This window comes from Brucella sp. H1_1004, assembly GCF_047308065.1.
Classification (GTDB): Bacteria; Pseudomonadota; Alphaproteobacteria; order Rhizobiales; family Rhizobiaceae; genus Brucella; species Brucella pseudogrignonensis_B.
Genome location: NZ_JAYKZA010000001.1, coordinates 865,898 through 981,240 on the forward strand (window position 1 = coordinate 865,898; position 115,343 = coordinate 981,240).

The window sequence follows — 115,343 nt, forward strand, 5'->3', positions numbered from 1 at the left end:
ACAGATTAGGGTTTCGCAACAATGGGCTGATTTCAGGATGCTCGACTTCCGACCAGATATTATTGCTATCCTCTACCACATACCGAATGCGCATTTTCGAGATGTCAGATGAAATCAACGACAGGCATCGAAACAGGGTCGGATTGGTAACAGCGGTATCCGTGCTAACCTCGATATTCTTCTGCCAGGCACCGGTAAATGATTCACGAATAATGCCCCACAAGCCGCCTCGGTTATCGACGGGCGCAAGGCTTGCTGTCTTTTGCCGCGTAATCGACAAACCGAAAACTTTCATACTATTCTCCAGCTTTGGTGCGGCGTGATCGTGGCTTAGGTTCGACAACATCGTCCATGCGATCCGCAGACGGTGTAGAAGCAATGCCTTCTATGAGACGTTCGTCTTCATTGACGGTCCTGATATTCAAAACCGAATAAGCTCTATTCATCGATTTTCCTTAGAAAAATCAGCCAAAAACCATGATTTGATATTGGCGCTTCGGCTTTTCGAGTGGTGTGTCAGCTGCAAATCCCGTCACCATCGCCAAAGCGACGGCAGCATCGATGCGAACCGAAGCTTTAGTTTTGACGAACCAGCGGTTGTCGAGTGGATCGCGATCAAACGTGGCACCCATCAAAGCCGTCATCAGTACCGGATTGCGCCGAAGCCGAACGCGGCCGTCGATAATGGCGTTTTCTAATTCGGTGACGGAACCAGGCATCCACAAACCTTGCGGCTCTGGAAGGCCCGCAGCTTTTGCAGCTTCGATTTTCTTTTCGCTGGCCTTTGATCGACGTTTTCCGCCCTGCGGATGCGGTATTTGCTCAACTTCGACGCCGATTGCATCAAGCTCCTCACGAAACTTGTCGTAGGCGTATGGATCATAAGCGATGCCTTGAACGTCGAAATCTTGCGTAAGCTGAGCAACACGCTGCGCAACGAAATCGAAGCGAATGCGGCTGCCCGGAGATGCGTTCAGCCACCCTTGATCAACCCAGACATCGTAAGGCGCTTTATCAGCAAGAGCTCGAGCTTTAAGAGTATCTGCAGGCGTCCAGGCTTCAATCCACATATCGAAGGTGGGGAGTTCAATCGTTGAACCATCCTCACGATCCATCGACTTTGTGCCGGTTTTGACTGCGCACGCCAATGCTGTCATGTCGCGAGCGGCTGAAAGATCAACAGAGAGAAACAGTTGCTTGCCGGCGTGTTCATCGATCGGCTCGAAATCGTCCATGACGGCTTCAACAGCATCGCGCGGCATCCAGGCCTTATCGGCTGATGTCCAAACGCAGAAATGCAAACGCAAAATCCCGTTCAGCTTGCCGGGGATCTGCTTCGCCTGCGCCACCACCTCGGCCAAATATTCCTCGGTTAGGATCGTTCCCAACAATGGGTTGGCTTTTTTCCAGCAAGTCGGATCTTCGAGCGGGTCATCGTCTTTATCGAGCGCACAAACGTACGCAAAAGTTGTGTCGTCGATGACTTCACCAACATACGTGAAATCATCATCTGGCGTTTTTGTGCCAGCAACCACGCGAACTGCGTGCTCATGCTCTTCCCAGCAAAAGGAATTGCGGTCACTACCAGAGTTTGTGATCATGAAAAGCAGTGGTTGCTGGCGAAACTTAAAACCACGCTCCAGCATCTCACCGACTGAACGATCAGGATGTTCATGCAGTTCGTCGAGCAGAGCGAAATGAGGTCGTGGACCTGACCCCGTTTTGCCTGCATCTTTCGAAATCGGCCGGAAGAACGATTGCTTTTCGTGGAAAGCGATATTGAACTCTTTCCCGATCCCGCCGCTGAACTTCAGACGTCCCGCAAGCTTAGGTGCCGCACGGGCCATTTTCACAGCGTCTTGGAATAGGATTTGTGCTTGCTCTTTCTTCGCACCCGCAGCGTAGACCTGAGAACCTGCCTCGCCATCGGCCATCAAGCCAAACAAACCAAGACCGCCAGCGAACGGTGACTTGCCGTTGCCCTTGCCTTCCTCAATGTAAGCACGACGAAATCGGCGTTTTCCATTCTCGCGCTCCCAGCCGAACAGCGAACCGAGTTTGAAAGCCTGCGATGGATGCAGCTTGAACGGCTTCCCATCAAACTGGCCATCGTTCAGTTTTAATCGCTCTTCGAAAAACCGCATAACTCGATGCGCTTTCGCATCGTTCCAATAGATCCCGCGTTCATGCGCTGTCGCCAGATCATCGAAATGTCGTTGGCAGGCGTTTCGGACATGCGGTCCGGCAATCTCAGTGCCGTCAAGGACAGCTTGCGCATAAGCGCTCACACGCTCAAGCGCAGGGTTGTCACTCATCTACTAGATCATCCTTTTCATCGCCGTCATCAGGTATGGCAACTTTCGATGCGTCCGCAGGCGTCGCGCCCATCTGGCCAAGCATCTGGCGCAAAAGGTTCATCGCCTGCACTCCAACCTCTTGGCCCGCCATCATTCGCCCCTGAATATTTGCGGCCATTCCGACCAACATGCGGTGCGACTGATTCAGCCACGGCAGTTCTTTCTCAAACAGCTTCCAGGCAGATTTGGCTTTAATCTCTGGCGTATCCTTCAACCATGCGGGAGGATTGCCGAGCGGGCCATCCGCCTTGGCGTCCTTGCGATCTTTGAAGCGGGTGGGATGTGTTTTATCTCTCCCCTCCGCCTTGGCTTTGGCGAGGGGATTCCGTGGTCGAGCCATTGAATCCTCACAGGTTTTGTGTAGAATGTTTCCAGCCGTCGAGCAGCGCTCCGGCGAAAATCAAGGTCATATTTTCATTTGGTTTTGCGTGCGCGTTTGCCCGACGCCGATACCCAGCGCTATCGCCCTTTTCGGTCGGCGACACCCCCCCGGGGGGGCTTGATCAGCCGATCGGCCACCCCGATGCGTCGAATCTGATGATGGTTTGGCCTAGATCTTCGCGTTGTCCATCGCGATCGTGACAGGCTTTGCAAAGTGAAGCGAACGGGCCATTCCAGAACTTTTGTTGATTGCCCTTGTGACCACCTTCAGAGTGGTGAACCACCGTCGCCGGTTCGATCACTTCAGACTGTAGGCAGTACTCACATAACGGCTGCACTCGCAGTTGAGCTTCTCGTATCCGCTTCCATCGCGCCGTCTTATACAGCCTGTGATAGGCGCGGGCCGCGTCAGTGCGTTGGTCAAGCATGTGATTTGGCCCTCTATGCCGGAGCAGTTAAAAACATCAGTGATAGTTTGTTGACCTGTGCGAGCAGACGAATAGTATTTGCGATAGATTCAATGTGTATAGGGGGCCTAAATGGTTGGGATCGATAGACACACAGGTAAAATGATTGCCGAGCCCGAGCACATTCGGCAAAGCATTGAAGTGATACTCACAACACCGGTTGGCACGCGAGTAATGCGAGGAGAGTTTGGCGTGGAGTACCTAGATAAGACAGGTAAGCCCAAAGTTGATTTTCCGCAGAAAGTCATAGAGCTTGAGGCTTTGAGGGCACTGACCGCTTATGAACCAAGGATAAAAAATGTGGCAATCGAAGTAACTGTCCTTGATCAGAGGCTTCAAGCTATCGTTGTTAACTACACCGAAGTCGCTTCTAATGAAGCTGCAAGCGTTGTTGTAGATTATCAAGAAAGTGTCGCGTGATCTTATATCGAATATGCGGTGTTGCTAATTTTTAGCGTTAAAGTCGCCGGGAGCGCGGACCATCGCGCTGCACCGGCTCTTTGCTGCCGGAAGAGGAGGAGGAGACAACTCCTAGCAGCATACCGGCGTGAGTAAGGAGCAACTCACACCGATCTCAGAAAAAAGCCCGGTGCTATGACCGGGCTTCGAATTACATTATCGTCTCCCTGTTACCCCTTGGGAACGGGTTTGACTTATACGTCACGCAGCGAGGCGCAGCTTCTGTCGTTCGAGACGAGCATGAGCACGATCAATGTTCGTGATGGCCTGGCGCGCTTCCCTCCGCTGTCGGCGCTTGATCTTATCCCATGTTTCGCGCAATCCATTGATGGCAGCGTTGATCAAAGCTTTCCCAGCAGCAGATGCCTGAACGCCTCTAAAGCCACGCGCTTCGCCAATCTCCGTCAATGTCTTCCCACCGAGAACCGCGTCTTCGAACGGGGCCAATCCCACGCCCAAGGCCGCACGCAACTCTTCCAGAACGGGGCGCATGTCGATTTTCGCGATCATGATGTTCTCATTGAACTTCACGGCAAATGGACGTGCTTTGACCTTCGTATCGTCGTCGGCTGCAACATACCGCTTTGGCTGATGCGTCCATCCAATATCTGATTTGCTTCGCTTCCTCACTTCCTTGTATTTAATCTCTCCGCCAGGCACCGTGTTATCTTGCCACTGTTCGGAAGCAGCCTCGTCAACTTCCTTCTCGCCTTCAAGCTTTAGAGAACGATATTCCTTCTCCGCACTCGCATCATATCCGTAATCAATGCCGCGCAATGGTTGACTTGCTATCAAGCTGCAAAGGCCGCGATAGAACTCGACAGCTTCAACGTCATCGTTGCGCTTCTCTCGGCGAAGTTGGCGCAGGAGCTCCCAGCCTTGAAGGTTATCATTCGCATCAGATTCCGCGAGATGTGCATGCCGTTTGTTGATGCGTTCGACAGCAGCAATAATCTGACCGTCGCGCAACACGCGGGCATGCTCGGCTTTGGCATGCATAAGTGCTCGCTCTGCAGGTGTGTGTTCTGGCATGATTTTTCCCTCCGCTAATGTCTTTGCAACCCTGTATTTGTTATCCGTTCCAGCAATCAAAGAAAGCCATGCTTCCTTGCGAGGATCGACGACCGTTACACGGCGAGTAACCTTCCGCGGTTCTCGCACTGGTAGGCCATCCTCATCACGGATTAGCTTGCCAGATTGATCTCTTAGCCATTTGGCGTTCGTGCGGTACGGATTACTTACAGGCGTTGCAGGCGCTGCAAAGATGTTCGTGGGTGCGCCTGTGTGTTCGAAAATAGGAGCGTTGTCGTTGTCGGCCTTCATACTGACACCTCCGATCCAGGACGCTTGCGACCTGTCAGCTTTTCGAACTGGTCCCAGCTCAAACGCCGACCCACTGTAGACGATTGCCGAACTTCACCCTCTGCCGGCTCCGGAGTGTAGGTACTCGTTTTAAAACGACGGGGCTCCCTGAATGGCACCTTCGCATCTGACGCACGCCAAGCTGCTCGAGCTGATACTGTCAGGCGCGCAATCTCGTCTCGCATCTGCCTCATACGATCAAGCGTTGCGGTATCGTTGTTCCGGCGATGATATGCAGCCCGGATCTGATACATGGCACCGAGCAACGCTGCTGATATCCAAGCTTTCGAGTTTGAGGCCGTACTGAAAGAAGGACCGCATGGAAGTTCATTCAACGGATTGCCCTTGATGAAGGCGAGCTCAGCAAGGTTCTGGAATTCGACCGTGGGACGATCTTTGTCTTTCGCCCATTTCTCGGTGGCGTTGCGCAGTTCGAGCTGCTCGAAGTCTGAAACGCCGATCAGACCAGCGGCGATGTTTTTCTCAATGTTAGTCATTTGTCATCCTCGTGTGTGGTTGGCTTGGTGAGCCGGTGTTTTTGTCGTCTTACTGGGGGATGGCGTTCCCATACGCCTTCCCCTACGTAGTAGGGGTAAATTCCGGGAACGTGGGAACGCCTTTAAAATCAATAACTTAACCGTTCCCGCTCAGTTCCGGGAACGCCGGGAACGGGAATGCTAAGTATCTGAAATCATTGATAAAGACGTTCCCATTCCCATGGGAACGATACGTTCCCGCGTCAATCGGGAACGGGTTTTCTTATTGCTCCGGCCCTGAATTCTCCTAAACCGATAGCAAATTGACCTCCTGGAACATCAAGCCATTTCGGCGTCTTATCGCCCCTTGCCATGGCTCTCACAATCTCACCTTTGTCCAGCGCAGCGTCTGTCAGATCCGCCATTTTATGTTTGGATAATCCGCGCAAATCCTCCGGCAATCGCTCGCGATTTTCGAACAGCCCACCCTGGCCCGTTTTTGTAAATGGCTGACCACTCGCCGCTGCCGCTTCAATAGCGATGACTAACGCGGTGCGTAGATCATCTTGGTCAACGAAATCCCCACCAAGTCGGGAGTTAGCATCGACCAGCAAACCTGAAGGATTTCGCGAATATGTGGTCAGGATACGCTTGGCGGCGCCGTTCGCCTTAAGCACGCCTCCGTAAGCAATACGGTTGAACGTGAATGGTATACCGATTTGCTTGCATATCTGCTTACTCTTCTGCTCGTCGCCATACCAAAGACCATATGCAACGCGCACACCGTCAACAATCGCTGTCGTCCCGCGTACCGCCTCGCGAGCATCTGCTAGGTTTGAGATTGATTTCGCGCCCTTGTTCATGTGGTGTGTGAAAAACACATTGGCGCCGCTCTCAGCAGCCAGTGAAGCAATAGACGCACAAACGAACTGTCCGGCAGCAGGATCTTCATTCAATGGCAGAAGTGCGAGCAGCTGCAATGGATCGAGAACGACCAGACGAAGATCAGAAAACGATAGCAGCTGCTCTTTCAGCCGAAACCAAGCGTCGGTTTCTATAAGCTCTCCCTTCTTCTCGGCCCAGAACGGCTGGATCGATGGTGCTGCCGATGGGAGCGGGACCGCGATCAAACGTTCATTACGATCAGTCAAGCGAGCCTGTTCCTGATCTATTGCATGCATGCGCCTGTGAAGTGCGTTACGGTCGTCTTCGCCAGTCAAAAAGACTGCAGTGCCCTCTTGGACAACTTGCCCACCGAATATGGGCGATGCGAAGCGGGATGAACCGAACGCTACTCGTCGAGCAAGCTCCAGCATGAGGTACGATTTTCCGACTTCACCCATCGCAGCAATTAGACCAGGAATGCCTTTTTCAATGACGCCATCTACCAAGTATTCCACCGGAGGCGGCTCACTGGCGTAAATTGATGAGGTCCAATCTCTCAGATTGAGCGTGGTCCTAACTTTCACTGCATCATCATTCGCGGCGGTAACAACCTTTGCTGCTTGCTCACCAAACTTTAAGGAAACCGGAGTTGTGGTTTCCCAGCCAAGATCTGAAGGATCGCGCCCCAACTGCTGACAGAGTGCAAAAGCAGCGTCTTTCGGAGTGTCGTGCACACTGTATTTTTGAACAAGATCAATAGCCGTTAACCCGCGCTCCTCGCCAAAGTCCTGTATGCCACTGGAATGGATAGAAATGTCTTCCTGCAGCCCCCTACCAAGAGAAGCAGACGACACCCGCCAAGCACCCGTGCCAGATTCCTTCTTTGCCGAGGAAAATAGCAGAGGAACCCATGCGTCGGTGTTATCCAGAGCAGCGGTATTGACCCGGTTCCAGAATGTGTCACCTGCAGTTGGGCGCGTTGTCGATGGCGCCGGCTTTCGCTCTGGTTCGCCAAGTTCAGCAAGGATGGCTTCGGCGGCCGCCAGATAGCCATCAATGCGATCTGGCGCTATCAATGGTAGGTCGTTAATCGAAACCGAGATAGGATCGCCGCTTGCCCATGTGTACGGCTTTTGAGTCTCCGGATGAATGCCATAAGCCACAAACTGCTGACCAGCGCCTAACACCTCGATTTGGCACTTTTTACCATTCACAAGATAAACCGGCGTCGCTACTTTTTTGCGAGGCTCGGTCGCTCGGAAGATAAAAAGACACTTTGGCGCGCGACCTGTGCGGCACGGAGCGTGCATTGCGCCAGGCAGCTTTAACAACTCTGCAATGAGCTTTTCCGCTACCGTTGGATCTGGAGCATCAACATCGATTGCGACTACTTCGCCGGTCAATATGCCGGTATTGGCGTGATCAGAGTGCTCGCGTTCCCATGCATCTATCGACGCACGAGTTGGTGAGAGCTGTTGCCACCCTTTGATCTGCGGTCGCTTGCCGTTGACCGGGATCGGCTTGTAGCCGTTGTCCAGTACAGCCAGCCTGACGTCGGTAAGCGACATCTCATGGCGTTGCTTAGGTGCGTGCATGTTGGACTACTGCCCCCAATGGCATAACAAGTTCTATGAGCTGATCAGCGACAGAGATCGGCAGTGAAACAATGTTTCCAAACCCATCCCGAGGTGTGTAGACGCGATAGCCGTTGCGAGTTTCAACGAGCTTCAGATTGAAAATTTTGATTCCGTTATCGAACTCAGCATCAAATCGCGCACGGGTATTCCCCGAACCGTATAGCTCGGGGCGATAGTTGAGGATTTTCATGCTCATTGATTTATACTGCTCCAGCTGCAAAAGCTGACCAGCGACGCTTGCCGCGTCGATAAATTGTATCGGCATCGCCGCCAGCAAAAGTTCGGATTAGTGAAACGTTTGGATCGATGCGCTCAAACAATGCGATGCATCCATGCATGTCCGTGCATGCGCCGCTTTCTATAAATAATGTACCTGACTTCAAGCTGAAATCATAATGGATGCGGTAAGCCTTACATTGAAGTTCGTTGTGATAAGGATATTTCTCGAAGCATTCAGATGTATCGGGTAATTTACGCTCTGCCTGTCCAGTGTAATCTGATGGTCCTGGATGCCATTTGCCGTCAACTGGGCGCAGGTGTTCTTTGTTCATGTTGTTCTCCTCGTATAGGCGCACAAATCCGTGGCGCGGACCGCGCATGGTGTTTTTGGTTGGTGGTAGTGGTAGTAGGCTGCCTACGCGGCAGCTTCTGACATTGCAGCCCGTCTTGCGATGTAATCCGCAATGTAGATCACGTTGTCGGGGTTCCCGTCTTCATCAACAAAGGAAACCGGGAAAACAGTTTTCCCCTCTCGACGACGGCGATCATTGATCATCTGCAAAGCTTTGCCGTAATCTAGGGCGAAATCGCTCCCCGCAAACTCCTCAACCAAACTGGATAGCGATATCAGGATTTGCGTTTTCTCAAATGCATCATCGACGTAGACCGCAAGCATCCTCGGCCCATCAACCAGCTTGGCGACCAGGCGAATGTCTTCGCGAAATTCCGTTCGCTCAGTCAGCACAATATCCATGATAATTGAGCGAGCGGCGCGCCATCCTTCAATCTTAGTGATACTCGGCATGGTTACGCCACCTGCGCTGTAGAGTTCTGGTTCGCCGCTTGCCAAGTGGATGTAGCGGCACGCTCGTTGCGCCACGCGTCGAGATCGGCAACATCGTAAATAATGGTGCGCCCGAGTTTGAAATAGCGCGGACCTCCGCCGAAATGGCGCAGTTTGTCCATGGTGGATTTGGAAAGACCGAGATAAGCGGCGGCCTGCTTGACGCGAATGTTCTTCGTCATAACTTCTCCTCGTGTTTTGGCTTCTTGGCTGGTGAGGCCGGTGGTAAAATTAACATACCGTTTGGCGACGATTGTTAATGAGATGCGATTTATTTCTGTTGGTATGAATGAATATGCGTTCTTTTCATTTGGAAGTCAGCCGCACAAACATACCAACATTGTGCGGTTGACTTAATCGGCGCGGTCATCGGTCTGGTTCCATAGGGCGTAGCACTTTTGAACGTGTCGCTCCGAATACCCGAAGCGGTTAGCAGTCTCAGCCACAGCATGTGCGTATGTGCCGCCATCGTCCCGAAGCTGGTTAACCATTTCAGCAATGTCATACCAATCGCTCGGTAGAGCCGCAGCACCGTTTCGCAACGCTTTTGCGTCTCCCGGTTTGATTCCGACTGTCAATATCCATTCCGCTGCTAGCATCTGGATCGCGGGATCAGCTTTTCCACTTTCTAATACTTGAGCAAGCTTTTGCATCGCTTCCTCGACCCGGCCTTCAGAAATTGCAGATCTTATCGGTATAGCTGGAATGCTAAAGCTCTTCGGTAACGGCGCCATCATACACCTCCCATTGCAATTGCGATTTCGTCCGCGATCAGATCCGCAGCTCTTCGTACCGGGTCAGCAGCGAGATGTGCGTATTTCTCAGTTGTTTTAACATCAGCATGGCCGAGAAGCTTACCAAGGATTGGAAGACCAAGCCCACCTGCAGCTCCAACCGAGGCAAAGGAGTGGCGTAGGTCATGCAATCGCACACCGTCCAGACCAGCGCGCTTTGATATTGCGCCCCAAGGCCTCTTAAGATCGGCGCGGGGTTTTTCCTGTTCGGTGCCGGCACTTTCCGACGCGATCACATATTTTCCAACACGCGTTATTGCTTTTAGAACATCGATTGCAGCGGTTGAAAGAACCACGGTCTTCTTCCCAGTCTTGCTGTCTCCGAGAAAAAGCATTCCTCGTTCGAAGTCCACATCGCGCCACTCAAGGTGAAGAATCTCGCGCAGCCGGCAGCCAGTGAGAAGCAACAGACGGATTGCAGCAGTGACATGAGGAGAGAATTTAACCCTGCGGTTCTCCTCCTTCGGCGCGTGCTTCGATTTTTCTTTCGTAAGATCGACAGAGTAGGGCACACCAATCGTCTCAGCCTCTATCAGCGCAGCGCCAAGCGCGGACATTTCTTCCTTGGTAAGAAATCTCTCCTTCGATTGCTCTCGGTAACGCTCCACTTTCATCACTGGGTTGTGACCCTCCGGAACCAAGCCTTCGCCGTCAGCCCAGCCGTACATTGCAGACAAGACAGCAAGCGCGCGATTAGAAATCATCTTACCGCCCTTGTTGTCTTTTCGCTTTGAAATAGATGACTGCATCCGAGCTACATCTGGCCGCGTTACCATTGAACCGCGCATTGATCCGATATTGGGAACAATGTGCGTATCTATCACATGCTTGTAAAAGCCGGCGGTACTGGCTTTCCGTTTCGCTTCAACATGCTTTTCCAAATACAGTTCGGAAATCTCTTTAACCGTAAGCGCTCCACGCTCTTCGGATCTCGCAGCAGCCGGGTCTCCGCCGAGCGTTACACGAGCTAAAGTTCGCGCTGCCTCATCCCGCGCCTCTTCCGGCGAGTGCGTAGCGGGCGTCCCAATCTTGATGCGCTTCTTAGCAACACCACGACCACCGACTCCTGGACGGTATTCCAATATCCAAGACTTTACACCCGAGGGCATTAGGCGGATGCCAAAACCTTTCAAATCGGTGTCGTAGAAAATGGTCGGCTTTTCCACGATTGGAAGATTTGAAATGGCCTTCCTTGTTATCTTAATTGTTGGCACCGGCGACCCCTTGTCTTAGACCTCGAACTGCTGCTGTGTAGCCACCGTGTCGCCACCGAAGCGATTAATGGAGCTAAACTCACGGAAACAACATGATGCTGAGAACGAAAATAATCAAGGGATAACAATGTATTATGAAACATTCGGAAATGTTCTGAAACACAAATATTAATTCTGGGGGTCAAGGGGTCGTAGGTTCGAATCCCGCCGCTCCGACCATTAAATCAATGACTTAGCCCTCATAAGTCACTTATCTGGTTTACAGATTTTAGATTGGTTTACAGCAGTCGTTCTGCTTTCGATCTTTTCCACAGCCGCACTTGATACCAAATAGTGCTTCCTGATGATCGTTTCAGCATCCTTTTCCGAATGCCCTGACACTTCCGCGATGTGTTTAATCGACGCCCCATTCCGATAAGCAAGCGTGATAAATGTTCCTCTCAAGTCGTGGAATGTTTCCCCTTTTATCCCTGCTGCTGCGACAGCTTTTGCCATGATGACTTAAAGCCTGTGCCCACGGCTTGCCCTGCGCTGTTGTTAGAATAGGTAATCCCCCCGTTTTTAACGGGGCTCTGCAGTAGAATTTACGCAGCCATTTTTAGTTTCTGTGCGGGCGTTATGCCGCCGATACCCATATTAAGTCGTTCATTATTATACGTCCAGAACCATTGTGTAGCGGATTCCTGAGCCTCTTCAATGCTTTCAATGATGTGTTGGTCTAGCCATTCGTGCCGAACAGTTCGATTATAGCGTTCGACATAAGCGTTTTGTTGCGGCTTTCCTGGTTGGATGTGACTGATGGTAACGCCTTGTTTTTCAGCCCATTCCATCAGCTTGCCACTGACATACCCAGGTCCATTATCCACACGAATTGTGTGGGGTTTGCCGCGCCATTCGATGATCTGGTTGAGGCAACGAATAACACGCTCAGCTGGTAGCGAGAAGTCGACTTCAATGCCGAGCCCCTCGCGATTAAAGTCGTCCAGGACATTCAACAGCCGGAATTGCCTGCCGTCTTCCAACCGATCCGCCATGAAATCCATGGACCAAATCAAATTTGGCGCTTCGGGCACGGCCAGCGCATCAGGTTTGTCGCGCTTCAACCGCTTGCGTGGCTTGATCCTGAGGTTCAGTTCCAGCTCACGGTAGATGCGGTATATGCGCTTGTGGTTCCAACGACGCCCCCGGACATTGCGCAGGTAAAGAAAACAAAGACCAAAGCCCCAGTTCTTCTTCGCCCTCGTTAGCCCTATCAGCAGATCGGCGATCTGCTCGTTCTCTTCGTTCAGCTTGGCGCTGTAACGATAGCAAGTCTCGCTGACACCAAAGGTACGGCAGGCCAGTGCGATGTTGACCCCGCGTAGCGCCACGGCTTTCCTGGCCATCTCCCGGCGTTGAAATGACCGCGTAATTTTTTCCAAGAGCCTCTTTTAAAAGCTCTATCTGCATGCTCATCTCGGCATACATCTTCTTGAGCCGACGATTGCTGCGCCGGGCAATTGATTCACTGGATCAATTGCTTTCCCTGCTCCGATCCTCAAGAGCCTTCATCTGGCTGATCATCGACGCATCCATGCCGCCATACTTGGCGCGCCACTTGTAGAATGAAGCGTTGCTCATTCCATGTTCGCGACATAGCTCAGGTGCTGGAACACCACCTTCTGCCTGACGCAGGATTGCAAGAATCTGCGGTTCGCTAAATCTGCTTATCTTCATCAACAATCTCCTCGATCATAATGCCGAGAAAATTCTACTTTTGAACACTATTTATTCTTGGGGGGGATTACCAAGCGATGAATGTGGCCGTCTGCTGTTGTAGAAATGTAGTTATCTGCTGATGCCAGTGCTGGCCTCAGACATGGTTTTGTAGGCGTGAAGATAAACCTCTTCGTATTTGATTGACCGCCAGAGCCGTTCGACGAAGATATTCTCTCGCCACGAATCCTTGCATCCAATGAGATAGCGACCTCTGCGATCCGTGTTGAATATTTTAGGCCTTCCATAGCGGACCAGAGCTTCCTCAACCGCTTTGATGCAGAAGTCCGCCTCCATCGTTATCAACAGTCGCCATGACAGAACTCGGCGGCTGAACTATTCGACGAGAGTGCACAGATAACAAAACCGCGTGCCAGCGGAATATACGTTATGTCCATTGCCCACACCTGACTGGGTCTGGTGAGTTCTAGCTTACGCAGGAGATAGGGATGGATTTTATGCCCTGGTGCTGGCTTCGAAGTGTTGGGTCGACGGTAAATCGTCTCGATGCTCATCTTCTTTATTAGAGTAGCGACATGGAGTGCCCAAACTCAAGCCCTTCTCCTTTCAAAAGCCCTGCAACATCCGACTTCCCGCGAATGGATATTCCAGATGCAATTCATCAATCCGGCGCCTTAATGCCAGATCGCCATCCGATGCAGCGTGCGGTGAATAGTAGACACGGCTACGGCTGCCCCCCCGGAGCTTTGCCTGTCGTGCGACCGAAAGCTTGTGAGTACGCGCGATCATTTCCTTGCACCCAGCAATTCCGCCTTGGTCTCGTCGCCGAAAACACTGATCGCTCCCTCAAGAAGCTGATCTTTCTATTGCATTATTTGGTTCGCGTGCACGTCAAACTGCAGGGATAATTCCACTGGCGTATGCTCGCTTCGGATTGCAGCAAGCGCAACTTTGCCTTGAAGGCTGGGCTATTGTTTCGGCTGGGTCGTATCGTCATAGTATCTCCCGTTTCCAGCATCTAAGCCGAAGTCAGGCAGAATTTCCACTGAGCCTAGTTGGGCAGATTTCCCGAACCAATTCTAAGGATTATTGGATGTTTTTAAGAAACAAAAATGATGTCAAATACGAAGATTGCAGTAAAAATTATATTTGTTCAATTTGATTTATTATATTAAAATTTGTTCTTCTTATAAAGTATCCATAATAGATACAGGCCTCCCAATAGGCCTGTGGTTAGTCCAATCGGCATTTTGATGTTTAATGGAAAATGCTGCGCAAATAAATCCGCTCCAACAAGCAACACTGCTCCCATCAGCGCACTCGCAATCAACGGGACGCCCGGAGCGTGTGTCAGCCGACGCACAAGCTGCGGGGCCGCCAGCGCAATAAAAGCGATCGGCCCTGTGGCGGCAGTGGCAACTGAAGTGAGCGCCACTGCAACAAGCACCATCGCAAGACGTGTTGTCTCAACAGAGATACCCAATTGACGTGCCGCATCATCGCCCATTTCAAGCAAGCTGATGCGTTGAGCAAAATAGATGACAATTGGAACAACAAGGAAAAAGCCAATTACTGCCGGGATCGCATGGGACCATGTTCTGGTATTCAGCGATCCTGCGAGCCAGAGCTGAGCGGAGGCGGCCTGATCAAGATCTCCGGCGACAAGCAATATAGTATTGACACCTGAGAGAACCGCGCCAACACCAAGCCCGATCAGAATGAGCCTGTAACCGCCAGTCGTCCTGCCTTTCAAAGCCAGCAGGAACACAATCATGGCCGTTCCCAAACCCGAAAGCACTGCCGCAACTGCTGTTTCAAAGGGGCCAGCGTTAAAAAGAATGATTTGAACGATAGCTCCGGTCGCAGCACCCGTCGTAAAGCCGATAATGTCGGGCGAGCCGAGCGCATTGCGCGAGATCGACTGAAAAATCGATCCAGCCATGCCAAGCGATGCCCCCACGACAATCGCTGTTACAAGGCGGGGCAAGCGAACACGCATGATTATGCGCTCTGCGGTCGGGTTTGTTGCATCTCCAAACAGACTTTTTACGATTTCGCCGGGCGAAAATGACATCGTGCCGGTGCCAATGTGCAAGATGCCAAGCACAATCAAAACACATATCAGACTAACGCAAACGACCAGCGTGCGTGCTCTCCATTGGATAGAGATATTTCCAAGTCTGAAAACGGATCTGTGGCGATTGCTCATAGTTTTGACAATCGAAACTGGCGCACGATGATGATGAAGAATGGCCCGCCAATCAGCATCGCTATGATCCCTGCTGCGACTTCTGCGGGCGCGGCGACGACGCGCCCTACAATGTCCGCGCCGAGCAACAAAATTGCTGCAAACAATGCCGAATAAGGCAATATCCAGCGGTAATTTGGCCCGACAATGGTTCTTGCAAGATGGGGTGCAACCAGACCAACAAAACCGATTGGTCCAGCGCCCGCTGTTGCTGATCCTGCAAGAAGCATGACCGAAAAGCACGACAGGAACCATGTTGCATAGACATTGACGCCAAGTGCAGCACCCAGTTCTTTGCCAAGCGCAATGGCATTCAATTTGCCCGCAAGCGAGAAAGCAATCAGCAAGCCAATTGCGACGGAGACAGCCAATACCCGAATGACATCATAGCTTCGGCCTTCAACCGACCCCGCCGACCAGTTTCGGAATTGGTCCAGCACGTCCGTTGGCGCATTGATGATGACAATGCCGGTTATTGATGCCAGCACAACGGAAAGCCCCGCACCAGCCAACACCAGACGCACTGGATTGGTGCCCGTGCCATTGGCTTGTCCCAGAATGAACACGGCCACGCCTGCAAGACCGGCACCAGCAAAAGCGAACCAGACATATTGCACCATGCTTGTCAGGTTGAATGCCACGATCCCTAGGATCACAGCCACTGCCGCACCCGAATTGATGCCGAGCAGCCCGGGTTCTGCGAGCGGATTGCGCGTCACCGCCTGCATGATTGCGCCTGCGACGCCCAGTGCAAGACCTGCAAAAATGGCAACTATCGTGCGCGGAATACGCAATTCGCGAACGATCAGATGTTGATCATTATGCAGATCGGGCTTCCACAAAGCCTGCAAACTATCGCCAAGTGGGATCGTGCGGGAGCCGAGCGTAAAGCTCAAAATGATAGCGATAAACAACACCAGCAAACCCACACCCAGCCCCCACATCCGACGCTTACGCAGATATGTTGCTGTTACTCTAAAGGCGGTGGAGGGAGCGGCGTTTTCGGCAATCATTTACGGAAATTGGCAGCCACAATATCGATCAGTTGAATGCCGGAATAGTAATCGATCCTGAACGAGGTCGCGCCAAGCGGATAGACTTGCTTGCTTTGCACAGGATCAAGATTGGCTAGTACTGGATCTTTCAAAAATGCGTTCACATCGGCATGAAGACCACGTAGCAGGAATACACTTTTGCCGGTAATGGCGGCTGAAAGATTTTCATGCGAGATAAAATCAAAATCCGAACTGCGTGTCACCTGTCCGGCGAGTGATGCGGGAAGCCCTTCGACCTTAAAGCCAAGAGCCTGAAGAAGCTGCCCCTGAGCACTGTTAGTTTTGCCAATCGAATAGCTGTTGCCGATGTTATACCCCACGATCGTAATTGGTTCGCTGGGAGCAACCATTTCTGCGGCCACTTTGGCGGCATAATCGTCAAAACGGGCTGAGGCTGCCACGGCCTCCTGTTCAAGACCTGTCGCTCTGCCGATTTCGGCTGCAATGTCCTGCCAGCTCTGGTTGGAATAATTGACAACCATCGTTGGAATGCCCTGCGCTTTCAGCTCAGGATAATGCTGCAACACGCTGTCGGCGCCGGTTGCCGATGCAATCACGAGATCAGGTTCAAAGGCAATAATCGCTTCAATATCGAAATCGAGATTGGAGTAGAGAACCTCAACGCCCCGCTCGTCAGCAACTTTAGCCCATTGCGAGAAAAAGCCCTTATCATCACTAACAATGCTCGGTGTGGTCGCAGTAGTTGCAATCAACGGTGCATTGATCGCCAGCAGAATGCCTGTCAGGCTCGGCGCGGTCGAGACAATACGCAATGGCTTTGACTTTAATGTCAGTTCGCCCGAATAGTGCTTTATCGTCCGGGGCCAACTGTCATTTTGGGCGAGGGCAACTTTAAACGGCAGCATGAGTGTTGCAAGCATAACGAGAACTGAGGCGATGATTTTTAAGGGTTTCACGACCGATCCTTATCTGAGATCGTTATTCTGCGGTTCTGGCTAGTGAGGACACTTTGCTAAAATATGAATGTTGCGCTCCATATTGCAGAACGCATTCTACAATGCAATACGGGGCGATCATGACGAGCCGCAGATTTTCTACTTACAGCCGTTAGGACTCCAGACATGAAGCATCGCCTTCGCGCCGATACTGTTACGCTGAAATATGATGAACGCACTGTCGCGCGGGATCTGTCTGTGGCTATTCCGGATGCATCTTTTACGGTGATTGTTGGCCCGAATGCTTGCGGAAAATCAACGCTGTTGCGGGCGCTGTCACGTCTGCTGAAACCTTCAACGGGCAAGATTGTGCTGGATGGCGGTGACATTGCAAGCCTGCCAGCAAAGGAAACGGCGCGTCGGCTTGGGCTATTGCCACAAAGCTCGATTGCGCCGGAAGGGATCACGGTTGCTGATCTGGTTGCACGCGGACGTTATCCGCATCAGTCATTTTTGCAGCAATGGTCGGAAGCCGATGAAGCAGCTGTAGCACTTGCCATGGCGTCGACAAAGATAACTGAACTTGCCAACCGTCCGGTGGATGAGTTGTCGGGTGGGCAAAGGCAGCGTGTCTGGATCGCCCTGGTGCTGGCGCAAGACACGCCAATCCTGTTGCTTGATGAGCCAACGACCTATCTCGACATTGCACATCAGATTGAGTTGCTGGATCTTCTGGCCCAGCTGAACAAGCAGGGACGCACTGTCGTTGCGGTTCTGCATGAACTCAATCATGCATGTCGTTATGCATCGCATCTGATCGCCATGCGCGATGGTGCATTGATTGCGCAGGGGAAGCCCGCCGATATTGTGACAGAACAACTGGTCGAAGAGGTCTTCGGGCTGTCATCGGTCATCATCGCCGACCCTGTTTCCAGCACACCAATGATTGTGCCGAAAAGCAGTGCCTCCATTGACGAAGTAGCCTAACCTTCAGGCATCTCCAGCTTTGTATCGACGAGCAATCCGCCGGTTGATTCATTGACCATACAGGCTTCATGAAACAGCGCCCGGCGCTCTTCGTCGGTGCGCAATTGCCCAAGATCGGCGACCGTTGTCATCACACACACGATTTCGCCCTGTGCATCGAGCACGGGGGACGCCTGACCCGTGACGTTTGATAGGAGGTGACTGGTCATCTCATACCATCGATCTGCACGCACCTTTTCCAAAATGGCTTTCGACGGCGGCGTTCCGCGAAAATTCGCGGGCTGCACCTTGCGCACCGCATCAATGCTGCTCTTTGGCAGATAGGACTGGAAAACTAATCCGCAAGCCGTGTTGTCCACCGGCAGCGTATCACCGAGCGCCAGAGGATTGACCGAGAAATAAGCGCTGCGATACCAGCGCACCAAAGTCGGGCCGCGATCTGTCCAGATCGCAACCCCACCACTCATGGCGTGGCGCTGCGACAGAACCTTCATATGCTGCGCTGCGATTTCGACAGCATCGACCCGTTTCAATGCACCAATGCCAATGCTCAGAGCAGTTGGCCCAAGATCGTAAAAGCCACTGACCGGATCTTGCTTTGCAAGCCCTTCCTTGACGAGGCTCTGCATATAACGATGCGCGGTTGATCCGCCGGTGCCTGCACGCTTGGCCACTTCGCCAAGCGGAAGCTCATTTTCAGCATTGGCCAGAATCTTCAGAAATTTCGCAGCAATGGATACAGACTGAATTGTACCCGACCGTTTATCGCTCACGCTTTCCGCTTCATTGATCGAAACGCCATCTTGCTCTTTCAAATGCTTAGCCTCCCGCCAGACAGGCTTATACCCATCTGTCATTCTCTATTCCGCTGGCGCCATGTGTAGCGCGAACTGCGTTGAAAATCATACGCGACACAATGCGCATGCGATCACGACATGCACAACCCTGTGCTTATTGGCAGTGAAAATTCGAAGTGTTGCCGAAGAGCAACAGCCCCAAATCAGCTTGCATTCATACTGAATTGCGGTACGCATTCCTTATTGCGGAATTGAAATAACGCAGATAACAGAACATGAAATGTATACTCATGTTTTGGGGCTACCTATGAATATTCATTGTACCCGCGGCTTTCTCTATAGTGTCAGTGCACTGACACTGGTCGCAATGTCTGCAACGACCGCTTTCGCACAGGATCGCCAGAAGACGACGGAATCCAAAGGATTGGTTCTCGATACTCTGGTCATCACTGGCGAAAAGGTCGCCCGCGACATCAAAAATACGGCTTCTTCGGTGACGGTCATAACCGGCAAGGAAATCAGTCGCCAAAAGACAGGCGACAATTCGGTTTCCGAAGTTGTGTGCGGTACGCCGAATGTCGTTTACACAGATACGGTCAGCGCCCCTGTTATTCGTGGACAAGACACGCAGGGGCCGCACAATGGTCAGAATGTATTCTGGGGTGGCACTGTTCCGCGTGCAACTATCAATATGGACGGCCATTATCTGAATTATAACGAGTTTTATTACGGCGGTACGTCTGTTTGGGATGTAAACAATATTGAAGTGTTCCGTGGTCCTCAGACCACCTCCCAAGGTGCAAATGCCATTGCCGGAACGATTATAGTCAATACCAATGATCCTACCTTTGAACGCGAAGGCGCTTATCAGGTCGAAATTGGAAATTATAATTCCAAGCGCACGTCGATCATGCTCAATAGCCCCATTTACAAGGACGAGCTGGCAGCACGTTTGGCATTAGACTATTCGGGGCGCGATACATTTATCGATTATATCAGTCCCGCCTTCCAAACTGAAGGCACTGATCAAGCTTTCAAAGCGTTCACTGGTCGCCTGAAGCTGCTTTGGGAGCCAGCAGAAATTCCCGGATTGGTAGCGAAACTCACTTACTCACATGCGCGAAGCAATCGCCCTAGTCAGGAAGCCTCTTCAGGTAATTTTGAAGATCTTGAGCATTCGACAACCTCAATGCCAAGCTGGAAACAGGACACCAATACTGGCATTCTCGACATCAGTTATGATCTGGAAAATGGTTTCGAGCTGTATAATCAGACGCAATTCTCGGCTTCCGGTGTACATCGCCATACAGGCACTCCGACCTATGGGAAAGCCGATATTAATCAGAAGAATATTTCGAATGAGACGCGTGTAACATACGGCGATCAGGAAGACACGATCAGCGGTGTTGCAGGCATTTTCTATGCTCATACAAAATCGGATGAATTGCTCCTGCTTCAGGGAACCACGACATTTGATGACACGAAGACAAATCTCGGTCTCTTTGCTGAAACAAGCTACCGCATCACAGAGCAGTGGACTTTAACCGGCGGTTTGCGGTTCCAGCAGGATAGCATTGAACGCGTTGGCATTTCAGCGCTGACAACAAAACCCCTGAACTATGACGAAACGTTCTCGGCAGTTTTGCCCAAGATGTCTCTGGCATACGCGGTTACGCCTGAATTAACCGTCGGCGCCATGGTGAGCAAAGGTTATAATCCGGGGGGCGTTTCTCTTAATCTTTCTTCGCGTAACTGGCATTATTTTGAGGAAGAGAAGCTCTGGAACTATGAGCTTTTCACGCGCGCCAATTTGCTTGATGACAAGCTAACGCTTACGAGCAACGTCTTCTATATGGATTTCAAGAATGCGCAGTACAATATTCCTGTTGTCCTGCCTGATAACCTTGTTCAATCCTATACAATCAACGCTGAAAAAGCGCACGCTTACGGACTTGAGCTCGGCCTCGATTATCAGATACTGGATAATCTTGCTTTGAAAACCAGTGCAGGTATTCTCAGGACGAAAATTGACGAGATCACGAGCAACAATTCCTACAAGGACAACGAGTTTGCAAAATCTCCGGGATATATGTTCAGCGTCGGCGCGAGCTGGGATGCGACAGAGAAGTTGAACGTGTCGGGGCAAGTTCGTCATACCGATGGATATTATTCGGATATAGCAAACACCTCTATCTATATGGTTGATGCGTACACGATTGCGGATGCTCGTGTGAGTTACGACTTTCATGAATCAGTTCAACTCTATGGTTTTGTGAAGAATATTTTTGATGAGCGCACACCAACTTACTTACAGCAAAACCGCGGAATTGGCGGATTAGAGGCAAGCATGACAATGCCACGTACTTTTGGCATCGGCCTTAAAGGCAGCTTTTAAAGTGGTAGTGTAATGCTTGATCAACTGCGGGCTTCACGGCCCGCGGTTTTTGTCTTGAAAAGAAATCGGAGTTAAACATGACTGCGCGCAAAAAGCTCCATATTGGTATGTCTCTCGCCCCAACCTGGCTGAGCAATGATGGCTGGCGGCATGACAACAGTGACATTGAAGGCGTGTTTGGTTCTGATTTTTATGTCGATATTGCGCAGCGCGCTGAAGCAGCCAAACTCGATTTCGTATTTCGGCCTGACAATCTGTTTCTCAACAGTCAGATCATGGAAACGGCACCGGGTTTCGCAAGTCTTGATGCCACTGTGCTGATGGCAGCACTTGCGCGCGAGACCTCAAAAATTGGACTTTTGACCACTGTTTCAACCACCTTTATGACACCCTATGTGGTTGCGCGGCAGGTCCTGTCGTTGCATCATCTGAGCAAAGGCCGGGCGGGTTGGAATATCGTTACCGCACTCGACGGCAATGTAAATTTCGGTCTTGATGAAATGCCAACCTCAGACGAGCGCTATGCGCGCGCCGCAGAGTTTACGCAAATCGTGAAAGAGTTGTGGCGGAGTTTTCCGGGCTCCGCTTTGAAGCGCGACCGTGTCACTGGGCATTACGCCGACCCATCGCAAATCAAGCCGATAGATCACGAAGGCGATTTCTTTAAAGTCAAAGGCCCGCTCAATATTCCTTCGCTTGGAGAGGTTCCAATTCCACTGTTTCAGGCTGGAGCGTCAACAGCGGGACGCCATTTTGCAGCTTCGGTCGCAAATGGCATATTCTCTGCAACACCTGATATTGATGCGGCAACCAGCTTACGCAATGATTTGCGTTCGCTGGCTGAAGCGCAAGGTCGTAAAGCTGACGATGTTCGCCTGCTTCCCGGTTTGAGCCTATATCTTGCCGCTTCACGCGCAGAGGCTTGGGAGCTGTTTCACGATACGCATAAGCGCGGCGATCGCACGCGCAAGATTACCTATATCCGGGACATGACAGGGCTCGACCTGACTGATTGGCCTGAAGATCGGCCTATCAGCCCGTCGGATATGCCACCACCGCCGGAAAAAACCCGCAGTAAAACTCACGCTGGATTGTTGCAGCGGCTTCTTCTGAAAGAAACGCTCTATATCAACGACCTTTTGCGCCGCCCGGAAGTCATCAGCGCGGCACATTGGCAGGTGATTGGGACGGTCGATGATGCGGTAGAAGAAATCGAGAAGTGGTCAGATGCGGGAGCGATCGATGGATTTATCACTGCGCCCGGCGGTTCTACATCGTCAATGCATCTTGCGCTTGATGAGTTGATGCCGCGTTTGTCTGAAGTGGGGCTGCTGCGTTCTGACTATGCTGGCGATACATTTGCGCAGCATTTGGGTCTGGCATATTGATAAATTTTATGCGGGCAGCTTCACAAAAGGTGCTGCCCGCATGTAGAAGTTTAGATACCGGAAATTGAAGGCAAAGGCCCATCAACACTCATGGCATGGTCCAGCACACGTTGCAGATTAGCCGCGTGACGGAAGTCGGGCTGTAGTGCAATGCCATCGGCAACAGCTCTGGCAAAGCGCTGATAGTTCGTTTCGACTTGTCCTGCATCAATATCACGCCATGTCGCTGTTTCAATATCATCACCAATCGAGCCGCGCAGGCTTGAGCCTGTTGGTGTGTGAAGAACTTCAAGCGCACCTTTGTCGCCGTGGATACGCAGGCGCAGCTCGTTGAGATGGCCGGTTGCCCATCGGCTTGCATGGATGACGCCCAATGCTCCATTGGCATATTCGGCACTCATGACAAAGCTGTCATTCGCATCCATTTGATATTCGCCGATTTGGTTGTTCTCAGCTTTCTCAAATGTCTTTAGATGTGCAGACGCACGCTCGACATCACTGCCGATGGCATAAGATGCGAAGTCGAGAATATGAATGCCGACATCGCCCAGAACACCATTGGAGCCATGTTTAGTGGAAAGCCGCCAAAGCCATTTGCTTTCGGTTTTCCAGTTGCCCCATGCTTTTGATACCAGCCAGCTTTGCAGATAAGATGCTTCAAAATGGCGTATCTGGCCGATCTCTCCAGCGAGCACCATCTCCCGGGCTTTTTGGAGAGGAGCGACGTTGCGATAGGTGAGATTGACCATATTGATGATGCCAGCCTGTTCGGCTGCATCCGCCATTTCTGCCGCCAGCGCATAATTTTCCGCCAAGGGCTTTTCGCAAAAGACATGCTTGCCAGCGCCGATAAGCGCCAAGGTTGTTGGATGGTGGATCGCATCGGGCGTGACATTTGCCGCTGCATCAAACTCGCCCCATTCAATCGCATCTTCAAGCCGGGTGAAGCGGTTCTGGATATCGTGATTTTCAGAAAACGCATCAACGCGTTCTGCCGATACATCGCAAGCGGCAACGAGTTCGACGCCTTCAATCGCTTTGAAGGCTTCGGCATGGCTTTTTGCCATGCCGCCTGTTCCAAGAATAAGAAGCCTCATCATCCACCTCAGCGATAACCGGCTTCGCCAGCTTTGTGCAGTTTCGGGCCACGTTCTTCGATGGGTTCTGGTGCTTTGTCGACGGGCACGTTTGGTGCCGTATGAATGCCTGTCCAGGCAGGTTGTGGATTGTAAGCCCATTTAACCGAGTTGCGCAGAACAGTCTGCACATTGGCGTCATGATAGGTTGGATAGGTTTCGTGGCCGGGGCGGAAATAGAAAATGTTGCCAGCGCCACGACGCCAGGTCATGCCGGAGCGAAACACTTCGCCACCTGCAAACCATGAAATGAAGACCGTTTCGAGTGGTTCTGGCACCGAGAACTGCTCGCCATACATTTCCTCGTTTTCAAGGACGAAGTTTTCTTCCAAACCTTGTGCAATCGGATGGCCGCGATTGACAACCCACACACGCTCACGCTCGCCAGCCTCACGCCATTTCAAAGCGCATGGAGTCCCCATGAGACGCTTGAATATTTTTGAAAAATGGCCGGAGTGCAAAACGATGAGCCCCATGCCCTCAAACACACGCTTCGCAACACGTTCAACGATCTCGTCATTAACGCCGCCATGGTCCTTATGGCCCCACCAGACAAGCACATCGGTTTGCGCAAGTCGTTCCTCGCTCAGGCCGTGCTCCGGCTCCTGCAAGGTTGCGGTTGTCGCTTCAATATCTGCATCGCCATTGAGGCTTGCAGAAATTGTGTTGTGCATACCATCCGGATAAATCGAGCGGACGGTTTCGTTGATCTTTTCGTGAACATTTTCACCCCAGACGATAGTGCGAATAGGCACGATTATTCTCCTTGTTTTGGCGTTGCCGCATTGGTCATTGAACTTGGGAGGTCTGCGTCAAATGCGCGGCCTTTTTCATCGAAGCGATGAATATTTTCTCCAGAGGGGGAGATGGAAAGTGTCTCGCCAGACTTGCGCGATACCACGCCGTTTTCACGAACCACAAGCGGCTCCTCAAGGCCGAGATCGATATAGACATAGGTGTCTGAACCCAGAACTTCTGTATGAATTACGCGCCCGGTCCAGCGTCCATCCTTTGGCACAATTTTAAGGTGTTCAGGGCGCAGTCCGATAGTGTGTGCATTGAAACCTCCCGCATGGTCGCCAGTCAGGAAGTTCATTTTGGGTGATCCGATAAACCCGGCGACGAACAGCGAATTCGGCTTTTCATAAAGCTCGAGCGGCGTTCCGATCTGCTCTACACGGCCATCACGCAAAACACAGATGCGATCAGCCAGTGTCATAGCCTCCACCTGGTCGTGGGTCACATAGATCATGGTGGTGTTTTCCATGCTCTGATGGAGCTTTGCGATTTCAAGCCGCGTTGCTACGCGAAGGGCTGCATCGAGATTGGATAAAGGTTCATCGAACAGGAAGACTTTGGGATCTCGCACGATGGCGCGACCGATGGCAACACGCTGACGCTGGCCACCGGAAAGCTGGCGGGGGAGACGCTCCAGATAGGGGGTGAGTTGCAGCATCTCGGCGGCACTTTGAATGCGGTCTTTGCATTCCTGCTTGGTTTTTCCGGCAAGTTGCATACCAAAGGCCATGTTTTGATACACTGTCATATGCGGATAAAGCGCATAGGATTGAAACACCATCGCAATGCCACGCTTGGATGGGCTGAGGCTGTTAACCACCGTTCCGTCTATGGACAATTCGCCGTCGGTAATTTCCTCGAGACCCGCGATCAGGCGCAGCAGTGTAGACTTTCCGCAGCCAGACGGTCCGACAAAGACCATAAATTCGCCCGGGCGGATGTCGAGATCGACGCCCTTGATGACGTCAAAATTGCCAAAAGATTTGCGCACATTGCGCAGTTGAAGTTCGGCCATTGGTTAAACTCCTAGCCTTTGACACCGCCAGCCGTGAGACCGGAAACGATCCGCCGCTGGAAGATGAGAACGAGGACAACAAGAGGAACGGTGACAATGACCGATGCGGCCATGATGTTGCCCCATGGAATTTCAAACTGACTGCTGCCAGACAGAAGTGCGATGGCGACCGGAACCGTGCGCTGCCCTGCTGAAGAGGTGAAGGTCAGCGCGAAAAGGAATTCGTTCCATGCAGAAATGAACGCGAGCAACCCGGTTGTGACGAGAGCGGGCCACATCAGCGGCATGAAAACGCGCGTAATAATCACCCATGATGAGGCACCATCGACAATTGCGGCTTCTTCGATCTCGACAGGTAGATCACGCATGAAAGTGGTAAGCACCCAGACGGTGAATGGCAGCGTGAAGATCATGTAAGAGAAAATGAGCGCAAGCGGCGTGTTGAAGATGCCGAGAAAGCGTATCAGTTCAAACAGGCCGGCCAGCACCGCAATTTGCGGGAACATCGAGACCGACAAGATGGTCAGCAGCAACAACCCGCGGCCACGGAAATTAACGCGCGCCAGCGCATAGGCGGCAGTCACGGCAAGCAGTAGCGAGATTGGGACCACAACCGTTGCAACAAGAAGCGAGTTTCCTAGACTTTGAACGAAGCTTCCATGGGTCAGCACGCCCGTATAATTGGCGACCGAGAAGCTTTCTGGCCAGAAATCGACCTGAAATAGCGCCGTCCCTGATTTGAAGCTCGTGATGATCGCATAGTAAAACGGAAACACCGCAATCAGGATGATGAACGCAACCAGCAGATAAAAGCTAAGGCTTTTCACATAATGCATGATGCTACTCTCCCTTGCCGCTGAGGTTTACACGTCCAAAAAACATGTAGAGGACTGTGATCGCTGCGATAATGAGAAAAAGCATCGTAGACGCTGTCGCCCCATAAGCGAACTTGTCGAAGTCGAAGAGATTTTCACGGGCAAACACCGACATTGTTTTTGTCTGAGCGTTGTTCGGCGTCAGTACGTAAATCAGGTCGAAGATGCGCAATGCATCAAGCATACGGAAAATCACGGCTACCATCAGTGCAGGGCGGATAAGTGGCAGTGTAACGCGCCAGAAAACCTTGATTGGATGGACACCATCTATTTTTGCGGCTTCATAAATGTCTGATGGGACCATTTGCAAACCCGCAAGGATAAGCAGCGCCATGAAGGGCGTTGTTTTCCAGACATCCACAATCAGAACCGCAATCATCGCCGTATCAGGATTTGCCGTCCAGGCGATCTTCTGGCTGATGATGCCGAGGTTAAGCAGAATGTGATTGAGAATGCCGAACTGGTCGTTGAGCATCCAGCCCCACATTTTGGCCGAAACAATAGTCGGTATCGCCCATGGGATGAGAATGGCTGCGCGGACGAGCCCACGGCCACGAAACTGCGCGTTTAGCACCAATGCCACGATGAGGCCGAATAGAGTCTCAAGACTGACGGAGAAAATGGTGAAACGGATGGTATTCCAGACTGCCCCCCACCATGCCGGATCAACGAGAAGCCCGCGATAGACGGTTTTGCCACTCTTGAGTGTGATCCATGTCAGGTAATTCTTGAAGCCGACAAATTCAGCTGTCGCTAAGCTCGTCAACGACGCATTGGTGAAGCTGAAATAGATAGTGCGGAGCAGCGGCCATCCGGCAACGAGCGCCAAGACAAGCAGTGTCGGTGCAAGAAACAACCAGGCCGAGCGAATTCGCTGCTTGTGGAGGTCCGAGTGGCGTCGGTTCCCCGATGCCACCCTTGAACCATCAAGAGAGGTCTCCGTCATGATTTTCCTCTGGGACTTTCTCGCTTGGGAAAAATGCGTTCGGATTGCTTGGGACCATAATCCGAACGCCGCTTGAACAGTGCTTACCAGCCAGAACCTTCAAGTTCTGTCAGTTCGACTTCAAGCAATTCAAGGTTTTCAGCCGCGGTGCCATTGCCAGAAAGGGTCTTGTGGACAGCATTCCAGAACTTGGCAGAAACCTCGTTATATTTCACCTTGGTGGCTGCCGATGGGCGCGGTACTGCGTTTTGAAATATCGGTTTCCAGTTGGCCATAAATGGCTGTGCTGCGATGATTTCCTGATCATCATAGAGCGATTCAATGGTCGGGAGACGCGAGATTTCGATGGCCTGCACTTTCTGCACTTCCGGTGAAGCGAGATATTTCACCAGTTCAACCGCAGCATCTTGCTTGGTTGAGTATTTGGATACAGCCAGGTTCCAGCCACCCAGTGCAGAGGAGGGCGCTTCACCTTCCGTGCCAGCTGGCAGAGGCGCGACGTCAAATTTGCCTTTAACTGCGCTATCGTCATTATCTCCGAGTGCATAAGCATAAGGCCAGTTGCGCATAAAGACGGCGTTCCCCGTCTGCCAGACACCGCGCGACTCTTCTTCCTGATAAGCCAATACACCCTGTGGTGATATGGAATTGATCCAGCCTTTTGCGCGATCAAGGGCTGCTGCGGCCTGTTCATTGTTGATCGAAATTGTTCCATCGGCTTCAACAATCTGACCACCACCTGACGATTTAACCCATTCAAGTGCGTTGCATGTCAGCCCTTCATAAGCATTCCCTTGGAACACAAAGCCCCAAAGATCAGCCTTGCCGTCGGCACGCTCTTTATCCATGATTTCTTTGGCGGTCGTCGTCATTTCATCCCATGTTTTCGGGACGGGCTTGCCATATTTTTCCAGCAAGTCTTTGCGATAAAACAGCGCTGGTGCATCTGTATAAAATGGCAGTGCGACCAGTTTGCCGTTTACTGTCTGCGATGCGATGATCGATGGGAAATGCGTGCCAGTGACGTCTTTTGTTGCTTCTTTCAGATCGACAAACTGGTCCGAAAGCTGTGGTGCCCAAACGATATCCGTTTGATAAACATCAATATCCGCATTGCCTGCCGCAAGCCACAACCGATACTGGCTGAATTGCTCGCTACTGGACGACGGCATCGCAACGATGTTGACCTTGTGGCCAGTGTCTTTCTCAAATTTGGAAATCTGTTCCTGTAGAAACTTGATGTTATTGCCGGTCGAGTTTGCAGCAATTGAAATCTCGTCAGCCTGAGCAAACGTCGTTGCCAGCCCAAAAACTGCACATGCTGCCAGAGCACTGGTTATCTTTTTCATTGGTTCCTCCTCCCATCCATTCTGCAAGCGGTTTGATAAAATCGAAAACGGTTTGGATAGAGAAAAGGTTGCAGACGAGAGCTTTTCTGTCAACCCACTCATTGTTGTAGCTCAACAAGAATTAATTTTATAAGCTTTTACTATTTGAATTCAATGCTATAACAATGTGTATGAAAAGCGGAGCTTTGTTTTCTGCGATGCAATCGCGTGATGATTCACGATAAGTTTTTCAAAAATATTGAAAGCGCTTTCAAAATTCGTCATTGTCGTTACAATCAACTCTGGATATGCCAAATATTAGTAGCTGCAACTCTGCAATAATCGTCTGCCTCATATGTCTCTAAATCGATAACCCACATGAAACTTCGCGAATTTGCCAAACAAGTCGGTCTCTCTGCCACTACTGTCAGCCGTGCGCTGAGCGGTTATCCGGAGGTTGCCGAAAGCACACGCAAGCGCGTAATGGACGAAGCTGTCCGCCTTGGCTACAGGCCGAATGTCAATGCTGTACGGCTGGTGACTGGCCGTGCCGGAGCAATTGGCGTTGTGATGGGGCGCAACAGTGAGTTTCACTTTGCAGAATTCATGCGGGGAATGGCTGAGCGTCTGAGTGTCGATGAGGTCGATATTCTGGTGAGTCCGACGGCAAGCACTGGCACTGACGACGAGGTGCAGCTCTGCCGCAGGCTTGCAACCAGCAGGCGGGTCGATGCGATTATCATCACGTCGCCCAAACCAAATGACGAACGCATAAGATTATTGCATGAACTCGGCATGCCGTTTCTTGTCCATGGACGCTCGGACACTGATATTCCGCATGCGTGGCTGGACATCGATAATGAAGGCGCGGTTTATCGTGCGACCGCACATTTGCTCGATCTCGGCCACACGCATATCGCCATGATCAATGGGCGATATGGTTTTACTTTCTCACTTCACCGCGATGCAGGGTATCGCAAGGCGCTTGAAGAAAAAGGCGTTGTCTTCGATCCAGAGCTTGTTGAACATGGCGATTTCACCGATGAGGTCGGTTATCGCCTTGCCAAAAAATTGCTGGAGCGAAATCCCCGGCCAACAGCGTTTGTTGCAGGTTCGATGATGACGGCTTTGGGTATTTATCGCGCAGCGCGGTCGCTCGGCTTGACAATTGGCAAAGACCTTTCAGTCATCGCTCATGATGACGTTATCTCCTTCCTAAGTGCAGACAATATGGTCCCTTCGCTTACTGCCACACGCTCTTCCATGCGTGCTGCTGGCAAGCGCTGTGCCGATCTGTTGATGGATATGCTGGATGGCCGCGTTGCGTCGGACGTTAACGAGCTTTGGCCAGTTGAGCTTATCTTGCGGGAAACAGCTGTACGAGCCCCCAAATAAGCAACAACTTATGAAGTTTAACGATTCTCCAATCAATTCGATTGTATGGATTTTCTAAACTCAAAGAAAATAACAGCTTGTCTTCAGTGTGAGAGTTAAGCTGTTGTTGCGTAATTTGGCTTGGATATCTGAATGAGCGGTATCGCAACCCGGACAGGCACGCATAATAGTGCTTCCGATCCGACGCGAATGGCGATGCGCCAAATAGCGCTCGTCATCGCTACGGCGATTCTGTGCATTCTTCTGGTTTCGTTTCGCCCGTTCACGCCGGTCGTGGTTACGGATGGTCAACCAGCTGGTGATACGATTAATCAGCTAGGCTTTGGCATTGTTGGGGCCGTCGCGCTCGTGTCTTTGGCCATGTTTGCGCAGCCTGGAAAGGTCGTGCGCTTGGTTAGCATCGGCTGGGTGCTGATGTTTGCTATTCTTCTGGCCTCAGCCTTTGTCAGCCCTGATCCGTCAACGGCCATTCGCGGGATCATGCTGACATTGATCGGTGTGCTCGCAATCATCGCGGTGCTTGCTTTGCCACAGGATGCAGATAGCTATTCATGGATGCTGCTTATTGTGGCGTCGATCGTTATCATTGTCTCCTATGCGGGTGTGGTGCTCTTACCCAATCTCGGCACACATGGCGCTGATGCCGTCGAGCCACAGAATTCTTTCCTCTGGCGTGGCGTATTTACACATAAGAACATTGCCGGGCCGGTTATGGCCACTTTTGCTTTCGCAGGTATTTATCTGTGGCGGCGGGGCTGGCGCATCAGTGGAGCCGTGATTGCGTTACTGGCATTGTTCTTTGTCGCGCATACAGGTTCTAAAACTACGGTGGCACTGGTGCCCTTCGCCATGCTGTTGGTCGTTGGGCCGGGCCTGTTTGGCCTTCGTGGACTTGCGCCGCTGATGATTTTTGTCATTCAATTGATGTTCGCATTGTTCACAATTGGAACGGTGCTGTTTGAACCACTCCATCAAATGGTTTTGAAGGTCTCAGTTGATCCGACCTTTACGGGGAGAACGTCGATCTGGGCCTTTGCGATTGAAGCTTTGCATAGTCGGCCGTGGACGGGGTTCGGGTTTGAAAGTTTTTGGAGTACCGGTGCCGCAAAAGAAGCGGCAAATCCTTATTATCTGGATTGGGATGTACGCGGCATTGTCCATGCGCATAATGGCTATCTCGATATTACGCTTTCGATGGGTCTTATTGGCCTCATCTGTGCGATTGTTGTCATTATCATTATGCCGCTTGTGAACTATATGCGGTGCAGACCAACACGTGAAAACCTGCTGCTTGCCGATTTTTTCCTGATGTTCGTCTTTTTCGGCACGCTGAATGCGATGCTGGAAAGTTTCTTTTTCCGTCGCATGGATCCTGTCTGGCTCATGCTCGTTTTTGCAATTTTTGGTCTGCGGATGACGGCCAAAGTCACCATACCCAAGCGGAGCTTTTCATGAATATTGCAATTGTTGGCACCGGATTTGTGTCCGATTACTACATGACGACGCTTCGCAATTACCCGCAGCTAAAGCTGCTTGGGGTTTTTGATCGTTCGGATGAGCGGTTGAAAGTTTTTGCTGCGCATTACAATGTCCGTGCTTATGAGAGCTTCGATGCGGTGCTGGCCGATAAAGACGTTCAGATTGTCCTCAATCTGACGACGCCGGAAAATCATTATGCGATTTCGCGCGCCGCTCTTGAGGCGGGTAAGCATGTCTATTCCGAAAAACCGCTGGCCATGGATTTCAATGATGCCAAGGCGCTTGTCGAATTTGCAGCCGCTAACGGACTAACACTGGCAGCCGCACCAGCCAATGGTCTCAGTGACGCGCAGAAGCTGGTTTCAGGTTCAATGAGCGAGATCGGCACGCCACGTCTTGTTTATGCCGAAATGGAAGACGGCCCGGTTTTTCGCGACAAATGGGCGACATGGCGCTCTCAATCGGGCGCGCCATGGCCTGGTCTGCACGAGTTCGAGATCGGTTGCACACTGGAACATGCAGGCTATGCGCTCTCATGGCTTGTGTCGCTTTTTGGTCCCGTTGAAAGCGTTACCGCCTTCTCTTCTATCGCCTTCCAGAACAAGGGACCGGGAACAGAGCATCTGCACATGGCGCCGGATTTCTCGGTCGGTTGCCTGCGGTTTAAATCCGGTCTTGTTGCACGTCTCACGTCCGGCCTTGCAATGCCGAAGGACCGCAGCCTGACAATCGTGGCCGACAAAGGTTCCATCACGGTCGATGATCTCTGGGATAACCGTTCGGCGGTCCGGCTTGAATCAACGGACCGAAAGCGTTCTATCCTGTCGCGTGTCTTTGGAAGGCTGGAAGCCAAACTCGGCAAGACTTTGCCATGGAAACCGGCTGTCGGCAGCAAGCTCGCCTATCCAAAAGGCGATGCGTTAAGCCTGCCTTCATTTCCATCCCAGATTGATTTCATGCGTGGCGTGGCTGATCAGGCGTGCGCCATTGAAACCGGTAAGACGGCCTTTTTCTCCGGTGCGGTGGCGCTGCACATCACCGAAGTTGCTCTTGCACTCAACAATGCCGGAGAAAATGCAGCGTCCTATAAGGTGCAGAGCACCTTCTAGTTTGGCTTTTGAGCAAGCACAGTGCTAACGATATTTGCCACCGCAGCACTGTGTTCAAGCGGCATGATCGGGCTTGAAATCTTGCCGCGTGTCACGGCATCGCGCATGGCTTGCGCCTGAAACTGCAAGCCATTGCCAGAAAATGGATGATGCTCCACAATTCTGCCCGGAAGTGGCAGACGGTTAAGCACCTTGCCAATCACCCCGCCCGGTCCTTTCGGACCAAGGGCTGAATTCAGCACTTTTGCGGAAAAAATCGTCAAACGCTGTGCTTTGAGAAATGGTGCATGAATGAGGATTGCGCCGTCTGTTCCTTCAATCAGCATCTGGTTTTGACCGTCCCGGTCAAAACCGCATGAGATCTCAGCTGTGGCAGTTGCATAGTTCAGCGTGATTTCCGTCCGCATATCGACGCCACTCTTTGCTTTTGTCCAGCGTCCGCTCACAGCATCAGGCAGGCCCAGAAAACTGAGAGCGAGTGAAACCGGATAGACACCGAGATCGAAGGCGGCGCCACCGCCCAAGGCCGGATTAAAAAAGCGACTTTTCGGGTCTTCTTCACGAAAATAGGAGAGGTCGGCTTCGATGCGCTTGATTGTTCCGACGCGCCCGGCTTTGACCTGTTCACAGGTGGCATGGATCGCTGGCAGAAAGCGACTCCACATTGCTTCCATGGCAAAGACGTTATGCGCCTGGCTTGCGGCTGAAATCGCGTTTGCGCCGTCTGCATCGAGCGTCAGCGGTTTTTCGGTGAGGCATGCTTTGCCAGCAGCAATGGCCTGTAGCGTTTGTGGCACGTGCATCGCGTTTGGCGTGGCAATATAGACGGCATCGAAATCGGGGCTGCTTAGAAATGCCGCTGCATTATCAAACGCGTGATCTGCGCCAATTTTGTTCTTGAACTCTACGGCACTTTCTAGCGAGCGCGAGCAAACGGCGGTTACGCACATATCGGTGCTTGCGTTAATATCGGTGGCAAACGCATTGGCAATTGTGCCTGTTCCCCAGATGCCCCAGCGAAAACTCTTGCCGTTGTATTTGCTCGTCATGATTTTACCGCCAACCCCTTCGCGATACCCTTGTCAATTCTGCGTTGTATATCGCATGATATGCGCGATTACGACCGGCTTTGCTTGCCGTCTGCATCTTCATGGGATCAAGGTAAAAATATGAGTGGAATTGTTGTAGCTGTTGCGCGTGACGCCAAGCATCGCTTTTCGAAACAGCTTGTTTCAGAGATCAGCATTGTTGCGGGAGAGGGTGTTGAGGGTGATGCGCATAAGGGCGTCACGGTTAAGCATCGCTCGCGCGTGAGAGCTGATCCAACACAGCCCAATCTGCGTCAGGTTCATCTCATTCAGTCCGAGCTTTTTGAAGAGTTGGCTGGCAAAGGGTTTAATATTTCACCCGCCGATCTGGGTGAAAACATCACGACGCGCGGCATTGATCTGCTCGCACTGCCAAAATCTGCGATTCTCAAAATCGGTAATGATGTGGTTCTGGAAATCACGGGGTTGCGCAATCCTTGCTCGCAGATTGAGAAATATGAGAAGGGACTTTTGAACGCTGTGCTGGATAAAACGGAAGATGGCGTGTTGATACGAAAATCAGGTGTGATGTCGATCGTTCTAGCGGGCGGAAATGTGCGGGCCGGTGATGTTATCGAGATTGAACTTCCGCCGTTGCCGCACGCGAAACTGGAAAAGGTCTGAGCATTTAAATCGGTTAGTTTTTTAGAAAAAGGCCTATCAAATTTGCGTCATATGCCCTAGATCATCCAGAAATAGGATAAAGACTGGCGCTATAGAGTGCGAAAGTCAAAGCCAAGACAGTCCAGTCTGTCGGCTCTCTAATTCTGTATGACAAGCCGGATGGCTGTGTTTCAAAAGGGCAAAAAATGGAAAAAGCAGATATCGGAATGGTCGGCCTCGGCGTTATGGGTTCGAACCTTGCGCTGAACATCGCCGAGAAGGGCTACACGGTAGCCGTCTATGACCGCGACGAGCCCGTCCTGCAAGCATTCGTCGAAAAAGCAGGCGCGCTGCGTGACAAGATTATCCCTTGCGCCACTTTTGAAGAACTGGCTGACAATATCCGCAAACCACGTCCAATCATTTTCCTGATCAAAGCTGGCGCACCCGTTGATGCCGAAACAACGCGCCTCAAGGCCTATCTTGAGCCGGGCGATATCATGATCGATGCCGGTAACTCCGACTATCGTGACACGATGCGCCGCCTCAAGGCGCTCGGCCCCAACGATCCAACCTTTGTCGGCATGGGTGTATCGGGAGGCGCTGAAGGCGCTCGTCATGGCCCATCAATGATGGTTGGCGGCACGCAGGAAGCCTATGATCGTATCGCGCCGATTCTTCTGGCTGCGGCTGCAAAATATAAAGGCGAGCCTTGCTGTGCGCTGGTTGGGCCGGATGGCGCAGGTCATTTCGTAAAGACCATTCACAATGGTATTGAATATGCCGATATGCAGATGATTGCCGAAATCTACGGCATTTTGCGCGACGGTCTTGGCCTTTCCGCGCCTGCTATCGGTGATGTGTTCGAGAAGTGGAATGCGGGTCCGCTCAATTCCTACCTCATTGAAATCACAGCAAAAGTTCTGAAAGCCACGGATCCTGAAACTGGCAAGGCAATGGTCGACATGATCCTCGATCAGGCCGGACAGAAGGGCACTGGACGTTGGTCGGCGATTGAAGCACAGATGCTCGGCGTTCCTGCAACGGGCATTGAAGCAGCGGTCGACGCACGCTCGATTTCTTCGCTGAAAGCGGAACGTGAAGCTGCTGAAAAGGCCTATAAGCCGGCACCGCGCACGCTTAATATTGCTGATCAGGCGCAGTTTCTTGCTGATCTGGAGCAGGGGCTGCTGGCGGGCAAGATCGTTGCCTATGCACAGGGCTTTGCCGTTCTGGCCGCAGCGTCCAAGGAACATGGCTGGAACATCCCGCTTGCAACAACCGCCCGCATCTGGCGCGAAGGTTGCATCATCCGTTCGCTGTTCCTCGACGATATTGCGCAGGCTTTTGAAGGCCAGGAAATCGAGAATCTTCTGCTGGTTCCTGCTTTTGTTGAACGCATGGGCAAGGCATCGAAGGGCCTTCGAAAAGTCGTTGCACAGGCAGCTCTCGCAGGTCTGCCGCTCCCGGCACTTGGTTCTGCATTGAGCTATTTCGACGGCTTTACGCAGTCGCAGGGGACAGCCAATGTCATTCAGGGTCAGCGCGATTTCTTTGGTTCACATGGCTTCAAGCGCATCGACAAAGATGGCGATTTCCATGGTCCATGGGGCAACTAAGTGCTTAAACTTATCCCTCTAAATGTGCGTAACCACAAAAGAGGCGTATTTTTGACACCAGTTGAACACAGGTTTCACAAAAAAGCCGCCAGTTTTGGCGGCTTTTTTGTTGGTTTTTGGCGTTAAAAGCACGTTTTAAGCGCACTTTATGCTTTTTGCGGTGCGCTTTAATCGGCCAGAACGAGCAAATCATGGGCCGCAAAATGCACTGTCACTTTATCACCACGCTGCGGCGGAGTGTGTGTCGGATCATTGAACGTATCGAAGGACAACTGGTTCTTACCAAGTGCTACACGTGTCCGGATAACCGAGCCGAGGAAATGCACATCCTGGATGGTCGCATCAAGCGACGTATCGTGGCTTTTGCGCGCTTCGAGACTGACTGCTTCCGGACGCAGCGCCAGGGTAATCGCTTTTCCCTTTTCGTGATGACCAAGTTCTTCATTCACTTTGATCATGCGCCCGTCGAGCTCAATGCTGTTCTGTCCGGGTTCGGCGACTGATGCCTCAAGCATATTGAGCGTGCCGACAAAGGAAGCGACGAAGCGTGATGCAGGGCGGTTATAAATGTCGAAAGGCGTTCCAATCTGATCTGCCTTGCCTTCATGCATGACGACGATACGGTCAGAGATCGACAGTGCTTCTTCCTGATCGTGCGTTACGAAAACCGTGGTGATGCCGAGCTTCTGCTGGATCGCACGAATTTCCTGACGCAGCGAAATACGGATTTTCGCATCGAGCGCTGACAGTGGTTCGTCGAGCAGAAGCACTTGCGGCTTTGTTGCAAGCGCACGCGCCAAGGCCACACGCTGCTGCTGGCCGCCGGACATCTGATAAGGATAACGATCCGCAAGATGCTCAAGCCGGATCAGACCAAGCATTTCTTTGACGGTTGCATCGATTTCGGCTTTCGATTTGCCAGAGACGCGAAGACCGAACGCGACGTTCTGCGCGACGGTCATGTTTGGAAACAGTGCATAGGCTTGGAAGACCATGCCGATATTGCGCTGGTTTGGCTTAAGGTCAACGACGTCTTTTCCGTCGATTTCAATTGCGCCCTGATCCGCCGTTTCAAATCCGGCAATCATGCGCAGCACGGTTGTCTTGCCGCAGCCCGATGGGCCGAGGAACGAGACGAATTCGCCCTTTTCGACAGCCAGGTTGAATTCGTGGACAACCGTATTGGCGCCGAAGCTTTTTTTCAGATGCTTGAGATTAAGAAAAGCCATGACTATTACCCGGCGTTCGTCTTGAATTTATTGAGGCGTGAAACGAGCTGCAACATGATGATGCTAAGCCACGTAATGCCGAACGAGATAATCGCCAGCGCCGATGGTTCATAAGCGCGGTTGGCGCCAACGAGCTGGAGATAAGGACCAAAGGCCGGACGATTGAGCAGCGAAGCCAGCGTAAACTCGCCAATCACGATGGCAAAAGTGATGAAAGCTCCGCTCATGACACCAGAAATCACATTCGGGAAGATAACCTTGAACATGATCCGTCCCCAGCCAGCGCCAAGGCTCTGGGCTGCTTCGGTCAAAGTGCGAACATCAATCGTGCGCATCGCCGTATCGACGGCGCGATACATATAAGGCAGCGAGAGTGTCATATAGCCGAACATCAGCAGCAGGTCGGTGGCCCGCGTCGATGAGGTGAATGGCAGCCATGACGACGAATTATAGATGCGCAAATAGCCGAACACGATGACGATGGCCGGAATAACCAGCGGCATCAAGGTGATAAACTCGATCAATGGGCGCAGATGCGGCAGGCGCAAACGCACCCAATAGGCAGTCGGCACAACCAGCAGCACCCCGAAGATAATCGTCAGAATGCCCAGAACGATCGAATAGCTGAAGGTTGCCTGAAAGTTCGGATCACTGAAAACCACCCGATAGGCATCGAAAGAATATTCACCACGACGCATACGCAGAGAAAATTCAAACGTGCCAATGAGTGGAACCAGAAAGTAGATCGCGCCAATGAAAAAGGCGATCCATGCACCGATTTTCTGGGCGTTGAAGCCTTTTTTCATCGCTGCCACCTTTCGGCACGCATGCGCAGCCAGATGTAGATAAGGTTGGAAATGCCGGTAATCACGATCATGCCGAGTGCCAGTGCATAGCCAAGATTCTGGTTGTGCAGCACGTCACCTCTGATCTGGGCATAGAGCAGGATCGGAACAATATTGAGCGACGAACCCGTCAGCGCATAAGCAGTTGCAATCGCACCAAAGGCATTCGCGAATAAAAGCAGCGTTGTGCCGAGCAGGCTTGGCCAGAGAATTGGGAAAGCAACCATGCGCCAATATTGAAGATTGGTCGCGCCGAGAATCGAGGAAGCTTCTCGCCATTCTTTTTTAAGGCCATCGAGAGCAGGGGTCAGAATGAGCACCATCAGCGGGATCTGGAAGAACAGATAGGTGATGGTCAGGCCGAAGAAGCTCAACAGGTTAAAGCCGGTTGAGTAGAGATTGAAACCAAACCACTCTCGCAACAGGATTGTTACAAAGCCAGTCCGGCCAAGGGTCGCGAGAAACGCGAAGGCCAGCGGAACGCCAGCGAAATTCGATGCAACGCCAGAAAAAGTCAGAACTGTCGGGCGCAGCCAGCGTGGCAGATTGCCAAGCACCACGGCCCAGGCCAGAAAGAAGCCGATCAATGCGCCACCGAGCGCCGATGCGAGGCTCACTTTGATCGAAATCCAGTAGGCGCTCAGAATTTGCGGCTGGAAAAGATCCTGAACGTTTTTCAGGGTGAAATTGCCGTCTGGATCCTGAAATGCACCGACGATGAGATACATCGTGGGCCAGAGAAGGAACAGAATGGCAAAGAGGAAGAACGGAGCAACGCCAAGCCACGACAGCGGCAATTGACGCTTTCGCACCCGTTGGAATGGTGCGTCTGTATCGGCTGTTGAACTCATATGTTCTTTCTTAAAAGCTGAATCCCAAAAAGACCACCCGCTTTCCGGATTAATCGCGTGAAAGCAAAGACTGTGACGACCATTGCTGGTCGTCACAGATCATGAACAGGGTCGATTAAGTGCGCTTACTGGACGTTTGCGCCAACAACGCTGTCCCAGTTCTTGGTGATTTCTTCCTGAGCGGTTTCAATCTGTTCAAGAGTTGGGAAGATAGCCTTTTCATAGGCTTCTGCTGGCGGCAGCTTGTCGAGCAGTTCCTGTGGGATTTTGCCAGCCTTAGCCATTGCGTTGAAGCGAATTGGGTGACAATAGCCCTTCAGATAGCCGAGCTGACCATCATCCGAATAAATATGTTCCATCCACAGCTTTGCAGCGTTTGGATGCGGTGCATAAGCGCTGATTGCCTGAACATAAACGCCTGCAACAACGCCGGTTTTCGGAATCACGGTTTCGATTTCCGGATTGCCCTTAAGCGTGTCACGGTCTGCGAGTGAGTTGTAATCCCAGCGAATGACGATTGGGGTGGAACCCTGTGCGAGCGAAGCAGCCTTGCCGATCACCGGAACGAAGTTGCCAGCCGCATTGAGTTCCTTGAAGAATTCAAGACCCTTCTTGCCAGCTTCTGCGCCGGGTTCTGCACCGCGTGCGATACCAGCAGCATGAACGCCGAGGATGGCCTGTGCGGAAACGCGTGGGTCACCAGCGAGAGCAACCGAGTTTGCGTAATCGCTCTTGAGTAGGTCTTCCCAATCCTGTGGGATGTCCTTGACGATGTCTTTGTTTACTTCGAAACCAAGAACGCCGTAATAGTCGCCATACCAGTAACCTTCAGGGTCTTTGGCGCTGTCTGGAATTTCGTCCCAGGTTGCAACCTTGTAAGGCTGGATCAGGCCGTCTTTCTTTGCAGTCGTGCCGAAAGCGAAGCCAACGTCGATGACGTCAGGAGCCTGTGGGCCCTTGTTATCTTTGTTTGCCTTGATGGCCTCGATTTCGTCGCCCGAACCAGCATCAGGGTTCAGTTCGTTAACCTTGAGACCATACTTGTCTTTGAAGCTCTTGATGATGTCGCCATAGCCGCACCAGTCGTGTGGCAGAGCGATTGTGGTCAGTTCGCCTTCAGCTTTCGCGGCGGCGATGAGTTCGGCTGATGGTTCAGCGGCAGCGATCGAAACCCCACCGACGGCGATTGCCGTCGAAAGCGACAGCAGACGCGCAGTAAATGCAAGCATGTTAAACTCCCCTGTTAAGTCGGACGAACGCTCCCGGTCGATTCCAGTGTTCGCGCACTCCCGATAGCCGTCCTGGATGACGGTTGGATGACAGTTTGCGAATTGTCACAAATTATCAACGGTGGAAAGTGAAACACGTTTTCAGAGACTTAGCAATTGACCCTAACGGATGATCTGCATTTTTATGACAATAAATATGACAAAGGTTTCGTCATTGTCACAATTTGAAAAGACGCTTTTCCCAAAACGACAGGAGTTTGCCTGCGCGCGGCATGGCGCGTGCAGAGCAACTTCAAACGAAAATCTATGAAACTTTGCGAAGCGAAGTCGGTTTCGTATGAAAACGGCTTTTGGTGTGAGTTGAGGTCAGTGACCTCCACCACCGCCGCCCGCGCCTTGTTTCGGCTTTCTGAGCATGATTGCGCAAACCGCCAGCGAACAGAACATAACCGTCAGGATGAAGAACACGTCGATGAATGACATGAGAGTGGCCTGCTGGCGCACCATGCCTGACAGTTTGGAGATTGCAATGGTTGGGCCATCAAGTCCGGCTGAATTATATTTTGCCGTGAGATTTGCCAGCATCTGTTCGGCTTCGGCATTGCCCCAGCGAACATGCTCCGCCAACCGTTCGTAATGCAAATCACTACGGCGCATCAGGATGGTGTTGATGACCGCCAGGCCGACTGCGCCACCAAGGTTACGCGTGAGATTGAAAAGGCCAGAGGCATTTTTCATCAGCGAAGGGGGCAGGGTTCCAAGCGCCAGATTGTTGATTGGAACCATACACAGCATCAGTGAGCAGCCGCGCAAAATCTGTGGGATCAGCAGTTCGTAAAAATCCCAATCCGCTGTCAGTCCAGTGACCATCCAGGTTCCCGCCGCGAAGCCTAAGAAGCCGATCATCATCATCAGGCGCGGGTCCATCCGGTTTGACAGGAAACCGGCGAGGGGCGCGGTGAAGAACATGGCAAGGCCGCTGACAAACAGCGCTTCGCCGATCATCAGAGCGTCGTAGCCGCGGATCTGACTAAGATAGAGTGGATAGAGATAGGTGAGGCCATAAAGACCAACGCCCATCACGAAGGAGAACAACGACCCAAAGGCAAAGTTGACATTCTTGAAGGCGCGTAAATCAACGATGGGTTCTTCGCTGGTAAATGCGCGATAAAAGAAAACGATGCCGCCAATGGTCATGACGCCGGTCAAGATGAAGATTGCTTCATCCTGTAGCCAGTCGTTGCGTGGTCCTTCTTCGAGCACATATTCCATTGAACCAAGGAATGCGGCCATGCCAGCAAGGCCCCACCAGTCGAACTTGCTCAAAAGCGAGCTGTCGCCTTCGTCAAAATCGATGAGGTTCCATGCTGCGATTGTCACCAGAATGCCGGGGCCGACATTGACCAGAAACAGCCAGTGCCATGAAAAGGCATGACTGAGATAACCGCCGACCGTCGGTCCGATTGTGGGCGCAAGCGTTGCAACGAGGCCGATCATCGGTGACACGATGGACCGTTTGGACGGCGGAAAGATCGTAAAGGCGGCTGCAAACACGCTGGGGATCATGCCACCGCCGATAAAGCCCTGAATAGCACGATAGACGATCATCTGATCGATGTTGGTCGCAGTCGCGCAGAGCATGGAGGCAAGCGTGAAGCCTGCGGCTGAAACAGTGAACAACACGCGCGTCGAGACAAGTCGGCCCAGAAAACCTGAAAGCGGAATCATGATGACTTCAGCAATCAGATAAGAGGTCTGCACCCATGATATTTCATCGGAACTGGCGCTGAGGCCTGCCTGAATTTCAGACAGAGATGCAGATACAATCTGAATATCCAGAATGGCCATGAACATGCCGAACACCATCGCAAGAAAGGCAATCGCCTTCTTGGGATCGATACGATCATCTGCGGGAGCCATCGGCCCCATCGTGGTGTCTGCAGCCATGAAGGCGCACTCCAAAAAGGAAAAAGAGGTGGTGCATTATTAAAAGCACCACGAAACTATTCTTTGAACAGGCGTTGACGGCTTAGTTTTCTGGTGCTGTTCGTGTGTCGACTTCGACAGTTACGCTCAGGCCCGCACGGATTTTGCCGGAATCAAGCGCTTCCTGTGGAATTGTAATCCGAACTGGAACGCGCTGAACGATCTTGGTGAAGTTGCCGGTCGCGTTTTCGGGTGGCAATAGCGAGAACACCGCGCCAGATGCGGGTGCTACCGATGCAACCTTGCCTTCAATATAGGGACCGTCAATTGCATCAACATAGATACGCGCTGTTTCGCCGGTTTTGATATGGCCGAGCTGCGTTTCCTTGAAGTTGGCATCGATATAAAGCGCATTCACAGGAACGAGTGCCGCAATTTTCTGACCCGCCGAAACAAGATCGCCTTTCTTGCCGGACAGATTGCCGACGACGCCATCAAAGGGTGCGCGCAATATGGTGAAGTTGAGATCGCGGGCAGCCTTATCGCGTGCAAGCTCCAGCGAGCGCATGGTGCTTTCTGCTTCCTTATACTGCGCATTCAGCACGTCGATATTGGCATTGGCCGACGCGATCTGGGCATTTGATCCCGCAAGCTTGGCCTTGGCCTGATCAAGCGACGACTGCGCATTATCCAGTTCGGACTGTGCGGAAAACCGCGTGTCGTGCAGCTTTTGAATGCGCACCATTGTGCTTTCAGCATTTTTAAGCACAGCCTGCGAGGCCTGTTCGTCTGCCTGCGCTTGCTGTAAACTCGCCTTTGCCGCATCAATCTGCGCCTGGATGCGTGCCAGTGTCTGCTTTTGTGTATTGAGTTTGGCTTCCGCGTCATCAAGCGCGATCTGATAATCACCGGCATCAAGCTGGAAAATCACATCGCCAGCTTTAACGTGCTGATTGGCGACGACCGGTATATTCTCGATATAGCCCGTCACTTTCGGCGCAATGGACGCAATATCACCCTGTACATACGCGTCGTCCGTTGAAACCATGAAGCGGCCAACGGTCCACCAGTCGTAACCATACCAAAGTCCGCCTGCCACCGCAGCAATCAGAACTACCGGCAGAACAACACGTTTGCCGAAGCCTTTTTTCTTGCCGCCTTTTGCCGGTGCGGAAGAAGCGCTGGGCGCAGATGTTTCCGGTGTCGCCTGCGGAGCGGGACGTTCGCCCAACGGCTCGGCATTCACGCGGGATTGTTCACCCTGCGGCACTGACGTCGGAAATGGTCGAATATCAGCTGTATCAACAGACTTGGGGGCGGACATGAGACAAACTTTCTGTATAACCGCTTCAACGAACCGCTTGGTTCGATGTTGACTTAGAGCAATAACTTACCCATATCAAGTCTCATCGAACCGATTGGTTCGGGAAAATTATGAGTTTTGTACAATGAATTGTGATCACCGCCTAGAAGAGAACGCATCGATGGTTAGCAAAAGCACACCCGTCCATAATGACGGTTGTTCCGATGCGGACTGCGGGCGCACACGTCTCGGGGCGGGGCAGGACCCTGCAAAGCGTCAGCAAATACTGGAAGGCGCGCAAAGCGTCTTTTTGCGGATGGGTTTTGATGCAGCGAGCATGAACGACATCACACGCGAAGCTGGTGTGTCAAAAGGCACGATTTACGTCTATTTTAATAGTAAGGAAGATTTATTCGTCGCACTTTGCGAGCATTATCGCCAGACGACTTTTAGCCAGATGATCGATAAGATCGACAAGGGCTTTTCCAATCGCGAAGAATTGGCAGAGTTTGGTGTTACGCTCGCAACGCTCATTACGTCTTCGACCGCCATTCGTGCGCAGCGCATTATTCTGGGCGTCAGTGAACGCAAGCCGGAGTTATCGGCACGTTTTTATGAACGCGGTCCCAAGCGCAGCCATCTTATCATGGCTGATTTTCTGTCGCGTATGATTGACGAGGGAAAGCTTGATCCGTTTGACCCTTTGCAAATGTCCTATCAGTTAACAGACCTTTTCTTGTCTGGCTTGTATCGTCCGCGCCTTTTTGGCGTAATTGAAGACGAACCGTCAGAACAGACGATCAGGCGAACTGTTGAAGCCGCACTCGATTTCTTTTTCAAAGCTTACGGCAAAACTCCCAAAAACGTTCCATAATGGAACAGATATGCCTTCTTTTGTGGGGGGATGCGCCAAATTTGACTCCCAACTTATTTTTTCTATATACGAGCCACATTTTCGCGTCGTTCTTGTGAGTAAGACGACGCTATCTATTAATTGCGGGTTGCATGACGGCCCATTTTTTATGTGACTGAAAAAAGATTAAGTATCTGATGGAGTCGATTCTTCGCTGCTTTTTTGAGCCCAGTTAGAAAAGTTCTCCCAGCTTTGCTACCAAGGATTTTACCCAATGACTCTCGATTTGATTCACTTTCCAAATTTTAAAAAGACCTTTTTTGGCAATTCATTCCAAAGCGATACGCTGACCTTATTGACACGCATTCGTGATGAAATTGGCTGTCGTCATATCGTTCATACCTATCGTGGACGGATGGGCGATTGCTTCAAACCCAACTCTGATGATCTGACGGTCGTGATGACGATACCACCAAGTTGGGTTGCACGATATTCCGCCAAAAACTACTTTGTTATCGATCCAATTTTTCAGGAGGACGCACCATATTTTCGAAGTGACGTCAGTGGTGTCGTGCGCGATCTTAAAGAAGATGCGGATGTTTGTCCGGCAGTGGCGGAGATGTTGCAAGACGCGGAAAAACACGGAATGGGCAATATGCTGATCGCTGTGTCCGCCAGAAATTCTAAAGGTGGTGTTGGATGCACGCTGTTTGGTTTCGACCTTGACGAAAGCCAAGACCGTGAGCAGTTTGTTTCAAAGTTACGTCCACGTCTGCTTAGTATTTCAGGAATTATCCAGAATGCACTGTGTGGTCATAAAGAAGCTGGTGCGGTGGCATCTTTGCTGACACCACGCGAAATCGATTGTCTTCGCTGGGCGGCGAACGGCAAGACCGACGGTGAGATTGCAGAGATTTTGAGCATCGCGCGTTGGACAGTTGTAACCTATTTGCAGAACGCCAAAATCAAGCTCAATTGCTCAAATCGTACGTCAGCAGTTGCAACCGCTCTGTCGCTTGGCATCATTGCAATGCCAGAAGTCGGCCATCTTATGTAATAGGGCTGGCTGAACGGTTTTAAAACTAGCCTGTTTTTAAAGTGTTGAATTGCTTTTTATAATCAGCGTTTGCGGGATGGATCGGTGTTTTCAAACCGAGATTGTCCCGCAATGTTAGACCATCATAATCGCTGCGGGCAAGCCCGCGGCGACGAAGCTCCGGCAGAACCAGCTCGCCAAAGTCTTCCAGACCTGCCGGGAAGATCGGCGGCATCACATTGAAGCCATCCGCGCCATAAGTTTCAAAACGCTCTTCAAGCGCGTCAGCAACATCCTTGGCAGTGCCGACGATTTGCAGATGACCACGCGCGCCCGCAACCCGTAGATAAAGTTCGCGAATGGTCAGATTTTCGCGCCGCGCCAATTCAAACAGAAGCTCCTGTCTGCTTTTGCTGCCTTGAGTTTCCGGCAACTCAGGTACGGGACCGTCGAGATCAAACTGCGAAAGGTCGGGGCCAGACCAGCCTGAAGACAGAATATTGAGCCCCACAGACGGGTGAATGAGGTTCTGGAGCTGATCGAACTTATCCTGAGCCTCCTGCCGAGTGCGACCGACAACCGGAAAAATGCCCGGCATGATTTTGATATCGTCGGCATCACGCCCGTAGTGTGTTGCACGCTTTTTGACATCCTTGTAGAAGTCCGAAGCTTCCTCAACAGTCTGCTGTGCCGTGAAAACAACATCCGCACTTTTTGCTGCCAGTTCCTTTCCTGCTGCCGATGAGCCGGCCTGCACCGTCACCGGATGCCCTTGCGGCGAACGCGGCACATTCAATGGTCCCTGAACTGAGAAGTGCTTGCCTTTGTGATCAAGCACATGCCGCTTGTTAGGGTCGAAAAACCGTGCATCTTCCTTGTCATAAAGAAAGGCATCATCTTCCCAGCTGTTCCATAGCCCCGTGACAACATCGGCAAATTCCTCCGCCCGTTCATAACGGTCGGCATGTTCATAATGACGGTCGAGATTGAAATTGCGCGCCTCAAAGTCGCTGGCCGAAGTCACAAGGTTATAGCCTGCGCGACCACCGCTTAAATGGTCAAGTGAGGCAAATTTTCGTGCGATGTGGAAAGGCTCATTGAAGCTCGATGAGGCTGTTGCAACAAGACCGATATGGCTGGTGACAGCCGAGAGCGCGGACAAAAGCGTGAGCGGCTCAAACTGTGCTACATAGCTATGCGCTGTGCGGCTTAGAATTTCGAGGTTGTCGCCGCGCGTGCCTGCACCATCGGCAAGAAACAGCAGATCGAATTTGGCTGCTTCTGCCAGCGCGGCAACGTTGCGGTAATAGTCGAAATTGATGCCAGCATTAGCAACAGCATCCGGGTGCCGCCATGCCGCAATATGGTGGCCGACCGGATAGACGAACAAGCCAAAACGCAGAAAACCCTCACGCTTTGCCATTTCAGGCGCTCCGGGCTTGAGATGGTGTCGCAACGGATAAGGCTGGCAGTTCCAGATTGGCGCGGAAGTTAGAACCGATGTAATCCGTATCAATCAGCGAGCGGCGGCGAAGCTCAGGGATCAGGCCATTTAAAAGTAAATCTTCCTGATCGGGATTACCAATGCCGTGCAGCGAAAGAACGTCAACAGCACCCGTATTGAAGCGTTCTTCAATCGCATCAACAAGTTGCTCCGGCGTACCCGCAATCGACCAGTGACCGGTTTCCTGTGCCTCAATAATCAACTGACGCAGGGTCAGACCTTCACGCGCATAGCGGCGGAAGACTTCAACACGGCCCCGGCGGCGGTTAATGCTCGTGATTTCCGGCAGCAGGTTTTCTGGTAGCGGCCTATCAAGTGGCAGGTCGCTCAGATCAATATGGCCGCCGAGCATATCTGCAAGTTTGACACGTCCCTGATCATAATCGATTGCTTCATGCTTGTCTTTCAGACGGCGAGCAACATCGGCTTCCGATGAGCCAATCAGTGAATGAAGCGAGTTCATGATGAAGGGCAGATTGTTGCCACGGCCAAACTGTGCAGCTCTGCTGCGCAGCTCGGAGGCAAAGGCCACAGCATCTTCGAGCTTTGGCTGTGACGTATAGACGACTTCAGCATAGCGGGCGCCAACGGTGATGCCCGCATCGGACTGCCCCGCCTGAAACTGAACCGGACGACCCTGCGGCAGCGGTGGCACATTCAGTGGTCCTTCGACGCTGAAATGCTTGCCCCGATAGTTGATGGGGTGAAATTTTTCCGGGTGGACAGAGATATTACCCGACGCTTTTCGCGTGATTGCATCACGCTCATTTGCATCATAGAGCGCGTTCACGATCTCGATGAATTCCGCAGCCCGTTCATAGCGCTCTTCCGGACTTGGCAGATCGCCGCCGAAATTCTCTTCGCCGACCGAAGAGGTCACGGCATTCCAGCCCGTTCTGCCACCGCTCAAATGTTCCAGCGTTCCGATCTGGCGTGCGAGATTGTAAGGATGCAGAAATGTCGTTGAGACGGTCGCAATCAATCCGATATCCGATGTGGCATGTGCCAGCGCTGCAAGCGCGATAACCGGGTCTTGCGTGCCAGTGGTGCCTGCAAGACCTGCCGGATCAAGTTGCAGAAGGTCGGCAGTAAAAAGACCGGTGATCTTTTCGGCTTCAGCCTTCTTTGCCAGCTCTATTGCGCGTTTGAACCCAAAGGTCTTGTCCTGATCATTGCTTGCTGAAACAACGTTGCTGGCACCGAACAGGGTTTTCAAGCGGCGTGCGCGTGTTCTGGTCATGGTAATGTCCTTGTAAATTAAGCGGCGCTTATCGTTGGAACTGCATCCAGCAGGGCGCGTGTGTAATTGTGCTGTGGTTGGGAAAAGACGCGTTCAACAGCGCCGCTTTCAACGATGCGACCGTCCTTCATCACCAGAACGCGGTCTGTCAGATGATGGACGACACCAAGGTCGTGGGAAATGAACAAAAGCGATGTGCCTGAAGCTGCTTGCAGCTCGGCCAGAAGGTCGAGCACCTGAGCTTGTACCGATACATCAAGCGCGCTTACAGGTTCGTCGGCCACCAGAAGTTTCGGACGCGGTGCAAACGCACGAGCAATGGCGACACGCTGGCGCTGACCGCCAGATAATTCGCGGGGATAGCGCTTGAGAAACTGCGCGCCGAGGCGCACTGCATCCAGCACTTCCACCACGCGCTTGCGGCGTTCATCACCATAGATATGAACGGAATCAAGGCTTTCACCGACGATCTTTTCAACCGTGTAACGCGGATCGAACGAACTGAGCGCATCCTGTGCAATCAGTTGCATATGCGCACGCTGTGCGCGGCGTTGCTCCTCACGCAGATTGCTCCAGAGCCTGCCATCAATATGCACCGTACCCTGATCGGGTTCTGTGAGGCCCAGAACGATCTTTGCGACGGTGGTTTTGCCAGAGCCGGATTCCCCAACAATTCCGAGCGCTTCGCCAGCTTTCAGAGAGAACGAGACATCATTGACGGCCAAAGGGGTGTTGGCTTTGCCATAATGTTTGAAAAGCCCTTTGGCTTCCAGAACATTGGTGCTCTCATCGATGCGCTTTGCTGGTAGGGCCACCCTGACTTGCGGTTGGTGCGGCTGTGCTGGCGATAGCCGGTAGCCGCGCGACCCGACGGACGGTACGGCTTCGAGCAAATGTCGCGTGAAGGCTTCCTTCGGTGCATTGAGGATCTGGTTAGTCGGGCCTTCCTCAACGATGCGGCCATTGTGCATGACCAGAACGCGATCGGCCAGCCTTGAGACAACAGCAAGATCATGGCTAATCAGCAGAAGTGTGTGTCCCGCCCGGCGACGCTCCGCAAGAAGATCGAGGATCTGCTTCTGAACCGTCGCGTCAAGCGCTGTCGTCGGTTCGTCGGCAATGAGCAGTGACGGCGAACGCGCAACTGCCGTTGCAATCAGTGCGCGTTGCCGCAAACCACCGGAAAGCTGATGCGGATATTGCAGCAATCTGCGATCAGGGTCGGGAATACCTACCGATCGCAGCAATGCCTTGCTGCGATCGGTGACATCCGGCCTTCGGAAAAAGCGTGTTGTCCCGAAGGCATCGGAAAGCTGTTGCGAGATACGACGTAGTGGATCGAGCGAAACCAGCGCATCCTGTAAGACAAAGCCGATTTTGTTGCCGCGCAAACCGCGCCATTCTTTATCGCGGTAGTCAAGGACATTGAGACCGTCAATCTCAAAGCGCTCAGCTTTGACGACTGCGCTTGGGCCTGAAAGTCCGATCAGTGCGCGCGCCGTCACTGACTTGCCCGAACCGGACTCTCCAACAAGCGCCACCGTCTCACCGGGATGAATGGTCAAATTGATGCCTTCAACGACTTTGACCAACTTGTCATCGCGTTGAAAGCTGATGGATAAATTGCGGATTTCAACAAGGGGCGTTGTCATGACGGCCTCCGGCCTTCAAAGGCAAGCTGCCAACGGCGTCCGAGAATGCTGATGGATATAACGGTGAGTGTGATGGTCAGACCGGGCCAGACGCCAATCCACCATGCGACACGCAGATAATTGCGCGCTTCTGAGAGCATCGCGCCCCATTCGGGAGCTGGCGGCTGCGGTCCCATGCCAAGAAAGCTCAAGCCCGCAGCACTGATGATTGCTGTGCCAAGCCCGATGGTTGCAAGGATTGGTACCTGCGCAATGGCGTGGGGCAATACGTGCCGCAACACGAGGATATGACGCTTCAGCCCAAATGTTTTCGCCTGCTCGACATAACCGCTTTGCGCAATAATAAAGGTCTGCGCGCGCACGACACGGGCGAAACGTGGAATGATGGCAACTCCAAGTGCAAAGATCAGATTGACGGTGCCCGGTCCTGTGAACGAGATGAAAACAAGAGCCAGCAGCAGATCGGGAAACGAAGACACCACATCGAGAAAGCGGGAAATTGCTTCATCAATCAGGCCGCGCGATAGTCCAGACAGCAGCCCTAGAATGGAGCCAGCTGTAGCTCCGATAGCCACAGCGCTAAAGCCGATCAGAACGGAATAGCGCGCACCGTGAACCACGCGTGAAAACACGTCGCGGCCCAAATGATCGGTGCCAAACCAATGTTCTGCCGAAAGCGGCAATTGTGCCTGTAGCGGATCGGCCAGCAATGGATCGGCTGTTGTGAGTAAACCCGGCCAGAGCGTTGCAACGGCAATGAGCGTTAGAAAGAGTGATGGTAGTGCCAGTGCCGGGCGCGAAAGGACCAATCGGGCCAGATTACGTAAACTTGTGCCAGCCGGTTTTGCCGTCGAGTGTGTTTCAAGTGCGGGGGTGACACTCATGATCTATCTCCGGCCTTCGGTTCTCAGGCGCGGATCAATCAGCAGATAGAGCACGTCAACGATAGTGCTCATCACCACATAGATAAACGCCGAGAAAATAGCGACAGCCAACACCACCGGCAGGTCGTGATAAAGCACTGCATCAACCGTGATGCGGCCAAGACCGGGACGTCCGAACACGGCTTCGGTAATAACAGCGCCTGAAAGAAGCCCACCAATCAGCCAGCCGGTCAGTGTCACGGCTGGCAGTGATGCGTGGCGCAAACCATGTCTTAAACGCAGCACGAGATTGCTGGTGCCCCAGCTGCGCACTGTGAGCGCAAAGGGTTCTTCCAGTGCGCGTTCCAGACCTTCGCGCAAAACCTGTCCGATCACCGCACCTAAAGACAAACCAAGCGATAGAGCTGGAAGAACGAGTGCTGCGAAATTCCTGTCCCCCGACACCGGAAACAGCTTGAGCGTGAAGGAGAAGACGAAGAGCAGAACGATGCCAAGCCAGAAGGATGGCGTTGAAATCAGCACCAGTTCTGTGCCCGCAGCAATTGAACGCGGCAGCTTTTTACCGGCTGTCAAAACAGCGCTGCCCACAGCAAAGACGATTGCCACAAAAAGTGCTGCCCCCGCGAGCTTCAGCGTCGGCCACATTTGCGAATAGAGTAGCTCAGAAACATCTGTCTGCAGATAATAGGAACGGCCGAAGTCGCCATGCAGAATACGTCCAAGATAGGACAGGTATTGCATGGAAATGGGATCATCCAGCCCCCATTCTGCGCGAATGGCAGCTTCGACTTCTGGCGTGCGTAACTGCTCTCCAATCAGAATGCTGACGATGTCGCCGGGTGCCAGATGGACGCTGATGAAGCTCAAAGTGATTGCCGCCCAAAGAACCAGCACGCCTGAGCTTATGCGCAGGGTGATTTGTCCCGTAAGGCTGTTCCGCGGGAATCCGAAACGCCGGGGCAACCAGCTTGCGGGTGCGCGACCGATGGTCGTGGTATTTTCAGCATCCATGATCTGTAGCTCCTCTGTGCCGAAGTCCGCAGGGCGGCGTGTTTATTCACTGCGCCAGATATTGTGCGCGCTTTCAGGAAGTTGCTTGAATGGGCGGAAGCTGATGCCTTTGACATAGCTTGCAGCCGCAACCTGATCTTCAGGCTCGTACAGCGGCAAGGCATAGGCCTGATCCAAAATGGCGAAGTTTTGCAGCTTGCTATAAAGCTCAAACCGCTTGGTCTGATCGAGCGTTGAGGAGGCTTCATTCAGCCATTGCGCTAATTCAGGTGCTGAAGCGCGGCTGTAATTTATGTAACCGCCCTTATCGAGTGGCAGGTAATGCAGCTCGATATCGATAGCGTCGGTTGGCGTGTTGGAATTGGCAATCGAGCCAAATTCGCCAGTCTTTCGGCGATCTGTGTAGGTTCCGGCATCCACATAAACGATCTTGAGATCAATCCCCGCACTCTGGCGCGCCTGCGCCTGCAAAGCCTGCAAGAGAACGTCGCGCTGGTCACGCACTGTTGCCTGTGCCTGAATAACTTCGATGGTCAGCGGCTTGCCATCCTTGGTGCGGAAGCCTTCCGCATTGCGTTCCGTCCAGCCCGCTTCATCAAGAAGCTTGTTGGCAAGCTCTGGATTGGCACCGTACTTTCCTTCGATGCTTTTATCGTAGAACTGCGGATCAATAGGCGAGGTGATGCCCCATGCGCGGGTGCGCTCCCCGCGATAGACAGACTTGAGAACGGCATCGACATCAATGGCTGCAACCAGCGCTTTGCGAACATTCAGCTCCTGCGTTGGCCCCCATTCGACATTGAGGAAAAGCGAATAAGGTGTGCCGGTATTCAAGGCCGTCTGATAGGTGAAATCAGGATTGTCCTTGAACAAGGCCGCATCATTGCCGGGGACACCTTCAATGACATCAACCTGACCAGACGTAAGGGCGCCGGTTCTGACCGAGGACTCGCCCAGGAAACGGTAGGTCACTTCATCCAGATAGGCTGGCCCCTGATGAGCGGCATTTGCTGGTGCCCAATTGTAATCCGGGTTTTTGACGAAGGTGAGTTCCTGTCCTTTGGTATAGCGCTTCAAAATGAAAGGACCGGTTCCTGAAATCTGAGGTCCGCCGGATTTGATTTCTTCAGACTTGAATGCAGCAGGTGAGAGAATTTCCAGGCTGGCAATATAATCGAGAAATGGCGCGTAAATGCCTTTGAGCGCGAAACTGACGGTGTTTTCGTCAAGCGCTTTCACTTCTGCAATGCGTGACACTGGCCCGGTGCTTGTGCTGCCAGAATAGGCCGGGTCTTTGAGCGCCGTAATGTTGGCTACGACCGCTTCCGCATTGAATTTTTCGCCGTCCGTAAACTTCACATCATCGCGTAGTGTGAATGTGTAGGTTTTACCGTCGTCTGAAATCTTATGAACTTTCGCAAGCCAGGATACATAACCGCCGTCAGAGGTGCGTGCGAGCAGCGATTCATAAGCATTGCGCAGCAGAAGTTTGGTTTTGTCCTGACCATTGAGTTGTGGATTGAGCGTTGCAGGCTGGGTTTCAACGCCCCAGACCAGTTTGCCACCTTCAACGGGTTTGGCGTCTTCCGCGAATGCGATTTTTGGCAGTGCGACCGCTGCGAAAACTGCGGTTCCGAGTGTCAGGAAATATCGGCGATTAAGCATGTATCGGTCTCTCGTCAAAAAGATGGAATTAATCTTGAAGCCAGATGTCGTAGGCGTTTTCCGGAAGCCGCTTGAAAGGGCGGAAACCAATGCCTTGAACGCGTGATGATGCGACGATTTGATCGGCAGGCACGTAGAGCGGCAGGCCATAGGCCTGTTCGAGCAACGCAAAACGTTGCAGATCTGCGTAAGTCTCAAAGCGCCTTTTGGGATCGAGCGTGGAAGCGCCTTCGTCCAGCCATTGGGAGACTTTAGGGTCTTCCGTACGGCTATAATTGATCGAGCCGCCCTTATCGCGTGGCAGATAATGGAAATAGATGGTGACGCCGTTTTCCTGCGTCGTGGTCGAGTTTGGAATGATGCCGTATTCGCCGTCTTTCTGACGGTTGGAATAGGTACCCGCATCGACATATTGCAGCGCAATATCGATGCCCGCATTCTGTCGGGCCTGGGCCTGTACCGCCTGCAATAAAATATCACGCTGGTCGCGCACGGTGGATTGTGACTGCACAACCTCGATTGTCAGACGTTTGCCGTCTTTGGTGCGGAAGCCGTCGGCATCGCGTTCCGTCCAACCCGCGTCATCGAGAAGCTTATTGGCAAGTTCTGGATTAAACCCGTAAGTGCCTTCAATTGACTTGTCGTAAAAGTCAGTGTCAGCGGGCGTAAGAATGCCCCAGGCACGTTCGCGCTCACCGCGATAAACCGACTGAATAATGCGTTCGACATCGACGGCAGCCAGCACTGCTTTACGGACATTGACGTCGGAAGTGGGTTCGCGGGTGATGTTGAGATAGAGTGTATAAGGCGTTCCGGTGTTGATTGAAGTTTGGTAGCTAAATTCCGGATTATCTTTGAAAAGTTGCGCATCGTTGCCGGAGATACCTTCTGCGGCATCGATCTGCCCGGAAGTGAGTGCGCCGATACGCACTGAGGATTCCGGCAGGAAACGATAGGTCACATCGTCGAGATAGGCCGGGCCTTGATGCGCGGCATTTTCGGGCGCCCAATTATAATCCGGGTTTCTAACGAAGCGGATTTCCTGACCCTTGATATAGTGGTCGATAACAAAGGGGCCGGTTCCTGCGACTTCTGTTCCACCAGCCTTCAGCTGTGTAGATTCAAATGCTTTGGGCGAGATCAGTTCAATGCCTGCCGCACCATCCAGAAAAGGTGCGTAAACGCGGTCGAGTTTTATAACGACAGTCAGTGGATCAACGGCCGTGACTTCGCTGACACGCGCGACATGGCCCGCACTGATGCTTCCTGAATAAGTAGGTTCTTTGAGTTTGCTAAAGTTGAGAGCAACAGCTGCTGCATCGAATGTCTCACCATCCGAAAATTTCACACCGTCGCGCAGTTTAAACATGTAGGTTTTGCCGTCTTCAGAAACTTCATAGCTCTTGGCGAGCCACGGCACATAACTACCCTCCGGTGTGCGGGCCAAAAGGGATTCATAGCTGTTGCGCAGAATAAGCTTGGCTTTGGCCTGACCGTTCAAATGGGGATTCAGTGTGCTTGGCTCTGTCTCCACACCCCATGTGAGAGAACCACCGCTGACGGGTTCAGCATTTGCTTTGGCCGAAGTGATTTCGGCTCCAGCAGCAATGATCAGAGTAAGGGCGCTGGCGCCAGCCAGAAAAGCTCGTCTTGTTACCACGTTGAATATCCAGTGTCGGGAAATTGGGAGAGTTTATGCCGCGATTGCCGGGCGATTGTTGGCGAGCAGCTCAATGGTTTTGAGACGATGGCCGCCTTCTGAAACAGGACAGTCGATCACGAACTCGGTGACGCCCAGTTCACGATGCAGGCGTTGAAGTTCACTGTGAACATGCAAGGCTGTGCCATGGACCACGCGAGGCGTGCGCTCTTCGATGCTGTATTGTGTGGCACCTGCCTGTCGCACATATTCAAGCGCCTGTTCGTGACTGCCGACATTGACCGGCTGCAGGCCTTCGACCGCAACACGGAAGCGGCGAATATCACCAGCCAGTTTTTCCGCCTCGGCATCGCTCTCAGTAACAATAACGCTGACCGCTAAAATGGCAGGGCGGTTCGTAATTGTCCGATAGGCTTCAACCGCTTCTTTGATGGCTGCCGGATCGCCCTGAATATGTCCGGCATAAACGAAGTTCCAATCGAGCTGCGCCGCAAGTTCAGCACTTTCGACGCTCGCACCCAGCAGGAAACGTTGAGGTTTTTGCGGCGGAACCGGATAGGCGGAAATACCGTTTTCATCATCTGATTTATCAGAACCATGATCGAGAAAACCATCAAGCTCTGCCAGCTGCTGTATGAATGTTGGCTTTCGGTCCGGGTCATAAGCGCCTTGCAGGGCGCGTGTTGAAAGTGGCAGGCCACCCGGCGCTTTTCCAACACCCAAATCGACCCGTCCCGGGGCAAGTGATGCAAGCAGATTGAAGTTCTCAGCGACTTTATAAGCGCTGTAATGCTGCAGCATCACGCCGCCCGAACCAATCCGGATATGATGGGTATGAGCCAGCAAAAAGCCGATCAGCACCTCCGGTGACGAACTGGCGAGCGCCGGTGTGTTGTGGTGCTCTGCCACCCAGAAACGGTGAAAGCCTGCGGCTTCTGCTTTCTGCGCAAGCTTTATCGTGCGGCCAAGAGCTGTGTTGGCTTCTTCGCCGTCGTGAATTGGGCTCTTATCCAGAAAGCTAAGCACATAGGGCATGTTGTCCTCATCAGTAAATTCAATGAAGTTGTAGCCTATGTTTTTTATATAGTTTTAATCTAGCAATATTCTTCTAATATTTATTGTATCATTAAATGTTCGTGCCGTGCAAATTTACCAATAAAGATGCACCGTAAGAGAAATATGCTTTCACATCATTGGTTGTTGCTGTCTACAAAGCACCGATGAAGAAGTATTTATTTCTCTAGAGGTCTTCTATGGTAGATATTATTACTCAGTCATCGCTTTTGGACCCTGCTGCAGATCCCCTCATTAATGGTCTGGTTCATGAATATGAAAGCCGTTATGCGAATCTGGATCGGCCAGGTGGTGCACGTACGGAAATTCTGCGCTACCCAACTGAGGCTTTTGCGCCGCCGCTAGGTGGCTTTTTGCTCTTGCAGCGTGATGGCGTGACCATTGCTGGCGGCGCTTTCATGAGCCACGATGATGAAACGGTTGAGCTTAAGCGCATCTGGACGGCATCGCATATGCGTAGACAGGGGCTGGCGCGCCGCATCGTTTTGGCTCTTGAAGAAAGAGCTGGCGAACTGGGGTATACGCGGGCTTATCTCTCAACCGGCTTTCGCCAGCCTGAAGCAACAGCGCTGTATATTTCACTCGGTTATCGTCCGCTTTTCGACACATCTTCAGATGTCCGGCACTACCGTTCGCTGCCGTTTGAAAAGCACATTGGCGCCAGACTGGGTCAGCAAGGCTCTTCGCCGCTTTATCCTCCATCGACATCATTTGAAGAGGCAACCCAGCGCGTACGGGAACGGAAGGCGATGCAGGAAGCAAAGATTCTTGCGCGACTTCAAAGCTATCGCGAAACCGCTGCGTGAGAAGGGAAACAAGCCATGCCCCTTTCACATATCGAACATTTCGCCTTTCTCATTCCCGGCAGTCATCACGAGTATGATCCCGCACGGGGTTTAGAGGACACGCTTCAGCTTTTCGAACATGGAGAGCGATTGGATTATGACAGCGGCTGGGTGCGCCAGCGCCATCTGGAACGCGGTATCTCTTCGGCTTCAACGTTTCTTGCAGCGGCAACGCAGCGAACAAAACATATCGGCCTTGGTACAGCGGTTATCCAGCTAGGCTATGAAAATCCGTTTCGTCTGGCCGAAGACCTTGCAACTGTGGACCTGCTCTCAAACGGCAGGCTGAATGTTGGCGTTTCAGTTGGTGTGCCGCTGTTTGCGCATCTGATTGAGGACTTTGTCGATGCCGCTCCCATCGCTGATTACAGCCATAGGCGCGCAGAAAAACTGGCAAAGGCGCTGCGGTCAGAACCGCCTAGCCAACCAATCTATTCAATGATGATCGGAATTATAACATGACGCAATCCAAAGGCTTACTCTTCGGTGTCGGCATCGATGTCGCCACCGCTTCGCAGAACAGTGAAAAACCATCGCGACAGTTCTGGACCGAGCTGACAAAACCATTTAACGACGCGTTTTCATTTTTAACGCTGGAGGATGGTTTCGCCAACGGCAATGGCGATGGGCTGGATGCCATATTGCTAGCAAACTGGCTTGCGCCGCGCTTGGCCAATATCGGAATTATCGCCGGTGCGGCAACGAATTTTCTTGAGCCGTTTCACCTTTCAACGGCCGTTGCGACGCTCGATTATATCAGTGAGGGCCGGGCGGGCATTCTGGTGCAAGCACTTGGTGAAAAACGCAATATCGAAGCGAGCGAAGCTCTGGGCGCTTTGAATGGCTATCCTTCGCTTGAACATGACGCACTTGATCGCGATACGCAGGACGCAATCGAGGTCATTCGCAGGCTATGGGATAGCTGGGAAGATGATGCTGTCATCCGTGATAAGAAAACCCACCGCTTTCTTGATGCTTCGAAGCTTCATTACATCAAGTTTGAAAGCGATAATTTCCGGGTTCTTGGACCGTCGATAACACCGCGCCCCCCGCAAGGACAGCCTGTTATCGCGACAACGCTCACTCGCCATGAAGATGTTGCCAGAGCACACAACGTTGATGTCGTTTTTGTTCCAGTGAGCGGCCCCTTGTCCAAGGCTATAGGCGAGACTGTACCGGTCGTGGTTGGAGATATCGAGCTTTCACACGCACCGACTGTAGAGAGCGTTATTGAAAACATTCTCCATGGCGAAGCGTTCGGTGTGAAGGGGATAAGGCTGGTGTTGTCCGACCCGCAATCACAAAGCGATTTTGTTTTAAATGAGCTGCTGCCAGCACTGCGTGCTCAAGACCTCATTCGTAAGACCGAAAGCACCACGTTGCGGGCGCGGTTTGGTCTGCCGGAAGCAATCAATCGTTACTCAGCAGCGGCTTGAGCGAAGGAGCGGATACAATGACAAAGCTGAAGCAGGTAATTCTCGGAGCACAGTTTCCCGGCGTCAACAACTTCACCGTATGGAGCGATCCGGCAGCCGGGAGCCAGATAGAGTTTTCATCTTTCAGGCATTTTGCCGAAACAATTGAACGTGGAAAGTTTGATTTTATCTTTCTGGCGGAAGGCCTGCGGGTGCGCGAGCAAAAAGGAAAGTTGCACGAACTCGATGTCGCAGGCCGTCCGAATACGCTGGCCATTCTCACCGCATTGTCTTCTATCACTGAGCATGTCGGACTCATCGGCACGCTTACAACTACATTCAACGAGCCTTATGCACTCGCTCGTCAGCTCGCGACATTTGATATTCTCTCAGGTGGTCGCGCGGGCTGGAATGTGGTGACTTCGCCCGGCGCATTTACCGGGGCGAATTTTAGGCGAGGTGATCATTTGCCGTTCAAGGAACGCTATGAACGTGCCCGCGAGTTTTTGGATGCAGCGCGGAAAATCTGGGCCGGTGGTGACTTTGCTTTCAAGGGCAAGCATTTTGACATTGCTGGTCATTCAAATCTGGCACCCTTGCCGCAAGGCGCACCAGTTATTGCGCAGGCTGGCGACTCGCAAGAAGGACGGGAGTTGGCCGCCAGTCATGCTGATGTCATTTATTCGCGCCATGGCACACTTGAAGCCGGTCAACAGTTCTATCGCGATGTGAAGCAGCGCCTTGCACATTATGGACGCAGCCCGGATTCACTCAAAATTTTGCCGGGAGCCAATTTTGTTTTGGGGGATACGCAAGAGGATGCGCAGTACAAGCTGCGTCAAATCCGTCTTCAGCAGGTCAGCCCGAAATCTGCAATTACGTTTCTGGAGCAAGTCTGGAACCGTGATCTTTCCAGCTATGACCCGGACGGCCCTCTGCCGGAACTTGAGCCGGACGTTGAGCATGAACAATTGGCTTTGGGGCGTGCCAACCGTTTTGATGATCGCATCAATACGGCACGTACATGGCGTGAACTTGCTGAACGCGATAAGCTCAGTATCCGCGACTTGATTATAAAGGTGACAGCGCGACAGGAATTTGTTGGTACGCCGGAAACTATTGCAGACGAAATCAATACCTATGTTCAGGCGGATGCGGCCGACGGATTTGTGTTTGCACCACATCTCACGCCGGGCGGTTTTGATGAATTCGTCGAAAAGGTCATCCCTGTTTTGCAGGAAAAGGGCGTGTACCGTGAAGACTATTCTACGCACACATTAAAAGGCAATCTGGGCCTATCATATTGATATTATTAGAAATATAATCGGGCGGCGCGTCCTTGTGCCGTTTGATGTTTCTTTTCTCGCAGCGCGTTGATTTTAATTTTCTACAAAATCAATCGAATATAGAACCCCCATTCTCGGTGGATCGACATGGGGCTGCTACCGTAGTGTGAAATGAATTATCTGGAGTACTAGACACACATGGCTTCGATAGTAACATATCTGCGCGAACCGCTTCCTCAGATTGATGAAGAAGTATCGGATGTTGGGGTTGCTCCTGCTGAGATTAAAGCTGCAATGCGTCATCTTGCTGGGGGGGTGAGTGTTGTCACCGCAGGATTTGAAGAAGGCCGAACTGGCGCAACAGTAACATCAGCGACAGCTTTGTCGGTCGAGCCGGCCACGATCATCGTGAACATTAATGTGGGTTCTTCGGTTTGGCCGGTGATCAATCGTCATAACCATTTCTGCGTCAATATCTTGTCCGCTCACCAGCAGGCGGTTGCTGATCGCTTCGCTGGCAGGGGGGGCGTTAAGGGCGCTGATCGCTATGAACATGCTCAATGGTACCGGCTTGAAAGCGGTGCGTTAGCTCTCCACGGCGCATTGGCATCAATTGACTGTGCTGTTGAAGATGTCATGGAGCGCCATACCCATGCGATCATCATTGGCCGTGCACTTAGAATCGTCACGGGCGAGGGCGAGCCGCTGCTTTATCACAGCGGTGCTTATAAATTTTTAAGTGTATGAAACACGGATTAACTGAAGAAGAAGCTTTTAATACTGAGGCTCGAGATTCATGCACTTAGCCCTGTAGCGCATCCCGAAAAGCTATCAGCTATCGTTCCCGTCTATGATCTCTCTTTAAAAAGCACGCTCTGATCGAAAAGATAACGGTGAGAAAGCGGCAGACTTGCCGCGCCCATCGTCTTTCCATGAATGCCGACTCTGCCTTCCAAAATTTCGGGCGCTGAAAGCCCTTGCAGGTCGATGCGTTTAAGCTCCAATTTCGTTGCTTCGACGATTCTGAGCCGAACACTTTGCGGCAGCCAACCATCAATAATCGCAGCAGGAAAATCAATCACCGATGCGGCGGCAACGACTGCATGGGCTAGTCCGCGTGCGGCCAGCGCAATCCATTCGTCTAACACATCGCCGAAATCCGGCCAGCTTTCCGGCGAAAGCCACAGCTCGTCGGACGAGATATCATGTTCATGCAACATTCGTTCAAGAACGAAAAGCGATGCTGTATCAATAAGCTGGATTGCTTCACGTTTATCGTCTGCTTCACGCATCCGCATCGGCATGGAACCCAGGGCGCCAGCATTCCCGGTTCTTCCTGGATACAGTGTGTTGTTCAACACAACGCCGCCGCCGATGAATGATCCGATTGAGAAATAAACGAAATCCGTAAATTCAGGGCCGCGTCCGAAAGTCAGTTCTGCACCACAGGCGGCTGTGCCATCGTTTTGCAAAAAGACAGGAAAAGGCAGAGATGAACCGAAATCATGGATCAGATCGGCATCTAGCCAGGCGTTCATATCAGCAACGGGTGCGCCCACTTCTTCAACCCAATTCCAAAGTTCAAACGGGAGAGCAATCCCAAGGCCCGCAATCCGATCGCGTTTGTCAGCATCAAGCGCGGCAGTAAATTCAGCGATGCTATCGAAAGCAAAGGTCCGGATTATATCAGGAACAGGCCATGCATAGGTGATGTGGCGGCGCTTGCGTATTTGGCCCAGAAAATCCATTAGGATTATTTCAGCGCTCCGGCGGCCTATCTTAAGGCCGAACGAGAAGACGCCATCTGCGGCAAGTCGCATAGGCATGGAAGGCTGTCCGACACGCCCACGTACACGTTCGCCTTGCGTGATAAGGCCGTCTTTCTCCAATTCGCGAATAATCACTGAAATTGTTTGCGCCGAAAGGCCTGTTTTCCGTGCTATATCGACACGCGCCATTGCACCGTGTCGGCGTACCAAAGCAAGCACAAGACGCTCGTTATAAGCGCGGACACCGATCTGATTGGACCCGCGATTGATGTTGACGCCTGTTTGCGCAAATTCCGGCAAAGCTGGCCCTGCGGCGGCGAGATCGCCGTGTTGCTCAGAACCACGTTCTGAAGTGTGCCTGACCATATCCTCTCCCAGAATCCTGCAAATTTATTGAATCTGCCTATCCCAAACTTCGGTGTCGAGAAAGCCTAAACTTAAAGAACATATTAATCAAAACAGCGGGTTAGAGGTCTTTCTCACCCCCAATGCTGACGAGGGTTTTCTATTTCTCTATCAAGAGAGTGACACAGCAAATTAATAAATCAAGTGGATTTATTAATTGACTCTGCTATGAAGCCGTGTTTTGTTTTCATCACGCCGGGGGAAGAGGAACCGGTTTCACTCTGGGAGGAGTTCATGAAGAAGACAGTTTTTTCCGCAGCAATTGCTGCCTTGACACTCGGTGTTGCTGCTTCCGTTGCAGCCCCAGCCAGTGCGGCTGATGTCGGCGCATGCCTGATTACCAAGACTGATACCAATCCGTTCTTCGTCAAGATGAAGGAAGGTGCTATCGCGAAAGCGAAGGAGCTTGGGGTTAATCTCAAGACATATGCCGGCAAGATCGACGGCGATTCAGAAAGCCAGGTTGCCGCCATCGAAACCTGTATCGCAGATGGCACCAAGGGCATTCTGATTACCGCCTCAGATACAAAAGGTATTGTGCCAACACTGCAAAAAGCCCGCGAAGCCGGCGCGTTGATTATCGCTCTCGATACGCCGCTGGAGCCGGCCGATGCGGCTGATGCAACTTTCGCAACAGATAATTTCCTTGCGGGTGAGCTGGTCGGAAAATGGGCGGCTGCAACCCTCGGTGATAAGGCCAAGGATGCGCGTGTAGCCTTCCTTAATTTGACGGCAGCGCAGCCAAGTGTTGATGTTCTGCGTGATCAGGGCTTTGACGTCGGTTTCGGTATTGATCCGAAAGACAGAACGAAACTTGGCGATGAAGACGATCCGCGTATCGTGGGCCGGGATCTTACTGACGGGAATGAAGAAGGTGGCCGTCGCGCCATGGAAAACCTTCTGCAAAAAGATCCGACCATCAATGTCGTTCACACGATCAACGAGCCTGCTGCGGCTGGTGCCTATGAAGCTCTGAAGGCCTTGGGTCGTGAGAAGGACGTTCTGATCGTTTCGATTGATGGTGGTTGCCCTGGTGTTAAAAATGTCGAAGCTGGCGTGATCGGCGCGACATCGCAGCAATATCCGTTGCAAATGGCAGCGCTTGGCATCGAAGCCATTAAAAAATTCGCAGATACAGGCGAAAAGCCTAAGCCGACCGAAGGTAAAACCTTCGTCGACACGGGTGTGGCTCTTGTCACCGACAAGCCCGTCGAAGGTGTGGAGTCAATCGACACCAAGACGGCGCTGGGCAAGTGCTGGGGCTAAAAGCTGTGTGACAATCTGCATCCGGCAGCTTTTGCCGGATGCTCTTGCGCCATAAAGCAGGAGACAGACATGCGTGAGCCGCAGGCAACGACCACTGCCGCAAAATCATCAATGCAGGAATATGAAAAATCGCTCTCGCAAAGTGCAAGCGATGTCGCTTCCTTCGATGCAGGCGATCATTCCGTGCTTTATCGCGTCAGACATTTTCTGCATCACAACCCGGCAGCGGTGCCATTGATTGTGCTCGTGATTTCGTTGCTGGTCTTCGGCATCACGCTGGGTGGCAAATTTTTTTCAGCCTTTGCGTTGACACTCATTCTCCAGCAAGTCGCGATCACAGGCATTGTCGCCGCAGCGCAGACTCTGGTGATCCTGACCGCCGGTATCGATCTGTCGGTTGGCGCAATCATGGTTCTTTCTTCCGTTGTCATGGGACAGTTCACATTCCGCTACGGCTTGCCGGCGGAGCTTTCCATCCTGTGCGGCTTTGCGACCGGCGCGCTTTGTGGCTTCATCAACGGGTTTCTGATAGCCTATGTGCGTCTGCCACCCTTTATCGTTACGCTTGGCATGTGGCAGGTCATCCTTGCTACGAACTTCCTTTACTCCGCCAATGAAACCATTCGCGCACAGGAAATCACGGCGGAAGCTCCGATTTTGCAGTTCTTTGGCGAAAGCATTCGTATTGGCGGAGCTGTATTTACTTATGGCGTGATCGCTATGGTGCTTTTGGTCCTGCTCCTCTGGTTTGTGCTCAACCATACGGCATGGGGACGTCACGTCTATGCTATTGGTGATGATCCCGAAGCCGCAAAACTGTCGGGCGTTTCGGTGAAGCCTATCCTCATGTCAGTCTATATTCTGGCGGGGCTTATCTGTGCGCTTGCTGGCTGGGCTATGATAGGGCGCCTTGGCTCCGTATCACCGACGGCAGGGCAGTTTGCCAATATTGAATCCATTACAGCCGTCGTGATCGGTGGGATTTCGCTCTTTGGCGGGCGGGGTTCCATCCTTGGTACGATGTTTGGTGCATTGATTGTTGGTGTTTTCTCCTTGGGGCTGCGTCTGTGGGGCACAGACCCACAATGGACCTACCTCCTGATTGGTGTTCTTATTATTGCCGCCGTTGCCATTGACCAGTGGATCAGAAAGGCTGCCGCATGAAAACCTCACCCACGCCTGTTCTCTCTGCTAAAGGTCTCGTCAAGCGCTATGGACGTGTTACGGCGCTCGACCGTGCCGATTTCGACCTCTATCCGGGGGAGATTCTTGCCGTCATTGGTGATAATGGCGCGGGCAAGTCGTCGCTGATCAAGGCGCTTTCGGGAGCCATTCGCCCTGACGAGGGTGAAATCCTGCTTGATGGCAAGCCAGTCAGCTTCAATTCTCCCATGGAAGCGCGTCATGCAGGCATTGAGACGGTTTATCAGAACCTCGCTCTTTCACCTGCGTTATCCATAGCAGACAACCTGTTTCTTGGGCGCGAAATTCGCCGTAAGGGTCCGCTTGGTTCATTACTCAGGATGCTTGATCGCGGGGCGATGGAAAAGATTGCGCGCGAAAAGCTCTCCGAACTCGGCCTGATGACGATTCAAAACATCAGCCAGGCGGTGGAGACCCTGTCTGGCGGTCAGCGGCAGGGCGTTGCCGTTGCTCGCGCTGCAGCCTTCGGCTCGAAAGTTGTGATCATGGACGAGCCGACCGCCGCACTTGGCGTGAAGGAATCACGCCGTGTGCTTGAGCTTATTCAGGATGTGAAAGCACGTGGAATGCCGATTGTGCTGATTTCGCACAACATGCCGCATGTATTTGAAGTGGCTGATCGCATCCATATTCATCGCCTTGGTCGCCGTCTGACGGTGGTCGATCCGAAGCAATATTCCATGTCCGACGCTGTTGCACTGATGACAGGCGCGATGGCACCGCCGGCAGAAGCGGCCTGATCGCTTTTGATGGCCATCATCCTTATGTCCAAAAAGACCTTGCGAGCGAACCCCAACTTGTGAAATGAGTTGAGAAATCAAAAGGAAAAGGTTTCCTCCGGCCAATCTTTCAAAAAGATGATGCACCGGATTTCACCACGGGCAAAGGCGGTCAATGAGCGAGAGTTTTGCATCAGTCGATGACGAGCAGGAGCGCGCGCGCGTAGCTTGGCTCTATTTCATTGGTGGCCAGACCCAACAGGAAATCGCGCAACGGCTCAATATAACGCGACTAAAGGTCAACAAGATCATTGGTCAGGTCCGCGAGTCGGGACAGATACAGGTCAATGTCAGCCTTCCGCTTGTCGATTGCATCGTCTTGGCGGAAAAGGTCGCAGCCCGCTACGGCCTTGCCGATGTCGTAGTTGTACCAGACCTTGATGACTATCTTGAACAGAAACGCGTGATCGGTGAAGCTGCAGGAACCATGGCAAGCGAACTGATTGCAGGACGTGACATGGGGATAGGGATCGCTTCAGGCCGTACTTTGAGTTTCGCAGTCAGGAGTCTGCGTTCGCGTCCCAAGCCGGAAAGCTGGGTCGTCAGTCTGACGGGCGGCGTGACCAGCGGCTCCTCAACCAATACGTTTGAAGTTGCGACCGATTTTGCCCGCACCCTAGGTGTTGAGTGCCACTATCTGACTGCCCCGATCTATTGTGCCAACCGCGAAAGCCGCGAGGCCATACTTCTGAGCGATGAATTGACAGACGTGCTTGCCCGCACCGAAATTGCCGATATCGGCCTTGTCTCATGTGGCGCACTGACATCGGAAACGTCGCTCACCCATATCCGGGTGGTAAAAGACAATCTTGATGCAGTGCTGAAGCTCGGAGCCGTTGGTGAGTTTCTGGGATATTTTCTTGATGCTCAAGGTCAACCAATTGGCCATTTCCTCAATGATTCAATCATTGCCTTGCCACCGGACAAGCTCAAACTCAAACCGGCATCGGTTCTGGTTTCAGGTGGGCTGAACAAAATCCCAATTATCCGGGCCATTCTGCGCGGTGGTTATGTCAATCGTCTCGTCACGAATGAAGGTGTTGCGCATGCACTGTTGCAGGGGCCGCGTTAAACACGGCCCCTGTTCTAATTGATTAAGCCTTTGCTTGAAGCGCTTCTGCCATGGCGCGCAGTGTTACGAATGTAGACGCTGCACCCGGATCGATATGGCCGATCGAGCGTTCACCAAGCTTGGCGGAACGGCCACGACGCGATTCCATGGCAGCCGTCGCCTTCATGCCGGCTTCGGCCCCATCGCGTGCCGCAATCAGCACGTCGAGCGTGGATTTTCCTGCTTTCGCGGCTTGATTGGCAGCTTCGACCGCTGGAACCCATGCGTCAATCATCGTCTTGTCGCCCGGTGCAGCGCGGCCGCGATCCTGGATACCCTGCGATGCCGCAGCTAACCATTCCGCCATGCCATTGCCATCAAGATTCAGACGATTGCTGACAGCCGTACCCGCACGCAAAAATGCCGTTGCATAAAGCGGACCTGACGAAGCGCCAACCGCATCCAGAAACGCCTTGGCCATGCGCTTGCAGATCGCCTCAATGGTTTCATCGCCCTGTTCGTCTTCAAGCGCATGCTGCACGGCCTTCCAGCCGATTTCCATGGTAATGCCATGATCACCATCACCGATCACGCCGTCGAGCTCCGAAAGCCAGTTCTTCTCGGCAATGATCTGATTGCCGACATTCATCATCATCGCTTTGAACAGCGCAGGCGTTACATCACCATCGGTGAGGAGCTTGCGTGGCGCGTCCGATGCTGCTTCCTTATGTTCAACAGCGCGTGCTACCTTGCGGCTTGAAGCCGGTTCACGATCCGCTGACTGCACAGCACCAACCGTTAAGGCTGGGGTATGGCATGGATGATCGAGCAGCGCTTGCAACGTCGCATCGAGCTTCATCAGCGTGACCGACGCACCAGCCATTTCGAGCGATGTTGCATATTCGCCCACCCACGAAGCATGGATCTGAATTTCCCTGCCATCCAGAATCTGCTTTACGCGGCGGAAGATCAGATAAAGCTCGATATGGGTTGTTGCACCCAGTCCATTGACCAGAACCGCTACGCGATCTCCAGCCTTGAGCGCGAGCTCTTCCAGCACCGAAGCCATCAATTCGTCGGTGACTTCATCCGCAGGTGCAAGCTTCTGGCGGCGGATGCCCGGTTCGCCATGCAATCCCATCCCGATTTCCATTTCATCGTCGCCGATGGAAAAATTCGGTTTGCCGGTCTGCGGCAGCGAGCAGGGGCTTAAAGCCACGCCCATCGAGCGGGTCGCTTCATTGGCAGCCTGAGCAAGCGCTTCAACGCGCGGCAGGGATTCACCGAGATCAGCAGCAGCACCGGCCACCTTGAATACGAAGAAATCACCGGCAATGCCGCGACGCTCCGACTTGCGATCAAGCGGCGCTGAGGCCACATCGTCGGCCACTGCGACGTGACGCACATCCATGCCATCCTGTGCGAGTTCTTCCGCAGCCATGGTGAAGTTGAGAACATCGCCGGTGTAGTTGCCATAGAGCATCAAAACGCCAGCGCCACCATCGGCAGCGCGTGCCGCTTCCGCAATATGTGCAGGTGATGGAGATGCAAACACGTTGCCAACGGCTGCTGCATCTGCAAGGCCGCGTCCGACATAGCCCGCAAAGGCTGGCTCGTGTCCTGAGCCACCACCCACAACGATGCCGACCTTGCCTTCACGCGGGCCATCGACCGCCACAACCGCACGACCGGTTTCGCCCTCAACGCGCAGAATATCAGGATGCGCACCAACCATGCCTTCAATCATTTCTGCAATGATGTTTTCAGGCGCGTTGATCAGCTTCTTCGTTTTGACTTCTTCATTCATGTCTTTAGCTTTCTAAAACTCGTCGCGTGTTCAGCTCAGTGGGCATCCCGGCGCAGATAGCGACGCGATATGGCATCGAAAGAGATGGCCAGCACGACGATTGCACCCGAAACAATACCCTGCCAGTAAGGGGAGACACCGAACAGAACGATAATGTTTTCAATAATAGCGATGATACCTGCACCGAATATCGCACCAATCGGGCTGCCGATACCACCCGTTGTGGCAACGCCGCCGATGACAGATGCTGCAATCGGAGCCAGAACCCAGCTATCACCAATCGACGGCTGTGCAGTTCCGAGACGCGCCACCATCAACACACCAGCCAGACCTGCAATGGCGCCAGCAGCGCCGAACACCATCAGACGCACACGATCCACGCGAATGCCCAGCATGCGGGCACCGTCACGATTGTTGCCGATGGCATACATGTAGCGACCAAACGGAGTTTTCAACATCACGAATGTCGCGATCAACAGGGCCACAAACATGATGATGAATGGCACTGGCACGCCGAACAAATCTCCACGGCCAAGATATTGCACATCCCGCGGAATACCTGTGATGGCAACACCGCGCGTCAGCACCAGATTGGCTCCGCCGAAAATGCCCGCTGTACCAATGGTGAGCACTAGTGAATGCAGGCGGAGGAAGGTGACGAGGAAACCGTTGAATAAACCAAGGCAAAGGCCAAGCAGAATGGCCAGCAACATGGCCGAATAAGGCTCAAAACCCATGCGGACCATCAGAATGCCCGATACAACGCCGCAAAGCCCACCGATCACGCCAAGCGACAGATCGAGCTCGCCCAGCACCATCAACATCGACTGTGCAATGGTGATGAGGCCGACAAAGGCGAGGCCGCGTGCAACAACCGACAGATTATAGGGGGTCAGGAAGTAAGGCGACATGATGGCCGAAAGGCCAAAGATCACCAGAAGGGCCACAAAGACACCGGCCAGCGGCGTGCGGATGAGATTGGAAAGGGGATTAGTTTGCATCGGCTTTTACCTCTGTTCCAAAGATCGCGCCCACGAGTGTTTCATTGTTGGTATCGGTGGTGGAGAACTCACCGGTGATATGGCCGTTATGCATGGTGATGATACGGCTTGCGCATTTCTGCAGTTCGTTGAGTTCTGAAGAAACGAGGATGACACCGACGCCTTCTTCGGCGAGATTCTTCATGATGCGATAAATCTCGGATTTGGTGCGGATATCGATGCCCTTCGTCGGCTCATCAAAGATCAGCACACGCGGACGCGTCGCCATGGCGCGACCGATAATCGCTTTCTGCTGATTGCCACCCGAGAGCTGGGAGATGCGCTTGCCCATGCCAGACGTTCGGATCCCGTAATCATCGATAATCGTCTGCACGATGTTGCGTTCACGGGCGTCGGAAATGCCGAACCTGCCGCTGGTCAGCTCCAGGATCGAAATGCCGATATTTTCGCGCAACGACAGAAGCGGCAGAATGCCGTGATGCTTGCGCTCTTCTGAAAGATAGAGCATGCCGCCGGAAACCGAGCGCGAGGTATCATTGAGTGTCCAGCTTTCGCCCTCGACCTTCACTCTGCCCGCTTTGGCGTTCAAAAAGCCGAAGATCGTCTGCATGACCTCGGAGCGTCCAGCGCCCACCAGTCCGGCAAAGCCGAGAATCTCGCCTTTGCGAAGATCAAAACTGATGTCTTCAAAGCGCGAACCGGACAGCCCGCGCACTTCCATGATGGTTTCAGTGGTCGGTTTTGACGGGCGGAAATGTTCGTCGAAGGAGAGATCACGGCCAGACATGGCGCGGATCAGATCGGCTTCGGTGATGTCCTTGATCTGACCACTTTCAATCTTCGTGCCATTGCGCAGAACGGTATAATCATCGCCAATCTGGAAGACTTCTTCCATCTTGTGGCTGATGAAGACAATCGCATGGTCGCGATCAAGCAGGCCGCGAATGACTTTGAAGACACGCTCGACCTCAACACGGGTCAGTGATGATGTTGGCTCATCAAGGATCAGCACCTTCATCTGCGCATTGGTGCAGGCGCGTGCAATCTGCAAGAGCTGCTGATCGGATACGGAAATATTGGCAACCAAATCATCCGGCTGCGCTTCAATGCCGAAACGGTCGAGATAGGATTTTGCCTCTTCCAGCAAAGCCTTGCGGTTGACGATCAAGCCGCCATGGCCTGTTCGGCTGAACGGCATGAATAGATTTTCGGCAACGCTCATCTGCGGGAACAAGGCCAGTTCCTGCGGGACATAGGCGACGTTTTTATAGAGTGCAGGATCCGCCACCGGATCGCGTCCATCGATCAGCACCTGACCGCGCGATGCGCTGTCGGTTCCGGTCAGAATTTTAACGAGGGTTGATTTGCCAGCACCGTTTTCACCAGCAAGAATATGTGTGCGACCCAGCTCGATTTTCAGGTCAACACCATCCAGCGCGGTTACGCCCGGAAAGTCCCGGCCTAATCCGCTTGTTTCAAGATAAGCCATGATGGACACCTTGGAAGACTATCGCTGCGTTTCCGACAAGCTGCCGGTCATAGCCGATAGAACAGGAAAAAAGGGAGCACGGGAGAGCCCGTGCTCCAGCAACGAGATCGGAACGGATCAGTTGCCTACGTTTTCCTTGGTAAGGAAAGCATTGCCGGTGTCGATATAGCCAGGAACCGGAGCGCCGGTTGCCTGTGCCCAGAGCGTCATAACCGACCAGTAGCCCTGCAATTCAGGCTGGGATGCGGACGAGCTGTCAGCCACGCCATTGCGGATCATGTCGAGCATTTCCGGCAGATTGTCGAGACCGACCAGCGTAACCTTGCCTTGCTTGCCAGCTTCAACGATAGCCTGACCAATGCCGATCGGACCAGCTGCATCCGAAGCAACCCAGCCCTTCAGGTTTGGATTGGCCTGCATGATGGCCGCTGCCTGCTGCTGCGCGATTTCGATGCTGTCGTTGTCGATGCCTTCAGCAACAACCTTGATGCCCGGATGCTCTTTGAAAACTTCGCGATGGCACTCAGCGCGGATCGAATGGTTCGGTGCGGTTGGCACGCCCATCATGATCGCGACTTCACCTTCGCCGCCGAGCACTTCAACCAGACGACGGGCAGCGATCTTGGCCTGCTCACAGAAGTCCGAACCGATATGGGTGATGCTCATGCCTTCTGGTGGCACGGAATCGAACAGGACCAGTGGAACCTTCTGGTTCTGTGCTTCTTCGAGCGATGCACGGTTGCCCGATGGATCGAGAAGATCCAGTGCGAGGCCATCTGGACGGGTGGCAAGTGCGCTGTCGATAATCTGGTTCTGCTGAACAACGTCTGCGCTCTGTGGTGCGGAGTAGACGATTTCAACATTGGCGCCGGTCTGCGCTTTCAAAGCGGCAGCGGCCTGCTGCGCACCTTCATTCACCTTGTCAAACCAGGGGTGAACGACTTTCGGCACGATGACAAAGCGGTAGCTGTCTTTTTTGATAGTACCTGGCGCATCCTGCGCCATGACCGAAACAGGCAACGAAAAGGCAGCAACAGCCGCCAGCAAAGCAAGCTTTTTCATAAATTCCTCCCTTGGAAATCAGACGAAACTTCCTCCCGCCTGACTATTAAAAGATCACCCGGGAAGGCTCCTCTGCCTACGGCCCGATAGCGAACTCGTGCCACTAATACATATGTATATTTAAAATTACAAGAGTAATATGTTCGCTCTGATGTGGAAAAGATGCGTGAACGATTGCTACTGTGCATATTCCACAACAACTCAAGCTCCGCGCTTCCAGCACGAGGCTCGGATGATATTAAAATCCGCAGAGTAGGTTAGTTTTCACGCGCCATTGAGATTGCAGCAGCCAGCAAAAATACGGCGGCGCGCATTTGGTTGATTAATGCGTTCGGGTCGAGAGTATCCGGTTGCCGTCAAGCAAGATACAGAGCACTGGATTCAGGGTCGATTTCAATGCGATTGCGACCGCTGGCTTTTGCTTGATAAAGGCTTTTGTCAGCGCTGCTAATCAGCTTTTGTAATGACAGAGGGTCGGCTGATCCGTGGCTAATGCCAGCGCTGACAGTCAATGGAATGTGCTTGTTTTCAAACATAAATACATTGGTTTTCATGGCCGTTTGCAGCTTTCGCGCCAGCTTCTCTGCTTCTTCAATGCTTTGTTTGGGCATGATAACCAGAAATTCCTCGCCGCCGACGCGGGCGATCAGGTTGAATTCGCGATATGTGTGACGGATGAGGTCTGCGCAGTGTTTGAGAGCTGCGTCTCCGGCCGCATGTCCGTATGTGTCATTCACAGATTTGAAATGATCAATATCCAGCATTACGACTGACGTCGTATGATCCAGTTTTCGCCCCTGTATGGTTTCCATCAGCGCTTGAATACTCCAGCGGTTGTACAGACCCGTTAAAGGGTCGCGCATAGCAATCTCGCGCAAAACCGCAACCGTTCGTTCATACGCTAATGACAGCGAAAATGCGCCGCTTGCGCTGATGTGAATCGTGGCTGCAATCAAGTTGATCTCAAGGAATATGTCTGCGGGAAGCAGGCTTTCGATTTCAGGTGAAAGTATCCAGCCTTGTATGACACGTAGCAGAGAGGATAGGCCGATAACGACATAGGCCAAGATAAGCCCCAATTTGGAGGGTAGCTTTTCTTTCTCGTATATGAGGGCGATGATGATGGCCAATATCTGTGCCGCTATGGCCAAATTGATAAAGCCAAAAACCAAGCCTTGGCCCAAAGAGGCTGAAAATAACAGCGCTAAAATGATTGCTGCCGTTAGGCCGATGAACCAGACCGGCGATGATGGATGGCCAAAAAAGTTACGAATTGCTTGCCAGCGAAGACCTAAACCAATCACGAGCAACGCGTTGGGAATTAGCAACGCTTCTGCCGAACCGTTGATTTTTTTTGCGAATTGGAAAAAAGCAATAGCAAATAAGAAATTAGAAAGAACGAGGTTAAACCAATAGCGTCGATCTCTATCGCCTAAGCTTGCAAGCAAAAAGGCTGCCGCAAAAACCAACAGCAAGAATGCATTCACCGTGAACATTGTTTGCTGGTCAAGGTTAAATAAGGCGCTCATTAACTCTTCACGGTCGAGATGGGTGTATCTTTATTGAAGCCTATAACCTGAATTACTTAAAAGCGATACATTTAAGAATAATACGCTTATCAAAAGCCTTTCAGAGGGCTTTCCCTGAACGGCTTTTGATTGTAGTTCAGCAATTGATCGATATTTCTAGACAGCTTGTAGAAATGCGCTTAGTGCCTCAAGTTCTGCGGGACGGATTTCATGGCCGCCGGGTGCAATTAGTGCATCCACATCTGCACCCTGTGCTTTGAACCATTCAATCAGGCTCTTTGAGAGCTTGAGTGGCGAAATTGGATCGACTTCGCCAACCGTGATCAGAATGCGTTTGCCGGAGAGAGCCGGCTGTGGCTCTGGCGTCCATGGTATCAGCGGATGCATGAGTGCCGCACGGTCAAACAGGCTTGGGTCGCGAAACAGCATGGATGCCAGAATATTGGCGCCATTTGAATAGCCGAGCGCAAAGATTTCACGACCCGTGTTCTGCTCGCGGACCTCGCTTATAAAGCCCAGCATTTTTTGGGTGCGCAGGTGAAGGTCATCCATATCATAGACACCTTCACCTGTGCGGCGAAAGAAACGATTGGCACCGAATTCCGATACATCGCCGCGCGGGGAGACAATGCCTGCATCGGGCAGCATCTGGTCGATCAGGCCGGTAAATTGGTGTTCATTGCCGCCTGTGCCGTGAAACGCGATAACAACGGGCGAACCGGCAACACCTTCGCGCACAAAGCTGATATATTCATTTTTTGTCATGATAATCCTCCAAAGGAGGGCACCTCCGGGAAAGCCGGAGGCATCCAGTTATTTATCTGTCAAAGGTTCGAGATTGGCTTCGATGCGATCACGATAAGCTTCATAACGGCTTGGCAGTTTGAGTGCCTCGCCCAGATGCGCTGTGTCTTCATCGCGGTCAAAGCCGGGTTCGTTGGTTGCGACTTCAAACAACACGCCGCCCGGTGTGCGGAAATAGATCGCCCAGAAATAATCACGGTCAATCACAGGTGTTACGTGGTAACCCGTGTCCATCAGTGCCTTGCGTACTTCAAGCTGTGCAGCGCGATCCGGCACCGCAAAGGCGATGTGGTGTACGGAGCCTGCACCCTGACGCGCCGCCTGAGCGGAAGGAAGAGCTTCGAGGTCAATCGTATCGGCACCATTGCCATTTGGCATGATGAAGCGGCTGACATTGCCTTCGGTTTCAGCGCGTTCATAACCCATGAACTTGAGCAGCTCGGCACTGGCATCAATGTCGTGAAGCCGCATACGCGCGCCGCTGAAGCCACGAATAGCGACATCCTCAGACACACCTGCACTCATCCAAGGTGCACGTTTGTCGTCTTCGATCTCGACGAGTGCAAAGCCATCGCCATCCGGACCGTGAAAACGCAGGCGTTCGGAACCAAACACAAGGTCAGCTTCAAGGCCGGTTACGCCTTTAGCAATAAGGCGGTCTTTCCAGAAGCCGAGTGAACCCTTTGGCACGGAGAATTCAGTTTCACCAACTTCACCAATACCTGGACGGCCGCGAACGATATTCGGGAAAGGGAAGTAGGTCATGACCGAGCCGGGGGTGCCGACTTCATCGCCATAATAAAGGTGGTAAACACTTGGCTCGTCGAAATTGACGGTCTTTTTTACACGACGCAGGCCGAGTGTGTCGGTAAAGAAGCTATTGTTCTGGCGCGCATCAGCGGCCATCGAAGTGACGTGGTGAAGGCCCTTAATCTGGTTCAGCATGATATTTGCCTTTCTGCGGCATTACCGCTTTGCAATCTTGTTGAGCCGAATTTAAGAGACTTGATAGTTGATAACAATTGTCTCAATAATTGCTAATCTATTACACAAAGTGCAATAATAAAATGAATGAACTGAAAGCCCTGAAAACCTTTCTTCTGGCGGCAGAGAAGCGAAATTTTGCCCAAGTGGCGCGGGAGTTGGACATGACACCAGCCTCCGTTACCCGCACAATTGCGGCACTGGAGGAAGATCTGGGTGTGCAGCTTTTTGTCCGCACGACGCGGCAGGTTTCATTGACAAGTGATGGTGCAGTCTTCGCTGCGCGTATTGAACCGGCAGTGGAAGCGCTGGAGGCTGCGCGGCATGACCTCATGAATGTTCATAAGGCAGATCAGGGGCGCTTGCGCATCAATGCGCCGATGTCGCTCGGCCAGCAGGTGCTGCCGCAAATTCTTTCGGCGTTTCGGGAACTGTATCCAAAGATTGAGGTGGAGTTGTCGCTGACGGATCAGATGCTCGATATTGTCGAGCAGGATTTCGATCTGGCGATCCGCATCTCCGGTGCACCGTCGGATAAATTCACCATCTGGCGCAAGATCATTGAGATCAGGCGCATTCTAGTCGCGGCGCCCGGTACGCCATATGTTGATGTGGAACATCCGAGTGAACTGAACTCGGATGGATGTCTGGGCTATAGTCCAGAAAGCCGCCGTGAAAACTGGACCTTGTCGGATGGAAGTGCAACCTTCAATATTTCTGCTGGGCGCATGATCAGTGCTAATAATGGTGAAGTGCTCGCCAATATGTCGGCTGGCGGAGCAGGCGTTGCGATGCTGCCGACCTTTATTGTGGCGGAACATCTGCGTACGGGTCGGCTTGTTCATATCTTGCCGCAATGGTCGCCCCCGCAGCTTTGGCTGACGCTGTATTATCCACCGTTCCAGAAATTGCCGCCACGTATTGCGACATTCTCTGATTTCTTTGAGCGTGAAATCAAGGCGATTGTTACCCGGATGGTTTGATAGTTGGCTTAAGCCTGCGGAATAATTCATCGAATTATGGTCAAAATGGTGGGCGGCTGTTGAGCATCTCCTGTGCTTATTGCGCATACATAAATACAATTTATTGACAAAATGGCGATAAGCTGATGACATAAAGTGAATAAAATAAAAGGGGCGTTAAATGGTGCACGATACAGAACCGCAAAGCGGTGCGGACGCATTGTTGGAAATACGAGAGTCAACCTTTGATGAGGTGTCTCTTCCAAAGCATCTTCGTTCTGTTGCATCACTTGGCCCGATTGTTTCCTCGTCTCACCTTGCCGAAGGTGGCTCGCCGGGCATGTCGGAAGTTGAGTATGGGCTCATTCTGGCTTCCCATGCATTTTCGCGCTGGATGGTTCGCTGCATGGCCGCAGCCGGTTTGCCGGGCCTTTCTCCAATTGAAGTTCTTATCCTACATTCCATCCGGCATCGCGGACGCGAAAAGAAGCTGGCTGATATCTGTCTGGTGCTTGATATTGAAGACACGCATATCGCGACATACGCCATCCGTAAGTTGGAAAAAGCCGGTCTTCTAACCACTGGTAAGGCGTCCAAGGAAAAGACGGTCAAGATCACTGAAAAGGGAGCAGAGGCTTGCGCGCGTTATCGCGAGATTCGTGAGCGTCTACTTGTCGAATCGACCGCCAATGCCCGCCCTTCAGAAGAAACCCTTTCGGAAGTTGCCGCATTGCTGCGCTTCATGTCCGGTGCATTCAATCAGGCCACGCGGTCTGCCATAACACTATAAGAGAGTTACGAGTTTGAGCGGAACTGTGTCTAAGCCTCTGCTGACAGTTGAGGGTCTAAGCGTTGAATTTGGCAGCAATCGCGTTGTTGATGATCTGAATTTTTCTGTTGCGGCTGGCCGTACGCTTGCGGTTGTCGGTGAATCCGGTTCAGGAAAATCGATCACGTCACTTTCGATTATGCGCCTCGCTGATATGAGCGGCGCAAAATTTCCCAACGGTCGTATTCTGTTCAACAGCCCTGACGGCGAACGTGATCTTCTGAAAGCCGATCAAAAAGCGATGCGCGGTATTCGCGGCAAAGACATTGCGATGATCTTTCAGGAACCGATGACCTCGCTCAATCCGGTCTTCACTATCGGCAATCAGCTTTCTGAAGTGCTGATGTTGCATGAAGGCATGTCGAAGAGTGCTGCTCTGGTTGAAGGCAAGCGGCTGCTGGAAATGGTGCGTCTGCCTGATGCCGAAGGCTTGCTGAAGCGTTATCCGCACCAGCTTTCTGGTGGTATGCGCCAGCGCGTGATGATCGCTATGGCACTGGCTTGCCGACCTAAATTGCTCATTGCTGACGAGCCAACAACGGCCCTTGATGTCACCATTCAGGCGCAGATTCTGCACATCATCAAAGATTTGCAGAAAGAGCTTGAAATGGCAGTCATTTTCATCACGCACGATATGGGCGTGGTGGCCGAAATGGCGGATGATGTTGTGGTGATGTGGAAGGGTAAAAAGGTCGAAGAAGGTCCGGTCGGCCGTATCTTTGAAGCACCACAGCATCCGTATACACAGACGCTTTTGTCGGCCGTTCCGAAACTTGGCAGCATGACGGGCGAGGCGTTTCCAAAACGCATGCCGGTGATGATGATGCGTGATGGTGTGCCAGTGCTGTCAGGTGAAGAGCGTATTCAGGACACAGCATGTTATAGCGAAAAGCCACTTCTTGCTGTTGACGATCTTTATGTTCGCTTTCCGATCAAGAAAAATCTGTTCGGCAAAGTTACCCATGTCTGCAATGCCGTCTCGAAAGTCGCGTTCGACATTTATCCGGGTGAAACGCTCGCACTTGTTGGCGAATCCGGTTCGGGCAAATCGACCATTGGACGCACAATCCAGCAGCTTCAATCGCCGCTGGCTGGCGATATTCGCTTCAACGGCAAAGCCTATTCGCAAATGAGCGCTCAAGAGCGCTATGCGATGCGTCGTGAAGTGCAGTATATTTTTCAGGATCCGTTTGCGTCACTTGATCCGCGCAAGACTGTCGGCTTTTCCATTGCAGAGCCTATCCGCACGCATGGTCTTCTCGACAACAACAAGGCGATCAATGCGCGTGTCGCAGAACTGCTGGAGCGTGTTGGCCTCGGCCCGGAACATGCATCGCGCTATCCGCACGAGTTTTCCGGCGGGCAGCGTCAGCGCATCTGCATTGCACGTGCGCTTGCTTCAAAGCCGAAACTGATTATCGCCGATGAAGCACTGTCGGCGCTTGACGTCTCTATTCAGGCGCAGGTGATCAACCTGTTTATGGACCTCCAGAGAGAGCAGGGCCTGGCCTATCTCTTCATCAGCCATGATATGGCAGTGGTTGAGAAGATGAGCCATCGCGTGGCGGTGCTGTATCTTGGTCAGATCATGGAACTTGGCTCGCGTCGTCAGGTTTTTGAAACGCCGTCGCATCCTTATACGCAGCGTCTGCTTTCAGCAGTACCTGTCGCTGATCCTTCTGCACGCACCGAACGTGCAGCCTTGGAGGGTGAAATTCCGAGTACAACGCGCCGGATCGACGACAAGCCAATCATCTATAATCACCGCGAGATTGCACCAGGCCATTTCGTTGCTGAAAGCGCTTGAATTCTTGCAGCATTTTTTCACCGCATTATCCAACGCAAAGCCGCTTCACATTTTTGCTGGAAATGCTTCAACGAACCCAAAGGGGAAACTAATGATAAAGAAAGCACTGAAAGCCGCTCTTCTGGCGTCCGCGCTGTCGACGGCTGTGATTGCGTCGGCTCCGGCTTTTGCCGCAGGCAAGCTCACCGTCTCGTCGCCGCAGGATCCAGGCAGCTGGGATCCGATTGATACGTTTCTCGTCAATTGGGCGTCGGTTGCAACCAATATTTTCGACGGTCTGGTTTATCGCGGACCTGATTTGAAAATCGTTCCCGGCCTAGCAACGTCATGGGAAGAGCTGGATGACGGCAAGCGCATTCGCTTTACCCTGCGCGAAGGTGTGAAGTTTCATGATGGCGAGCCATTCAACGCAGAAGCTGTAAAGTTTACTTTTGATCGTCTGCTTGGCGATGAAGGCGCAAAAGGTCCGCAGCGTTCGAACTATATCGCAATTGACAAGGTTGAAGTGATTGACGACAAGACCGTTGATTTTCATCTTAAAGCCGCTGATCCGGTTCTGATCACCAAGCTTGCTGGCTATGGCGCAATGATCGTTCCGCCGAAATATATCGCTGAAAAAGGCGAAGACTATTTCAATACGCATCCGGTTGGCACAGGTCCGTTCAAGTTTGTGTCCTATGAGCCAAAGGTCAACATCAAGCTCGAAGCTTTTGCTGATCACTGGGGCGGTGCACCGAAGCTTTCGGAACTGGAATATCGCTTTATTACCGAACCTTCGACCGCTGTTGCCGAACTTCAGGCTGGCCGTGTTGATCTCGTCATTCCGCCGACCATTCCAATTGGCATGATCCCGACGATTGAGGGTGATGCAAATCTGGAACTGGTTACGACAGACGGCCCAACCGTTGATGCTCTGCGCTTCAACACGCGTGACGGCATTACCAAGGATGAGCGCGTTCGCAAGGCGCTGATTATGGCTGTTGATCGCGATGCGATCATCCAGTCGATCCTTGCTGGTCAGGCAAAGCCTATTGCCAGCTTCCAGGGCGCTTTGTCGTTTGGGTACGACCCAGAACTCAAGCCACTTCCGTACGATCCTGATCAGGCCAAGAAGCTTCTTGAAGAAGCAGGTGTTCAGCCCGGCGCAACGGTGCAGATCGACGTTCGCGGTAATGACGCGACGTTTAACGAAGTGACACAGGCTGTTGCCAGCTTCCTGCAGATGGTAGGCATCAATGCAACCATCAAGCCATATGATGTGAACGTGCTGCTGAATGATGTCATTCCACAGGGCAAGACCGGCGCTATGTTCCAGCAAAAATGGGGCGGCTGGACATTTGATTACGATAACACGGCTTACTCGATGTATCATTCGGGCGAGAAGTGGAACCCGTACGAAAAGGACGAAAAGCTCGACAAGATGCTTGAAGCGCAGCGTTCGGTTCTTGATCGTGGGGAGCGTGAAAAGATGCTGCAGGAAATCGCCAAATATGCGGCTGATAAGGCGTATGAAATGCCGCTTTACAGCTCCAAGGCGATTTACGGCGTCAACAAGCGGGTTAAGAACTTCGTGCCGGCCCCGGATAACCGTTTGCGTCTCAGCGACGTGACTGTTGATTGATAAGACTAATGTGGCGAGCCGTTCATCGGCTTGCCACTCTATTTCGGAGGCGCTTTGGTGGCCGGATTTCTTTTAAAACGAATTTTACAAGCGTTGTTCGTGCTGGTTGCGATGACGATGCTCGTCGCCTATGCAATCCGGCTGACGGGCGATCCGGCATTGATGCTGACGCAAGGTGCGGGTAGTATCACAGAAGCAGATCTCGAGCGCATTCGCGAAGGGCTTGGCCTTAACCAACCGTTTCTCGTTCAATACTGGCAGTTTCTCAAAGGTCTCTTTACCTTTGATTTCGGACGCAGTTTCCTTGGTGGTACGCCAGTATCTGTGTTGGTTGGAAAGGCATTGCCCGCAACTCTGATGCTCGCCTTTGCGTCGCTTTTTGTTTCGCTTGTTATTTCCATTCCACTCGGCATCAAGGCAGCTGTATCCCGCGGCAAGTGGGCGGATCAGCTCATTCGTGTTTGTTCGCTCGTTGGTCTGTCATTCCCGAATTTCTGGCTGGCCACCATGCTGGTTCTGCTGTTTGGCATTTCATTGCAATGGCTGCCGCCAAGCGGCATGAGCGGTATCTCCAGTTTTATTATGCCAGCAATGACGATGGGCATTATCCTGACGGCAACCAATGTCCGTCTTGTACGCACGTCGATGCTGGAAACGTTGCAATCGCAATATATTATGGTGGCGCGCGCCAAGGGTCTGAGCGAAAACAAAGTGCTCTACAAGCACGCTCTTCGTAATTGTGCAATTCCGCTCATTACATTTATTGGTCTTCAGTTTGGTGGTCTTTTGGGCGGCATCGTGGTCATTGAAAAAGTCTTCAACTGGCCGGGTATGGGTACGCTTGCTTTTGATGCTGTTGGCGGCCGTGATTACCCGGTTCTGCAGGCCACAATCGCAATTTTGTCGATGATGATTATCGGCGTCAATCTTATGGTAGACATTGCATATGGCCTTGTCGATCCGCGTATCCGGACGGAGTAGAGCAATGGCTACACAAGCGGTTAAAAAGACCTCAAACCTCCGGCTTTCGCGTTTTGCAAGTCTGGAATTCATTGTCGGCTTTTTGCTGACAGGCGGCATTTGTTTTGCCGTCATCTTTTCCGGCTATCTGTTCCCCGCTGGTGCAAACAAGGTGGACCTTCTTGCGCGTCTGACGCCGCCTTTCGTTAATCCTGCGCATATCTTTGGAACTGATCCGCTTGGACGCGATGTGCTGGCACGCGTGATTATCGGTGGCAAAATTTCGCTGTTCGTGGGCTTTGTATCCGTTATCGGTTCTGTGATCATCGGTACGATCATGGGGCTGGTTGCAGGCTATTATCGGGGCTTCTGGGACATGGCGCTGATGCGTTTTGTCGATGTGCAGCTTGCAATGCCTTTTATTCTGCTTGCGATCACGTTCATGGCTATTCTCGGCGGCGGTTTGGTCAACACGATCATTCTGCTGATTGTGTCGCAATGCGTGCAATATGCCCGACTTGTGCGAGGCTCGGTGCTGTCGCTGCGCGAGCGCGAATTTATCTTGTCTGCGCGCGCCATCGGCGTGAAAGACTGGCGCATTATCTTCCAGCATCTGTTGCCAAATCTGCTTGGCCCGGTCATCGTTTTGATGACGCTGAATGTGGCCAACAATATCCTGCTTGAATCCAGCCTGACCTTCCTGGGCTTTGGTATTGATTCAACCATTCCAAGCTGGGGCGGCATGCTCGCTGATGGCCGCACATATCTCCAGACTGCATGGTGGGTGAGCCTTTTCCCCGGCCTCGCCATTCTTTTCACTGTGCTTGGCCTCAACCTTCTGGGTGACTGGCTGCGTGACAGTCTCGATCCAACCGGCAGGACATCGCGATGAGCGTGATTTTTGAAAAGACTTATCAGCGTTCAATTGATGTTTTGATCGAACGCTTTTCAAAGCCGGAATTGCGTGGCGCGAAGTTAGAAGCCTGGCTGTTCGATGATCAGCCTAGCCGCTTCGCAGCAGAAACGAAACTGCGTGAGGCTGGCATTGATGCCCATCTGCGCTCAGCCTATAAACCGCTTCTGCATTTCTTCCTTGAAGAGGTGGATGGTGAAGCCCTCAAAGCTGCAACAATCCGCTACCCGCGTCATGACAATTGCGTCGAAAACCGCTTTTTGCTTGAAACCTATCCGCTGTCCGCGCTTCTGCCCAATGTAAAAATCAGCTTTAGTGCATCGGGTGAGGATGATTTCAACTATGAAGTCGACCTTACATTTGCCGATGGTCACACAGAAAATCATCGTGTTTTCGCACCCAATCGCGTGCATGAAGATTTTATCGGCGAAACGCTTGTCTCACCAACCGGCTGGCTGATTGTCGAACATGAAGGCAGTGTCGAAAATGTGCGCTTTGAGACAGCCTATGAAAAGCTGTTTCATGACACGATCTCGACCATTACATCTCATGATTGGGGCAGGGGTGAGCCATATTTTGAAGAGCTGAACATTTCGGTCAGTCTGCCGATAACAGATCGTCGTCTTCCCTATGATGAAGAAGCACTGAGCCTCACTGAAGCTCTGCACGAAGATATCTATTTCTCGCTGCTCGAAGTTTTTCAGAAAAAGTCGGGTCGGCCGGTTGGGGATCGCGGCTTGCAGCCGGGACAGATTGTGCCGGAAGTTCGTTTCCGTGATGCCGACCCTTCTGTGAAGGTGGAAACACGTCCGCTGGCAACGGCGGATGCACTCACTGCCGAGCAGGTGCTGGAAAATGCACAGGCCCCGCTTTCCGCGGACCAGATCCGCCGTGAAATTGCAAAACTGGGCGGCTCGCCTTTTGAAGCGAAGACGCGTGCAGGCCGTAGCGTGCGCGCCACCTATGTCTCGGGCAGTGATCTGCCGATGATGATCAGCGCTGGTCAGCATGCCAATGAAACGACGGGGATCGTTGGTGCATTGCGGGCAGCCACACGGCTTGCCACGCGCGATGGTGGGCATTTCACGATTTCGCCGCAGGAAAACCCGGACGGATATGAAATTCACAAACGTCTGTGTGTTTTGCAGCCACATCATATGCATCACGCGTCTCGCTACACCGCTCTGGGCGATGACTTGGAATATCGCACGGGAGAAGGGCTTTTTGAAAAGGCCATCCGTGTAGAGGCTGAGGCTCTTACAAATGCGAAGCTTCACGTCAATCTGCATGGCTATCCATCGCATGAATGGACGCGCCCGCTATCGGGCTATGTGCCGCGTTCCTTTGCAATGTGGACGCTGCCAAAGGGCTTCTTTCTTATCATCCGCCACCACGCGTCATGGGAGAAAGAAGCTGAACAGCTTATGGATCATGTGACTAAGCATCTTGGTGCTATCGATGGTCTGCTTGAATACAACGATGCGCAGATCAAGCTTTTCGAACAACATGCCGGCGAAACGGGTTTCCGCATTATCAACGGCTTCCCATGTCTGGTTGGTGTTGATGATCGGCATACAGTTCCGCTGACATTGATCACCGAATACCCGGATGAAACCATCTACGGTGACGCTTTTGTCAAAGGTCATACGGCACAGATGGAAACCGTTCTCTCAGCCTATGATGCCTTGCAATTATTCTCGTTCAAGGCTGCGGCAACGAGCTGAGCGTATTTTAAATAAGGACAAGAAAAAGCCGCCCTCAAAAATAAGGGCGGCTTTTTTATTTGTAGTGTATTTGACAGTCAGACTGGAAGCCTCTGCTTGACCAAAGTCGTCCAGTAAGAGCAGCCCCAGGCAATGACATCGTCGTTGAAGTCGTATTTGGGGTGGTGCAGATTGGCGCTTGGGCCATTGCCGATGTTGATCATCGCGCCCGGTACTTCGTTGAGCATGAACGCGAAATCCTCACCACCAAGCGTTGCAGGCATATCGCGGGTTACGCGATCAGCGCCGGAAACAGCTTCTGCGGCAAGCGCTGCCAGTTCCGTTTCATGCTCGTGATTGACGGTCACCGGATAATTGCGCTGATAGTCGAGCGTCGCCTTTGCGCCAAACGCATCAGCAACGCCTTGTACCGCACGCGATAGTTTTTCTTCGATATGATTGCGGACCTCTTCACGCAAGGTACGCACAGTTCCGGTCAGTTTGATCGACTGTGGAATGACGTTAAACGCATCGCCACCATGAATCGTGGTGATGGAGATCACCGCAGAATCGAGCGGGTCGATGGTGCGTGCACTCAGCGTCTGGATAGCCTGAATGAGTGCTGCCGTTACAGGGATCGGATCAATCGTATGGTGCGGGGAGGCCGCATGGCCACCCACACCATCAATTGTAATATCCAATACATCGACCGAACCCATGATCGGGCCGGAATTGATCGTGAAATTGCCAACTTCGAGGTTGGGACGATTGTGCATGCCGTAAACTTCGTTGACCGGCCAGCGCTTGAACAGTCCATCGTCGATCATTGCTTTCGCACCAGCGCCGCCTTCTTCAGCAGGCTGGAAGATGACGATGACTGTGCCATCGAAAGCGCGGCTTTTGACCAGTTCACGCGCTGCACCCAAAAGCATGGTCGTATGGCCATCATGTCCGCAGGCATGCATCTTGCCCGGTACTTTGGATGACCATTCGGCACCGGTTTCTTCGAGGATCGGTAGTGCGTCCATGTCAGCACGCAGAGCAATTGCGCGGCCTGACTTGTTGGTTTGACCACGAATGACGCCGACAACGCCTGTGCGGCCAATGCCTGTTACGACTTCATCAAGTCCAGCTGCGCGTAACGCTTCTGCCACCTTTTCAGCGGTGCGATTGACGTCATAAAGGAGTTCCGGATTTTCATGCAGATCACGGCGGAAGGCGATGAGTTCGTCAAGCTGGTTCGAGGTCCAGTTTTCAACCGGCATTTCAGGCTCCTTGTTCTTTCGTCTCAAGGCTGTAGCGGAAATCGCAATGGCTTGCGCCCTTCATGATCGTCTGTGTGCGCTCAAGCTTCATTTCCGGATTATAGCCGATGCAGAAATCACCATCGCGATTACACGAGAGCAGATGCCCGATATGGCCTAACCCCATGTCGCGATACATTTCAGAATAGCGGCAACGCTTCACATTGAAATCGAAGTGGTCTTTGCCCTGCGAAAGAACTTCGATTTCCAACGCGTTGTCTTTTGTCCAGAGTGGCAGAATATCGGCAAAGTCCTGCAAGTCTGGCGTGCGGCCAAGCTCTTCCGCAAACACTTTACCCTGATCTATCGCCGAGCGTGTTACCGCTTCGCCGATTGCTGCCTGAGCTTCTTCTTCGCCTGACCGCTCACGAAGAACCTCATAGACATTTTTGAGAACGAGAGCCTCGATGCGGCGTCGTTCGAGAATTGGCAATTGATTCATGGATCTACCTTTCGCATGAATGTTTGACAGTCTGATTTATAAATTCGGTTCCGTAAGGTCCTTGCGCCGCAGCCATGCGAGATAGAAAGGTGCAATCTTTCGTGCCATTGAGTGGAACGGCAGTGGTGCAGGTTCAGAAACCGGAAGTGCGAGTTCTTGCAATGGTTCACCATCAAGCGCGCGTGCAAATTCCCGGCCCATTGCGGTGCCGAGCGCAACGCCACGACCATTGCAGCCGATCCATGCCCAACCATTGGTCCCAAGCTGATGAACACGTGGGAAACGGTCCCATGTCATGCCGATGTAGCCGCTCCAGACATGCGTCATTTCCGGCTGACCAAGTGCTGGGAAAGCCTCTGCAAGATTGCGCGCAGCTTTGTGCTTCACGCGTTCTGCAACGTTATAGTTGCCCATGACCACGCCGCCGGTGATGAGGCGATTACGTGCGTCGTAACGGAAAAAGCGAAGATCGCCGCGGGTATCGGAAACAGCCTGACGACCCGGAAGGATCATCGCGCGGAGATTATCACTCAGCGGTGCTGTTGCCATTTGCCACGACAACACCGGCACAATTGTCCGTGCCAGACGTGGGGCAAGGCTTTCCTTTATTTCACCGGTATAGGCGTTGGTCGCCAGCAGAAACCCTTTTGCACGAACGGTTGCATTGCCGGTGCGGACTTCCCAATGATCGCCCTTACGTTCAAAAGAAGTAACCGGACTTTGCTCATGGATGGTCGCGCCATGACGTTCGGCTGCCGCTGCCAGACCACGCGCCAAAGCCAGCGGGTTGATGTGACCGCCTGTCGGGTTGAACATGCCGCCATACCAGAAATCACTGCCCAAGAGCTGTGATGTGGAAGCGCTGTCGAGATATTCTGCAGGGAAACCAAAGCGCTTCCATGCTTCGACGCGTGCTTGAGAAAGTTTAACGCGGCCCGGAGAATGTGCTGGCTGAAACCAGCCTGTTTGTTCGGCTTCAGCTTCGATTTTCTCATCGCGAACAATCGTGAATAGTGTGTCGGCACTGTTGCCAATCAGCTTTGCAAAGCGTTCACCGGCATCGCCATAGCGTTTGGCAATGGCATCCGGTTCAGCCGCTGTCATGGTTGGAATGACTTGTCCGTTGTTCCGTCCCGATGCGCCCCAACCAACACCATTGGCCTCAAGCAGAATAACGCGCTTACCGCGCTTTGCGAGATGCAGTGCTGCCGAAAGACCTGTGAAACCACCGCCGACGATTGCAACATCCGCTTCTGTGTCGCTGTTTAATGGCGCGGCCGGTATGCGGGACGGTGCGGTTGCAGCCCAAATGGATGGAGGGAACTGGATATGTTGCATAGTATCAGCCGTTTTCAATCTGCGCTGTTGAAGCGGGGTGGCGTCCAGTCTTTGCCGGGAATGGAAGCAAGCAGACGCTGGGTATATTGGTGTTGCGGATTGGCGAAGACATCTGCCGTTGGCCCGGCTTCCGCGATTTCGCCTTTCGACATGACGATAATGCGATCACAAAGCTGGGCAGCGACGCGCAAATCATGCGTTACAAACAGCAGCGAGAGGTTGAGCCGTTCACGCAGATCAGCAAGCAGGCGCAAAACCTGTGCCTGCACTGAAACATCAAGAGCCGAGACAGGTTCGTCGGCTACGATAATCCGAGGCTCAAGGGCAAGTGCGCGTGCGATGCCGATACGCTGGCGCTGACCACCCGAAAACTCATGCGGAAAGCGGTCAGCTGCAGCAGGAGAAAGCTCGACCAGCTCAAGCAGTTCACGTGCTTTTGCGTGGGCCTGTTTTTTCGGCACGCCGTGGACAATCGGGCCTTGCGCGATGAGATCTACAACACGTCGGCGCGGGTTGAGCGACGCCATAGGGTCTTGGAAAACCATCTGAATGTCTTTGCGCATAGAGCGCACTTCACGCGCACTCGCGCTTAGAAAGTCGCGACCATTCACATCGACTTTGCCGCTATCGGCTTCGAGAAGGCGCGTGACAATCCGAGAAACAGTGGTTTTCCCCGATCCGCTTTCGCCCACAACGCCGAGTGTTTCGCCCTGACGCAATATAAAAGACAGGTCTTTGACCGCAGGAACAGCACTTCGCTTGCCACTGAAAAGTCCGCCTTGCGCTTTGAATGTCTTGCGCAGGTTCTCAGCTTTGAGAATAACCGGCTGACTTTCAACGGATGCTTTGATCGCGGGAGGCGTTAAGGCCGGAACGGATGCGATTAGCGCCTTCGTATAAGGATGCTGAGGGTGGTTGAGCACCTCATTGGCTGGGCCTTCTTCGACCAGCTCTCCAAGCCGCAAGACCGCAACGCGATCGGCAATCTCTGCCACCACGCCGAAATCATGGGTGATGAAAAGAATGCCGGTGTTATGTTCGCGTTGAAGATCGCGGATGAGCTTGAGGATTTGCGCCTGTGTCGTGACATCAAGTGCAGTCGTTGGCTCATCGGCGATGATCAGGCGAGGTTTTAGAATAAGCGCCATGGCAATCATGACGCGCTGGCGCTGGCCACCGGAAATCTGATGCGGATAGGCGTTGTAGGCTGACTCGGGGTCAGGGATCTTCACCTCGTTCAGCATATCGATAACCGCAGCGTACCGTTCTTTGCGGCTGAGCTTGGTATGCAATCGCAACACTTCGTCGATCTGCCAGCCAACCGTTTTCTGCGGATTAAGCGCAGTCATCGGCTCCTGAAAAATCATGCCGATGCGGTTGCCGCGCAGCTTCTTCATGTCCGCTTCGCTGAGCGAATAAAGGTCGGTGCCTTCGAGCTTAATACTGCCCTTGATCACACGCACATGTGGTTCGGGTAGCAGACGCATGATGGCGCCTGCCGAAAGCGATTTACCGGAACCGCTTTCACCCACAAGGCAGACAATTTCACCCGGCTTGATGGTGAGTGTCAGGTCTTGCAATGCAAAAGGACGATCGGCACCCTTGGGCAGCGCAATTTGCAGGTTCTGGATTTCGAGAACGGGAGCCGCAGTCATTTCTTTTTCTGCCTTGGATTGAGCGCGTCGTTCAGGCCTTCGCCAAGCAGGCTGAAGGAAAGCACGGTGAGCAGAATGGCGATGCCGGGAGTAACTGAGCAGAACCAGTCGCTACGCAGCACCGCACGACCCTGACCAATCATATTGCCCCAACTTGCATAATTGGGATCGCCAAGTCCGAGAAAGGCGAGGGCGCTTTCCATCAGAATTGCTGTTGCCATGACAACCGAGGCAAAGACAATCACAGGCGGCAGAGCATTTGGCAAAATTTCACGGAAGATAATCGATAGATTACCAACACCGAGATTACGCGCAGCATCGACAAATTCGCGTTTGCGCAGTGCGAGAAACTCAGCTCGGACCATGCGTGCTGGTGCTGTCCATGAAACGATGCCGATGCAAATGATGATGTTTTCGATTGAAGAGCCGAAAATCGCAACCAGTGCCAGTAGCAAAACAAAGCTTGGAATTGTCTGGAAGGCTTCTGTGACGCGCATCAAGGTGTCATCAACCCATCCACCATAATAGCCAGCCAATGCGCCAATGATAATTCCGATGGCTATCGATATCATGGTTGCGACCACACCAATCAGCAACGAAATACGCGCGCCGTGGACGATGCCAGCCATAATATCGCGTCCGAGCTGGTCGGTGCCAAGCGGTGTTGCTGCATTGACGAATGGCCATGTCAGAGGATTACCGGCCCGACGCAAAGGATCGCCGGGTGCAATGACGTCGGCAAAAACGGCTATTAGCACGACGACAACAAAGAGAATAAGCCCTAGCACCGCTGCGCGGTTGCGGCTGAAACGTTGCCACAGAATGCGAGCGCGGGAAGCCTGAGGGCGAGGGAGGGAGACGTCCTGAATTGTCATGACAGTTCAATCCTGGAATCAAGCCGCGCATAGATAAGATCAGTGATGAAGTTGACGATCACCACCAATATCGAGCACAGAAAAATGATGCCCATCAAAGTGTTGAGGTCGCGCTTGATGACCGATGTGTAGGCAAGTTGGCCAAGACCGGGCAGCGAAAAAATTGTCTCTATCACCACCGAGCCGCCAAGCACCGTCGAGAACTGAAGCCCCAGTAGGGTCACAACCGGGAGGAATGCATTGCGCATGATATGGTAGAACATCAGGCGTGCACCGCTTGCGCCCTTTGCACGGGCTGTGCGCACATAATCAAGGTCTTCAACTTCCAGAACGCTTGTCCGCATCAGGCGCATATAGAAAGCAACATAAATCAGCGAAAGCGCCGTCGTTGGCATCACCATGTGGACGGCGATGTCCCAGACGTTTTTCCAACCTGAGTAAAAGCCACCAATGGTTTTGTAACCGCCCACTGGTAGCCAGCCGAGTTTGACAGAAAATACAAACATCAGAATGAGGCTGAGGAAGAAGCTCGGCATTGCATAGCAAATGAGGCCAAGTGTCGAGATAGCATTATCGGTTAGCGAATAGGCCCGGCGTGCTGCAAAGGCGCCAAGCGCAATGCCGAAAACAAAAGCAACTGTGAGCGAGGACAACATCAGCAACAGCGTCGGCACCAGACGGTTTAGAAGAACATCAAGCACAGGCTGTTCGTAGACATAGGACCAGCCGAAATCGAACTGTGCGAGCTTAGTCATATAAAGCCACAGCTGCACCCAGATCTGCTGATCGAGGCCATATTCCGCACGTAAATTTGCAACGAATTGCGGATCGGCGCCACCCATATCACCAACAAGAGCGTCGACGGTATCGCCGGGCGCAAGTTTGATCAGGAGGAAAGAGCCGACCATTATAAGAAGAATGACGGGTATTGCCTGTAAGATGCGCCGAAGCGCAAAACTCAGGATCGGGGGCAAGGACATTGCGGGCTATCCTGCAAAGATATTTGAAGCAGCTTTATTGTGGGACGTGGAAAGCTGTTGCCGGGGTTCCGGCAACAGCCTGATCGGGACTATTGATCAATCCAGAGATCGTACCAGCTTGAAGAATCCCAACGTGGGGTATTGTGATGGTTCTTCAATGCCTTGTTGGTGACGCCGACAAACGGATGTTCAATTGCAAAGATGACGGGAAGATCTTTCATCTCAAGCTTTTGAATCTGATGATAGAGCTCGGCGCGTTTTGCCGGATCAAGTTCGGAAGCAGCCTGATCAATCAGCTGATCCATTTCGTCGGATTTGTAGTCGAACTGGTTTGACCACGCCGTGCCAACAGGTGCGCCGGAACGCAGCCAGACGGTTGTCGATACAGCAGGGTCGGAGCGGAACTGATGCCAGCCGCTTGCCGTGTCGAAATCGTGATCGCGATAGACGCCATTGAGGAAGCCAGGCGCGTCGTTGGTCAGAAGCTCAACGTCAATGCCAACTTCTTTCAAAGCCTGTGCGTAATATTCTGCCCAGAGCTGGGTATATTCGCCCCATGGAGCCGGACGATGGCGCAGCTTGAAGCGAATGCCATCAGGGCCAGCGGGATAACCAGCTTCATCGAGCAGCTGCTTGGCCTTTTCAACGTCATACGGATAAGTCTGCACGTCATCCGTGTAGTTTGCGCCACCAGAGCTTGGGATCGGTCCACGGCCTGGCTTTGCATAACCACGCATGATGTTCTTGATCGCAAAATCAATGTCGAGCGCGTGATAAATAGCCTGCCGTACTTTCAGATTGGCGAGGATTGGATTGCGCAGGTTGAATTCAACAGTCGAGTGCGCGACGTTGTTTTCAAAACCCTTTGTGCCGGTATCAAAGCGACCATCCTTTTGCAGCCGCTCGGTATCTGACATGGAAATGCCATTGAAGGCTGTTTCCATTATTTCGCCTGATTCAAGCGCTGCCGCCGCTGCAGCTTTGTCCGGCATAAAGCGCCAGATCACGCGGTCAAGATAAGGATATTCCTTGCCGCGCCAATAGTCGTCATTACGCTCGGCAATAATATGCTGGCCACGCTCATATTCCACAAACTTGAATGGTCCGGTGCCAACAGGTGCCGAATTATACTTGTTCTTGAGAATATCGGTGCCTTCATAAAGATGCTTCGGCACCGGATGGCCAAGATCCGGCATCGCAGCAACCAGAAGCTCCAGTGGCATTGGCTTGGAATAGTTGAAAACGGCGGTATGCGGATCGGTGCAATCAACCGACTCCAAGTTTGCCTGAAGGGTTGTTGAATAGTTCAACAGCTTCTTCCAGAGGTTCATCGCGCTGAACGAAACGTCGTCACAGGTAAATGGCTGGCCGTCATGCCAGCGAACATTCTCGCGCAACTTGAAAGTGATTGCCTTACCATCGTCCGATGACGTCCAGCTTGTTGCCAGCACAGGCACATAGCCTTCATAGGTGCGGTCGATCAATGGCTCCATAATGCGGCCGGTGATCTGGTACACCCCTGTGGAGGCACGCAAGGCTGGGTTAAGGACACCCTGTTCGGTATTCATATGTACAATGACCGAACCACCGCGCTTCACTTCCTCGGCGTGGGAGGACGCCGATGCGAGCGAAAAGGCAGCGAGAAACAGGCCAAGGGCGGCTTTTCTGATATGCATTCTATGTTCCCCTGAAGGACGTTGAGGGAGGGCTTTCAAGCCTCTTTTCCCGCAATGCCCAATATTGTTCAAGCCCTTGAAATAGCTCAAAAAGCTGCCTCAAAGTGCAAATAATTCACGCAAGCACTGCTATGCTAGAATTTGCTGCGATATTGTCAAGATAAACTAATATTCACTCCAATATTGGTAAAATATACCGGATAGGGGGTGTTAATAAGTTTCAATTTTCTACGTTTCTAAGGGTGGAAATTGCTACTGGGTGGCTCTCAAGGCGGACTCTGCGAAAAATAATCCTAATTTTCTTGAAAAATCGACGCCTAAAGCCTCGGCTTAATAACAATTCTTTCTTTGTTAGCTTGAACTTGAAAACTCGTCATGCACTATCTCACCAGAATAGCCCACCCAAGCAGCTGAACTCAAATAGCTGAATCGATCACGCGAAAGGAACTCTTTGCATGACTCACCCTGTTAGAGGTGTCGATCACGTTTTTCTTCTGGTCAACGATCTGGATAAAAGTGCTGAGCAATATCGACGTCTTGGCTTCACGTTGAGCCCTCGTGGACTTCACAGCAAAGAAAAGGGTACGGGCAATTATACAATCATGTTCCCGGATGATTATTTTGAACTTCTCGGCATTGTCGCTGAAACAGAAGGCAACCTGCATCAGCGTGAGAAGCTGAGCGCGCAAGGCGAGGGACTGCATGCAATTGCATGCCGTATCGAAAATGCGCAGCAGGCGAAGTCAGAACTCGCTGCATTGGGCATCCAAACAGGTGAAGTGGGTAAGTTCTCTCGCCCAGTTGAGTTGCCAGATGGCAGCAAAGGTGTCGCAGCATTTGAGACCGTTTCATTTGCTGAAAATGAGGTGCCGCAGGGCATGGTTTTCATGTGTCAGCATAAAACACGCGATACGGTTTGGGTTCCAGAATTGCTTGAACATGCAAATGGCACGAAAGGACTGGCTGCGATTGTTGCTATTTCAGCTGATCCGGCAAAGTCCGCCGAAGGTTTTGCAAGGCTTTATGCCGATGGCAAGGCAACGGAGAGTAGCGGAGAGTGGACTGTTTCAACGGGGCCGAACTCAGCTGATATCTCGGTGCTTACATCCGCTCAGGCACAGAAGCTCTATCCAGATGTTGATTTTAGCAAGACGCCGTCCGGTGCGTTTGCAGCACTTCGCATTCGGGTTAGCGCCTTAGATACGGTACGCAAGGTGCTGGATGATAATGATCTCGCTTACGTCAACACTTCTGCTGGCATTGCAGTTTTACCAGAAAATGCCAACGGGACGGTGCTTGAATTTGTAGAAGTATAAACTGCATTCTGATGCATGCTGAAGGATCGTGTCTTGGAATTCAAATTTCAACGCTTGGACACGATTCAGCTTCAAACAAGAATCATGCGTGAAATTTTCTCAGAAACGTAATGAATCAGATTTAACGATCGGAATTTACTGGGATTTTAAATAATCCTCCAAAAGCAAAAATCCCGGACGAAGCCGGGATTTTGATGCCTAAACCAATCGGAAAAACTGGAGCGGGCGAAGGGATTCGAACCCTCGACCCCAACCTTGGCAAGGTTGTGCTCTACCCCTGAGCTACACCCGCTCGCGCCAGTCTTCTCTGAGAGAGAAGTCGTTTCCGTTAGGCAGGCGGTATATGAACCAATGGATTCCGGAATGCAATAGGGAATTTTATGCGTTTTTAAAAAAATTTGAAAAGATTCACAGGCTTGTGGATTTTCGCGTTTGAGACGCAACAAAATCATCCTCTATGCTCATCGCTTGCGGCGCGAAATGCTGATGATCGATGCAAAAGCCGCAAATCCAGCAGCAACAAGCAGGATGCTTGGAATGTTATTGATGCCCCAATGCGAGAGCAGGAAGGCAACCAGTGCCGCGCCGAGCGACTGCCCGAGAAGGCGGGCCGTTCCAAGCATACCGCTTGCAGCGCCACTTCTTGCGCGTGGGGCCGAGGTTATAATCATGCGATTGTTCGGAGCCTGAAAAAAGCCGAACCCGATTCCGCAAATCGCCATGCGCCAGCAGATATCGACCACGGACGGTTGTTCTGGCAGCGTTCCGACCAGTGCAAGCCCGGCAGCGAAGAACACCAGCCCAAACAAACCGAGTGTGGCAGGTGAATATTTGTCCGAGAATTTACCGGATAGCGGCGCAACGATGGCCAGTGCAATCGGCCAGGGCATCATCAGAAACCCAACTTCAATGGGCTGGAAACCATAGATATTCTGAAATAGAAATGGCAGCGATATGAATGCCATCATCTGTGCGAGAAAGGACATGATGGAGGTGCAGAGCGACAGGCTGAACACTGGGATACGCAGAAGATCGAGCGGCAGCAATGGGTTAGTTGTCAGCATTGAGCGTCGTATGAGCCATGTTGCTGCCACGACACAGCCAATTGCCTGCAAGGCCAGAAATGTTGCGCTGACGCCATTGCCAGCACTATCGATAACCGTAATCAGCAGGCCGAGCGTGAAGGCACTGAGAATCGCGCTCAGATAATCGAAGCGACGTGCTGACAACTCGTTATAGGGCAGGCTTTTCAGTCCCATAATGACCGCCAAAACGCCGAGTGGAATATTGATCACGAACAGCCAGGGCCATGTCAGCGAATGCAAAATGACGCCTGCCAGCGTTGGCCCTATGGTCGAGGAGAGTGCCACGAAAAGCGCATTCAAACCGATAGCGGTGCCAAGCTTTGCCTGGGGCACCGTATAGCGCAGCAAGGCAGCGTTAACGCTCATCAGGCCTGCCGCACCAAAGCCTTGTATAACGCGTGCGATTGTGAGCGCTTCAAGCGACCGCGCAAAAACACAGGCGATTGATGCGAGTGTAAACAGCGATACGCCGAGCAAGTAGACACGGCGATAGCTATAAATTTCGCCCAAAGCTGCGAATGGCAGCAGAGTGATAACGATGGCGAGCTGATATCCGTTGACGATCCAGATAGAAGCGGCCGGTCCTGCTGAGAAATCGGCCGCAATGGTTGGAAGCGCGACATTGGCAATCGTGCCATCGATAACAGCCAGTGTGAGGCCAACCATAAGGGTCGCCCAGGCCCAATAAATTCGTGGCTCTGGCAACCCGTCCTGAATTGTGGACTTGTTCGGCTCTATAACTGCTTCGTGCTTCATTCAATTGACCAGTCATGCGGAATTTCAAGCAAGCTCGACCCTCAAGGAAGGGACAACAAGTCATCTAGCTCAGAATTGCCCGCAGAACATAGATAAACCCCGCTTTATCGCCTTAGGTAACGCTATTGTGTGCCATTTTCGGCAGGAAGCGCCAGATTCATCACATGCGCGTAATGGCGCGGATTAAAGCTCAGATAGAGTGGACAGATGCTTGCCAACAAAACCAGATGCATGATCCAGCCGGATGCAAAGGTGCCGGTTAAATTGTGTAGCAATGCCGTTGCCACTGGGCCCAGCGCTGCGATCAGAAAGCCGCCGCCTTGCATCATCGCGGCCAGAGCACCTGCTTCTTGAGGCTTGGGCAGATGATCAAGCGAGGTAATCATGGCGAGCGCAAAGCTGCCACCAAGACCTGCGCCGCAGATCGCGGACCAGAAATAAGGCGAGAGCTGCGGTGCAAAAGCCAGACCAGCAAAGCCTGTCGCTTGCATCGCCAGTGTCAGGAGAAGCCAAGGGCGACGATCAACGCTATGTCTTGCAAGCAACGGCAGGCCAAAGGCCGACAGAGCCTGCGCTATGGCCATGACAGCAACCAGATTGCCGGTTTCTGCTGGTTCCATACCCAATGATTGATAATAAGGCGCAAGCCAGGCCACCATGGACGAATAGCCTGCATTGACGAGGCCAAAAGCCGCCATCAGCACCCATGTTCGTGGGCGATGGAGCAGCTTTCCGGTGATGCCGGATTTGGAACCAGAAGACGCCGTTTCTTTAAGAATGGGGATAGCCGTCAGCAGCGCAAGAAGTGCAGGAATTGCGAGAACTGCCAGCGCAAAACGCCAGTTATGATCAGAGCCTGCAAGCCAAGGTGTCAGCCGGGCACCAAGCGCCCCGCCGCCCATGATCATTGCAGAATAAAGACCGGTAACAGCTGCAATGCTTGCTGGGAAATTTGCTTTGATCAGGCCGGGCATCAGCGCCTGTATCATAGCAGCGCCTGCACCACACAAAACAGCCGTAAGCACCAGAGAAAAACCATCTGGCACGAAGCCCCGCAAAACAGAACCCAACGCAAGAATGATGAGTGCTGCGAACATGCTGCGGCGCGTACCGATGATCGATTGAATGCGTGGGGCGATGAATGCGCCAAGTCCCATCAGCATCATGGGAAGGAATGTGAGCAGAGACAACATGCCAAAGCCCATTCCCGTATCTGTGACAATATCGGAAAGCACGGGCCCCGGGGCCGTCAGGAATGGTCTGAGATTAAGGCCAATCAGAACGACGAGGACGATAAGGGCTATGGGTGCGGCTTGCGTGCCGCCATTGGCTTGCTGGGTCTGCATGATGAATTCAGTCTTTTATGTCTTCTTTTCCTGCCAGCGCCGATAAAGTGCTGCATCATCGTCTGGTGGACAGTGTTCAAAATGAACGCCAGTTTGTTCTGTCACTGGCTTGGCCAGTTCCGTTGCAATTTTTGCTGTCGAAAGGCCGAATGGTTCTGCCTGCTCGTTGGAATAAGCAAATATGATTTTATTGATGCCTGACATCCGCATTGCAGCGAAACACATAGGGCAGGGTTGGCCGCTCGCATAAACGCTGCAATCATCCAGCCGAGGCGACTGCAAAACCTTGCCTGCCGCGCGCAATGCGAGAAGTTCCGCATGGGCAGTCGGATCGCAATCGGCCTGCATACGATTGACGCCGATGGAGATAATCTTGTCATCCTTTACGACAACCGCTCCAAAGGGACGTCCGCCGAGGTAGACATTGTCAAATGCAAGTGCGATTGCCTTTTGCAAAAACTCCTGGTCGTTGCTCATTTGCCGCCCGCTTTCTCAAGCATCGCAACCATAGTGGAAAACCCACGTGCTCGCGCATGCTGCAATGGCGTAACACCATCATTGTCCGCGAGATTCACGTCAGTACCCGCATCAATCAGCAACTTCACAATATCGACGTGGCGCTGACCGCCATCGCCGAGAATTATGGCTTCAAGCAAAGCGGTCCATCCAAGATTGTTGACGTGATCAACCTTGACACCTGCTTCAATCAGCGTGCGGACGGTTTCAACATGCCCCCGTTCTGAGGCCGGGATAAGTGCCGTGCCGCCATAGCGATTGGTGCTTTTAAGGTCAGCACCGTGCGTAAGCGTGAGTTTTAGTATTTCCAGATGTCCGCGTGCGCCTGCGTAAAGATAAGGGCTGTCCTTGATCGCATCCTTGGCATTTACATCAGCACCGGCTTCGATAAGCGCACGGGCTACATCAATATGATTGGCATGGGTCGCAGCCAAAAGCGCAGTTTCACCAGCCTGGCCACGTGCTTCTATATCGGCTCCTGCTGTGATTGCATCTTTTACAGCGGACAAATCGCCAGCGCTTGAAGCCTGAATAAGTGATGTCTGTGCGTAGGCTGCGATGTTCTGGCCCGGCAGAGTTGGTTCAGTCATGACGAATGCTCCTGCAATCAATGCCAAGGCACTCAAGCGGTATAGTGTTTGACGCATCGGCGTTACTCCTTATTTCTTGCTAAAATAATCATGGTGAGACATATTTAAAAATTAAATGTTCAACTGGCATTCATTCGAATTATGAATATGATATTCAATCTCGATCTTTTGCGTGCTTTCGTGGCAGTCGTTGATAGCCGCAGCTTCACGGCTGCAGCGCTGCAGCTGCATTCGACGCAATCCACGGTCAGCCAAAAAATTTTACGCCTTGAAGAGGCTGCCGGACAATCGCTCCTGGAGCGGGCAAGGCATGATGTTCGGCCAACCGATGCGGGTGAAAAGCTGCTCGGTTATGCGCGGCGAATGCTGCATCTGCATGATGAAGCCGCAGCAGCTATGACGGGAAGTGCGCTTACAGCCGTGTTTCGCCTCGGTCTGGCAGAAGATTTTGCTGCCAAACTGGTCACACCAACACTTGCGGCTTTTCTGCGTGCTCATCCGAAAGTGAAACTTGAAGTGACGAGCGGGCTAAGCCGAGAGTTGCAGAAAGGTTTTGAAACGGGCGAATTTGATCTCGTTATGGTTAAACAAAAGCGCGGTGAAACGCTTGGCACCAAGCATTGGCCTGAACCACTATGCTGGTTGGAGAGTGCTGATTATCCGGTTTCAGAGGCTGATCCGCTCCCGCTTGTCGCATTTCCGCCAAATGGGCTTTATCGCAGTGATATGATGGAGGCGCTTGATCGTATCGGCAGACCTTGGCATGTCGTTTTCACCAGTTCCAGCCTCGCGAGTGTTCAAAGCGCGATCGCTGAGGGGCTCGGTGTTAGTCTGCTGCCGAGTCGTGTTGCTTTGCCGTCGCATCGTTTGGTTCCAAAAGAAGCCGGATTGCCTTTTGTAGAGCCGATGGAAATTGTTATCCAGCATATGGAAAATGGTTCTGATCAAATGCAGCAGCTCGTGCAGATGCTAGCCGATATTGTGGGTGATTGATCGTTTATTGCTTTAATAGCTAGATTTAATGTGACTCATTGCGTCAGAGGCACTGAATCTGTTTGACTCCACCGCAAACGCGGTGTTTTTGCCCGGTGATAGCGCTACAGAAATGCCGACAGGATAGCTCCACCACCTTCATCTCAAAGTTCCCTTCGTTTGCTGCAATCACCAGGCGGCACGGTTTTTGCTTGTTGCAAGCGGGAGGCACTTTACGGGAATACGACAATGTCCAACACCACGATCACCCATAACGATGGAAATACTCTGTTTCCGATCGTTCTTTCTATCGTTGCAGCAGCTGCAACCGGCGTTCTCTGGGCCTATGCCAATCCGATTCAGCTCGTCCCGGGCGTGATTCAATGGCGCATTTTCGCGTTTTTGCCACCGCTGGTCGGCATTCTTCTCGGACGCAAAAGCGGGTTCATCTGCGGATATCTCGGAACCGTTATCTGGTCGTTGCTGGCTGGCACCTTCATTCCAGCGCATTCGCTGATCATTGATGGTATCATGGTTGGCCTGACTGGTCTTATTCCGGGCATGCTGTTCGATCCAAAGACAACAACCTTTAATCGCACAACGCTGATTAAAATTGCAGCAACTTGCCTTGTTGTTGGTCTTGTGATGGTTGCAGCTGTTTCGGCAAGCTTGGCCTATCTTGGGATTTTCCCATATTGGTGGGCGGTCATGTATCTCGGTCTCTCAGATATCGTTCCAATGCTGATCGGTACGCCGCTGCTGGTTGTTCCAGCTCTCAAGATTCTCAAGGGCGCTCATCCGTCCGGCTTCACCCGTTTTTGATCGAGAGCAGTAAAAGTGCTCAAGCTTCAGAATGTAAAAGTAGGTTTTGGCGATTCCAATCTTGCAATCGCCGAAGCCAACCTCGAAATTCGCGACGGCGAACGGCTTCTGGTGTGTGGTGCGGGCGGCAGTGGCAAAACCACGCTGCTCAACGCTGCATCGGGCATCGTTCCACGCCTGATTACCCCACAAGTCTTCGATGGCGAAGTCTCGCTCAATGGCAAGCCCATGTCTTCCATGCCGAAGGATGAGCTGTTCAGCACTGTCGGCATCGTTTCACAGAATGTGGAAGATCAGCTATGGGACCTGAGCGTTGAAGATCTGGTCGCTTTTCCACTCGAAAATCGTGGACTTGCCAAGGATGCTGTTCGTGCTCGTATCGACGAGCTGCTTAACGAGCTAGAGCTGAATGCATTGCGAGGGCGACGCGTCTTGACGCTTTCGGGCGGCGAACGGCGCATGGTGGCGATGGCTGCGGCACTTGCGGCCGAACCGAAACTGCTCGTACTGGATGAGCCGACAACCGGGCTTGATCCAGCAGCACGCCAGCGTCTTGTGCGGGTTCTCAAAAAACTCGGTGCATCTATATCAGCCTTGCTGATTGCAGAGCAGGATCCTGCATCACTGCAGGCGGTCGTTACCGATGTCGGTCTGGTAAAAGACGGTAAGTTAGCGCCCGTCGTGCCGCTCGCGTCGATCATCAACGATGCGGCTGCGTGGGAAGATGCAGGCGTTTTGCCACCAATTGCTGCACGCAAACGTCTGTCGGGTGCGAAGAGCGGCGGTGAAGTTCTTGTTTCTGTTTCGGGAATCAAGACGCAGCTTCAGCGCCGGGACGGCCAGCCGGTTTTGGAGAATGTGAATTTTCAAATCCGCGCCGGCGAAGTCGTCGCTCTGATCGGCAAAAACGGTGCGGGCAAGACCACGCTGTTTCAATCGATTCTTGGGCTTCAGAAAATTGCAGCAGGCTCAATTATCATTGGTGGCGAGAATGCCGACAAGTGGACCGCTGCAAAGCGTGCCCGCTCGGTGGCTTACCTGCCGCAGAACATGCGCCGCATCCTGTTTAACATGACTGTGCTGGAAGAAGTGGTCTTTGCGATCACCGCCGCGACCCGTGCAGCAAAGGACGATGCAGTGACTGCTCGCGCAACGGCCTGCCTGCAAAAATATGGACTTGGTAGCCATGAGGAAACCAACCCATTTGCGCTTTCGTCTCGTCAGCAGGCTCTGCTGGGCCTTGCCTGTGCGGAAGCAGCAGGCGCTTCGGTTGCCATTCTCGATGAGCCGCTTCTGGCACGCGATCTCAATGGTCGTCGCATGCTGGAACTGTTCCTCGAAACAGCGCTTTCCGAAAACCGTGCGGTCATGTTGATCTCTCACGATCTGGAACTCGTGGATGATGTTTCGTCGCGCGTCATGATCCTGGATCGCGGCCATGTCACCTTTGATGGCGATGTGGATGCATCCTGGAATTCCGATGCCTATCATGCGCTGGGTTGGCCCAAGCCGCGTGTTGTCGAGACAGGAGAAGCGGCATGAAAATCTTTTATGATCTGAACTTCTTTGTAAAGCTGGCAGCGGCATTTCTGGTCATGCTTGCAGCCTGGCTCGTGCCGGGTTGGAAATACGGAGTGCCACTCGCGTTGATCACGGTCGCTTTTCTGGTGCTGGTCAAGGTGCCGGGCTTGCGTGGTTATCTCAAAGGTGCCGTGCTTCTGACACTGCTTGTCATGGCGAGCTGGATTCTCAATCTCGTGCTTCAAGGCGTTGCGTTTGTTGATACTTTGCCCATTGCAGCCGGTATGGCTGCGCGTCTGGTGACAACGACTGCGGCGTTTTATTTTGTGATGGAAACCAGCACGCCTGGCTCCATTCTGGCTGCTGCGAGTGCTGCACGTCTGCCGCCAATGGTGACACTGGTCCTCTCGCTGACATTCGGCATTATTCCGATGCTGCGTGAGGATTTCGAGCGTATTGCGGATGCTCAGCGCGCACGCGGAATGGAAATTGACGACGTTTCCTTCCCAATGCGTCTGCGTTTTGCGCTGGCGCGCGGCGTGCCATTGCTGGTTCAGGCTATCCGCATGGCCCACGCAATTTCGCTGTCCCTTGCCATTTATGGCTTTGACACCAAGCGCAAGCGTACAACATGGCGTAATGTCGGCCTGCTGGTTGAATCGAGACTTACAGCGGTTCCAGTTAAAAATGAACCGACGAAACCGCTGTAACTGGTTGTTTTTACGCATTACCGACGCAAAACCGCTTCGCACTTTTGTTGGAAATGCTATAATCCCGAGGATGCAAAACGATGACTGAAGACAGCGCTGAACTTTCTGGAAACGGTCAGGTCTGGACCGTTGATGTAGCTGGCCGCAAGGTCGATCTGCCGATCGTACCGATCAACCCGAATTTCGCCATTTCCTTAATGATGGTCATTGATCTCGGGGTTCGCTTTGGTGAACATGTGGGCAAGGCGCTGGCCGAAAAGCTGGCTCCACTGAAGCCTGATGTGATCGTCGGTGCTGCGACACTTGGCATTCCGGTGGCGATTGAAGTGTCACGGGCTCTTGGCCTCGATGACTATGTGATCTTGCAGAAATCGCCAAAGATTCATCTGGGCGATGCACTCGTGCAGACAATCTCGTCCATCACCTCAAAGGGCGAGCAACGCCTGCTTCTCGACCGTCAGGCAATTCCGCTGCTCGCAGGCAAGCGCGTGGTTGTGGTGGATGATGTCGTTGCTTCCGGTTCCAGCCTCAAAGGTTCAATCGAGCTGGTGCGAAAGGCGGGTGGTGAGGTCGTTGGTATTGGCGTCATCCTGACCGAAGCGAAGGACTGGCAGGACGTGCTTGGCAAAGATGTGGAGCTGCTTCACGCCCTCGCACATATTCCGCAGTTTGATCATCAGGATGGTGAATGGAAGCCGATCCCGGAGAGTTTCTTGTAAGGTGGCTGCATTGTGAAAGTTGAAACGCCGCGCTTGTCGCGGCGTTTTTGTTTTTTGCGACTTATTTCGCACGACGGTTGTTACCCGAAACTATCAATCGCCGGCTCAGACAATTCTTTCCACAAAACACATATAATTTTAATTGACCAATTTTGTATCCAGGATATTGTACTCATAAAGTTGGGAGGCTTATCTTGTGACGGCTTTTGAGTGGCGTAGTCAGACCCGTTTGCTGGACGAAGTAGCAGAAGCGCTTCGTGAGAGAATTTATGCGGGCGTGTATGGGCCCGGCGCCATTCTCCGACAGGAACATATCGCTGCCGAATTCGGTATAAGCCGCACGCCTTTGCGCGAAGCCTTGCGTGTTCTGGAGCGTGACGGGTTGGTGATTCACTTGCCGGGCAGGGGCGTGCGTGTAGCCTCGGCTGATTTAACGCTGTTGATTGATGCTTATGCGGTGCGCGAAGTTCTGGATGGTGTTGCGGCACGCTTTGCGGCGGAGCGCGCGACAGATGAGGCTATCGAAAAGTTGCGTGCTCTTGTTGCAGGACAGGTAACGGTTGTCGATCCATGGGATCCGAAAGCTTACACCCAGACGAATGTCGATTTTCATATGGCAGTGATGAATACGGCATCGAATGCCTCGCTGATTGCGTTCGTTCCGCTGTTGCGGATGACCTCACAGGTTTTCGCCCCTTCTTTTTCTCTGTCGGTTGATAGAGCACGCGATGCAATCCGCGAACATGGTGCAATTGTTGAAGCCATCGCTTCACGCGACGGGGAAGAGGCCGAGCGGCTGGCGCGGGCCCATATTCGCGCGACCAGAGCGAGACTGGAGGCGGAAATGCCTCTGCGGGAGACTGAGAATGAAGCATGAAAACAAGTCGGGTGGCTCAGGCCTCCTTCGTTACGGCAATTTCATTGATGGGCAATGGCAGGATGCTCTGGGTGGGGAGCACATTCCGCTTCGCAATCCTTCCGATGGAAGTGATCTGGCTCTCATCGCGCGCGGCTCGAAAGCGGATATCGATCTGGCTGTGGCCGCAGCCCGTGCCGCCCTTTCCGGTGAATGGGGCAAGTTGACCGCGACCGAACGTGGCCGTGTCTTGCACCGCATTTCAGAAGAGGTGCTCAAAAATATAGATGTGTTAACTGATCTTGAATCACGGGATGTTGGCAAGCCTGTCACGCAGGCGCGCGCCGATGTGGTGGCGCTGGCGCGGTATCTTGAATTCTATGGCGCGTCTGCTGACAAGGTTCATGGTGATACGCTGCCTTATCAGAACGGCTTTACGGTCCTGTCGATCTATGAGCCGCATGGTGTGACGGGCCATATTATCCCGTGGAACTATCCGATGCAGATTCTGGGCCGAAGCCTCGGTGCAGCATTGGCGATGGGTAATGCTGCCGTGGTCAAGCCGGCGGAAGAAGCCTGCCTCACCATTCTGGAGTTCGCAAAGATTGCTGAGAAAGCTGGTCTGCCGAAAGGCGCACTCAATGTCGTCACCGGGCTTGGCGCAGAAGCGGGGGCAGCACTTTCTGAACACCCGGATGTGAACCACATTTCGTTTACCGGCTCGGTGCGTACAGGTGAAGCGGTGCAGGCGGCAGCCGCAAAGAACACTGTGCCGGTAACGCTGGAGCTTGGTGGCAAATCTCCGCAGATCGTTTTCGCCGATGCTGATCTCGAGCGCGCTATTCCGTTCCTCGTCAATGCGGGCATTCAGAATGCCGGTCAAACCTGCTCGGCATCCTCGCGTATTCTGGTTGAACGCAGTGTCTATGAAGATGTTGTTGCGCGCATGAGCGAACGTTATCGCGCATTGAAGGTTGGCCCGGCAGGCGATGATCTTTCTGTCGGTCCCGTTGTATCGCAGCGCCAGAAGGCGATTGTTGACGGCTATCTTGATCTTGCAAAGGAAAGTGGTCTGGCGATTGCGGCGCAAGGTGTGTTGGTGGACGATGCACCAGAGGGGGGTGCTTATGTACTGCCAACACTGATCCGTGATGTGCCTGCCGACCATCGTCTGGCGCAGGAAGAAATTTTTGGTCCGGTTCAGGTCATTTTACCTTTCGACACCGAAGAAGAAGCCATCGCGATAGCCAATGGGACGTCCTATGGCCTTGTCTGCGGGATCTGGACCAATGATGGCGGACGTCAGTTCCGTTTGGCCCGCGCTATCCATTCCGGTCAGGTGTTCATCAATAATTACGGCGCTGGCGGCGGTATCGAATTGCCATTCGGCGGCGTGAAAAAATCCGGCCACGGACGCGAGAAGGGTTTTGAGGCGCTCTATGGGTTTGCCTCGCTGAAGACCATCTCGGTCTGGCACGGATAAGTTTAGCATTTGGGAGAATTGCAGTGTCATTTGAAGGTAAGGTCGCGCTCATCACTGGAGCAGGTTCGGGTTTTGGCGAGGGTATGGCAAAGCGCTTTGCCAGAGACGGCGCCAAGGTCGTTATTGTGGACCGCGACAAGACAGGCGCTGAGCGCGTCGCAGCCGAAATTGGAGATGCCGCGCTGGCTGTCGCTGCCGATATTTCTAAGGAAGCAGATGTTGATGCAGCCGTAGAAGCTGCCCTGTCGAAATTTGGTAAAGTCGATATTCTCATCAACAATGCTGGTATCGGCCACAAACCGCAAAATGCTGAACTGGTTGAGCCGGAAGAATTTGATCGCATTCTTGGCGTCAATGTTCGTGGCGTTTATCTGATGACACGCAAGCTCATCCCACATTTCAAGGACAATGGTGCCAAGGGAGAGGAATGCGTCATTCTCAATGTCGCTTCGACTGGCGCAGGTCGTCCGCGCCCGAATCTCGCCTGGTACAATGCGACCAAGGGCTGGGTGGTTTCAGTGACCAAGGCGCTCGCTATCGAGCTTGCACCGGCAAAGATTCGTGTGGTTGCTTTGAACCCTGTCGCAGGTGAGACACCGCTTCTCACCACCTTTATGGGCGAGGATACCGAAGAAATCCGCAAGAAGTTCCGCGATTCCATTCCGATGGGCCGCCTGTTGAAGCCTGATGATCTGGCTGAAGCTGCGGCTTTTCTTTGCTCGTCTCATGCCTCGATGATCACCGGGGTTGCGCTCGATGTGGATGGCGGACGTTCGATCTGAAAATTGATAAGGGGAGCCAAAGAAAAGCGATGAGTAAACTGCTGAAAGCCGGGCTGATTACAGCCACGATGCTCGCATCAATCAACGGTGCCTTTGCAAAAGATACATTGGTGGTCGGCGAAGTGCTGGAACCGCCGGGCTTGGATCCGACGGCAAATGCAGCTGCCGGTATTCGTCAGGTTACTTATGCCAATCTTTATGAAGGTCTGGTTCGTATTGTTGAAGACGGCACAGTGAAGCCACAGCTGGCTGAAAGCTGGACTGTTTCCGACGACAAGAAGACGTATACGTTCAAGCTGCGTGAGGGCGTGAAATTCCATGATGGAACGCCCTTCGATTGTTCGGTCGTGAAATTCTCTTACGAGCGTGCAGTGGCTCCAGATTCCACCAATGCGCAAAAGGGCCTTTTTGAACCAATCGCCAGCACCGAATGTCCTGATCCAGCGACTGCCGTTGTGACGCTGAAGCGGCCAACCTCGAACTTTCTGTTCAATATGGGGTGGGGCGACGCGGTTATGATTGCGCCGAATACGGCGGCTGATAACAAGACCAAGCCTGTTGGAACGGGTCCATTCAAGTTCAAGCGCTGGGTGCAGGGTGATCGTGTCGAGCTCGATCGCAACCCGGACTATTGGGGCGAACCGGCAAAGCTTTCTGCCGTTACTTTCCGCTTTGTGAGCGATCCTTCGGCAGCAGCAGCTGCAATCCTTGCTGGCGATATTGACGTCTTCCCGATGTTCCAGGCGCCGGAATTGATCAGTCGCTTCAAGAGCGATGATAAGTTGCAGGTCGAAGTCGGTGATACTGCAGGCAAAGTTCTGCTTTCGCTTAACAATGCCAAGGCCCCCTTTGACAATGTGAAGGTGCGGCAGGCACTGGCCCATGCCATTGACAGCAAGGCGCTGATCGAAGGTGTCTATTCCGGTTTTGGCACACCAATCGGCTCGCATTATGCGCCGGTCGATCCGGGTTATGTCGACCTTTCGGAAACCTATCCGTATGATCCGGCAAAAGCCAAGCAGCTGCTGGAAGAGGCGGGTGTTCCGGCTGGCACGTCAATAACCATCACGCTTCCACCTCCGGCATATGCGCGTCGCGGTGGTGAAATCATCGCAGCCATGCTGGCGGAAGTGGGTATTCAGGCCAACCTCGTTCCAATCGAGTTTGCACAATGGCTGGATCAGGTATTCAAGCGCTCGGATTTCGATGCCACGATCATTGCACATACAGAAGCGCGTGATCTCGATATCTATGCCCGCGATAAATACTACTTCAACTACAACAACCCGGAATATAAGGCGCTCTATAAAGCTTATGCCGAGGCCGGTAGCGATGAAGAACAACTCGAACTGGTGAAGAAGCTTCAGGAAAAGCTTGCGGCAGACGAGCCGAATATCTTCCTCTACGCGCTGCCGAAAATTGGTGTGTGGAATAAGAACGTGAAAGGTCTTTGGAAGAACATGCCGATCCCGGCGGACGATCTGACACAGGCTTACTGGGCTGAGTAAGACAATTTCCGCCCCGCACGCGTGCGGCGGGGCGGTTCACGCGAATGGTCGTGCAGCGATAACAACCAAGGGGCTGCGGCACGGCAGGAAATGGAATGTGGAGTGAATGGCCTGATGTGCTCATTCCTGCATTTTTATGATGCGCAATCCTGGCCAAAAAGTTCAAAGCTTTTTTTGGGATTGTGCTTAGGAGGTCGCCTTGCTGGCTTATATTTCCGGGCGAATAATTTCGCTCTTGCTGACGACGCTTGCGGCATCCGTCATCGTCTTCCTGTTGATGCAGGTGCTGCCGGGCGACCCCGCTGCGGTTATCCTCGGTATCAATGCGCAGCCTGAAACGCTGGCAGCGCTGAATAAACAGCTTGGCCTCGATCAGCCGCTTTGGTGGCGGTATCTTTCGTGGATTGGCGGCTTTCTGAAGGGGGATTTCGGCACCAGCTACACCTATTCCGTGCCGATCAGTGAATTGCTCGGACCACGCATCATGGTCACGCTGCCGCTGGCGCTTTTGTCCATGGTTCTGTCGGTAGCAGTAGCTATTCCCGTGGGCGTTTATGCGGCCTCCAAACGTGGCAAAACCGGTGATGTGCTTTCCATGGGTGTGGCGCAGGTGGGTGTTGCTATCCCGAATTTCTGGCTCGGCCTGCTCTTGATCCTGCTGTTTGCTTTACAGCTCGGCTGGTTTCCAGCCTCTGGTTTTGCCGGTTGGGAAAATGGATTCGGGAATGGTATCCGCTCGCTGTTTTTGCCCGCTCTGGCGCTTGCCCTGCCGCTTGCCGCCATCCTCGCCCGTGTGACTCGCTCTGCCGTCATCGAAACGCTGGGTGAGGATTTTGTGCGCACCGCGCGCGCAAAAGGTCTTACCCGTAACGCGGCACTCTGGCGCCATGCGGTGCCAAATGCGCTGATCCCGGTCGTCACAATTATTGGCCTGCAATTCTCATTTCTGTTGGCTGGAACGATCATCATCGAAAATGTCTTCAATCTTCCCGGGCTAGGAAGGCTGGTGTTTCAGGCAATCGCCCAGCGCGATCTGATAACGGTGCAGTCGCTGGTGACGCTGCTTGCGGCTTCCGTTATTGCGGTCAATTTTATTGTCGATCTCGTCTATGGTTTCATTGATCCGCGTCTTTCGACGGGAGGCAGCCGATGAGTGAGGTTCAGACAATTGCAAAGCCAAGCCGTTTTCGGATGCTGTTTTTAAGCCGCAGCCTTGTGATCGGTTCGCTTGTTACCGCTATTCTGGTGGCTATGGCTTTCGTCTCTTATTTCTGGACGCCTTATTCGCCCACCGCCATGAACTTCCGCGACAAGCTGCAAGGGCCGAGCTTCAGTCATCTGTTCGGAACGGATAATTTTGGTCGTGATGTGTTTTCCATGATTATGGTCGGTGCGCGCAATTCCATTGCCGTTTCGATTATTGCGGTGCTTGTTGGTGCAGGTATAGGTATCCCTCTCGGTGCCTTTGCAGCAGCACGCGGTGGATTGGTCGATGGCTTTGTCATGCGCATGACCGATCTGGCCTTTGCATTTCCGGCGCTGCTGACTGCAGTCATTATCACAGCTATTTTTGGTCCCGGTGCGGTCAATGCCATGATTGCAATCGGTATTTTCAATATTCCGGTCTTTGCCCGAGTTACGCGCGGTGCATCGCTCGGGCTTTGGAAGCGCGAATATGTTCAGGCAGCGCGTTGCGCAGGGCGCGGCGATATCTCGATCACGCTGCTGCATATTCTGCCCAACATCAATCATGTGCTGATCGTCCAGGCGACGATCCAATTCGCACTCGCAATTGTTGCCGAGGCTGGCCTTTCCTATGTGGGGCTTGGCACACAGCCGCCCATGCCGAGCTGGGGCAAGATGCTCAACGATGCACAGACCTTTATCTATGATGCGCCATGGCTGGCGATCTTCCCCGGTCTTGCAATTACACTCGCAGTCCTTGGCCTTAACATGCTGGGTGATGGTCTGCGCGACATACTTGACCCGCGCGTAAGGAGGCAGAGATGATAAAAGCTTTGCCAAAAATACCTCTTCTTGAAATGGACGATATGTCTGTCGAGCTGCCATTTGGTACGCGCACTGCAGATATCGTGTCGGGTATTACGTTAACACTCAACCGTGGTGAACGCCTGGGCGTTGTGGGTGAATCTGGCAGTGGCAAGTCGATTACCGCGCTTGCCGCCATGGGCTTGTTGCCTGACCGGATGCGCGTGCGTGGAACCTTGCGTTTTGATGGGCAGGATCTGGCAAACAAGCCAGAAGCTGAACTCTGCAAAATGCGCGGTCGTCGCATGGCGATGATCTTTCAGGAGCCAATGACAGCGCTCAATCCGGTTAAGACCATTGGTGCGCAAATTGCCGAAGGCCGCCGTCTGCATCTTGGCGAAAGCCGCGCTGATGCCGAACGCAAGGCGCGCGAGTTGCTGCATCGCGTTGGACTGCCTGCACCGCGCTTTAATCTCGATCTGTATCCGCACCAGCTTTCCGGCGGACAGCGCCAGCGCGTGATGATCGCCATGGCGATTGCCTGCGAGCCTGATCTGCTGATTGCCGATGAACCGACCACGGCGCTCGATGTCACTGTCCAGGCACAGATTCTTGATCTCATGGATGAGCTGATCGATGAAACTGGAACAGCGCTGATGCTCATTACCCATGATCTTGGCGTTGTTTCGGAAATGACTGATCGTATCGCAGTGATGTATGCCGGGCGGATTGTAGAAACAGGGCGAACCGAAGCCGTGTTTAATCGTATGGCGCATCCGTATGCGCGGGGGCTGTTTCAGGCTTCTCCACATGGGGCTAATCTGGTTCGCGATCATACGAAACCGCGTCAGCGCCTCGCTGCAATTCCGGGTGTTGTACCGGACCCGCTGGCCCGCCCGCCATATTGCAGCTTTGCTGATCGCTGCGCGTTCGTTGAAGGCGATTGTCGAAAGCTTATTCCGCCGCTCGATCTGATCGGTGAAAGCGAAGGCATTGCCCATCGCGCTGCCTGTCTGCATCCACGCGATGGCGAGGTGCTGGCATGAGCAAGATGATTTTGCAGGTTCGGGATGTCGTGCGTGAATATCAGCTCCCGCGCCCATCATTCCTTTCAAAGCCGGGGTCTTTGCGCGTTCTCCACGGTGTTAATGTCGAGATCGAAGCAGGGCAAAGTCTTGGTATCGTGGGCGAAAGCGGTTCGGGCAAATCAACACTTGCGCGTGCTGTGATGGGGCTGGAACGACCGCAATCTGGCCAAATCCTTATCAATGGTCAGGATATCTACGCGCTTGACCGTTCAGGCCTGCGTGAAGCGCGTAAAGGTTTTCAGGCGATCTTTCAGGACCCTTATGGTTCGCTCGATCCGCGCCACACGGTCAAGCGGATCATTTCGGAGCCGATTGTTTCACTGGAGCGCGGGACAAGCAGCAAGGAACGGGATGAGCGCGTGGCAGAAGTGCTGGAAGCTGTCGGCCTCCCAAAAGCATCTGCTGAAAAATATCCGCATGAGTTTTCCGGGGGGCAACGCCAGCGTATCGCTATTGCCCGAGCCCTGATTACCAAACCGGCGCTCATCGTTGCTGACGAACCCGTTTCAGCTCTTGATGTTTCCATTCAGGCGCAGGTTCTCAATCTGATGATGGATCTGCAGGAAAAGTTCGGCCTTTCCTATCTTTTCATCAGTCACGATCTCGGTGTCGTGCGCGCAATTACCGATCGTGTGGCAGTGATTTACCACGGCAATATCGTCGAGCAGGGAGAGACCAACGCGGTCTTCGATAACCCGCAACATGAATATACGCGCGCATTGGTTGATGCTGTGCCGAAGCCTTTTTCGGGGCGGCGCAAACTGGCCCGCACACTTAATTCTACAATGAAACTGCCAGAATGAAATAAGGGAACGCCATGTCTTCACTTGCCGATTTGTCAGCTGTCGATCTTGTGTCTGCCTATAGGGCGAAATCGCTTTCGCCAGTTGAAGTTACGGAAGCTGTAATTGAGCGCATCGAGGCTTATGAGCCGAAACTGAATGCGCTTTGGGCTTATGATCCCGATGCGGCGAGGGCATCTGCGAAGGCATCGGAAGCACGTTGGGCAAAGGGTGAGCCTGCCGGCCCCATTGACGGTGTTCCGCTAACGATCAAGGAAAATATTGCCACGAAAGGTACTGCTGTTCCACTTGGCTGTGCAGCTCTGCCTCTCAATCCCGCAGCCGTTGATGCCCCGCCCGCAGCCCGCACCCGCGAGGCGGGTGGCGTGCTTTTGGCTAAAACGACCATGCCTGATCTCGGGATGTTGTCCTCGGGGCTTTCGAGTTTCCATAAGCTTGCACGTAATCCATGGGACTTGAACACCAATCCGGGCGGTTCAAGTGCGGGTGCCGGAAGTGCTGGTGCTGCGGGTTACGGGCCTTTGCATATCGGCACCGATATTGGTGGTTCCATTCGCCTGCCTGCTGGCTGGTGTGGGCTGGTTGGCCTGAAACCGTCCTTCGGACGTATTCCGATTGATCCGGCGTTTCTTGGTCGCGTTGCCGGTCCGATGACGCGTACGGTTGCGGACAATGCGCTTTATATGTCGGTGCTTTCGCGTCCAGATCGCCGCGACGCGATGAGCCTGCCATATCAGGATATCGACTGGATGAGCCTTGATATTGATGTAAAAGGTCTCAAAATTGGCCTCTGGCTGGATGCCGGTTTTGGCGAACCAACAGGCGATGAAACACGCAAAGCTGTGGAAGCGGCGGCGAAGCTGTTCGCGGATGCTGGCGCGATTGTTGAGCCGGTTGCTCCATTCCTCAACCGCACCATGATCGATGGGCTTGATCGTTTCTGGCGGGCGCGGTCCTGGGCCGATGTTTCTAAGATGACGCCGGAAAACCGTGCGAAAATCCTGCCATACATCTATCAATGGACTGAAACCGCTGAAGGATTGACGGGCGAGCAAGTCTATTCCGGTTTTTCCCAAATAGATGCAATGCGCCATGCCGCTCTTGCGGCGTCGAAGGATTTCGATTTCATCATCTCTCCCACCTCTCCGATGCCAACCTATCCGGCGGAATGGGCCTCTCCGGTCAATGATCCGCAGCGCCCTTTCGAGCACATCGCATTTACCGTTGCGATGAATATGTCGGAACAGCCTGCAATCTCGCTCAATTGTGGCTATACGTCCAAGGGGCTGCCGATTGGTTTGCAGATTTTTGGTCAGCGTTTCGATGATCTGGGCGTGCTGCGTCTTGCAAAGGCCTACGAAGATATGCGCCCAGTGCAGCGCCCTTGGCCTATCATTAATTGATAATAAAAAAGGCCGCTTGAAGCGGCCTTTTCTTTACTTTGATCTGAGTGGTGGACTTGCCCTTATTTAGTGGAGGGGTTCTGTCACTAATTTACGGTTTATCATCTCGAACTGCATCGGTGATTTGTATCCGAGTGCAGAATGTCTGCGCACAGGATTATAGAAGCCGTCAATGTATTCGCCAATGGCTTTGATTGCATCCTTACGTGTGTAGAACACAGTGCGCCAGATCAGTTCCGACTTGATCGTTTTGAAGACGGTTTCCACCATTGCATTGTCATAGCAATTTCCTTTGCCGCTCATGGATGGAAGCATTTTGTGAGCTGTGAGGATTTTGCGATACTCATAACTGGCATACTGGCTTCCTCTGTCCGAGTGCTGGATCAGCCCCGGCTTTGGTTGACGGATTGCAATGGCTTTCTTCAAAGCACTGATCGCCAGATCCTTCTTCATCCTATCGCGTGCTTCCCAGCCGATGATGCGACGCGAATAAAGATCGACAACGATTGCCAGATATAGCCAGCCTTCTGCCGTCCATATGTAACTGATATCGACACCCCATTTTTGATTAGGCCCATCACAAGTGAAGTCCTGATCCAGAAGATTGGGAGCGACGGGCTCACCATGATTGCTGTCGGTCGTGCGTTTGAAGCGAGTTTTCTGCCGGGCTTTAAGGCCGTTTTCACGCATCAGTCGCGCCGTGCGGTGACGTCCTGCTCGAATACCTTCTTCGTTCAGTTCGACATGCATTCGAGGGCTGCCATAAGTTTCACGTGACAGCTCAAACTGATTACGAATATGCGCCAGGATGATCATATCGTCGAGCTGACGACGACTGGGCAAACGATGCTTCCATGCATAATAACCGCTGATACTGACGCCTGCGAAAGCGCACAGCCGTGACAGAGACATATGAGCCTTCTCCGTGTCGATGAACGCAAACTTCATCGACTTGTCTCCCGAGCGAAGAAGGCCGTCGCTTTTTTTAGTAGGTCACGTTCCTGTCGCAGGAGTTCATTTTCCTTACGAAGCCGGGCAAGTTCCTCGCTCATGTCCTCATGCGGACCAGAAAGCAGATCCTTCTCAGCAAAATTGCGACGCCAGCGGTCAAGTGTTGATTTGCCAATGCCAAGGTCGTCCGCAACCGATGAAATGCTTCGACCACTCGTCGTTAAAATACGAACGGCTTCCCGTTTGAAATCTTCTGTAAATTCGCGCTGCTTCAATTCTAAGTCTCCTGTCAGTTTTATCTAACAGAAGCCCTCCACTTTTGAAGGGGAAGTCCATGGTGCTCGCTCTTTATAGCGGTCGACTGCTGTGAGCTTTTGAATCAACGGCTCTGCATCGCGCCAAGGGTAAATCTCTGTACGCAGATATTCGAGTTCGGCTTCGAGTTCATCTTCGTCGATTTCCGTCCACCAAGATTTCGGGCGTCCGTCGCTGCCATCAGACCAGCGATAACGGCGTTCTTTCAGCTTGTCCTTCATTTCAAAAGGGCTGTTTTCTGCATAAATGCGCAGGCGCGATTTCTCGCTGGCCTTCAGCAATTCTGCAAAAGGTGTCGTCTTGCCGGATTGTCCCTTCAACACGGCGAGCAAAGCCTGACAATCATCTTCTGCACGATGGCCATTATGGAAATAGCCGCTCTGGCCGATCAGATAACCAAGCTTTGTGCCTTCAAAGCCGCGCGCAGTCCAATCAATCTCCTTGACCGAACAGGCCCAGGGCTTGTTTTCAAAGACGGGTGAAAAGCGTTCCAGAAAGGGGCGATCAAAACCCGCATTGTGTGCAATGATAATGTCAGCATCAGCGATCAATGCTTCAAGTCTCGCACGCGGAATGATCTGCCCGGCAACCATTTCGTCGGTAATGCCAGTGATACGCGTAATATCTGCTGGAATTGGCTTTGATGGCTCTTGCAAAGCACCAAAGGTTGCACAGACATCGCCGATTGAGCCGTCATCCGCATAGCGGAAGGCCACAGCACCAATCTCAATAATTTCTTCCTGCGCAGCACTTAAGCCTGTCGTTTCGGTGTCAACGACAACGCCTAAACGTGGGAAGGCAATTTTATCCGCGTTAGCTACCGTCGGCGGCGGATCAAGTCGTTGCAATATACGATAACGCCCACTCTCCTTAAGTCTTTGCACCATTTCCGCTTCGTTGGGAACGGTCGTCTTTTCCGGCCTGGTGCGGGCAGGGCGCAGTTCTGACTTCTTCTCCCCATTTGGCACGGGAGGAGCAAATAAGTCGAACTGTTGGCGCATAAGGTTTCTCCGCAATAGGGCTGTGCGTCTCTATAAAATGGCATTTTGGGGGTCGAGCTCCAAGCCCCGAATAGTTTTAGTAACAATTAATATGGCTTTAAAGCCAGCCTTAAAGGGGCGTGCCTATACGATCTTCATGTCTTAATTTCGAAAAGGCCGGGGTAGAATATTTTTGTCTGAATGCGCCTTGTAAAGACTTTGGTTACCATAATTCTTCATATTCCAAGCACTCTGTCATTCGCGTTTCTCGCCACGATTGGTTCGTGTTTTCGCCGAACTCTCGTGCAATGCGGTAGCGCGAGCCCTTATTTTACTCAGGACGATTAGTATGGCGTTCGTCTCAGATTTCTATGGTTTGCAATCTGCTCCGTCGTTCAGGATAGCGTTGCCTTTTCGTCTTAAGGGCATTGTACGCTTTGCCGCTATGGCATCTGGTGCGGTGGTGATTGGTGGCTGCATGATGGCTTCATTGGGGATGGTTGAGGCGGTGTTGCCGGCATTCATGCCATTGGCTCCAGTGATGCGTCGCTTGCCGGTGGCAACCCCGCAAAAATTGACTGTTGTCGATCAAAAAATCGGAATGGGGCATGCCGTCCGACAAGGTTTTATCAAGGCATATACTGCTGATACTGCCTATTCGAACCTGGACTGGCATCGAAATAAATCCCAAGGCTTTGATATTATTGCCGATGTCGGACCAGAGGCGGTGATCGAAGCGCCCGTTGCCATACAGCCCAAGGTTCTTGAAGCGCGTGACGAGCGAGTCGCGCCACTGGAGCAAATGCAATTTGTCGTTTCGCCAGATGCGATCGACACTGCTGCAAATTCGGCGCGTTATGCCTTTCAGGATTTTAGCACAATCGATGAGGTTCCGCTGCCAACAGCCCGTGTTACGCCCGTGCCTTCCGTGCGTTCTGATTCAAGAGTTGCGGACGCGACTACCGACGCCGAAACAGGTCTGGCTCTGCCTGATGTTGTCCCCTTTCCAGAAAACCGTCCCCGGGTGAAGGCTGCTGTGCCTGAAAAGCAGCCGCAAATCGCATACGCACCTTCTAAAGCTCAGACCGAAGATATGCAGCGCGGTCTTGTGAAGCGGCTATTCGGTCAAACAGCTCGCAATA

General features: G+C 52.6%; 103 protein-coding genes, 1 tRNA gene and 4 pseudogenes (2 of these 108 running past the window's edge). 43 read left to right on the top strand and 65 right to left on the bottom strand.

Annotation, left to right across the window (positions count from 1 at the left end; genetic code table 11):
• The 5 genes from U2P60_RS04285 to U2P60_RS04305 form a co-directional block, all read right to left on the bottom strand.
• On the bottom strand, positions 1-346 hold the 5' end (the start) of the coding sequence (locus U2P60_RS04285) for a phage portal protein (RefSeq protein WP_413571476.1). Its footprint begins 1,055 nt before the window's first position; 346 of the gene's 1,401 nt are visible here — the first part of the coding sequence; the start codon lies at positions 344-346; its stop codon lies off the left edge, out of view.
• A complete protein-coding gene (locus U2P60_RS04290; RefSeq protein ID WP_413571477.1) occupies positions 297-446 on the bottom strand; it encodes a hypothetical protein in 150 nt (49 codons plus the stop codon). Before U2P60_RS04290 ends, U2P60_RS04285 begins: the two co-directional genes overlap by 50 nt.
• An 18-nt stretch (positions 447-464) precedes the next feature.
• On the bottom strand, positions 465-2,315 hold the full coding sequence (locus U2P60_RS04295; RefSeq protein ID WP_413571478.1) for a terminase large subunit: 1,851 nt from the start codon (positions 2,313-2,315) through the stop codon (positions 465-467).
• The gene (locus tag U2P60_RS04300) at positions 2,308-2,697 is read right to left on the bottom strand and encodes a hypothetical protein (protein WP_413571479.1); all 390 of its coding nucleotides are present in this window, start codon (positions 2,695-2,697) and stop codon (positions 2,308-2,310) included. The genes U2P60_RS04295 and U2P60_RS04300 overlap by 8 nt, the downstream gene beginning before the upstream one ends.
• Before the next feature lie 163 nt (positions 2,698-2,860).
• Positions 2,861-3,166 carry an HNH endonuclease gene (locus U2P60_RS04305; protein WP_413571480.1) on the bottom strand — a complete coding sequence of 102 codons (306 nt, stop codon included), beginning with the start codon at positions 3,164-3,166 and terminating at the stop codon, positions 2,861-2,863.
• Positions 3,167-3,277: 111 nt separating this feature from the next.
• On the opposite strand from U2P60_RS04305, the gene U2P60_RS04310 reads away from it, so the two are divergent.
• Positions 3,278-3,625 carry a GPW/gp25 family protein gene (locus U2P60_RS04310; RefSeq protein ID WP_413571482.1) on the top strand — a complete coding sequence of 116 codons (348 nt, stop codon included), beginning with the start codon at positions 3,278-3,280 and terminating at the stop codon, positions 3,623-3,625.
• A gap of 240 nt (positions 3,626-3,865) precedes the next feature.
• On the opposite strand, the gene U2P60_RS04315 is transcribed toward U2P60_RS04310, so the two are convergent.
• The 16 genes and pseudogenes from U2P60_RS04315 to fepB form a co-directional block, all read right to left on the bottom strand.
• Positions 3,866-4,987 (bottom strand): hypothetical protein, encoded by a 1,122-nt coding sequence (locus tag U2P60_RS04315; RefSeq protein WP_413571483.1) that lies wholly within the window; start codon positions 4,985-4,987, stop codon positions 3,866-3,868.
• The gene (locus U2P60_RS04320) at positions 4,984-5,523 is read right to left on the bottom strand and encodes a hypothetical protein (protein WP_413571484.1); all 540 of its coding nucleotides are present in this window, start codon (positions 5,521-5,523) and stop codon (positions 4,984-4,986) included. Before U2P60_RS04320 ends, U2P60_RS04315 begins: the two co-directional genes overlap by 4 nt.
• 242 nt (positions 5,524-5,765) lie before the next feature.
• Complete coding sequence (locus tag U2P60_RS04325; RefSeq protein ID WP_413571485.1) at positions 5,766-7,982, bottom strand: AAA family ATPase; 2,217 nt, start codon at positions 7,980-7,982, stop codon at positions 5,766-5,768.
• The gene (locus tag U2P60_RS04330) at positions 7,969-8,220 is read right to left on the bottom strand and encodes a hypothetical protein (RefSeq protein ID WP_413571486.1); all 252 of its coding nucleotides are present in this window, start codon (positions 8,218-8,220) and stop codon (positions 7,969-7,971) included. The genes U2P60_RS04325 and U2P60_RS04330 overlap by 14 nt, the downstream gene beginning before the upstream one ends.
• 4 nt (positions 8,221-8,224) lie before the next feature.
• Complete coding sequence (locus U2P60_RS04335) at positions 8,225-8,575, bottom strand: hypothetical protein (protein WP_413571487.1); 351 nt, start codon at positions 8,573-8,575, stop codon at positions 8,225-8,227.
• 83 nt (positions 8,576-8,658) lie between these two features.
• Entirely contained in the window at positions 8,659-9,048 is a 390-nt protein-coding gene (locus tag U2P60_RS04340) for a hypothetical protein (protein ID WP_413571488.1), read from the bottom strand.
• 2 nt (positions 9,049-9,050) lie between these two features.
• Positions 9,051-9,269, bottom strand: coding sequence for a helix-turn-helix transcriptional regulator (locus U2P60_RS04345; protein ID WP_413571490.1), 219 nt, complete (start codon positions 9,267-9,269; stop codon positions 9,051-9,053).
• A gap of 171 nt (positions 9,270-9,440) precedes the next feature.
• Positions 9,441-9,824 (bottom strand): hypothetical protein, encoded by a 384-nt coding sequence (locus tag U2P60_RS04350; RefSeq protein ID WP_413571491.1) that lies wholly within the window; start codon positions 9,822-9,824, stop codon positions 9,441-9,443.
• A complete protein-coding gene (locus tag U2P60_RS04355) occupies positions 9,821-11,095 on the bottom strand; it encodes a tyrosine-type recombinase/integrase (protein WP_413571492.1) in 1,275 nt (424 codons plus the stop codon). The genes U2P60_RS04350 and U2P60_RS04355 overlap by 4 nt, the downstream gene beginning before the upstream one ends.
• A 246-nt stretch (positions 11,096-11,341) precedes the next feature.
• On the bottom strand, positions 11,342-11,590 hold the full coding sequence (locus U2P60_RS04360; protein WP_413571493.1) for a hypothetical protein: 249 nt from the start codon (positions 11,588-11,590) through the stop codon (positions 11,342-11,344).
• Positions 11,591-11,679: 89 nt separating this feature from the next.
• Positions 11,680-12,811: pseudogene (locus U2P60_RS04365) on the bottom strand (IS3 family transposase).
• 114 nt (positions 12,812-12,925) lie between these two features.
• A pseudogene (locus tag U2P60_RS04370) lies at positions 12,926-13,042 on the bottom strand (IS3 family transposase); the annotation flags it as partial.
• A gap of 30 nt (positions 13,043-13,072) precedes the next feature.
• Positions 13,073-13,829 (bottom strand): annotated as a pseudogene (locus U2P60_RS04375) (DDE-type integrase/transposase/recombinase); the annotation flags it as partial.
• A gap of 153 nt (positions 13,830-13,982) precedes the next feature.
• Complete coding sequence (locus U2P60_RS04380) at positions 13,983-15,020, bottom strand: FecCD family ABC transporter permease (RefSeq protein WP_413571494.1); 1,038 nt, start codon at positions 15,018-15,020, stop codon at positions 13,983-13,985.
• Positions 15,017-16,072 carry a FecCD family ABC transporter permease gene (locus U2P60_RS04385; protein WP_413571495.1) on the bottom strand — a complete coding sequence of 352 codons (1,056 nt, stop codon included), beginning with the start codon at positions 16,070-16,072 and terminating at the stop codon, positions 15,017-15,019. The genes U2P60_RS04380 and U2P60_RS04385 overlap by 4 nt, the downstream gene beginning before the upstream one ends.
• The gene (gene fepB / locus U2P60_RS04390; protein WP_413571496.1) at positions 16,069-17,031 is read right to left on the bottom strand and encodes a Fe2+-enterobactin ABC transporter substrate-binding protein; all 963 of its coding nucleotides are present in this window, start codon (positions 17,029-17,031) and stop codon (positions 16,069-16,071) included. Before fepB ends, U2P60_RS04385 begins: the two co-directional genes overlap by 4 nt.
• 165 nt (positions 17,032-17,196) lie before the next feature.
• On the opposite strand from fepB, the gene U2P60_RS04395 reads away from it, so the two are divergent.
• Positions 17,197-17,997: an ABC transporter ATP-binding protein gene (locus U2P60_RS04395; protein ID WP_413571497.1), complete on the top strand. Its 801-nt coding sequence runs from the start codon at positions 17,197-17,199 to the stop codon at positions 17,995-17,997.
• Here the strand turns inward: U2P60_RS04395 and U2P60_RS04400 are convergent.
• Positions 17,994-18,854 carry an IclR family transcriptional regulator gene (locus tag U2P60_RS04400; protein WP_413571498.1) on the bottom strand — a complete coding sequence of 287 codons (861 nt, stop codon included), beginning with the start codon at positions 18,852-18,854 and terminating at the stop codon, positions 17,994-17,996. The genes U2P60_RS04395 and U2P60_RS04400 overlap by 4 nt on opposite strands.
• A 247-nt stretch (positions 18,855-19,101) precedes the next feature.
• On the opposite strand from U2P60_RS04400, the gene U2P60_RS04405 reads away from it, so the two are divergent.
• Positions 19,102-21,189, top strand: coding sequence for a TonB-dependent receptor (locus tag U2P60_RS04405; protein WP_413571499.1), 2,088 nt, complete (start codon positions 19,102-19,104; stop codon positions 21,187-21,189).
• A gap of 77 nt (positions 21,190-21,266) precedes the next feature.
• Positions 21,267-22,577 (top strand): NtaA/DmoA family FMN-dependent monooxygenase, encoded by a 1,311-nt coding sequence (locus tag U2P60_RS04410; protein WP_413571500.1) that lies wholly within the window; start codon positions 21,267-21,269, stop codon positions 22,575-22,577.
• Positions 22,578-22,627: 50 nt separating this feature from the next.
• On the opposite strand, the gene U2P60_RS04415 is transcribed toward U2P60_RS04410, so the two are convergent.
• From U2P60_RS04415 to U2P60_RS04440, 6 genes are all read right to left on the bottom strand, one after another.
• The gene (locus U2P60_RS04415; protein WP_413571994.1) at positions 22,628-23,674 is read right to left on the bottom strand and encodes a Gfo/Idh/MocA family protein; all 1,047 of its coding nucleotides are present in this window, start codon (positions 23,672-23,674) and stop codon (positions 22,628-22,630) included.
• Between the two features lie 8 nt (positions 23,675-23,682).
• Complete coding sequence (locus U2P60_RS04420) at positions 23,683-24,468, bottom strand: ThuA domain-containing protein (protein ID WP_413571501.1); 786 nt, start codon at positions 24,466-24,468, stop codon at positions 23,683-23,685.
• A 2-nt stretch (positions 24,469-24,470) separates the two neighbouring features.
• Positions 24,471-25,526: an ABC transporter ATP-binding protein gene (locus U2P60_RS04425; RefSeq protein ID WP_413571502.1), complete on the bottom strand. Its 1,056-nt coding sequence runs from the start codon at positions 25,524-25,526 to the stop codon at positions 24,471-24,473.
• Positions 25,527-25,537: 11 nt separating this feature from the next.
• On the bottom strand, positions 25,538-26,362 hold the full coding sequence (locus tag U2P60_RS04430; RefSeq protein ID WP_413571503.1) for a carbohydrate ABC transporter permease: 825 nt from the start codon (positions 26,360-26,362) through the stop codon (positions 25,538-25,540).
• Positions 26,363-26,366: 4 nt separating this feature from the next.
• Positions 26,367-27,347 carry a carbohydrate ABC transporter permease gene (locus U2P60_RS04435; protein ID WP_413571504.1) on the bottom strand — a complete coding sequence of 327 codons (981 nt, stop codon included), beginning with the start codon at positions 27,345-27,347 and terminating at the stop codon, positions 26,367-26,369.
• Positions 27,348-27,430: 83 nt separating this feature from the next.
• A complete protein-coding gene (locus U2P60_RS04440; protein ID WP_413571505.1) occupies positions 27,431-28,696 on the bottom strand; it encodes an ABC transporter substrate-binding protein in 1,266 nt (421 codons plus the stop codon).
• A 357-nt stretch (positions 28,697-29,053) separates the two neighbouring features.
• Between U2P60_RS04440 and U2P60_RS04445 the strand changes: the two genes are divergently transcribed.
• The 3 genes from U2P60_RS04445 to U2P60_RS04455 all read left to right on the top strand — a co-directional run bounded on the left by U2P60_RS04445 (position 29,054) and on the right by U2P60_RS04455 (position 32,658).
• Positions 29,054-30,070, top strand: coding sequence for a substrate-binding domain-containing protein (locus U2P60_RS04445; RefSeq protein ID WP_313829378.1), 1,017 nt, complete (start codon positions 29,054-29,056; stop codon positions 30,068-30,070).
• A gap of 132 nt (positions 30,071-30,202) precedes the next feature.
• A complete protein-coding gene (locus U2P60_RS04450) occupies positions 30,203-31,525 on the top strand; it encodes an O-antigen ligase family protein (protein ID WP_413571506.1) in 1,323 nt (440 codons plus the stop codon).
• On the top strand, positions 31,522-32,658 hold the full coding sequence (locus U2P60_RS04455; RefSeq protein ID WP_413571507.1) for a Gfo/Idh/MocA family protein: 1,137 nt from the start codon (positions 31,522-31,524) through the stop codon (positions 32,656-32,658). Before U2P60_RS04450 ends, U2P60_RS04455 begins: the two co-directional genes overlap by 4 nt.
• Here U2P60_RS04455 and U2P60_RS04460 read toward each other — a convergent pair.
• Positions 32,655-33,707 (bottom strand): Gfo/Idh/MocA family protein, encoded by a 1,053-nt coding sequence (locus tag U2P60_RS04460; RefSeq protein WP_413571508.1) that lies wholly within the window; start codon positions 33,705-33,707, stop codon positions 32,655-32,657. The two genes, U2P60_RS04455 and U2P60_RS04460, sit on opposite strands and share 4 nt — an antisense overlap.
• A 120-nt stretch (positions 33,708-33,827) precedes the next feature.
• Between U2P60_RS04460 and U2P60_RS04465 the strand changes: the two genes are divergently transcribed.
• The gene (locus U2P60_RS04465) at positions 33,828-34,370 is read left to right on the top strand and encodes an MOSC domain-containing protein (RefSeq protein WP_313829380.1); all 543 of its coding nucleotides are present in this window, start codon (positions 33,828-33,830) and stop codon (positions 34,368-34,370) included.
• 185 nt (positions 34,371-34,555) lie between these two features.
• On the top strand, positions 34,556-35,968 hold the full coding sequence (gene gndA / locus U2P60_RS04470) for an NADP-dependent phosphogluconate dehydrogenase (protein ID WP_413571509.1): 1,413 nt from the start codon (positions 34,556-34,558) through the stop codon (positions 35,966-35,968).
• Positions 35,969-36,135: 167 nt separating this feature from the next.
• Here gndA and U2P60_RS04475 read toward each other — a convergent pair whose 3' ends face one another.
• From U2P60_RS04475 to U2P60_RS04500, 6 genes are all read right to left on the bottom strand, one after another.
• On the bottom strand, positions 36,136-37,197 hold the full coding sequence (locus tag U2P60_RS04475) for an ABC transporter ATP-binding protein (RefSeq protein ID WP_413571510.1): 1,062 nt from the start codon (positions 37,195-37,197) through the stop codon (positions 36,136-36,138).
• A gap of 5 nt (positions 37,198-37,202) precedes the next feature.
• Entirely contained in the window at positions 37,203-38,003 is an 801-nt protein-coding gene (locus tag U2P60_RS04480; protein ID WP_313829383.1) for an ABC transporter permease, read from the bottom strand.
• Entirely contained in the window at positions 38,000-38,893 is an 894-nt protein-coding gene (locus U2P60_RS04485; RefSeq protein WP_313829384.1) for an ABC transporter permease subunit, read from the bottom strand. Before U2P60_RS04485 ends, U2P60_RS04480 begins: the two co-directional genes overlap by 4 nt.
• A gap of 125 nt (positions 38,894-39,018) precedes the next feature.
• Positions 39,019-40,122, bottom strand: a complete 1,104-nt coding sequence (locus U2P60_RS04490) for an ABC transporter substrate-binding protein (RefSeq protein ID WP_313829385.1) — start codon at positions 40,120-40,122, stop codon at positions 39,019-39,021.
• 366 nt (positions 40,123-40,488) lie between these two features.
• Positions 40,489-42,069, bottom strand: coding sequence for a DHA2 family efflux MFS transporter permease subunit (locus U2P60_RS04495; protein ID WP_413571511.1), 1,581 nt, complete (start codon positions 42,067-42,069; stop codon positions 40,489-40,491).
• An 82-nt stretch (positions 42,070-42,151) separates the two neighbouring features.
• Entirely contained in the window at positions 42,152-43,372 is a 1,221-nt protein-coding gene (locus U2P60_RS04500; protein ID WP_413571512.1) for an HlyD family secretion protein, read from the bottom strand.
• A gap of 160 nt (positions 43,373-43,532) precedes the next feature.
• Between U2P60_RS04500 and U2P60_RS04505 the strand changes: the two genes are divergently transcribed.
• Both U2P60_RS04505 and U2P60_RS04510 read left to right on the top strand, forming a co-directional pair.
• Entirely contained in the window at positions 43,533-44,225 is a 693-nt protein-coding gene (locus tag U2P60_RS04505) for a TetR/AcrR family transcriptional regulator (RefSeq protein WP_313829388.1), read from the top strand.
• Between the two features lie 253 nt (positions 44,226-44,478).
• Positions 44,479-45,261 carry a LuxR family transcriptional regulator gene (locus tag U2P60_RS04510; protein ID WP_313829389.1) on the top strand — a complete coding sequence of 261 codons (783 nt, stop codon included), beginning with the start codon at positions 44,479-44,481 and terminating at the stop codon, positions 45,259-45,261.
• Between the two features lie 25 nt (positions 45,262-45,286).
• Here the strand turns inward: U2P60_RS04510 and U2P60_RS04515 are convergent, their stop codons facing one another.
• The 8 genes from U2P60_RS04515 to U2P60_RS04550 are packed head-to-tail and all read right to left on the bottom strand — an operon-like array spanning position 45,287 to position 55,891.
• Positions 45,287-46,663, bottom strand: coding sequence for an LLM class flavin-dependent oxidoreductase (locus U2P60_RS04515; protein ID WP_413571513.1), 1,377 nt, complete (start codon positions 46,661-46,663; stop codon positions 45,287-45,289).
• 1 nt (position 46,664) lies between these two features.
• A complete protein-coding gene (locus U2P60_RS04520; RefSeq protein ID WP_413571514.1) occupies positions 46,665-47,984 on the bottom strand; it encodes an NtaA/DmoA family FMN-dependent monooxygenase in 1,320 nt (439 codons plus the stop codon).
• Positions 47,985-48,001: 17 nt separating this feature from the next.
• A complete protein-coding gene (locus U2P60_RS04525; protein ID WP_413571515.1) occupies positions 48,002-49,636 on the bottom strand; it encodes a dipeptide ABC transporter ATP-binding protein in 1,635 nt (544 codons plus the stop codon).
• Entirely contained in the window at positions 49,633-50,520 is an 888-nt protein-coding gene (locus tag U2P60_RS04530) for an ABC transporter permease (protein ID WP_413571517.1), read from the bottom strand. The genes U2P60_RS04525 and U2P60_RS04530 overlap by 4 nt, the downstream gene beginning before the upstream one ends.
• A gap of 3 nt (positions 50,521-50,523) precedes the next feature.
• A complete protein-coding gene (locus tag U2P60_RS04535) occupies positions 50,524-51,531 on the bottom strand; it encodes an ABC transporter permease (protein ID WP_413571518.1) in 1,008 nt (335 codons plus the stop codon).
• A 42-nt stretch (positions 51,532-51,573) separates the two neighbouring features.
• A complete protein-coding gene (locus U2P60_RS04540; RefSeq protein ID WP_413571519.1) occupies positions 51,574-53,196 on the bottom strand; it encodes an ABC transporter substrate-binding protein in 1,623 nt (540 codons plus the stop codon).
• Between the two features lie 28 nt (positions 53,197-53,224).
• The gene (locus U2P60_RS04545; protein ID WP_413571520.1) at positions 53,225-54,856 is read right to left on the bottom strand and encodes an ABC transporter substrate-binding protein; all 1,632 of its coding nucleotides are present in this window, start codon (positions 54,854-54,856) and stop codon (positions 53,225-53,227) included.
• 33 nt (positions 54,857-54,889) lie between these two features.
• The gene (locus tag U2P60_RS04550; protein WP_413571521.1) at positions 54,890-55,891 is read right to left on the bottom strand and encodes an LLM class flavin-dependent oxidoreductase; all 1,002 of its coding nucleotides are present in this window, start codon (positions 55,889-55,891) and stop codon (positions 54,890-54,892) included.
• Between the two features lie 218 nt (positions 55,892-56,109).
• Here U2P60_RS04550 and U2P60_RS04555 point away from each other — a divergent pair, with 218 nt between their 5' ends.
• From U2P60_RS04555 to U2P60_RS04575, 5 genes and pseudogenes are all read left to right on the top strand, one after another.
• The gene (locus U2P60_RS04555; RefSeq protein WP_413571522.1) at positions 56,110-56,736 is read left to right on the top strand and encodes a GNAT family N-acetyltransferase; all 627 of its coding nucleotides are present in this window, start codon (positions 56,110-56,112) and stop codon (positions 56,734-56,736) included.
• Between the two features lie 15 nt (positions 56,737-56,751).
• A pseudogene (locus U2P60_RS04560) lies at positions 56,752-57,198 on the top strand (LLM class flavin-dependent oxidoreductase); the annotation flags it as partial.
• Between the two features lie 35 nt (positions 57,199-57,233).
• Complete coding sequence (locus U2P60_RS04565; RefSeq protein ID WP_413571523.1) at positions 57,234-58,211, top strand: LLM class flavin-dependent oxidoreductase; 978 nt, start codon at positions 57,234-57,236, stop codon at positions 58,209-58,211.
• Between the two features lie 17 nt (positions 58,212-58,228).
• Positions 58,229-59,497: an LLM class flavin-dependent oxidoreductase gene (locus U2P60_RS04570; protein WP_413571524.1), complete on the top strand. Its 1,269-nt coding sequence runs from the start codon at positions 58,229-58,231 to the stop codon at positions 59,495-59,497.
• A 177-nt stretch (positions 59,498-59,674) separates the two neighbouring features.
• Positions 59,675-60,223, top strand: a complete 549-nt coding sequence (locus U2P60_RS04575; protein WP_413571526.1) for a flavin reductase family protein — start codon at positions 59,675-59,677, stop codon at positions 60,221-60,223.
• Positions 60,224-60,324: 101 nt separating this feature from the next.
• On the opposite strand, the gene U2P60_RS04580 is transcribed toward U2P60_RS04575, so the two are convergent.
• On the bottom strand, positions 60,325-61,611 hold the full coding sequence (locus U2P60_RS04580) for an ROK family transcriptional regulator (protein ID WP_413571527.1): 1,287 nt from the start codon (positions 61,609-61,611) through the stop codon (positions 60,325-60,327).
• A gap of 273 nt (positions 61,612-61,884) precedes the next feature.
• Here U2P60_RS04580 and U2P60_RS04585 point away from each other — a divergent pair, with 273 nt between their 5' ends.
• The 4 genes from U2P60_RS04585 (at position 61,885) to U2P60_RS04600 (ending at position 65,970) form a co-directional block, all read left to right on the top strand.
• Positions 61,885-62,916 carry a sugar ABC transporter substrate-binding protein gene (locus U2P60_RS04585; RefSeq protein WP_413571528.1) on the top strand — a complete coding sequence of 344 codons (1,032 nt, stop codon included), beginning with the start codon at positions 61,885-61,887 and terminating at the stop codon, positions 62,914-62,916.
• A gap of 69 nt (positions 62,917-62,985) precedes the next feature.
• Positions 62,986-64,080 (top strand): ABC transporter permease, encoded by a 1,095-nt coding sequence (locus tag U2P60_RS04590; RefSeq protein WP_413571530.1) that lies wholly within the window; start codon positions 62,986-62,988, stop codon positions 64,078-64,080.
• Positions 64,077-64,859: an ATP-binding cassette domain-containing protein gene (locus U2P60_RS04595; protein ID WP_313829410.1), complete on the top strand. Its 783-nt coding sequence runs from the start codon at positions 64,077-64,079 to the stop codon at positions 64,857-64,859. Before U2P60_RS04590 ends, U2P60_RS04595 begins: the two co-directional genes overlap by 4 nt.
• Before the next feature lie 154 nt (positions 64,860-65,013).
• The gene (locus tag U2P60_RS04600; protein WP_413571531.1) at positions 65,014-65,970 is read left to right on the top strand and encodes a sugar-binding transcriptional regulator; all 957 of its coding nucleotides are present in this window, start codon (positions 65,014-65,016) and stop codon (positions 65,968-65,970) included.
• A 22-nt stretch (positions 65,971-65,992) separates the two neighbouring features.
• On the opposite strand, the gene dhaL is transcribed toward U2P60_RS04600, so the two are convergent.
• The 7 genes from dhaL to U2P60_RS04635 all read right to left on the bottom strand — a co-directional run bounded on the left by dhaL (position 65,993) and on the right by U2P60_RS04635 (position 74,586).
• Complete coding sequence (dhaL, locus tag U2P60_RS04605; protein WP_413571533.1) at positions 65,993-67,756, bottom strand: dihydroxyacetone kinase subunit DhaL; 1,764 nt, start codon at positions 67,754-67,756, stop codon at positions 65,993-65,995.
• A 35-nt stretch (positions 67,757-67,791) separates the two neighbouring features.
• Positions 67,792-68,757, bottom strand: coding sequence for an ABC transporter permease (locus tag U2P60_RS04610; protein WP_313829413.1), 966 nt, complete (start codon positions 68,755-68,757; stop codon positions 67,792-67,794).
• Positions 68,747-70,246 carry a sugar ABC transporter ATP-binding protein gene (locus U2P60_RS04615; protein ID WP_413571534.1) on the bottom strand — a complete coding sequence of 500 codons (1,500 nt, stop codon included), beginning with the start codon at positions 70,244-70,246 and terminating at the stop codon, positions 68,747-68,749. Before U2P60_RS04615 ends, U2P60_RS04610 begins: the two co-directional genes overlap by 11 nt.
• Before the next feature lie 117 nt (positions 70,247-70,363).
• On the bottom strand, positions 70,364-71,308 hold the full coding sequence (locus U2P60_RS04620; RefSeq protein WP_313829415.1) for a substrate-binding domain-containing protein: 945 nt from the start codon (positions 71,306-71,308) through the stop codon (positions 70,364-70,366).
• Positions 71,309-71,664: 356 nt separating this feature from the next.
• The gene (locus tag U2P60_RS04625; RefSeq protein ID WP_413571535.1) at positions 71,665-72,837 is read right to left on the bottom strand and encodes a GGDEF domain-containing protein; all 1,173 of its coding nucleotides are present in this window, start codon (positions 72,835-72,837) and stop codon (positions 71,665-71,667) included.
• 156 nt (positions 72,838-72,993) lie between these two features.
• Positions 72,994-73,602, bottom strand: coding sequence for an alpha/beta hydrolase (locus tag U2P60_RS04630; RefSeq protein ID WP_413571536.1), 609 nt, complete (start codon positions 73,600-73,602; stop codon positions 72,994-72,996).
• A 48-nt stretch (positions 73,603-73,650) separates the two neighbouring features.
• Positions 73,651-74,586: a VOC family protein gene (locus U2P60_RS04635; RefSeq protein WP_413571538.1), complete on the bottom strand. Its 936-nt coding sequence runs from the start codon at positions 74,584-74,586 to the stop codon at positions 73,651-73,653.
• Between the two features lie 122 nt (positions 74,587-74,708).
• On the opposite strand from U2P60_RS04635, the gene U2P60_RS04640 reads away from it, so the two are divergent.
• The 7 genes from U2P60_RS04640 (at position 74,709) to U2P60_RS04670 (ending at position 83,441) form a co-directional block, all read left to right on the top strand.
• Positions 74,709-75,608: a LysR family transcriptional regulator gene (locus U2P60_RS04640; protein WP_413571539.1), complete on the top strand. Its 900-nt coding sequence runs from the start codon at positions 74,709-74,711 to the stop codon at positions 75,606-75,608.
• Between the two features lie 160 nt (positions 75,609-75,768).
• The gene (locus tag U2P60_RS04645) at positions 75,769-76,377 is read left to right on the top strand and encodes a winged helix DNA-binding protein (protein ID WP_413571540.1); all 609 of its coding nucleotides are present in this window, start codon (positions 75,769-75,771) and stop codon (positions 76,375-76,377) included.
• Between the two features lie 25 nt (positions 76,378-76,402).
• Positions 76,403-78,223 (top strand): dipeptide ABC transporter ATP-binding protein, encoded by a 1,821-nt coding sequence (locus U2P60_RS04650; RefSeq protein WP_413571541.1) that lies wholly within the window; start codon positions 76,403-76,405, stop codon positions 78,221-78,223.
• A 91-nt stretch (positions 78,224-78,314) separates the two neighbouring features.
• On the top strand, positions 78,315-79,844 hold the full coding sequence (locus U2P60_RS04655; RefSeq protein ID WP_413571542.1) for an ABC transporter substrate-binding protein: 1,530 nt from the start codon (positions 78,315-78,317) through the stop codon (positions 79,842-79,844).
• Between the two features lie 57 nt (positions 79,845-79,901).
• Positions 79,902-80,825, top strand: a complete 924-nt coding sequence (locus tag U2P60_RS04660) for an ABC transporter permease (protein ID WP_413571543.1) — start codon at positions 79,902-79,904, stop codon at positions 80,823-80,825.
• A 4-nt stretch (positions 80,826-80,829) separates the two neighbouring features.
• Complete coding sequence (locus U2P60_RS04665) at positions 80,830-81,696, top strand: ABC transporter permease (RefSeq protein ID WP_413571544.1); 867 nt, start codon at positions 80,830-80,832, stop codon at positions 81,694-81,696.
• Positions 81,693-83,441, top strand: coding sequence for a peptidase M14 (locus tag U2P60_RS04670; RefSeq protein ID WP_413571545.1), 1,749 nt, complete (start codon positions 81,693-81,695; stop codon positions 83,439-83,441). The genes U2P60_RS04665 and U2P60_RS04670 overlap by 4 nt, the downstream gene beginning before the upstream one ends.
• A gap of 77 nt (positions 83,442-83,518) precedes the next feature.
• Here U2P60_RS04670 and U2P60_RS04675 read toward each other — a convergent pair whose 3' ends face one another.
• From U2P60_RS04675 to U2P60_RS04705, 7 genes are all read right to left on the bottom strand, one after another.
• Positions 83,519-84,685 (bottom strand): M20 aminoacylase family protein, encoded by a 1,167-nt coding sequence (locus U2P60_RS04675; RefSeq protein WP_413571546.1) that lies wholly within the window; start codon positions 84,683-84,685, stop codon positions 83,519-83,521.
• A gap of 1 nt (position 84,686) precedes the next feature.
• Complete coding sequence (locus U2P60_RS04680; RefSeq protein WP_313829428.1) at positions 84,687-85,166, bottom strand: L-2-amino-thiazoline-4-carboxylic acid hydrolase; 480 nt, start codon at positions 85,164-85,166, stop codon at positions 84,687-84,689.
• A 36-nt stretch (positions 85,167-85,202) separates the two neighbouring features.
• Complete coding sequence (locus U2P60_RS04685) at positions 85,203-86,504, bottom strand: NAD(P)/FAD-dependent oxidoreductase (RefSeq protein WP_413571547.1); 1,302 nt, start codon at positions 86,502-86,504, stop codon at positions 85,203-85,205.
• A gap of 14 nt (positions 86,505-86,518) precedes the next feature.
• Positions 86,519-88,159 carry an ABC transporter ATP-binding protein gene (locus U2P60_RS04690; protein WP_413571548.1) on the bottom strand — a complete coding sequence of 547 codons (1,641 nt, stop codon included), beginning with the start codon at positions 88,157-88,159 and terminating at the stop codon, positions 86,519-86,521.
• The gene (locus tag U2P60_RS04695) at positions 88,156-89,034 is read right to left on the bottom strand and encodes an ABC transporter permease (RefSeq protein WP_413571550.1); all 879 of its coding nucleotides are present in this window, start codon (positions 89,032-89,034) and stop codon (positions 88,156-88,158) included. The genes U2P60_RS04690 and U2P60_RS04695 overlap by 4 nt, the downstream gene beginning before the upstream one ends.
• Entirely contained in the window at positions 89,031-90,014 is a 984-nt protein-coding gene (locus U2P60_RS04700) for an ABC transporter permease (RefSeq protein ID WP_413571551.1), read from the bottom strand. Before U2P60_RS04700 ends, U2P60_RS04695 begins: the two co-directional genes overlap by 4 nt.
• A gap of 89 nt (positions 90,015-90,103) precedes the next feature.
• Positions 90,104-91,690: an ABC transporter substrate-binding protein gene (locus tag U2P60_RS04705; RefSeq protein WP_413571553.1), complete on the bottom strand. Its 1,587-nt coding sequence runs from the start codon at positions 91,688-91,690 to the stop codon at positions 90,104-90,106.
• Positions 91,691-92,145: 455 nt separating this feature from the next.
• Here U2P60_RS04705 and U2P60_RS04710 point away from each other — a divergent pair, with 455 nt between their 5' ends.
• Positions 92,146-93,006 carry a VOC family protein gene (locus tag U2P60_RS04710; RefSeq protein ID WP_413571554.1) on the top strand — a complete coding sequence of 287 codons (861 nt, stop codon included), beginning with the start codon at positions 92,146-92,148 and terminating at the stop codon, positions 93,004-93,006.
• Between the two features lie 217 nt (positions 93,007-93,223).
• On the opposite strand, the gene U2P60_RS04715 is transcribed toward U2P60_RS04710, so the two are convergent.
• From U2P60_RS04715 to U2P60_RS04735, 5 genes are all read right to left on the bottom strand, one after another.
• Positions 93,224-93,298: transfer RNA gene (locus U2P60_RS04715), tRNA-Gly, on the bottom strand.
• Positions 93,299-93,467: 169 nt separating this feature from the next.
• Complete coding sequence (locus U2P60_RS04720) at positions 93,468-94,847, bottom strand: MFS transporter (RefSeq protein ID WP_413571555.1); 1,380 nt, start codon at positions 94,845-94,847, stop codon at positions 93,468-93,470.
• Positions 94,848-94,969: 122 nt separating this feature from the next.
• Positions 94,970-96,193 carry a cyanate transporter gene (locus tag U2P60_RS04725; RefSeq protein WP_413571556.1) on the bottom strand — a complete coding sequence of 408 codons (1,224 nt, stop codon included), beginning with the start codon at positions 96,191-96,193 and terminating at the stop codon, positions 94,970-94,972.
• A gap of 15 nt (positions 96,194-96,208) precedes the next feature.
• Positions 96,209-96,670, bottom strand: coding sequence for a nucleoside deaminase (locus U2P60_RS04730; protein WP_413571557.1), 462 nt, complete (start codon positions 96,668-96,670; stop codon positions 96,209-96,211).
• The gene (locus U2P60_RS04735) at positions 96,667-97,356 is read right to left on the bottom strand and encodes an ankyrin repeat domain-containing protein (protein ID WP_413571558.1); all 690 of its coding nucleotides are present in this window, start codon (positions 97,354-97,356) and stop codon (positions 96,667-96,669) included. Before U2P60_RS04735 ends, U2P60_RS04730 begins: the two co-directional genes overlap by 4 nt.
• Positions 97,357-97,440: 84 nt before the next feature.
• On the opposite strand from U2P60_RS04735, the gene U2P60_RS04740 reads away from it, so the two are divergent.
• From U2P60_RS04740 to U2P60_RS04805, 14 genes are all read left to right on the top strand, one after another.
• Complete coding sequence (locus U2P60_RS04740; protein WP_313829445.1) at positions 97,441-98,292, top strand: LysR family transcriptional regulator; 852 nt, start codon at positions 97,441-97,443, stop codon at positions 98,290-98,292.
• Positions 98,293-98,520: 228 nt separating this feature from the next.
• Positions 98,521-99,093, top strand: a complete 573-nt coding sequence (locus U2P60_RS04745; RefSeq protein ID WP_413571559.1) for an aminotriazole resistance protein — start codon at positions 98,521-98,523, stop codon at positions 99,091-99,093.
• Between the two features lie 15 nt (positions 99,094-99,108).
• On the top strand, positions 99,109-100,635 hold the full coding sequence (locus U2P60_RS04750) for an ABC transporter ATP-binding protein (RefSeq protein WP_413571560.1): 1,527 nt from the start codon (positions 99,109-99,111) through the stop codon (positions 100,633-100,635).
• Positions 100,632-101,324: an energy-coupling factor transporter transmembrane component T family protein gene (locus tag U2P60_RS04755; protein ID WP_413571561.1), complete on the top strand. Its 693-nt coding sequence runs from the start codon at positions 100,632-100,634 to the stop codon at positions 101,322-101,324. The genes U2P60_RS04750 and U2P60_RS04755 overlap by 4 nt, the downstream gene beginning before the upstream one ends.
• Positions 101,325-101,404: 80 nt before the next feature.
• Positions 101,405-102,043: a phosphoribosyltransferase family protein gene (locus U2P60_RS04760; RefSeq protein ID WP_413571562.1), complete on the top strand. Its 639-nt coding sequence runs from the start codon at positions 101,405-101,407 to the stop codon at positions 102,041-102,043.
• A 196-nt stretch (positions 102,044-102,239) separates the two neighbouring features.
• Entirely contained in the window at positions 102,240-102,920 is a 681-nt protein-coding gene (locus U2P60_RS04765) for a GntR family transcriptional regulator (protein WP_313829450.1), read from the top strand.
• The gene (locus U2P60_RS04770; RefSeq protein ID WP_413571563.1) at positions 102,910-104,382 is read left to right on the top strand and encodes an aldehyde dehydrogenase family protein; all 1,473 of its coding nucleotides are present in this window, start codon (positions 102,910-102,912) and stop codon (positions 104,380-104,382) included. Before U2P60_RS04765 ends, U2P60_RS04770 begins: the two co-directional genes overlap by 11 nt.
• Positions 104,383-104,405: 23 nt before the next feature.
• The gene (locus U2P60_RS04775) at positions 104,406-105,164 is read left to right on the top strand and encodes a glucose 1-dehydrogenase (protein WP_413571564.1); all 759 of its coding nucleotides are present in this window, start codon (positions 104,406-104,408) and stop codon (positions 105,162-105,164) included.
• A 29-nt stretch (positions 105,165-105,193) separates the two neighbouring features.
• Positions 105,194-106,672: an ABC transporter substrate-binding protein gene (locus U2P60_RS04780; protein WP_413571566.1), complete on the top strand. Its 1,479-nt coding sequence runs from the start codon at positions 105,194-105,196 to the stop codon at positions 106,670-106,672.
• Positions 106,673-106,871: 199 nt separating this feature from the next.
• Complete coding sequence (locus U2P60_RS04785) at positions 106,872-107,825, top strand: ABC transporter permease (RefSeq protein ID WP_413571567.1); 954 nt, start codon at positions 106,872-106,874, stop codon at positions 107,823-107,825.
• The gene (locus U2P60_RS04790) at positions 107,822-108,682 is read left to right on the top strand and encodes an ABC transporter permease (RefSeq protein ID WP_313829455.1); all 861 of its coding nucleotides are present in this window, start codon (positions 107,822-107,824) and stop codon (positions 108,680-108,682) included. The genes U2P60_RS04785 and U2P60_RS04790 overlap by 4 nt, the downstream gene beginning before the upstream one ends.
• Positions 108,679-109,707 (top strand): ABC transporter ATP-binding protein, encoded by a 1,029-nt coding sequence (locus tag U2P60_RS04795; RefSeq protein WP_413571568.1) that lies wholly within the window; start codon positions 108,679-108,681, stop codon positions 109,705-109,707. The genes U2P60_RS04790 and U2P60_RS04795 overlap by 4 nt, the downstream gene beginning before the upstream one ends.
• The gene (locus tag U2P60_RS04800; protein WP_413571571.1) at positions 109,704-110,552 is read left to right on the top strand and encodes an ATP-binding cassette domain-containing protein; all 849 of its coding nucleotides are present in this window, start codon (positions 109,704-109,706) and stop codon (positions 110,550-110,552) included. The genes U2P60_RS04795 and U2P60_RS04800 overlap by 4 nt, the downstream gene beginning before the upstream one ends.
• 14 nt (positions 110,553-110,566) lie before the next feature.
• Positions 110,567-111,955, top strand: coding sequence for an amidase (locus U2P60_RS04805; protein WP_413571573.1), 1,389 nt, complete (start codon positions 110,567-110,569; stop codon positions 111,953-111,955).
• A 66-nt stretch (positions 111,956-112,021) separates the two neighbouring features.
• Here the strand turns inward: U2P60_RS04805 and U2P60_RS04810 are convergent.
• Positions 112,022-113,181, bottom strand: a protein-coding gene (locus U2P60_RS04810) for an IS3 family transposase (protein WP_413570911.1) whose coding sequence is annotated in 2 segments (ribosomal slippage) — positions 112,022-112,920 and positions 112,920-113,181 — 1,161 coding nt in all. Because the reading frame shifts where the segments join, the coding sequence is not laid out codon by codon here.
• Positions 113,182-113,205: 24 nt separating this feature from the next.
• Entirely contained in the window at positions 113,206-114,222 is a 1,017-nt protein-coding gene (locus tag U2P60_RS04815; protein WP_413571575.1) for a 3'-5' exonuclease, read from the bottom strand.
• Between the two features lie 328 nt (positions 114,223-114,550).
• On the opposite strand from U2P60_RS04815, the gene U2P60_RS04820 reads away from it, so the two are divergent.
• Positions 114,551-115,343, top strand: the 5' portion of a protein-coding gene (locus tag U2P60_RS04820; RefSeq protein WP_413571576.1) for a DUF2778 domain-containing protein. It continues 398 nt past the right edge of the window; 793 of the gene's 1,191 nt are visible here — the first part of the coding sequence; its start codon is at positions 114,551-114,553; its stop codon lies beyond the right edge, outside the window.

Bases quoted from the DNA above. Each gene is read 5' to 3' on its own strand.
- U2P60_RS04290 (WP_413571477.1), bottom strand. From the start codon at position 446: ATGAATAGAGCTTATTCGGTTTTGAATATCAGGACCGTCAATGAAGAC.
- U2P60_RS04610 (WP_313829413.1), bottom strand. From the start codon at position 68,757: ATGCAAACTAATCCCCTTTCCAATCTCATCCGCACGCCGCTGGCCGGT.
- U2P60_RS04720 (WP_413571555.1), bottom strand. From the start codon at position 94,847: ATGAAGCACGAAGCAGTTATAGAGCCGAACAAGTCCACAATTCAGGAC.
- U2P60_RS04525 (WP_413571515.1), bottom strand. From the start codon at position 49,636: ATGACAACGCCCCTTGTTGAAATCCGCAATTTATCCATCAGCTTTCAA.
- U2P60_RS04655 (WP_413571542.1), top strand. From the start codon at position 78,315: ATGATAAAGAAAGCACTGAAAGCCGCTCTTCTGGCGTCCGCGCTGTCG.
- U2P60_RS04575 (WP_413571526.1), top strand. From the start codon at position 59,675: ATGGCTTCGATAGTAACATATCTGCGCGAACCGCTTCCTCAGATTGAT.
- U2P60_RS04790 (WP_313829455.1), top strand. From the start codon at position 107,822: ATGAGTGAGGTTCAGACAATTGCAAAGCCAAGCCGTTTTCGGATGCTG.
- U2P60_RS04625 (WP_413571535.1), bottom strand. From the start codon at position 72,837: ATGAGCGCCTTATTTAACCTTGACCAGCAAACAATGTTCACGGTGAAT.
- U2P60_RS04585 (WP_413571528.1), top strand. From the start codon at position 61,885: ATGAAGAAGACAGTTTTTTCCGCAGCAATTGCTGCCTTGACACTCGGT.
- U2P60_RS04500 (WP_413571512.1), bottom strand. From the start codon at position 43,372: ATGTCCGCCCCCAAGTCTGTTGATACAGCTGATATTCGACCATTTCCG.
- U2P60_RS04675 (WP_413571546.1), bottom strand. From the start codon at position 84,685: ATGCCGGTTGAAAACTGGACCTCGAACCAGCTTGACGAACTCATCGCC.
- U2P60_RS04510 (WP_313829389.1), top strand. From the start codon at position 44,479: ATGACTCTCGATTTGATTCACTTTCCAAATTTTAAAAAGACCTTTTTT.
- U2P60_RS04385 (WP_413571495.1), bottom strand. From the start codon at position 16,072: ATGATTGCCGAAAACGCCGCTCCCTCCACCGCCTTTAGAGTAACAGCA.
- U2P60_RS04515 (WP_413571513.1), bottom strand. From the start codon at position 46,663: ATGGCAAAGCGTGAGGGTTTTCTGCGTTTTGGCTTGTTCGTCTATCCG.
- U2P60_RS04520 (WP_413571514.1), bottom strand. From the start codon at position 47,984: ATGACCAGAACACGCGCACGCCGCTTGAAAACCCTGTTCGGTGCCAGC.
- U2P60_RS04495 (WP_413571511.1), bottom strand. From the start codon at position 42,069: ATGGCTGCAGACACCACGATGGGGCCGATGGCTCCCGCAGATGATCGT.
- U2P60_RS04665 (WP_413571544.1), top strand. From the start codon at position 80,830: ATGGCTACACAAGCGGTTAAAAAGACCTCAAACCTCCGGCTTTCGCGT.
- U2P60_RS04360 (WP_413571493.1), bottom strand. From the start codon at position 11,590: ATGGCAAAAGCTGTCGCAGCAGCAGGGATAAAAGGGGAAACATTCCAC.
- U2P60_RS04480 (WP_313829383.1), bottom strand. From the start codon at position 38,003: ATGAAAAAAGGCTTCAACGCCCAGAAAATCGGTGCATGGATCGCCTTT.
- U2P60_RS04570 (WP_413571524.1), top strand. From the start codon at position 58,229: ATGACAAAGCTGAAGCAGGTAATTCTCGGAGCACAGTTTCCCGGCGTC.
- U2P60_RS04455 (WP_413571507.1), top strand. From the start codon at position 31,522: ATGAATATTGCAATTGTTGGCACCGGATTTGTGTCCGATTACTACATG.
- U2P60_RS04380 (WP_413571494.1), bottom strand. From the start codon at position 15,020: ATGAGCAATCGCCACAGATCCGTTTTCAGACTTGGAAATATCTCTATC.
- U2P60_RS04490 (WP_313829385.1), bottom strand. From the start codon at position 40,122: ATGCTTGCATTTACTGCGCGTCTGCTGTCGCTTTCGACGGCAATCGCC.
- U2P60_RS04410 (WP_413571500.1), top strand. From the start codon at position 21,267: ATGACTGCGCGCAAAAAGCTCCATATTGGTATGTCTCTCGCCCCAACC.
- U2P60_RS04645 (WP_413571540.1), top strand. From the start codon at position 75,769: ATGGTGCACGATACAGAACCGCAAAGCGGTGCGGACGCATTGTTGGAA.
- U2P60_RS04300 (WP_413571479.1), bottom strand. From the start codon at position 2,697: ATGGCTCGACCACGGAATCCCCTCGCCAAAGCCAAGGCGGAGGGGAGA.
- U2P60_RS04580 (WP_413571527.1), bottom strand. From the start codon at position 61,611: ATGGTCAGGCACACTTCAGAACGTGGTTCTGAGCAACACGGCGATCTC.
- U2P60_RS04335 (WP_413571487.1), bottom strand. From the start codon at position 8,575: ATGAACAAAGAACACCTGCGCCCAGTTGACGGCAAATGGCATCCAGGA.
- U2P60_RS04315 (WP_413571483.1), bottom strand. From the start codon at position 4,987: ATGAAGGCCGACAACGACAACGCTCCTATTTTCGAACACACAGGCGCA.
- U2P60_RS04340 (WP_413571488.1), bottom strand. From the start codon at position 9,048: ATGCCGAGTATCACTAAGATTGAAGGATGGCGCGCCGCTCGCTCAATT.
- U2P60_RS04630 (WP_413571536.1), bottom strand. From the start codon at position 73,602: ATGACAAAAAATGAATATATCAGCTTTGTGCGCGAAGGTGTTGCCGGT.
- U2P60_RS04795 (WP_413571568.1), top strand. From the start codon at position 108,679: ATGATAAAAGCTTTGCCAAAAATACCTCTTCTTGAAATGGACGATATG.
- U2P60_RS04530 (WP_413571517.1), bottom strand. From the start codon at position 50,520: ATGAGTGTCACCCCCGCACTTGAAACACACTCGACGGCAAAACCGGCT.
- U2P60_RS04430 (WP_413571503.1), bottom strand. From the start codon at position 26,362: ATGCATTATGTGAAAAGCCTTAGCTTTTATCTGCTGGTTGCGTTCATC.
- U2P60_RS04770 (WP_413571563.1), top strand. From the start codon at position 102,910: ATGAAGCATGAAAACAAGTCGGGTGGCTCAGGCCTCCTTCGTTACGGC.
- U2P60_RS04465 (WP_313829380.1), top strand. From the start codon at position 33,828: ATGAGTGGAATTGTTGTAGCTGTTGCGCGTGACGCCAAGCATCGCTTT.
- U2P60_RS04295 (WP_413571478.1), bottom strand. From the start codon at position 2,315: ATGAGTGACAACCCTGCGCTTGAGCGTGTGAGCGCTTATGCGCAAGCT.
- U2P60_RS04320 (WP_413571484.1), bottom strand. From the start codon at position 5,523: ATGACTAACATTGAGAAAAACATCGCCGCTGGTCTGATCGGCGTTTCA.
- U2P60_RS04535 (WP_413571518.1), bottom strand. From the start codon at position 51,531: ATGGATGCTGAAAATACCACGACCATCGGTCGCGCACCCGCAAGCTGG.
- U2P60_RS04705 (WP_413571553.1), bottom strand. From the start codon at position 91,690: ATGCATATCAGAAAAGCCGCCCTTGGCCTGTTTCTCGCTGCCTTTTCG.
- U2P60_RS04550 (WP_413571521.1), bottom strand. From the start codon at position 55,891: ATGCCCTATGTGCTTAGCTTTCTGGATAAGAGCCCAATTCACGACGGC.
- U2P60_RS04555 (WP_413571522.1), top strand. From the start codon at position 56,110: ATGGTAGATATTATTACTCAGTCATCGCTTTTGGACCCTGCTGCAGAT.
- U2P60_RS04460 (WP_413571508.1), bottom strand. From the start codon at position 33,707: ATGACGAGCAAATACAACGGCAAGAGTTTTCGCTGGGGCATCTGGGGA.
- U2P60_RS04450 (WP_413571506.1), top strand. From the start codon at position 30,203: ATGAGCGGTATCGCAACCCGGACAGGCACGCATAATAGTGCTTCCGAT.
- U2P60_RS04330 (WP_413571486.1), bottom strand. From the start codon at position 8,220: ATGAGCATGAAAATCCTCAACTATCGCCCCGAGCTATACGGTTCGGGG.
- U2P60_RS04740 (WP_313829445.1), top strand. From the start codon at position 97,441: ATGAATATGATATTCAATCTCGATCTTTTGCGTGCTTTCGTGGCAGTC.
- U2P60_RS04595 (WP_313829410.1), top strand. From the start codon at position 64,077: ATGAAAACCTCACCCACGCCTGTTCTCTCTGCTAAAGGTCTCGTCAAG.
- U2P60_RS04485 (WP_313829384.1), bottom strand. From the start codon at position 38,893: ATGAGTTCAACAGCCGATACAGACGCACCATTCCAACGGGTGCGAAAG.
- U2P60_RS04680 (WP_313829428.1), bottom strand. From the start codon at position 85,166: ATGAATCAATTGCCAATTCTCGAACGACGCCGCATCGAGGCTCTCGTT.
- U2P60_RS04710 (WP_413571554.1), top strand. From the start codon at position 92,146: ATGACTCACCCTGTTAGAGGTGTCGATCACGTTTTTCTTCTGGTCAAC.
- U2P60_RS04620 (WP_313829415.1), bottom strand. From the start codon at position 71,308: ATGAAAAAGCTTGCTTTGCTGGCGGCTGTTGCTGCCTTTTCGTTGCCT.
- U2P60_RS04755 (WP_413571561.1), top strand. From the start codon at position 100,632: ATGAAAATCTTTTATGATCTGAACTTCTTTGTAAAGCTGGCAGCGGCA.
- U2P60_RS04325 (WP_413571485.1), bottom strand. From the start codon at position 7,982: ATGCACGCACCTAAGCAACGCCATGAGATGTCGCTTACCGACGTCAGG.
- U2P60_RS04440 (WP_413571505.1), bottom strand. From the start codon at position 28,696: ATGAAAAAGATAACCAGTGCTCTGGCAGCATGTGCAGTTTTTGGGCTG.
- U2P60_RS04600 (WP_413571531.1), top strand. From the start codon at position 65,014: ATGAGCGAGAGTTTTGCATCAGTCGATGACGAGCAGGAGCGCGCGCGC.
- U2P60_RS04690 (WP_413571548.1), bottom strand. From the start codon at position 88,159: ATGACTGCGGCTCCCGTTCTCGAAATCCAGAACCTGCAAATTGCGCTG.
- U2P60_RS04505 (WP_313829388.1), top strand. From the start codon at position 43,533: ATGGTTAGCAAAAGCACACCCGTCCATAATGACGGTTGTTCCGATGCG.
- U2P60_RS04310 (WP_413571482.1), top strand. From the start codon at position 3,278: ATGGTTGGGATCGATAGACACACAGGTAAAATGATTGCCGAGCCCGAG.
- U2P60_RS04670 (WP_413571545.1), top strand. From the start codon at position 81,693: ATGAGCGTGATTTTTGAAAAGACTTATCAGCGTTCAATTGATGTTTTG.
- U2P60_RS04800 (WP_413571571.1), top strand. From the start codon at position 109,704: ATGAGCAAGATGATTTTGCAGGTTCGGGATGTCGTGCGTGAATATCAG.
- U2P60_RS04350 (WP_413571491.1), bottom strand. From the start codon at position 9,824: ATGATGGCGCCGTTACCGAAGAGCTTTAGCATTCCAGCTATACCGATA.
- gndA (WP_413571509.1), top strand. From the start codon at position 34,556: ATGGAAAAAGCAGATATCGGAATGGTCGGCCTCGGCGTTATGGGTTCG.
- U2P60_RS04475 (WP_413571510.1), bottom strand. From the start codon at position 37,197: ATGGCTTTTCTTAATCTCAAGCATCTGAAAAAAAGCTTCGGCGCCAAT.
- U2P60_RS04435 (WP_413571504.1), bottom strand. From the start codon at position 27,347: ATGACGGAGACCTCTCTTGATGGTTCAAGGGTGGCATCGGGGAACCGA.
- U2P60_RS04640 (WP_413571539.1), top strand. From the start codon at position 74,709: ATGAATGAACTGAAAGCCCTGAAAACCTTTCTTCTGGCGGCAGAGAAG.
- U2P60_RS04415 (WP_413571994.1), bottom strand. From the start codon at position 23,674: ATGAGGCTTCTTATTCTTGGAACAGGCGGCATGGCAAAAAGCCATGCC.
- U2P60_RS04695 (WP_413571550.1), bottom strand. From the start codon at position 89,034: ATGACAATTCAGGACGTCTCCCTCCCTCGCCCTCAGGCTTCCCGCGCT.
- U2P60_RS04395 (WP_413571497.1), top strand. From the start codon at position 17,197: ATGAAGCATCGCCTTCGCGCCGATACTGTTACGCTGAAATATGATGAA.
- U2P60_RS04685 (WP_413571547.1), bottom strand. From the start codon at position 86,504: ATGCAACATATCCAGTTCCCTCCATCCATTTGGGCTGCAACCGCACCG.
- U2P60_RS04405 (WP_413571499.1), top strand. From the start codon at position 19,102: ATGAATATTCATTGTACCCGCGGCTTTCTCTATAGTGTCAGTGCACTG.
- dhaL (WP_413571533.1), bottom strand. From the start codon at position 67,756: ATGAATGAAGAAGTCAAAACGAAGAAGCTGATCAACGCGCCTGAAAAC.
- U2P60_RS04735 (WP_413571558.1), bottom strand. From the start codon at position 97,356: ATGCGTCAAACACTATACCGCTTGAGTGCCTTGGCATTGATTGCAGGA.
- U2P60_RS04730 (WP_413571557.1), bottom strand. From the start codon at position 96,670: ATGAGCAACGACCAGGAGTTTTTGCAAAAGGCAATCGCACTTGCATTT.
- U2P60_RS04700 (WP_413571551.1), bottom strand. From the start codon at position 90,014: ATGTCCTTGCCCCCGATCCTGAGTTTTGCGCTTCGGCGCATCTTACAG.
- U2P60_RS04635 (WP_413571538.1), bottom strand. From the start codon at position 74,586: ATGCTGAACCAGATTAAGGGCCTTCACCACGTCACTTCGATGGCCGCT.
- U2P60_RS04745 (WP_413571559.1), top strand. From the start codon at position 98,521: ATGTCCAACACCACGATCACCCATAACGATGGAAATACTCTGTTTCCG.
- U2P60_RS04540 (WP_413571519.1), bottom strand. From the start codon at position 53,196: ATGCTTAATCGCCGATATTTCCTGACACTCGGAACCGCAGTTTTCGCA.
- U2P60_RS04615 (WP_413571534.1), bottom strand. From the start codon at position 70,246: ATGGCTTATCTTGAAACAAGCGGATTAGGCCGGGACTTTCCGGGCGTA.
- U2P60_RS04590 (WP_413571530.1), top strand. From the start codon at position 62,986: ATGCGTGAGCCGCAGGCAACGACCACTGCCGCAAAATCATCAATGCAG.
- U2P60_RS04725 (WP_413571556.1), bottom strand. From the start codon at position 96,193: ATGCAGACCCAGCAAGCCAATGGCGGCACGCAAGCCGCACCCATAGCC.
- U2P60_RS04445 (WP_313829378.1), top strand. From the start codon at position 29,054: ATGAAACTTCGCGAATTTGCCAAACAAGTCGGTCTCTCTGCCACTACT.
- U2P60_RS04400 (WP_413571498.1), bottom strand. From the start codon at position 18,854: ATGACAGATGGGTATAAGCCTGTCTGGCGGGAGGCTAAGCATTTGAAA.
- U2P60_RS04760 (WP_413571562.1), top strand. From the start codon at position 101,405: ATGACTGAAGACAGCGCTGAACTTTCTGGAAACGGTCAGGTCTGGACC.
- U2P60_RS04805 (WP_413571573.1), top strand. From the start codon at position 110,567: ATGTCTTCACTTGCCGATTTGTCAGCTGTCGATCTTGTGTCTGCCTAT.
- U2P60_RS04345 (WP_413571490.1), bottom strand. From the start codon at position 9,269: ATGACGAAGAACATTCGCGTCAAGCAGGCCGCCGCTTATCTCGGTCTT.
- U2P60_RS04815 (WP_413571575.1), bottom strand. From the start codon at position 114,222: ATGCGCCAACAGTTCGACTTATTTGCTCCTCCCGTGCCAAATGGGGAG.
- U2P60_RS04305 (WP_413571480.1), bottom strand. From the start codon at position 3,166: ATGCTTGACCAACGCACTGACGCGGCCCGCGCCTATCACAGGCTGTAT.
- U2P60_RS04565 (WP_413571523.1), top strand. From the start codon at position 57,234: ATGACGCAATCCAAAGGCTTACTCTTCGGTGTCGGCATCGATGTCGCC.
- U2P60_RS04780 (WP_413571566.1), top strand. From the start codon at position 105,194: ATGAGTAAACTGCTGAAAGCCGGGCTGATTACAGCCACGATGCTCGCA.
- U2P60_RS04425 (WP_413571502.1), bottom strand. From the start codon at position 25,526: ATGGCCGAACTTCAACTGCGCAATGTGCGCAAATCTTTTGGCAATTTT.